Origin of the sequence: [Phormidium] sp. LEGE 05292, from assembly GCF_015207735.1 — a bacterium.
Classification (GTDB): Bacteria; Cyanobacteriota; Cyanobacteriia; order Cyanobacteriales; family Aerosakkonemataceae; genus Floridanema.
In genome coordinates, this window is sequence record NZ_JADEWG010000004.1 from 1 (window position 1) to 103,097 (window position 103,097).

The following is a 103,097-nucleotide window of genomic DNA, read 5'->3' on the forward strand; positions in this document are numbered from 1 at the left end:
GAGATGGGGAGATGGGGAGATGGGGAGATTGCCTTCTGCCTTCTGTTGATGCAAGTATGAGATGAGTTCGGTTTTGCGATCGACTAATTCTTGACGCAATTCAGCTGTTAATATTCCTTCTGGGGAATTACAGCGCAAACGCATCTTTTCTAGAGAATTTTTATCATCATCAACAAATAGCTGAACATCCAAACTGTTCAGATGGGAAATAAATTCTGCGATCGTTCTGTTACTCATAATGGTAAATCTAATTAATTCCTGAATGCTTGATTTAAAGAAAATCCCACTCCCGTAGGACAGGCATCTTGCCTGTCATCCCCAGTCCCCCAAACCATCATATTTCCACTTCCTCACGTCGTTGCAAACTCGATTTAAAAGTTTCAATTTTTTGGGCTAATTCTGCGATCGTTGGGGTTTCAAACACACTTCTTAGGGGCAATTCTACAGATATGCGATCGCGAATCCGTGAAACAAGCTGAGTCGCCAGCAAAGAATGTCCTCCCAATTCAAAGAAATTATCATGAATTCCTATCTGTTTTCGTCCCAAAAGTTGCGTCCAAATTTCTGCTAAAGATGCTTCTATAGAAGTTTTAGGTGCAATCGGAATAATTGTTTTTCTGGCAACAGTTAAGTTAGGAGATGGTAGTGCTTTTTGATCTACCTTGCCATTAACGGTTAGGGGTAACTTGTTTAACATAACAAAGATCGCAGGAAGCATATAAGCAGGTAATTTTGTTTTGAGAAACGATCTCAATTCTCGCTCTGTCGGTATCATCAATTTTTTAGGAACAAAATAGGCAATTAACTGGCGTTCATTCTCCACTTCACGCACAATTACAACTGCTGTTTCTACCATTGGATGTTGAGCAATAATTGTCTCAATTTCGCCCAACTCTACCCGAAAACCGCGAATTTTAATTTGATAATCTGTTCGTCCCAAAAACTCAAGATTACCATCAGAATGGTAAAGTGCGCGATCGCCAGTCTTGTAAAATTTTGAGGGTAGAGACGTTGTATACAACGTCTCTACAGCTTCGTTTTTTGATTTATAATTTATAAATCTTTTTGCTGTCAACTCTGGGCGATTCAAATAACCTAATGCCAATCCATCTCCGCTTAAATAAATTTCACCGTTAACACCTGCTGGGACTGGATTTAAATTTGCATCTAACAGATAAACCTGAGTATTAGCAATTGCTTTACCAATGGGAATTGTTGTAGAATTTTCTGGGATTTCTTGCACTTCGTACCAAGTAGAGAATGTAGTATTTTCTGTAGGCCCATAAACATGAATCAGATGTTGGGGTTTACCTTGTTGCAGGACTGTTCGCACGCGATCGACATTCGCAATCTCACCACCAAATAGCAGATATTTGAGCGATCGAAAAGCAGCCGGAATTTGACTAACTGTTTGATTGAATAACGCCGTTGTCAGAAACAAAATGCTAATTTGCTGTTGTTGTAATTCGGTAACAAACTCTGTGGGTGAAAGCGTTGTTTCTCGGTCAATTCCAATTAATTGGGCACCATTGAGTAATGCCCCCCAAATTTCAAAGGTTGCTGCATCAAAGGCGAGGTTTGCTACTTGTGCAATGCAGTCTGTTGGTTCTATTTGTAAATAGTTTGTTTGACACACCAATCGATTTATTGCTCGATGGGGTATCATCACTCCTTTAGGTGTTCCAGTCGATCCAGAAGTGTAAATTATGTATGCAAGCTGATCGCTTTTACAAGCATTAAATAAGTTTTCATCTAACTCTTTAGCGATAAAATCCCATTCCCGTTCCAAACAAATTACTTTAGTCTTATCAGTTTGCAGTGAATCTGCCCAATTTTCGTGAGTTAATACCACTTTAATTCCAGCATCTTCCAACATAAAATGTAGTCGTTCTGGGGGATAACTGGGATCGAGAGGAACGTAAGCACCACCCGCTTTTAGAATTGCTAACATTGCGGCGATCGCTTCTGCACCACGTTCTAAACAAATTCCTACAGGCATTTCCGAACTAATGCCTAACTTTTGCAAATATCGTGCTAGTTGATTACTGCCTTGATTTAACTCTTGATAGGTGAATTGTTGCTTGCCGAATTTAAGAGCGATCGCATTAGGTCTTTCTCTAACTTGCGCTTCAAATAATTGATGAACGCATAGATTTGCTGGATAGTTGGATTGATTTTGCTGGCAATTCTGTAATAACTTTTCTTGTTCTTCCTTAGTTAATAATGACAGTTTAGAAATCTGAGTATCTGGATTCGCAACAATGCTTTCTAACAAAGTCTGAAAATGTTGTCTTAGAGATGCGATCGCTCTTGCATCAAATAAATCACTGTTATAAACTATCACACCACGCAAACCATCAGACTGTTGCCAACCTTTACCCCACAAATTCCTGAAATTATCCGCGCATTTCCAAACATATAATTCCAGATCAAAACGCGCAGTTTTGGTTTCCAAATCCACCGGACTGAGAATTAATCCCGGTAATTCTAGTTGTTCCATTGGCGTATTTTGCAGCGCAAAGACAACTTGAAATAAGGGATTTTGACCCAAACTACGAACAGGTTGCAATTCCTCTACCAACTTCTCAAATGGCAAATCTTGATGAGCATAAGCCGCTAAAGTGACATCCCGCACCCGATCCAACAACTCGCGGAATGTGGGATCGCCCTCCAAGTTGGTGCGTAACACCAAACTATTGACCAAAAACCCAATTAATCCCTCCAATTCGCTGCGATGACGATTCGCAATCGGAGATCCGATCGCAATATCAACCTGCCCTGTATAGCGATGCAGCAACGTCTGAAATGCCGCTAGCAGAGTCATGAACAGTGTTACACCCGATTTTTGGCTTAATTCCTCCAAATCATCCAGTAACGATTGCGGCAACTCCAGTAATTGACTCGCACCCCGATGACTTTGCACCAAAGAACGAGAAGCAGCACCAGGCAAATTGAGAACTGGAACATCCTTTAACTGCTGTTTCCAGTAGCGCAACTGAGCATTTAGCACTTCTCCCTGCAACCATTCCCGCTGCCAATGGGCAAAATCAGCATATTGTATTGGTAGTTCCGGTAAAGTGGCTGGCTTATTTTCCACCAACGCCCGATATATTTCGCCCAACTCCCGAATCAAAACACCGCTTGACCATTCATCAAAAATAATGTGGTGCAGTGCGATCAGCAATAAATGTTCAGTATCTTGTAATTGCCAGAGTCGGACTCGAAAAAGTGGTTCTTTATCTAAGTAAAAAGGTTGCTGAATCTCCTGCAAAATTCGATCGATCGCCCTATCTTCACGGGTATTGGCTGGCAATGTTTGTAAATCAGTGAATTTTAGTTTTACTTGCCAATTAGGTGCGACTACCTGCATCAATTGCCCATCTACAACCTCAAACGTGGTGCGGAGGATTTCGTGACGGTGGATCAGGACTTGAATACTTTGATTCAGTTGCGATCGTTCTAGCGCACCCGTCAGCCGAAATACAAGCGGAATAACGTACAGAGCGTTTCCCGGAAGCAGTTGTTCAATAAACCATAACCGCTGTTGAGCAAACGAAGCTGGAAAGATAAACACTTCTTCCTCAAAACGCTCTTGATCCAACTTGTTTAAAACCATTCACACCTGCACCTGTTCACTCTCACTCTTTTATAAAGGTAAAAGTCGCGCAAGAATTATGCTTCAAGATAGATTTTATGGCGAAATGATTGATACAAATGAGGTAGGGGCGGGTTTAGCCAAAAGGTTGTCATACCCAGCAATAGATATGGAAGTCAAAACCCGCCCCTACAATTCATAACTTTCTCATGTCTTGTATTAATTCAAGTTGCTAGTTATGAGCTTAAGTGTTTTGATCCCCCCTAACCCCCCTTAATAAGGGGGGAACTGGATTCAAAGTCCCCCTTATTAAGGGGGATTTAGGGGGATCGAACCGAGAATGTTTGTAACCAGCAACTTGCGTTATTAAACGAATACCCCAGTTGGATCGGCTGTTGTCGTCAGAATATTTTCTAGCAAAGTAGGTAATAGATTGGGATTGGCACTTAAAATCAAAGCCGCAGTTCCCGCTACATAAGGAGCAGAAAATGATGTACCATCCTGGGAGTCATATTGGCTAGGAGAAATAGATGTAGAGTAAATATTTACTCCGGGCGCAACTACATAATCGATCGGTGTACTACCAGCATAGTTAGAAAAAGCAGGAATAACTTTACTCTGATCGACTGCACCAACAGTAATACCATAATGAGTAGCATAACGACCTGGATATTCAGGCTCATAACCATAATCATTTCCGGCAGCTGAAACCACAACAACACCTTTTTCAAAGGCATATTTAATAGCTGCTGCTTCTTCAGCTGAAGTAGACGAACCTGCCAAGCTTAAGTTAATTATTTTTGCCCCGTTATCGACAGCATAACGAATTCCGGTAGCAATATCATAATCATCTGCGAAACCGAAAGAATCGATTACCTTTACAGGCATAATTTTGGCATTAAAAGCTACTCCTGTTACACCAAAATTGTTATTTTCTGCGGCAATTATTCCTGCTACATGAGTACCGTGACCATCTATATCTAATGGAGTATTATTGTTATCGATAAAATTCCAGCCGCGAGTATCATCAATATAACCATTGCGATCGTCATCAATTCCATTTCCAGGAATTTCATCAGCATTAACCCAAATATTGTTATCTAGGTCAGGGTGTAAATAGTCCACTCCACTATCCACAACCGCCACGACAATTCCCTGTCCAGTGTAACCTTTTTGCCAAACTTCTGGAGCGTCGATCGCATCCAATCCCCAACTATTACCACCTAAATCGGGAACATTGGGAAAATTGCTTTGTCCAGTTGCTTTTGCGACTGCTGCTGCTGCATTTAATAGACCATATCCGAATGTAGTATTAAAAGAAAATGGGGAAATTTTCCGTCCTTCTGCCAAACCATTAACTAATAAATGTTCCCATAATTGGCGGTTATTAAAAGCGGCTAAATCAGGGTAAATAGACCGATAATAATTGAGGTTAGCAAAGGGTGAAAATATTCGTCCTTCATTTATCCCAGCATAATATAGATGGTCAAATAATTGATGGCTATTTAAAGTAGCTAAATCAGGATTACTCGCTTGATAAAAATTGAGATCGATTAATTTAGAAAAAACTCGCCGTTCATTCAAACCAAATTTTGAGAGGTGTTCTAGAAGTTGCGGTTTACTTAAGTTGGCTAAATCAGGGTTACTATCTTGGTAGAACTGTAGGTCTACAAAAGGTGAAAAATTACGGGTTTCTGACAAACCAAAATTAGCCAAATGGTCGAATAGTTGGGTGTTTCCTAAATTTCTTAAGTCAGGGTTATTATCTCGATAAAATTTTAAGTCGATCAAGGGTGAGAACGATCGCCCCTCAGCTATACCAAAATTTTTCCAGTGTGCAAAAGCTTGTTGGTTGTTCAAGCCAGCCAAATCAGGATTCTGAGAACGATAAAAATCAGGGTTAAACAGACTATCCAGCGCAGTAGAAGTAGACATGGATGATCTCCTCAAGGATTGACTAGAAAGCAAGTTTTAAATCGTAACTTAATATCTGGTATGTCTGAAGGAATGTTACTTATGCAGCTATTTTAGATTAGCTTCTCTAAATTAGGTTGTCACTCTTGAATCCAAAAAACCTTGTAGAGACTTTATATATAAAGTCTCTACAAGGTTTTTTGAAGATGTCTAATGTATAAGCAAGATCCCTGACTTCTCTAAGAAGTTGGGGATCTAAAGTTTTCTAACGCACAGTTCCTTTCAAGGCTTCTGCATCAACACCTTTGAGCAGATAAATCCGCAGCAAATGACCGAAAATTGATAATTGAAGTGGTAATTTACGTAATGCTTTCAACCATTTTGGTTGAGAACTAGCATCGATTTGGGACATCTGTAAATTTAGATCGGAACTGCGATGCAAGCGATCGAAAAACTCTGGATGTTCTGTATCTAGAACTGAAGGGAAAGCGCGTGCGGCTGTTTCATTAGTCTTGCGAATTACTTCTGCATCAAATTCCGTTGCATCTAACCCCAATACGTTATAAAATCCAGTTCTCTCGTGAACAGTTAAAGTATGAGTTGCAAAAACTGTCAGCAAGAAAAAGCGACTCCATAAGCGAGATTGCCAAGTTTGCCACAGTTTGGGTTGAGATCTTAACAAGGCTTTAAAGATATCCCCGTGACGGTTTTCATCCTGACACCAGCTTTCAAAGTAGCGGAATAAGGGATAAAACTGATTTTCAGGATGTTTTTCTAAATGGCGATAAATAATGATGTAACGCCAGTAACCAATTTTTTCGGATAAATAAACTGTGTAAATCACCCATTCGATCGGGAAAAATGTATAAACCCGATTTTTTGTTAAATAACCCAAATCCATCGTACAGCCAAAATCCCCCATTGCCTTATTGAGGAATCCAGCATGACGCGCTTCATCTCTCGCCATCAAGTTAAACATTTCCGATAGCAGCGGACTGCGATCTTTCAACTTGCGCGAGAGTTCCTTAAACAGCAAAAAGCCGGAAAACTCAGAAACGCACGATCTCTCCAAATAATTAATAAAAGCTTGTCTGTCTTCTCCCGTCAGATGATCCCAAGAGTCATTAAACGCTTCATCCCTAACAAAGTGATGGCGGTTGTAATCTGCCCGCATTTCTGCCAACATTGCTTGTAACTCGGTGTCTTGGGCAGATAAATCCATTTTAGCCGCAGTTTCAAAGTCTGTCGTATAAAACCGAGGTGTGAGGATGTTTTCCTTTAGCGCCGTTGTTTTGCCTGCTGATAACTCCTGAGAGGGCTTTGGCGGAGAAGTAACCATAGTGTTTGTCTCGTTATAACTCAATAGCTTTTAAGTTATACTACTTACCGTCTCTTGAAAAGATCTTTGTGTGAAAAAGGTAACAAACGTTAATCTTACTGTAACTTTGTTAAGTTATGATAACTATTTTCCAATTAATCGCTACACAGTTATAAAGTATTTAAAAGCATTACCAGAACAGGAAACGGGGAACAGAATTGCCTGTTCCCTCTCAAATGAGTTTTGGGAGCGGTTTAAATTGCTTGTCTATTCCACTTTTTTCCCTGTTCCCTGTTCCGTTTTAAACAAACAACCATTTCTTTAGGAAAGAGGTAAATTGACATGAGTCACGATTTAGCCAACAGTCTGCGAGAAGGCACGAAACATTCTCACACTGCCGCTGAAAATACTGCTTATATGAAGTGTTTTCTCAAAGGAATTGTTGAACGAGAACCATTCCGCAAGTTGCTGGCAAATCTGTATTTAGTCTACAGTACTTTAGAAGATTCTCTGCGGCGTTACCAGGATGATCCAGTATTAGGAGCAATGTATTTTCCTGAGTTAAATCGCACAGAAAATCTAGAGAAAGATTTAGCATATTATTATGGTGAAAGTTGGCGGGAACAGATTGTTCCTTTACCAGCAGGTCAAGTTTATGTCGATCGCCTCATAGAAATCGCCAACAACGACCCAGTGCTGTTGATTGCCCACAGTTATACTCGTTATATGGGTGATTTGTCTGGTGGACAAGCTTTAAAAAATATTATTCGATCGGCTTTGAATTTACCCCCAGATCGAGGCACCGGATTGCACGACTTTGAACAAATTCCCACTGTAGAAGCTAGACGAGAATTTAAGGAAAAGTATCGCCAAGCTTTGAATTCTTTACCGATCGATGAAGCAACAATTCAACGCATAGTAGAAGAAGCCAACTATGCGTTTAAATTAAATCGAGATGTAATGCACGACTTAGAAGAAGATGTCAAACTGGCGATCGGCGATCACGTATTTGATTTACTCACTCGTCAAGATAAACCAGGTAGCACAGAAAGACCCTCTCATAGTAGACCAGAGGAATCTGTAGTAGTTTGATATAGTACTTAAATGTAAGAATTTTCAGACTGATATCTCATCCTTTGGTTTCGGAATTATATCTTGTAGGGACACACTATGCCTGACGGCAGGCTATAGCCAAGGCGAACACCCCTATCCTATCAAGATTTAAATAATTCCAATGCAATCGAAAATGATATCACACAAAAGCTGGGTTTCTTGAGAAACATAAGTCGTTTCTAAGTCGAGAAATCCAGTTTTTTGAATTTAGTTTCGTCTTCTATTGTTACAGGGGAGAGGAGTGTTGTGTACACTTTTAAAGTGTCATCACTAATTTTCTTCCAGTTATAGTGAGATTGGACGTATTGCTGGGAATTTTTAGCCATCACTGCCATTTCTTTTGGATGATTAATTGCCCAATTTAGGGTACGAATACAGGAGTGTAAATTTTCCACTTGGAACGCTAAACCCCTTTGCTCAGATATAAGTTGCTGATGGACAGGAATATTACTGGCAACTACCGGGATTCCTTCTTGCATTGCTTCCAACATAGCTAGCGGTAGTCCTTCTAATTTGGAAGGAAGCACAAATAAACCAGCACCTCGAATAATTTCTGCTAAAAGAGAGCCTTTTAGTTGACCAGCAAATATGATGTCTTTGTTATTTGCTGCCATGTTGACTATTTTCCTAGAGTACTCAGCAGTATCACTTGTGCCACCAACAAGAGCTAATTTCCATCCTTTTGGCTGGAGTTTTTGGAAAGCTTGAATTAGCAAATCGGGGCATTTTTCTGGTACAAGTCTGCCTAAGAACAAAATGTACTTTTGTTGTGTTAAACTAAGGGAGGTGCCAAAAGCAAATTCGGGGTCTGACTGAGCCAAAGAAGAAGCAGCGTTAGGAATATAAATGGTATCTCTGTTATAGACTTTTTTGAAATAGGAACGCAGGTCTTCGGAAACAACTATTATTTGATCGGCAAAGCGTACTGCTGCTCGCTCACCGTATTGAATTAATCTTCCAGAATGTTTGCTCCATTTGGCACGCTGCCAGTCTAAGCCATGACAAGTGACCACAATTTTCGCTGAAGTAGTTAGTTTTGGTAGCCAGCAAAAAAGGGATGGCCCTAAAGCATGGAAATGAACTATATCATATTGCTTTATACTGGAGGCGATCGCACCAAGTGCAGAACTGAGCAACGCATCCATCCCTCCTGTATACAAGCAAGGTAAAGAGACAACCTTTACTCCCTTATGCTCATAACTTTCCAGTGAAGTAGATTCAGTATAGGAAGAACGGGCAAACAAATCTACTGAATGACCTTCTTTCACCAAAAGCGGATAAATTTCTTCACAATGATGCTCAATACCGCCTTGTTTAGCGGGTAAGCCTTTGGCACCAACTACAGCTATTTTCATGGCGAAACCCCTGTTAGACTTTTGTGATGTTGATTTGTTGACAAAGAAGTTCGCTGTTGCCAACGGCGTAGCATATTTTGGTAGATGTCACCCACTACAGTCTGAGCACTATAAGGTGCGGCAGCTTGAACACAAGCTTCGATCGGATAATCGCTTGGATTGTACAGTATCCTACGCAGAGCATCTGCAATTGCCACAGGTGTGCGTTCTTCGCAAATTACTCCACTGTTAGGAGAAAGTAAGTTAGGAGTTTCACCGCATCGGGTTGTGACGATCGGTGTCCCGCAGGCAAGTGCTTCCAGAACTACTAAGGGTAAACCTTCGTAAGCACTGGTTAAGATAAAAGCACTGGAAAGCCTTTGCAATTTTGCCAGTTCAGTTTGGTTAATTGCTCCTAACATTGTAACCTGCTGTTGCAGTTTTAGGCGATCGATCTCTGAGGATACTTGAGCTCGTAAATCTCCATCACCTGCTATGAGCAAATGAATATTTGGATCGTTTATTTCAGCAATAGATTGCACCAATAAAATAGGCTGCTTCTGAGAATGTAGACGGCCAGCAAAAAGCACAAATTTTGTCTCTTCTGCTTTACCCATTTGCTGTGCTAAAATTCGTCTTTCCCGATCTTTTTCATCCCAGTTTAATGGATAACAGATTTCGTTGTCTACTGTATTTTTTATGTATTTCACTCTATCTGCTATTTTGGGATAAAGTTCTTGATATAATTTGGTAGATTCTGTGTTGCAAGAGAGAATTTCAGAGAATTGATTAACTAACAGGCGTTCGATCGCAAAATAGGCTTTTGGTAGATATCGCCACGCGATCGCATCTTTCCCACCCTGAGAACTCATTTGTTTGTGAATATCATTGTGAACAAATAGAGTTTTTTCTCCCGACCAATTCACAGCTGCTACTGTCGGCTCCAATCTATGAAAGTGCATAAAGTCAGAAGCCAACTGACGACCAAAAAGAGCAGCCGTATATTTAATTGTAGTTGGTACCAGCTTTCTCACATCATCATTTTCTAAATAAAGTACAGGCATAAACTTAATTAATTTACCTGCGAACTCAGCCTCTTGCCATGCACCTAAAGGCTGATGCTGCTCGCTTGTTGTCCCGACCAGCCTGACTTCAAATTCATCAGGAGCATACTTAACAAAATTTTTAATAACAGTCTGTATTCCCCCGATGCTACTGTGCCAAGGGTTGAACTGATAAAAAATAGTTAAAATTGGTTTACTCATGATTAATAAAATCTCTAAAATAACTTCTCATTTATATTTTCTCAAATAACTCTATCTGCTTGTCATCGCCATTTCTACTGATCTTCGTAAGTACCTACCCAACTTTGTTTCTGCAAATCTTTAGCTGGTGATTTTAATTTGTCCGCCAGGTTAAATTGTTTTTTTATTTATCATCGTAGTATAAAGTTTTTAAGAAATATTCTTTGAAGTTATAAATTTAAGTTACTACCCGAAAAAATAAATGTAATGCCACATTACTCAGTAGTCTTACTTAAAGAAAACAGTTTGACATCAGTAAAATCTTAGGCTTAAGCGGAATAGTATGCTTAAGTACAACGCGATCGCTGTTGACAAGGTTAAATCGAATCTATTAGCATAGTTATCAAAGAAATTTACCAAAATACCCAGAGTAGCCGTGAAATCATCTATACAAAGACTGACTTCTTTGCCAGTAATGCTAATTTTTACCTCTGCTGGCTTGATAGTTCTGGCAGCTTCCGTAATTCTCATGACAGTAGAATCACTGATCTCACCCTTATTGTCACCAATACCATCTTCAAAAACTGAAACTAGGAAAAAAAGATTGGCTCAAGCTCAACTAGCCTCCAAAGAGACACAATTCTGTTCGAGAATTTTTTAGAACGGAATTCCGTAAAAAATTCCTCGACCGTTTGTCCCTATAAAGACTAATCCAAATTGCTGCCAACTCGCTTCCATTGTATTTGGTTCATTACCGATCGGATTTTCTGGCGAACCAATGCTGACCCAAGTTTGTCCTCGATCCAAAGAACGGAAAATGCCATCTCCGATGCCCGTAACCTTTCCGTATAAATAAAGGGCAGGAGTAGTGCTGCCTTGGGGTGCTTTACCAAAAGCAAATAAAGAAGCTCTTTCTACAGAAGGTAATTTTGTAAAGGTAGTACCGCCATCTGTAGAACGGAACAAACCGTTTTTATCTAAACTAACCCACACTTCGTTTTTAAAACCGGGAACTGTTTTAATTGCATAACTATTCCACTGACTGTGGGGAAGAGATGAGTTAACCAAAGTGAACGATGAACCCCCATCAGTAGTGCGGTAAGTTTTGCCTTCCCTGTAATAGTAAAAGGTATTGCCATCTACTTTGTCTGCGGCTAAAGGGTGATTCCAAAACCAAGGCCCTCCGGGACCATCGGGTAGTCCCGAAACTTTACTCCAAGATGCGCCGCCATCTGTTGTGCGTAGAGGTTGGGCTTTGCTGGTGATAATTATAAAGAGATTGGGATTTGTTGCAGAAACAGCTACCCGCAAAGGCATTGTGTTTGCTGGGAATGAGGGAAAAGTTTTCCAGGTTCTACCGCCATCGGTGGAAGTTGCGCCTGTGTAAGTGGAGTTCCATCTGGCACCACCGACGCGGACTACCCGTTGGGGATTGTTTTGTGAGTAAGCTAAACCCAAGGTATCGCGCCATTCGGGTGTGCCATGAAATCTTTCTGAGGGATAGTTGTTTAGTCCTTTGTCGTGATAAAAACCGACGACATCAGCTAGCGCACTTAATAAAACGGGGCCTTTTGCAGGTGCAGCTAAAGCAAAAGAAACTACTTCTTCGTGTCCTTGTTCGTAGTTTGTCCAGACAACTGGATTGGTGTTGATGTTGTTGGTTTGCCAAATGCCAAATCCATCTGTTAGCCAAACTTTTCCGGGAAGATGGGGGTCAAATTCGATCGCAGATGTCCAAATAGAAAACATCGGATGGGTCGGATCGTACCACCAAGGAACTGTCTGTTGTAGCGATGCTTTTTTTTCTGTCCAACTTTTCCCTCCATCAGAACTTTGATAAATTTTGGTTTTGACTGATTGACCGCTAGCTACGATGATTTCATTGGGATTTTTCGGGTTAATAGCTAAAGCATTAAAGAATGTTTCTTTGCCAGAAGGAGTAATATTAGTCCAAACTCCGTTACCATACTTGCTAACTCCAGACTTGGCAGTAACGTAGAGAATGCCGTTATTATTAATTGCCATTCGTTGCGGCTGATTTGGACTGCCTTCAATTTTGCTCCAAGTTACACCTGTATCAGTAGATTGATAAATCCCATCTCCAAAGACATTAGCGTAGATTAAACCTGGCTTTTGCTTGTCAAACAGAATACCTAAAACGCCTATTTTGGGGGTAAGTTTTGCGGACAAGGAAGTAACTCTAGCCCATGTTTTACCTGCGTCTTGAGATTTCCATAAACCATCATGTCGGGAACCAAAAAAGATGATGTTAGAGTTATGGGGATTGACTGCTAATCTCATTCCTGCCCAACGATAATCGTCGTTACTATCCATTCCTAAATCTAAGTTTAACTTTTGCCAAGTTTGACCGCGATCGCTAGATTTAAAAACAGATCCTTTAGGTTGCCAAGCTGAGTATTTTCCGGCTGCTATATAAACAATATTTGGGTTATTTGGATCGAAAGCTAGTGCTTCTCCACCATAGTAAGTTTGTTGCGCTTGGGTAAAGCTATCAGTTAAAGGAATCCAACTTTTATTAGCTGCATTCCAGCGATAAAATCCACCTATGTCAGTTCTAATATAAACCAGATCTTTTTGTTTTGGATGGATATAAATACCTGTAACAAAGCTACCTCCTCCTATGGATACGTTAGCCCAGCGATATCCATTTTCGCCAACGCTAGAGGGCATTGCACTAACAGGTGTAATAGGTATAATGGTTTCACTTGGTTGGCTATCATTGCCGCAGCCAGCTAAAATCCCTATGAAACCAAGGGTTACAGTCCAAGAGATTATACTGTTTTGCTTTAAATTTATGATGGCTGATGGGCTGGGGGATGTAGCGACAGGAGGAAGTAGAGTTTGATTTATAGTGACATTTTTCAAAATTTGAATTAGTTTAGGTATGCTCATAATTTCCCAAAAATTATTGTGATTGAAAGCTTAGACGCTTTAAGGGAAGGATGATGGGGGATAAAACTATCCTAATTATCTCTATTGTTCAAGCAATGGTCTTCAGTATTTCCGGTGAATAAAAGATTAAATTTTAGGCAAGTTTCCGTAATTTCACTCATAATACTTTATCTACAACCCTCTTAAAATTGATATGGTAATCCAGCGTCAAAATTGACGAATTAGATTGGAGTAAAACAAAAGTAAGTAATGGTGCATCTGGCTAGGTGAGGAAATCAAAATTTCTTTGCTTAGTGGTTCAAATTTTAATGGAACTTAAGTAAAAGCCAAAAAAACTTTTTAAAATTGGAGCTTATGCTAAATAAATTGACTTCTGTAACGCAAAACATTAGCCCAGAATTACGCAAGATTATTGGTAATATAGGGTGGCTATTTGGCGATCGCATTCTCCGCATGGGTGCAGGACTAATTGTAGGTGCTTGGGTAGCCCGTTATTTACAACCGCAACAATTTGGTCTGTTTAACTATGCGGGTGCTTATGTAGCGCTGTTTACCATTATTTCTAGTTTGGGATTGGATCAAATAGTTGTGCGAGATATTGTTCGCGACCCCGATTGTAAAGACGAAACAATGGGTACAGCTTTAGCATTAAGAATTTTTGGTGGAATAGCTACAGTTGCGATTACAACTGTAACTGTTTTTGCTTTTAACCGCGATAGTTATTTAACTACTGTTTTGGCAGCTGTTATGGCAGTTGCGACCATTTTTAATGCCTTTAATACTATTGAATTGTGGTTTCAGGCACAAGTTAAATCAAAATATACAGTTATTGCTAAAAATACAGCTTTTTTTCTAGCAACTTTGTTGAGAGTTGTTTTAATTCAAATCCAAGCACCCTTGATGGCTTTTGCTTGGGCGGTTGTGGCGGAAAGTCTCTTGGGTGCTATAGGTTTGACGATCGCTTATAAAGCAAAAGGACAAACCTTTTTAGAATGGCGTGTAAGTTGGCAACGTGCTAAAGTTTTACTGAAGGAAAGTTGGTCATTAATACTTTCTGGTTTCGCGATTATGGTTTATGTTCGGATTGACCAAATTATGCTAGGTCAATTACTTAACGAAAAGGCTGTTGGTTTGTACTCAGTAGCAGCGAAAATTTCCGAACTTTGGTATTTTATTGCTAGTGCAATTGTCAGTTCTGTAACTCCTTCAATTGTCAAAGCTAGGGAAGAAAGTCAGACACTTTATTATAAGAAACTACAAAAGCTTTTTAATATGATGGCAGTGATTACTTTCGGACTAGCAATTGTCATGGTAGGTTTGTCGAAACCGCTGATTGTTTTGTTATACGGTCAGGAATATGAACCAGCTAGTACAATGTTATCTATCTACATTTGGTCAGCAGTATTTGGATTTTTTGGCTGGGCTAAAAGTATTTGGATTATTGCAGAAGGTTATACTACATTTGCTTTAATTACTACTTGTTGCGGTGCCGCAATGAATATTGGATTAAATTTTTGGCTGATTCCAGCTTATGGCGGAAATGGTGCAGCGATCGCTACGGTTATTTCCTACGCCTTTACCGATTATGTTCTCTGTTTTGTTTATCCCCCAGCACGTCAGCTTGGTTGGATTATGACTAGGGCATTAACTTTCAACTATTTCAATTTCAAAAATTTGTGGTAGTCCGATGAATTAATATTATAAACAGAGTATCACTCAACATTTTGAAAACAGCTTTGAATTCAGAGAAGTGTTTTTATGGAAGATTTCGGAATTATCATAGCCTGCTGCGACCAAGATTATCACTATGCTAAAGGTTGTTGCGGTAGTATCAGACATTTTTTAGGCGATGTGCCAATTTGCCTGATTATTGACGGTGAATTTTCAGCTAAAGAATTGGAAAAAGCTTATGGTGTAAAAGTTATTAATCATTTAAATGTTAAAAACAAAGTTCTCCGCGAGAGAAGTTTTGGTTGGGGATTAACTAAAATGGTTGCCTTTTGGGAAAGTCCCTGGAGTAATTTCCTGTTCCTTGATGCGGACACTATTGTTTGGGGAAATATGCTCAAATATGCGAATTTTAAAGACTTTGATGTGATTGTCGATCGCCCCCTTTACAAAGATTCCTTTGAAGAGTTTTCCAAGTTTTTCTTTAAACCTCAACAAGTAGAGAAATATTTTCCCGAATTTCACTGGCAAAAGCATCTTGGTGAATACTTTTGCACAGGAACGTTCTTTGCCAAACGAGATATTATTAATTTGGATGAATACATTAATATGTTGGATTTAGTTGAGGAAAATCCTAATATATTTTGGCCTGGTGAGCAAGGTTTTTTGAATTTAATGATCTTCCGTGACTTCGACGCAGGAAAACTAAAATTGGGACAATCAAGTTACCAAGTGATTGTGCCGAAATTTCAAATGGATGAATTAAGAAATCGCTTTCCCGTTGATAAAACAAGCCCAGTAGTTCAAGGAGATGATGCTTGTGTAATTCATTGGGCTGGGCCAAAACCAACCTTGTACAATTCGCAAGTTTACTCAGAACCAATGAATTTTTGCCGTCGCAAGTGTATGCAGGAAGTACAAGGTTTAACTGGATTGCCCGCAGAAGCTTTGTTAAAATTAGAAGATATAGAAAGAGACCTAAATATTTACCAGAAAAAGTTGGTTCGCAAAGTTAGGAAAGCGATGAAACTTTCGATAAAAACCGGAGTAAATTATTAAATTCAAGGAAATACTATGTCTTCCCAAAATCCTCGTGCTAGTGCCATCATGCCTGTTTATAACAGAGAAGAATACTTAAAAGAAACGATCGACAGCGTATTAAACCAAACCTTTTCAGATTTTGAGTTTATTATTATCGATGATGGTTCAAGCGATCGCAGTGTGGAAATTATTAAATCCTACAAAGATCCCAGAATTAAATTATTCTTAAATGACAAGAATAGTGGTACTAGTTACAGTCGGAATCGGGGAATCGATCTGGCTTGCGGCGACTATATGATTACCATAGACTCCGACGACATTAATTTACCGGAAAGATTTGCCAAACAAATTGCTTACATGGATTCTCATCCTGAAGTTGGTATTTGTGGTAGTTGGGTAAAAACAATTGGCGAAGTTGCAGGAGAATTGTGGCGATGCGCTGTACAACCGGATATTGTTCACTGTCGGACTTTATTTGAAGCAGTTTTATGTCACCCCTCAACGATTATTCGCCGGAAATATTTAAACGAGTATTCCTTGAGATATTCAGTTGAACTGAAACGTGCCCAAGATTGGGATTTATACTGTAGAGGTGCTAGACATTTTCAAGTTGCAAATATCCCGGAAGTTCTCGTTTACTACAGATGGCGCAAGTATGGCAAAAACTTGTCCGATGAAGAACTAATGTCACAAAAATATTACTATTTCTACGAGATAGATAAAAGAAACTTCCAAGCTTTGAATTTACAGCCAACTGAACAAGAAATGCTAGTTCATCGCCGCTTAGGAAATTTGGAACTAAAAAAAGATCGAGATTTCGTTCTAGAAGCTAACAAATGGTTAGATAAACTTTTGTCCGCAAATAAAATTGCTAAAGTATATCCTCAACCAACTTTTCTTCGGGTTTTAGCAGGTTACTGGTGGGAAGTATGCAGTTATGCGTCTGATTCTCCTCTACAAGCTGTCAGTCAATTCTTTAATAGTCCCTATTTGAATATTAAAAGTCTATCTGCCACTAGTAAAGCTAAACTCTTGGGTAAATCGTTGGTTAAAAAAAGCTATTTTAGCTTAAAAAACGCTTTAAAACGTTCCTAAGCTAAAGCAAAAAGCGAGACCCCCGACTTCTTCAAGAAATCGGGGATATTTATGTTAGTTATTTAAGAAATGGGAAGTATTTGCTTACATTGTACTTAATCCGCTTCTTAATTCCCCGCCAACTTTTATTGCTGACACTTTGATACACCCAAGCATCTAAATCTAATCCAAAGGGAGTTTCTACCTTACTAACCAGAAAAGAGGCAGGATCGTCAGAAACTAATACTTCCCAAGTGTTTGGTTGTTGTGCGCCCCAATTAATAATATCTTCTAAGCTCACTCTTTCTAAAAGCTTTCTTTTGATCAAGCAAGCAGCTGTGCCAAAGTATTTCTTGGGATGAGCAAAAATATCGCTTCCGGGGTAATCATTTCCGGGAAACCAGTTGCGATCGAATTCCTGTGGCATAGTGAGAAGATTTATGCCAAGAAGACTTTCATCTTTTTCCAGTGCCTCCAGACTCCGTTCTATAAATTTAAAGCAATTTTCATAAGAAGTAGTTACTTTGATATCATCGTCAAGATGGAGAATATAGTCACCCTGACAAATAACCATACTATTAATAATCCCGAAATTACTGTGGGGTGCATGAACTAAAGTATTATATTTAATTTCGTCAAATTTATTAATAATACTAGTTTGTTTGAGCAATCTGATTCCATTAACATCAGGACTGCCATCATCTAAAAATATTTTGTCCTGAAACGGAAGTTCGAGAAATTGATCCCAAGTTTTTATAGCATTACGCACTAAGGAAGCGCGGTAGTTACTTACAGAACTAAGATAGGAACAGGTACAAAAAGAGGTTTTACTGAACAATTCGCTGGTGCTAGTTGCCATAATATCTAAACTCCTATTAATTAATTGGATAATTTATGCCATGATTTAATTATCTGATAAAACTTGGATAATATTAGCGGCTATCTTATCCCAGTTCAATTTATTTTTCATCTTGTCTCTTGCTTGTCCAGACATTTGATTTAATAAAGCAGGATTGCTAAGTAAACTGATGATGCGATCGGCTAAAATTTGCGGTGTTGGATCGTGAATAACCACACCATTTACATCATTATCTACTATTTCCGGCATTCCATCTTTATCGCTAACAATACAAGGAACTCCGTAATTCATCGCCTCCATCAAAAATACCGGAAAAGGATCGCAATAAGCAGGCGCAACTACTAAATCTGATTTGAGAAATAACTCTTGCATTTGGGCAGTCGATCGAATAATTCCTGGATTTTCAACTCCATTCTGGTTGATAGATAAATTTTTGCCAATTATCACTAATCTAGCATCGGGAATTACTTGCTTTACCTGCTTAAAAGCAGCTACAAGTAAATCTCCACCCTTTCTTTCAAAATCAGAACCATTAAACAAAATTTGTTTACTACCAAAGCTTTTTTCTCCTTGATATAGTTCAGGAAAATTGCCAGAAGCACCTACTACTGTGATTTTTTGGGCTGGTATTCCATAATCTTCAATCAAGGATTTTTTTACTATATTGCTCTTGGGGAAAAGATGATGCGCTTTTCCATAAGCCTGACGTTCGCAATCCAGCCAAAAATCAAGTTCTTTTTGGTTACTAAAAGGAGACCAATCAGACCAATTTTTTGCCGCTAATGCCATATTATAATCCAAGAACATAACGTAAGGAATATCGAATTTTTCCCAAAATGGACAATAAAGGGCAAATATATGAAAAACTAAGTCGGGAGTGTATGTTAATCCTCTAATTTTTTCTTCTGTTTCTAAGGATTTTTTAATAAATGTTTGCTGATTTTTACGGAATAATTTTTCCGCAGGTTTCAGGAGAAACTTAGGTAAAAGCTGTTTAATTTTTTGTCTTTGTCTATTTTGTTCTAAACTCCCTAAAGCTAAGTAATCTACCTGCTCCAAATAAGGAGACATACTTTTAAATAAGTTTTGATAGCGATTGATAAAAATTGCATCACCTGTTACCAAAAGTTTTTTGATTTCCATATTTTTCAACTCCTAGTCAACTTGCAATAGTGTGAGATACTGCGATACAGCTTTTTCTAATAAAAATTCTTCGGCTTTTTGTTTTAACAATGGTGCATCCAAGGGGTTGTCTAAAGTGTGAATAATTGCTTCTGCCATAGCTGGAATATCTCCCACAGGCGCTAGCTTTCCGTAGAGTCCATTTTCTAAAATTTCTGCTGGGCCACTTTTGCAATCGGTGGATACTACTGGAGTTCCTACTGCGATCGCTTCAATTAACACCGTAGGCAATCCTTCGTATAATGAGGAAAGGACAAACAATGCCGATCGCTTCATATATGCAAAAGGATTATCGACAAACCCAGGTAAAGCCACATCTTTTTCTAAACCTAATTCCTGCACCAAAGCTGACAAAAGCTCTCTATCTTGACCTTCACCTAATATCATTAATCTTGCTGGACGTTGTTGTTTAACTTTAGCAAAAGCACGAATTAAAGTCGGAAAATCCTTTTGCTTATCCAAACGTCCTACAGCTAAAATTACTGGGGGTTCTCCTGGTAAAAACCAAGGATGTGTCAAAGGTTCGGCAGCTTTTTTGAGTAATTCTGGCGTTACCACTGGATTATAAATTACTTTGACGCTTTCTTTCGCCAAACCTAGATTTATTAAATCAACAGCTGACCCTTGAGACACCGCAACCACATTATCAGCTAAAGGATAAAATAACCTTGCCAAATAAGGTGCAAGTCGCTTTTTAATCTGAGTTGATGTTTTTGATTCTACTGAAAGTGTGTTGTGTACGCTTACCACAACTCGCGTTGATACTCCCGCTAAACGCCGACATAAAAGTGCCACCACATTGATATCTTCCATTGCTGAAAGTAAAGCTTTGGGCTGATTTTTTCGCAAGTAACTTATCAAAGCGGGGAAACTTCGCAGCAATCGCCTGGTGTTAAAGTTTATTACTCGGACTTGAGGTGGAATTAAAGATATGGAAGGGCCATCTGTTTTAACTAAAACCAAATCTACGCTTAGACCTTTCTCTACAAAACCACGAGCTAAGTAGAGCATTACCCTTTCTGCTCCACCACCACCAAGACCTGCCATAAAAAGAGTTATATCCGGCATTTTTTTAGTCCAAATAACAATTAATTAAGCATATTATGAGAGCTTATTGGAAAATTTAAACTAACTTTTTATTCTCTGTTTCTACTTGCCAAGCACCAGGTATTACTGCCCGAATTCGCTTCATAGAAAAGCTTGCTGCTACATATAATATCCAAAACAAAGAATTAGTTTCTACAATAGTAGACTCAGTGTTATTGTACACTATTAGAAATATTACATACAATAAGGGCCATAAGTCTTCTATTTCTCCGCCAACTCTTGCCCAAATTAGTGCTCTGAAAAAGCAAAGTATCAAACTGCCAAACCAAAATGCAAACCCAATTAATCCTAAATGAACTGCTACATCTAAATAGCCATTGTGAGCTTGAGATAACACTAATAAAATATAAAATTTCACATTTTCTCCTTCTCCTCCTGGTTGCCAAAATGCTTCATAACCAAAGCCTAGCCAAGGACGCTCTTTAATTTTATCGATGACAAATTCCCAAATATATGTCCGTCCTGTGAGAGTAGGATCTTTACCAAGACCGTATAGGAAAGGCTCCCAATTACTTACTAACCATGTAGCTGAGCTGGCACCTATTAAAACGATGATAATCAAAAAGGGAACAACTATTGATTTGGTTGATTGCAAAGCTTTACACAGAGGTACAAGCAGCATTAAGGTTAAAAAAACTAGGAGACCAGTTTTGGAAGTACTCAGCTGAACCAGAAGAACCGAAAGGATAAAAATACCCCACATAATTCTCCGATGTTTCTTGGCTTTCAAGGCTGCAAATAACAGAGGTACTGTAGATATAGCCATAAAGCGAGCGAAGTGATTTTTGTGGAGTAACGGACCACGCCAAGCGCCTTTATGGGTTCCTTGTTCAATTCCATAATTAGGAAGCGCCCCACTATACAACAAGCTGAACACTACGGATATACCGAATGTCCACTGCAATATGTTCATTTGCTCTTTCATGCTGTAGCGGGAAGCGATGTATAACCCGAATAGGGTTGTGAGTACAGTTAGCTGACCATTTTTTTCTGATATGTTTGGGAAATCAGACCAAAGATGGGACATAAAAATTACTCCCATCAAGCCCCAGATTAGTACATCCCTTAAAGCTGGACGAACCACTGTTTTCAGCCGTACCGTCAGCATAAAAAGGGTATAGGCATAATAGGCATATCGGAACAACACCATGATTTTGTCAAATGGGTTGCTGCCACCTGCACCCCCCGCTCCGTCGGAGCCCCGACCGTAGCTGACCATGCCAATTACGCCGGAGAAAACGAGCATACCAAAAATTGCTAATGCTTTTTCGAGTTTTGGGTTCACGGTTTTAGACGATTGTAAATAGCCCTGGCGTTAATTTCTATTTTTTCTCTTGGTGTTAGGAAACTGAAGTATTTTTTCACAAATTCTTGATATTCAGGTTCCACACCTCCACTATGCCAAAATGCACCCAAAGCAGCGGCAAATATATTGTTGGTAAATTTAGATAAAAATGGATATTTTACTCGCATCCAATAGGCAGTAAGGGTAAGTATTCTAGCGGCGACTAGGCGATTATCTTTCCTCATGCTATAGGCATTGGAACCGTGGACGCGGTAAAGTGTCAATTCTCGATCTAGGAGTAATCCTTTGCTTAGTGCGATCGCAGTAAATTCCAAATAACCATCGTTCAAACCAATTCTTTTGGCTTCTGGCATGGGGAGAATTTTTTGTAATAGCGATCGTCTAAAGCATAAACCAGAAGTAGAAGGAAGAACTGGTAATTTATCCCTCAGTTTACCTGCTTTAATATGTTCTCTTAAATCATATTCCCCCGCAGGTGGGTAAGAAAAACCTCTTTCTATTGACGGTTTTGCTTCGCCATCCACCCATTTTAAGGGATGAAAACACCATTCTAAGTCTGTGCGATCGCCAAATGCTTTAACTACCTCAACCGCTTTTTGGGGTAAACAGACATCATCTGCATCCAAAAAACAAATAATTTCCCCTCGACTCGCGGCGAAACCAGCATTAAAAGCCGAAGCCTGTCCACCATTTTCCTTGAACACTGGAACAATTTTATCGCCGTAACTAGCAATAATTTCCCGTGAATTATCAGTGGAACCATCATCTACAACAATTACTTCAACATTGGGGTAGCTTTGGTTTAAAGAACTATCGATCGCTTGGTTTATAAACCGCCCATAGTTATAGTTATTAATCGCAATACTAACTAAACAGTTATCTTTCATGCTCTACCAACTTCAAGCTTTTTACTTTTGTGGCATCGGTTCTCAAGTCACCGTTACTCAAAGAAAGAACCAGCCACTATTTTAACCGACTAAATCAGGCAGCGAACACTGATACAATTACTATAAATATCCTCAATTTAGATACTTTGTCTATCATAATTGAATACTCTACCCCACTTAAGATACACTATTTGATTATTCCTTTACCTGTTTGGGTACTATATAGGTATGAGCCAAATGAATACCCCCGTATATTTACGGAGTTACACTTTCAGTATTTATAACTAGTTCCTTGCCATTTCATTTAGTTAAAGTTATGAAAGACACGATCGAACATTTTCAGGTGAGTCAAAATTGTAATCTGATTAAATGTGAAAAAATACCTAAATTTTCCTAAGTAATAACTTAAATTTATGTAAAAAAAACTACCATATCTTTTCTTAAGTTCACATTAAAAACAACCCGTATTGTAGAAAATTTTTCAACCCTTTCTGAGAGTAAAATCCTATGAATCCTAAAGACTACAGCGAAGACATAGATTTCCAAAAGTTTGGCCTGATCCTCAAACGGCGTTGGCTTCCTGGTGCAGTAGCATTCTTAGCTATTTTTACACTAGCTACCTTATCTGCAATGAGAAAAACGCCTACTTATGAAGCCCAAGGAAAATTACTTTTTCAAAAGAAAAACACTTCTTCTTCTCTGATCACCGAAGCGGGAGAAAAATTAGGGCAGTTGGAAACCCTAAATATGATGAACACTCCCGTAGATACACAAGCGCAGGTAGTCACTTCGCTGCCAATTGTCACAAAAACTATAGAAGCATTAAACCTTAGAGATAAGAAAGGCAATTTAATAGAACCGGAAGCTTTCTTTTCAGGACTTACTGTAAAAGGAATCAAAGGGACAGATGTTTTGCAGATTAGCTATAAAGCTAAAAGTGCCCAGGAAGCCGCTGATGTTGTGAACAAACTGATGCGTCTTTACATAGAAGACAATATATTAAAAAACCGGGCTGAAGCAGCAGCGGCTAGAGAATTTATTAGTAAAGAGTTACCAACAGTTCAAGCTAATGTTCGGCAAGCTGAAGCAGCCTTACGTACTTTCAAAGAAAAAAACAACATTGTAGCTCTAGAACAAGAAGCTGTCATGGCTGTTGATGTAATCACTGGCATAGATAGACAACTTGCTACTACTGAAGCTCAACTGGCAGATACAACAGCTAGAGTTGCCGAAATCCAGCAAAAGCTCAATATGAGTCCAGAAAAAGTGATTGATTTGAGCAGTGTGAATCAGTCCAAAGTAATTGAGAGTTCGCTTCAAGAATTACAAAGAGTGGAAGCTCAACTGATATTAGAACGTACTCGTTTTACAGCAACACACCCCGTAATTAGAAACTTAGAAGATAAGCGGGATGGACTCAAAGCATTTTTGCAAGGTCAGATAGGACAGTCTCTTGGTACCAGAACACAACTGCCAAATGGCAATTTACAAACAAGTGAATTGAAAGAAAAAATAGCAACAGACTTGGTGAGTTATCAAGGGCAACGTTTAGGTTTAATTAAGCAAATAGGGGCTCTAAATCGTACCAAGCAAATTTACAGAAACAGAGCTAATCTTTTACCGAAATTACAAGAAAAATCCCGGGATTTAGAACGGCAAGTGGAAGCGGCACAAACTAGTTACCAGCTACTTTTAAAAAATTACCAAGAAGCACAGATTGCTGAAAATCAAAATGTTGGGAATGCCATGATAATTGAGGATGCAATTATTCCCGGAAAGCCCGCTGATAGCAAGAAAAAATTGTTTTTAATCGGGGGATTTGCAGCGGGAGTTATGGTGTATGTAGTGATAGCGTTCTTAGTAGATTTAGCAGATCCAACTTTAAAAACAGCTAAAGAGTTACGGCATATATTCAACTACACTGTGTTGGGAATGATTCCTTCTTGGAAGAAGAGACTGGTATTTCCAATTCCCATGAGGAAGCAAGATGAGACGGTTAAACTTCCGGTTAAAGATGCTCCTCATTCGATTATTAGTGAAACTTACAGAATGCTTCAGGCTAACTTAAAGTTTCTTAGTCCCGATCGCGAATTAAAAGTTATCGTAGTCACAAGTTCTGTTTCTAAGGAAGGTAAGTCAACTGTTTCGGCTAATTTAGCTGTAGCTATGTCTCAGTTGGGACGGAAAGTGCTGTTAATCGATGCGGATATGCACCACCCGATACAACATCATATTTGGAACTTAACTAATGCAGCTGGACTCAGTGATGTAATTGTGGGTCAAGCTGATGTAAATTCAGCGGTGAAAGAGGTGATGACTAACTTAGATGTGCTTCCCTCTGGAGTCATACCTCCTAATCCTTTAGCTTTGCTTGATTCTAAGCGGATGGCTTCATTAATTGAAGATTTCTCTGCGACTTATAATTTCGTCATCATCGATACACCACCTCTGGTACTTGTGGCTGATGCGTTGACTTTAGGCAAAATGGCTGATGGTATGCTGTTGGTAGCGCGTCCTAGTGTGGTGGATACTGTTAGTGCATCTGCTTCTAAAGGATTTTTAGTTCAGTCGGCTCAGAATGTTTTGGGGATGGTAGTTAACGGAATAATTATTGAAAATGAACCGGATAGTTACTTCCATCACGCCAAATCATACAATGAGGATTTGACGACTACAAAAGCTACTTTGGCTAAAAAGGAAAAAGTTAGTTCTTGAATCTAGATCCCTGACTTCGCAGAAGTTGTCGGGGATCTGGGTAACAAGTATGTCAAAATTATACACATTTTATAATATTTCTTTATTTTAATACAAATAAAAAAGTTATTTTCCTTGTATTTCAGTATTCAAAAGTACGGAATAGTTGCGTTGATTCCTTTCTAATGATGAAAGGTAATTTGTTTTAAGGTTGCAGAAGGCGAGCTAATGCTACGCTTTGCGATCGCATAAATAATTACAAAAATTACTAAAACAGGGCTGTCTAATGATAAAAATTTTAGGGGCTACTCAGTTCGATCAGCAGGTTCTCAACATCTCGTTGATCAATATTTGTAATCAGGAAAGTTATGTTGGTCAGGAGATGCGAAAGCATTACAATGCTTGGAAAGATGAGAGTGATGAACCTTCGCAAAATCCCTGGTTAGATTTGCATCAATTTACAATTTATGTACCGCATCCCGATCAACTTTATGATGGCATGACTTTGGCAGATGGTTTAACTAAGGGATATAACATTGAGGTAAAACCTGTAGAAAATAGGAGTCAATTACCTTATAAGATTCCCCCTTTTGGACATTTTGTGGTGGTGCTAAAACAAAAGGAAATTGATGCTGATTTTGGGATTGCTGCTACGGGAATTTTTGTGCGTCCTTTGGCTGTTCTTTATCTGGATATTATTGTTGATATTGATAAACCGGAATATCAACCAATTTTTGTTAAGCATCCCATCATTAGAGAATACCCAAATGGTTGGGAAGAAAAATTAAAAATGTTTATTAATGGAGAGATTAGGGGTGAGGAGTTACCCGATTTAGTTGGATATGTCGATCGGGCGGTTAATGGAGATTATCGATCGCCTTCGTGGGATGAAGCTTCTCAGTTAAATAATCGGTTTGCAGGAGTTCAAAGATAAATGAATGTGGAGTCTATAGAGCAAGAATTGATCGAAGATACGGATACAGTAATGACAATAGTAGCGATCGATTCAGTCAAAAGTCAATGTGTTTTGGCAAGATTAATGATTGATATTTTGGGTCGTCCTGGGGTAGATAATGATATGCAGTTTATGGGATCTGGCGATCGCTGGACTGTTACTTGGACTCAACCTAATTTACCATTAGATGTGACTAAAACCTTAGTTAATCTAGCTATTAATCCTCAGTTAAATGCTTGTGTAAATTAGTAAGCAATTTATAGGAGGAAAGTATGGCAACTTACAAGGTAACTTTAATTAATCAAAGCCGAGGGTTTTCGCAAACAATTGATGTATCTGAAAATGAATACATTCTCGATCAAGCTGCTGAATTTGGCATCAAAATTCCTTTTGAATGTGTAGTCGGTGCTTGTGCAATGTGTCAAGGCAAAATTATTTCAGGAACAGTTGAACAAGATGAACAAATTTTCTTAAGTGAGCAACAAATTGCTGATGGATATGTATTGACTTGTGTTGCTAAACCAACTTCTGATTGTATTTTGGAAGTAGAGTTAGACGAGTATCTTTAAATTTTAACAGGGAGGAAAAAATTGTGGTAGCACTTTCATTAGTAGACATGAATCAATGGTTGTTAGCGAACGATTTTGAGTCAACAAATTTAGATAAACGGGGAAATAATGGCGATACGGCTTTGATGAAAGCGACTCAATTAGGTGAACTAAATGTTGTGCGATCGCTAATTAATGCCGGAGCAGATGTTAACATTAGAAATCATGACGGAAATAATGCTTTATGGTTTGCTTGTTTTCGCGATCGTTTGGATTTAATGAGTTTACTTATCGAAGCCAAAATTGATATTAACAACCAAAATGATAACGGTGCAACAGTATTAATGTATGCAGCTTCCGCAGGTAAGGCAGAAGTTGTTAATGCTCTTTTAGCAGCAGGTGCAAATGCTCAGTTGAAAAATTTGGATGATTTTTTGGCGATCGACTTTGCAGCGAATATGCAAATTTTAAGGATTTTGAAAAATGCTGCCTAAGATAATCAAAAATGAATATCACGAAGCGACAAAACTTTCGTTTCTTTCGGTGCAAATCGATCCCAATTATGTCGATTCTTCAACTCAACCCGCTGCATTCAAAAGTTATCCTAAATTCTTTCGCAGGTTTCCCTTAGATCTGGAAAATCCTAGCCATTCGTTTTTACATTTTACCAGTGCGATTACTTGGCAAAAAATGTATCGCGAGGGTATCTATTCCTTACGGGTAAATCCCTCGGCTGGTGCGCTTTATCCAACCGAAATTTATGTACAAATTCGCGGAATTAAGGGGATTATTGAGGGAATTTATCATCTGGAAGTGAAAACTCAATCTCTGACTTTAATTTATGAATTGATAGATGATGGATTGGAAGGTTATTTATTTGATAATCGCCTGGTTAAAGGATATATTTTACTGATTAGTTGTGTGTATTTCCGTTCGAGTTGGAAGTACAAAAATCGCAGTTTACGTTATTGTTTTTTGGATAGTGGTCATCATCTAGGTGCGATCGAAGCTTCTGCTTATACACACAATCTCGAAACCCAGATTTTATTTGATTTCGATCGGTTAGCTCTCAATGATGATTTAGGATTAGAAAATAAGGAATTTATCACATCTGCCATCATTGTAGGAGATGTGAAAGAAAAAGCGGTTCGGAGATTGCGATCGCCAATTCCCTTTGTTTCCGGTACAGATTATTTTGAACCAAATCACTTTGTTGAAGCAGGTTACAAAGCTACCCTTTCGCCAACAAAAAACACGCAAGAAATTATCCAACCTCAGTTTTCTGTTGATCGAGCAAGCTATCTGCAAGCAATTAAAAAACGCCGTTCTGCAAGACGTTTTCACCAATCACAAATTACCCAAGAAGCATTTCTGGAAGTTTGGGAATCGTTACTTCAACCAATTGCTACTCAAAGTTACGAAGCGATCGAAATTTACGCCATTGTTCAAAATGTAGCAGGAATAGAACCTGGGGTTTATTACCAAGAAAAATGCTTGAAAGTCGGGAATTTTCGCGATAAAATGGGCTACCTTTGCGTTAATCAGGCAATTGGGCGAGATTGTGCTGTTTTATTCTTTTTTGTCAGTGACTGCCAGAATTATCGCACAGCCTTGCAACTGGCTGGCTTACTGGGACAACGAGTTTATCTGAAAGCAACTTATGTCGGATTGGCTTGTAGCGGTATTGGTGCGTTCTTTGACGATGAAGTGCAAGCGTTTCTAGGGACTGAGGGTAGTGTGTTGTATGCGGTTGCGATCGGTTAAGAAGGAAAAACCGTCGCTTTTTTCTTGACTACTTAACTATTTAGTCATATACTTGTTAACAAGTGTAAATTCTCTGTGCAACCTGGAAACACGCTAGGCGGTAAAAAAGCCATAGCAGTAGAAACTTTCAGAATGCCAATAATTAGGGAATTTAACTGTTAATTGAAATTAGGAATCATCATGTTTAGGAATGTTGGAAGCATAGATCGAATCATTCGCTTCCTTTTAGCAGCAATTCTGCTTTACAGGGGTTTGAGTGTTTATCAAGGAACGACTTTAGGAATTGGATTTGATATTGCCGCAACTTTGTTAATTTTAAGTGCTGCGATCGGTTTTTGTGGAATTTACCGCCTGTTAGGAATTAACACTTGCAAATCTCAATAATCTTCACTGAGAAGCGAGTAATTACTATCAATTAAGGAACAGAATTATGGACAATAGTTTTCCCATAGATAATCCCTCCATGTCGCGTCGGCAACTGCTCAACTTTTTGACTGGTAGCGTCATTGCCACCACTGCTGGAGCCGCACTTTATCCAGTAGCAAAATATTTTATCCCTCCAGCAGAAAGTAACGCAGGAGGAGCAATTATTGCCAAAGACGTAATAGGAAATCCCATTCCTGCCAGCCAAATTTTAAGCGAACCAGCCGAAACTCGTGCCTTAGTAGCAGGGTTAGCTGGAGAACCAACTTACTTAACAGTAAAACAAGACGGCACACTGGACAACATAGGAATTGTCGATAATTGTACACATTTAGGTTGTACATTTCCTTGGAATGAAATGGATCAACAATTTCAATGTCCTTGTCATGGTTCTCGTTACAGTGCTGACGGTTCTGTATTGCGTGGACCTGCACCTTTACCACTCAAATTAGTTCATGTTGCCGTGCAAGAAAACACTATTTGGATCTCGCCTTGGACAGAAATTGATCCTCGAACTGGAGAAACTCCTTGGTGGGTTTAATTAACTCAAAAATTGCAATTGAATCAAAAATTAATTAGCCAAAAATAGAGAACAAATGTTTCAAAGGGTCACAGAATCTTTAGCCATTGGTAATAATATTGCTCCTGAAGAACTGAGCGAAATTGCTCAAAAAGGTTATCGAACCATAATTGATTTATGTATGGCTTCAGAGGAAAAACAACTAAATGTTGAAAAAGTAGAAAAATTAGGGTTTAACTTGATTAAGTTACCAGTCGATCGCCAAAATTTAAACCCAGACATTTTACCCGCTTTTATGCAAGCTGTTAGTTCAGCACCTCAGCCTATTTACACACGCTGCGCGTCAGGTTTACGAGCGGGAGTAATGACTTTACTGACACTAGCAATTCAAGAAAGTTGGACAGAACAACAGTATTTAGAAAAGAGAGAAGCTTTAGGACTTAAACATCAACCTAATTGTCCTTTGGCGGAATTTGCTCAAGGATACTTCCAAATTAAAAGTGCCTAAAAATCCCCTTTTCTTAATTTAGTTAAGTGTGTAATTTTACATCTTAATTAACCCAATACCAAATCAAAAATGCTTATCAAGCAAGGAGAAATTGTGAAAATCGCTCTATCTAGTCAAAACCAAAAATCTATTACCGGACACGCCGGACATTGCCAAAAATTTTGGGTTTACGAAATTAACGGTACGGAAATTATCGACAAGGAACTGGTAGAATTATCACCAAAACAATGCTTTCATAATAGTTCTCCTGATGAATCTCATGCTTTAGATGAAGTGCAAGTTTTAATATGTGGAGGAATGGGTAAGAAATTATTGCGTCGTTTAGAGAGTAAAGGAATTGAAGCAATTGTTACCAAAGAGACTGATTTGGATAATGCGATCGCAGCTTATCTAAATGGTTCTTTAGTAAGAGAAGATGCTGAATGTGGCGAACATGAACATGAACATGAACATAGTCATCAACATCAACATCGACATCAACACGGTCAAGAATGTCAAATTAATAGTTAGTGACAATTAGATTAGTCCAGATACCCGATTTCTTTAAAAAGTCGGGTATCTAGAGAAAACATTGTTGAACGGAGTAATAATTTACCTTAAAATTATGTTGACAAGTTCGATTATTGCTTATCTTCATTACTTGGGATTCATGTTAGCTTTTGCTGCGCTTACAGTGGAAATCTTTAACTTAAAAAAAGAAATGACACTTCATGAAGCTAAAAAAGTTGCCTTTGCTGATGCCGCTTACGGCGCAGCCGCCACAATAATTCTTGTCACCGGAATATTGCGAGTTATGTATTTTGGTAAAGGAACAGATTACTATTTAAGCAATCCATTTTTCTATGCTAAAATCGGCATTTTCATTATAGTTAGTTTACTTTCCCTTTATCCAACTTTCACCTTTTTAACATGGATTAAAAATTTTCAAATGAACCAGCCACCAAGCATAGAAATTGCTCAGGTTAATAGATTATCCTGGCTAATTAAAGGTGAAATGTGTGGATTTATTTTGTTACCATTATTCGCAGCAGTAATGGCTAGAATTCATTAAAAACTTAGCTAGCATCTGAGTTTTCTTTACTGCAATCAACTTACTTAAACCAAAAACTATGCAAATTAGCAAAAACAATCTCCCTGAAAAACAGAACCAAATTTACGATGCAATAATTGTTGGTGGTGGTGCTGGCGGTCTTTCTGCTGGTATTTACCTACAACGTTATCGCCTTTCCTCTCTGATCGTAGACAAAGGAAAAGCACGCTCTTTTTGGATGCAGGAATTACACAACTATTTAGGCTTACCTCCAGATACTCCAGGTCGCGTTTTACTCCAAAAAGGTAAACAGCATTTTCTTTCTTTAGAAGGTGACTTGCTCAATGGTTATGTAGAAGAAGTAATTGACGAGGGAGAAACTTTTGCAGTCAAGATAAAATTTGGTCGGCAAAATAGTAGTTATCCGGTATTTCGAGCCAAATACTTAATAGCTGCTAGTGGCATTATTGATAAGTTACCCATGTTAGATGATATGCAGAATGTTTATGAATATGCTGGGTATAATCTGCACGTCTGCATGATTTGTGATGGTTATGAAATGATTGACAAAAAATGCGGTTTGTTTGTGGGAAGTGAAGCTAACATTCAAATAATAACTGGTCTAAGTTGGTTTACTCCCAAAATCACAGTTTTTACTCATGGAGCATTTACTGTGAGTGAAGAAGTACGCTCGCAATTAAAAAGTTTAGGTTATCCATTAATAGAAACTCCTGTGAAGCGTTTTCTAGGAGAAAATCATCAAATGACTGGAGTAGAATTAGTGGATGGTAAAGTTATTGAACTAGAAACTGGTTTAATTGCAATGGGGTCACATTATCATAATACTTATCTTCAAGGAATTCCTTTAGAAATGCAAGGTAACAACATAGTTACCGATAAAACAGGTAGAACTTCTCATCCCCGAATTTTCGCAATTGGTGATTTAAAAGTTGGGTTAAATCAAGTAATAATTGCTGCGGGAGATGGCGCATTAGCAGCAACGGAAATTTGGCGAGGAATTCGACGTGATATAGGTGCTAAACCTTGGGTAGAAAATTTGACTAAGGAACGAGTTTAGGATTGTTGATTATCTACAATTTTTGATTAACAAAATATGCGAAAACTTTTACTGGCATTATGCTTGGGATTATCACTTTTGGTTTTACCGACTTTGCTCATCAATTCTATGCCAGTAATGGCGGCTTCTTTAAGTTCGGAAACCGTGAGAGCGGAGGTTGATTTAGAGGATGCGATCGCAAATTTCCTCACTTCCATCCCTAATAACTATTACACAATTCAGCAACTAGACAAACTCAAAAGTATTGTCAACAACAAAAATGCTTTATTAGTTGATGTTCGAGAACCATCAGAATTCAATTCTGGTCATATCCCAGGTGCGATTAATATTCCCTTGCGAACTTTAACTCAAAATCTGGATAAAATTCCCCAGAATCGTCCTGTAATTCTCTATTGTACAACTGGGTATCGTACTGCTATGGGAGTTATGTCTTTAAAAATGTTGGGATATCACAATGTTTCCGGTTTTCCTCCTAGTATTCAAGGTTGGAAAGCAGCAGGAGAACCTCTAGAAAAATAGGATTTGCTCATCGAAGGGGTATTCCTGAAGAACTTTCGGGAACACTTTGGATGGTTGCTGAAAATTTAATGGGAAGTTCGCTATCTTCGGGGCCAAAATTTTCAAAACCTGGGACTAATGGCGGCGCAGAAAAAACTTCTAAATAACCCGGAGTGGGCAAAAAACTAGCAAAATATGGACTCACAAAATTTCCCCCAACGGTGGAGTAACCGAAACCATCACCAGTTAATTGTTGCGGATTAAGGCTAATCAAATTGTCTACATTAAAAGGTTCGTTTCCTGGTATTGGTAATCCGGCAGGAAAAAGACCCGTAATTTTTTCACCATTTCGTTGACCCGTAATTCCAGTAATCAGGTAATAACCTAAATTGTCTGGAGTATCCTCAGTAATGAAAGTACCACTTGCCGTTATATTGCTACCATAATAATTCCAGTCCCAAATCAAAGCATAAGCGGATTGTACTGAACAAAAAAACAGTCCAACAGTTGTAATCAGACTAGTTGCAGTTAGAAAGTATAACTTTTTCATGGGTGCGCTTATGATGAAAGGATAAAGTTAAGTATTTGACATTTGTATTTTATTTTTAAAAAATTTACTGCTTCCTGATGACGCTTGTCAAGGTGATTCACATTAAACAACACTTGATACCCAGATCCCCCATAATTTATTACCTTTGTTGTTTAAGTTACCTTGTTCAGTCACTAGCCGCAAATAAAGCTGTACCACTTCCTGCGAAGGGATCTAAAATTTTCCCCTCAGTAATTCCATATTTTTGTAATAAATACTCTACCAGCGATGCTGAGAATGCTTCTTTGTATTTGTACCATCGATAAATAGGTCTAATTTTGTTAGCTTGAAAGCTAACTAGAGGACGGGTAAGTGAGGGCTGAATTACAAATTTACTTTTAAAATGCTCAAGTAATTGCCTATCAAGCTTGTCAATTTCTCCTAGACTCTGGTTTTCTAATTGGGAAAGAGAATCGGAAACACTTGCTAGGTTTGACACTGCTATATATCCCTGAAAATTAAACGGGTTTGATTAGTTAAATCCCCTACATGATAAATTAGATTTACGTTCGTCGCAAGCAGCTTACACAAGAAATGATATTATGCCTTTGCATCTAAAATTAACCTTAACCATTCTGCAATCTAAAATCCCAAATTGAATGACTGTATTTCCTTACGACCAATTTGCTAAAGACTATCTCAAAGAATTGTTATCACCATTAGGAGAAGTAGAAACAAGTCGTAATATTGCTGGTGAAGTTCGAGAAATTGATGTTTGGTTTGCACCAAGGGCGGAAGTTGTCAATGCAACAGAATTGGGATTGCTAGGACGCTTGGCGACAACCGCAGCGATTTTTGAACCTTACCGCAATGCTATCAACTTGGGTGATGTTCGTAGCTGTATGGGCAAATTGTTTGATGTTTTTGCTTTTTTAGAACGTCAAGCAAGACGAAATAATACCCGTGTAGAAGAAACAGATTTACCATCACTTTGGATAATTTCTCCCACAGCATCAGAGTCGCTTTTGGCAGGTTTTGCCGCTACACTTGATGTAGATAACTGGGGCAGCGGAGTTTATTTTCTTCCGGCACATTTGAAAACGGGAATTGTGGTGATTCACCAATTACCGCCAACCCCGGAAACACTTTGGTTACGACTTTTAGGCAAAGGGAGAGTGCAGCAACAAGCAATTGATGAATTAGCAATCCTTCCAGAAAATGACCCTTTGCGAATTGTGGTGTTGGAGTTATTAAGTAACCTCAAGACTATATTAGAAGTAAGCCAAAATTTAGCACCAGAGGAGGAAGATTTAATTATGCGGTTGTCACCACTTTACGAACAACGTTTAGCTGAAGCTACTCAGCAAGGTATTGAGCAAGGTATTGAGCAAGGTATTGAGCGGGGTATTGAGCGGGGTATTGAGCAAGGTATTGGGCAAGGTGTTCACCAGGGACAGCGAATTTTTGTGGAAAATTTGTTGAGGGCGAAATTTGGAGAATTGGATGAGGAACTAACGGCGATTATTGAACCTTTGTTGGCTTTACCTCTGACAGATTCAACTGCTTTGTTGTTGCAATTATCCAATTTGTCTCGCGAGGAATTGTTAGCTAGATTTAATTAGGTTTTGTAGGGTGGTCAGATATTAAAGTTCTTAAAATTACGTCTGACTAACCCCTTTTTTCCTTTTCTTCAAAGAACGATCGCTAAAACTAAAACACCTGCAACTTAACTATGCCATCTTTTCCAGAGAAGAAGTTCAGCAATAAAATTTTTTCTGATTCCAGCGATTTAGCCAAATCTACGCTCACAATTTCTCTAATTGTTCCTGTGCTTAATGGCGGGGAAAACTTTCGTCAATGTTTGCAGAGTGTGAGTAAAGTAGCGGAGAAATTATCCGAGATTATCGTAATTGATGATGGCTCAACAGATGATTCGGGAAAGTTAGCCGCAGAGTTGGGTGCTAAGGTGATTACTTTTCCTGCTCCTGGTGGCCCTGCCCGTGCTAGAAACAAAGGGGCGGAAGTTGCTCGAGGGGATATTTTATTTTTTATTGATGCCGATGTCACGCTGACGGTAGAGACGATCGATCGCTTAATCACAGCATTTTCCCATTCTCCCAATCTCGATGCCTTAATTGGCTCTTATGATGATAGCCCTGGCGCATCTAACTTTCTCTCCCAATACAAAAACCTATTTCATCACTACACCCATCAAACTTCGTCTGAGGAAGCATCGACCTTTTGGGGTGCTTGTGGCGCGGTGCGACGGGACGCATTTTGGGCGGTGGGGGGATTTGATGAACGCTATCGCTACCCCTCGGTGGAAGACATTGAGTTAGGGTATCGGTTGAAACAGGCTGGCTGTAGAATTAAGCTCGATAAAACTGTTCAGGTAAAACATTTGAAGGATTGGCGAGTTGTCTCTTTACTCCGGGCAGAGATTTTTTACCGGGCGATTCCTTGGACAGAGTTGCTTTGGCGCGATCGACAATTCTCCAATGACCTGAATTTAAAGAACTCCAGCCGTCTGAGTTTAATTTTGACTTACTTGCTGGTAATTTGCCTGATGGGGGGCTGGTGGTGGTCAATCTTGTGCTTAGTTGGTCTAGGAGTTAGTCTTGCCTTGTTGCTACTCAATTTACCTGTGTATCGTTTTTTTCTGCAAAAACGAGGCATACTATTCACATTTGGGGTAATTCCCTGGCATTGGTTGTATTTCTTTTATGGAGGATTAGCATTTGTGATTGGCACAATTCGCTATCACCTGTACCATAGGCTGAAAATACATTAAATTCAGGAGGAAAGGAACTGAAAAGCAAAAGCAGGGAACGGCCAAAAGAATCAATACAATAGCTGGAAGCATTGCCTGTTATTGCGTTACGAAGTTCCTTTTTTGTGGTTTAATCGCTGTCTTAAGCAGTTTAATTGTGGAGTGAGCAGTGGAACATAGTCCCGTTATAGTTATTGGTGCTGGGCCTGCTGGCTTGACGGCAGCTTACGAGTTGATGAAGCGAGGTACTCGCTCGATCGTTCTCGAACAAGCAGATAAAGTTGGTGGCATCTCCCGTACAGAAACTTACAAAGGTTATCGTTTTGATATTGGTGGACATCGATTTTTCACCAAAGTCGATGAAGTCCAACATTTCTGGCAGGAAATTTTGGGCAAAGAATTTATTAAAGTTCCTCGAATGTCACGCATTTATTATCAGGGAAAGTTCTACAATTATCCCTTGTCTTTAATAAATACTTTATCTAATTTGGGAGTTGCGCCCAGTGCCTTGATTTTAATGAGTTATCTCCAAGCAAGACTCAAAGTTAAACTAAATCCTGGGCAGGAAGCAGAAACTTTTGAAGAATGGGTAACAGAACGTTTTGGAGAACGTTTATATCGAATGTTCTTTAAAACTTATACGGAAAAAGTTTGGGGAATTCCTTGTAGTAAAATTCGGGCAGATTGGGCAGCACAACGCATTCAAGGAATGTCGCTGAAAGGTGCAGTAATTAATGCTTTATTTGGCTCTCAAAATGCTAAAAGTTTAATCAAAGAATTTGATTATCCGATTTTAGGCCCAGGAATGATGTGGGAACGCTGCCAAGAAAAGTTGGAAACTCACGGAATTCCAGTTCATTTAAATACAAGCGTAACTCGGATTGAACGAGTGGGAATGCGAATTAAGCGAGTGATTGCGCGTCAGGGCGATCGCACTTTGGAATTAAACGCCAATAACTTTATTTCGACTATGCCTGTGTCTGCATTGCTGCGCTGTCTCGATCCCTTACCACCAAAAGAAGTTTTGCAAGCAGCACAAAGCCTCAAATATCGGGATTTTCTCATTGTGTCGCTGATTATTAATCGAGAAAAATTGTTTCCCGATAATTGGATTTATGTTCACAGTCCAGAATTCAAAGTTGGTCGGATTCAAAACTTCAAAAATTGGAGTCCAGCTATGGTTCCAGATCCTAGCAAAACTTGTTTAGGAATGGAATATTTTTGCAGTGTTGGCGAAGAATTGTGGCAAATGTCAGATGCAGATTTGATTAAACTGGCAAGCCAAGAAGCGATCGCACTCAAAATCGGTGTAAAACCTGGAGATGTAGAAGATGGAGTGGTGATTCGTCAGCGCAAAGCTTATCCAGTTTATGATGCTGAATATCGCCAACATTTACAGGTGATTCAAGATTATTTAGAAGCTTTTGACAACCTGCAAACAGTTGGACGCAACGGAATGCACCGCTACAACAATCAAGATCATTCGATGTTAACGGCGATGTTAGCTGTACGCAATTTGTTTGGCGAAAATCACGACCTTTGGACAGTTAATACAGAGCGTTCTTATCATGAAGAATTCACTGTTGAAGATCAAAAAAGTGCTACAAAACTGTCATCAGTGTTTCGTTCTTCAAATAGCGATCGTCCAAAAGCTGCGATTCAGTAGACTGGGGATTGGGTACGTTCGGCTGATCGCTCACGTCGAAGCCTGGGGACTGGCGATCGGGAAAGAAACTTTTTCATCCCGGTCGTCATTATGTCTCTGGCAAAACTCAATAATTCATCTGTGTGCATCTTTGTTTATCTGTGGACATCTGTGGTAAAAAATCCGAGGTTATGTCACAAATAGAAGTTTCTGAAAAAGCCAAATTACCAAGTTTCTCAATTATTGTAGAAACGGAAAACTTAGCGAGTGCAGAACTCGAAGGATTATATCTTTCTTTGGATTCGATCGCCTCTCAAGATATATCTCCTGAATTAGCCAAAGAAGTTTTGATTTTGGAAAGTGGAGATGTTCCTCAAGAAATGATGGAACAACTTACTAACAAATATCCTTGGTTAAGTATGCGTCGGATTACAGCAGATGTTGATTACTATGCTGCCAAAATGACAGGTGTTTCGTTAACCACTGGAGATGTAATTGTTTTAGCTGATTCTGATTGTATTTATCAGCAAAATTGGTTACGTAATTTGCTCGCACCTTTTGCTGAGGATAATAATGTTAATGTGGTGGCAGGTGAAACTACAACTTCAGCTAGAGGTGCTTACGGATTGGCGATCGCACTAACCTACATTTTCCCCCGCTTTTCTCACAGCAACAACTTGGAAAAAACCCAATATTATTTCTGTAATAATGTGGCTTTCCGTCGTTCATTTCTTTTAAAATATCCGATTCCCTTAAATCTACCTGTTTGTCGAGGCAATTGTGTAATTCACGCTAATTATTTGATTAAGCAAGGGGAAACAATTTGGAAACAACCAAAATCCCGCGCTTCTCATGCTGCACCTAATGGTAAAGCACACTTTGTTTGGCGATTCTTGTTATATGGATATGATGCTTTGCAAATTTATCGCTTAAAACGAACAGAAAAGAAAACAATTTTTCAGCCAATCTTAGATTTATTTATCAGCTTGGCATTGGGATTATATAAGGTTATGATAGCGGGAAAAAGGTTGATTGATGTGGCGATCGAAAACCCACGCTATTTGTTGAATTTACCGATCGCTATTTTCATCGCTTTAAGTTCTCTGTTACTGTATTTTGTTGGGTTAGCAATTAGTTATTTCAAACCTAACTATTTCCTTTCCAAAGAAGGCAAAGTCGAAGTTAATTGGGAACATTCTTGAGAGATTGGGAATTTATGAAACCGCTCCAGACGCAGAGGACACAGAGGAAGAGAAGAGAGAGTTTATGGATAGGAATTTGTCTAGTGTCCCTGAGTCTGCTAAAAATTCTGGGTCGTCTGGTCGTTTGGCAACGGGAACAATTCAGGTTTTTCTGGCAGAGGCGTTATTGTTGCCTACTGGACTTTTAACAGCGGCTTTTTTAACCCGCCAGTTAGGGCCAGACAGTTACGGTTTGTTTTTGTTAGCAACTACTTTAGTTTCTTGGATTGGTTGGAGTATTACTTCGGCTTTTACACGCACTACAATTAAGTTTATTGGAGAAGTTGAAGATTGGCAACCTGTGGCAACTACGGTGTTGCAATTACATCTTTTTTTGGGTCTTTCTGTTTCTGTTATTCTGTGGTTTATTGCCGATACGGTGGCAAATGCTTTAGGTGAACCCCACATGAATAATTACTTGCGATTGTTCATGTTTGAAGTGCCGATTTTTTGTGTTACTTATGTGCATCGTAGTGTTTTAGTTGGTTTGGGTAAGTATTCAGAAAGGGCGATCGCAACTGCTACTCGTTGGCTGACCAAAATGATATTAACCATTGCTTTAGTTGCAGCAGGTTTATCAATTTGGGGGGCAATTATTGGGAGTTTGATTTCGGCGTTAATTGAGCTTTTTGTCTGTCGGTTGTATGTGCGTCCACCGATGTTAAAGCGATCGACTTTCCCAATGCAGAAACTCTGGGGTTATGCAATACCTCTATTTTTATTAGCTATCTGTTTGCGCCTTTATGACAAACTCGATTTATTTATGTTGAAGTTGTTAGGAGGAACCGCAGCTGACGCAGGTTATTACGGAACAGCAGAAAATCTTTCTCTAATTCCTGCTGTATTTACCCTGGCATTTGTACCTTTACTTCTATCAACTCTTACCCGTCTTTTGCGGGAAAAAGAGTTAAAAAAAGCAAAAGAAATTAGCAAAAATGCTATGCGCTTAGTGTTGTTATTATTACCATTCGCAGGCTTAGCTGCTGGTGCATCTTCCGAAATTATTAAACTACTTTTCAGTGCTACGTTTTTACCTGCTGCACCGATATTTTCTATATTAATTTTTGCCGCAATAGCAATGGCAATGATTTCGATTACAACTGCTATTCTCACTGCTGCAAGTAAACCGAATTGGACGATCGCACTCACTGGCCCAATGGTACCATTAGCGATCGCTTTTAACTTATGGATGATTCCCAAATTTGGCTCATTAGGAGCAGCAATAGTTACAATTACTGTGTCTAGTTTAGGTGCATTAGCAACAATCTTAGCTGTCTACTATCTCTGGAAAATTTTCCCTTCCTTCCTCTCTTTTGGACGTAGTTTACTCATCTGTGGGTTAGTTTATGGATTAGCAAGTATTTGGGAAACTCCGGGTTGGTTGCTGATTTTCAAGCTTTTGATTTTGGGGTTGTTAATTATACTAAGTATGCTAGTGTTAAGGGAATTTAGCGCCCGCGAAATTGCCTCTGTGAGATTATACCTATTACGAATTGCCCAGAGAATCGGCTCTCAAAAGATTAGCTAAGAAAATTGTTGAAAATCACTAATTATCGATCGTGATGAGACTAACTTGTTTGGTTATATGATAAAGTAGTAATACTATAAATTGTAGTTCTAGACTCAATTACAGATTTTATGCCGAAACAATCCTTGGATAAGTCACCAACATTGACACAACCAACCGAAGATTGCCAAATCTCTAAGCTTTCTCCTGTTACCTTGGCTTATGTAGCTGACTTTTTCAAGGTGCTGTCGGAAGTCAGTCGATTACAGATAGTCTGCTGTCTCAAATCAGGGGAAAAAAATGTTACCCAAATTATGGAAGCAACTGGTTTAGGACAAGCAAATGTTTCCAAACATTTGAAGTTGTTAGCACAAGCGGGAATTGTCACTCGTACCCAGGTAGGAGTAAGTGTTTATTACCAAATTGCTAATCCTTTCCTGTTTGAACTATGCGACTTAGTTTGTGATTCTTTATTATCTAAATTTGAGAAGCAAAACGAGCAATTACAACAGCTAAAAATTCTCCAAGGAATTGCTTAGATTAATCTAGGTTTAGAGTGGATTCTTGCGTCTGCGATCGATAAAAAATGAAACTAATTAATCAGCAGAAAACATAGAAAGGGTAAAGGTTTCTGAAAAATCTTTACCCTTATTAATTGGGGAAACGGTGCGTTACGCTGCGCTAACGCACCCTACAGCTAGTTAGTTGTGAGGACTTTAGTCCTTCTTCCAGTGCATAAATTTAATATAATCGCCTTCAAATCTTTCTCCTTTCAGCATTCGATGCCAATAAATCCAAGGTAAAGCAGTTGTCTTCATCTTCCACATAATCCAACGTTCCTTAGCAGGATTTAAAGGGAAACTAGAAACAATTTTGGCATTATAACCATCAAATTCTGCCATAATTGTGCGGTTATAACCAGTAATTACAGGACAGCAAGTGTAGCCATCATAGTTGTGCGTTAATGGTTTCTCCCCGATAAAAGCTAATAGATTTTCTGCTACAACTACTGCTTGATTACGCGCAGATGCTGCGGTTTTAGAAGTTGGTAAAGAAGAAGCATCTCCTAAACTAAACACATTGGAATATTGATTGTGCTGTAGTGTATATTTATCTACGTCTACCCAGCCATAAACATTATCTGGTGCGGCTAAAAAACTTTGTTTAATAAAGTCAGGTGCGCTTTGGGGGGGAGTGACATGAATCATATCGTAATTGTAGATAACTTCGTCGATAATATTGCCGTTATCATCATAAATGTCGAAAACTGCTGCTTTGATTTCTGCTTTAATTTCTTTGAGATTATGACGAAACTTTACTTCTATTTCTCTTTTTTTGATGACCTTATCTAACAGTGCCGCATATTCTGGTACAGCAAACATTCTATTTCCAGGTGTTAGAAACTTGACGTTTGTGCGCTGACGTACTCCTGATTTGCTGCGAAAAGCGTCATCCGCCATGTACATAACTTTTTGCGGTGCGCCTCCACATTTAATCGGAGTATTGGGAACGGTAAATAAAGCATTTCCACCGGAAAAATTACGGATTAATTCCCAAGTATATGGTGCATAACGAGAAGAATAGTTACTAGTAACCCCGTTTTTACCGATCGCTTCTTTCAGTCCTTTAATTAAATGCCAATCAATCTGAATTCCCGGACAAACTATCAGATAATCATACTCAATTTGAATTCCTCCTTGAGTAATAATCACATTGCGATCGGGATCTAATTTAACAACTCGATCTTTAATCCAAGTGCTTCCTTTGGGAATAACATCTTGTTGATTTCTCACTGTATCCTCAATTTTAAATACTCCTCCTCCTGTAAGTGTCCAACCAGGTTGGTAATAATGCTTATCTGATGGATCGACGATCGCAATATCTAAGGATCTGTTCCTTTTCAAAAGTAAAGAAGTTACCGTAATTCCAGCAGCACCACCGCCAATAACTACAATTTGGTGGTGAACTGTGTTGATGATACTGGGGTTGGTGGACGAGGCTGGCGCGTGAATTACCATGTTTAAATTTTTCGTGTGAGAAGTTTTACTAATTGCTGAACAAAGAAAGGGCTGGGACAGGTTGAGTAAATATACTTAACCGAGAAGCAATTATTTTTTATTGCTCTTGCCAAGGCACAAAAACTATATTACTATATGACAATATAAGTTACAAGCCACAATACAAGTTGCTATACAACTTTTTTCTCTAGGTTCAAAAGCTGAAATTTTCCCACAGGAGCTAGAAATATGCTATTTCGCCAATTGTATGACAATGAAACTAGTACTTATACTTATTTAATTGCTGACGAAAAGACTAAAGAAGCAGTTTTAGTCGATCCAGTAATTGAACAAGTAGAACGCGACTTAAAGTTAATTCAAGAATTAGGACTCACCTTGCGTCATTGTTTGGAAACGCACATTCACGCTGACCATATTACCGGAACAGGTAAACTGCGGGAACTGACAAATTGTGAAGGAATTGTACCAGAAAATGCACAAGCTGCTTGTGCAAATCGCTTTATTAAAGATGGAGAAGTATTAAAAGTAGGTGATATTGAAATTAAGGCGATCGCGACTTTAGGACACACCGATAGTCATAACTCATACTTAGTAAATCAAAATATCTTGCTCACCGGAGATTCGCTATTTATTCGTGGTTGTGGACGCACAGATTTTCAAAGTGGCGACCCAGGTTTAATGTACGATCATGTAACTCAAAAATTATTTACTCTCCCCGACGAAACATTAGTTTATCCTGGTCACGACTACAGAGGACATAGTATTTCTACCATTGGCGAAGAAAAGAAATACAATCCCAGATTTGTTGGTAAAGATCGGGCAAGTTTTATTGAACAAATGAACAACCTTAACCTTCCCGATCCCAAGAAAATTGCGGAAGCTGTACCAGCAAATCAAAAATGCGGAAGTGTTCCCGCAATGGTGTAAAATTAAGCAATCAAAAAATTTTAGATTTAACAAAAATCATGGCAGACTTTAATTGGTTAACTGCCCTATTTGGTGGCGTACTTATTGGGAGTAGCGCCACTCTCTTGCTGGCATTTAACGGACGAATTGCCGGAATTAGTGGCATGATTAATGGTGCAATTACTTTTAGCAAACAAGAGAATTGGCGTTGGATATTTATCTTGGGAATGTTGTTAGGTGGTATCTTTTACGAATATGTATTAGCGCCTCAACCCACTCCCAAATCTACATTTGCGCCTTTAGCAATGATAATTGGTGGTTTACTCGTTGGCTTTGGTACCAGAATGGGTAGCGGTTGCACTAGTGGTCATGGAGTCTGTGGATTAGGTAGATTATCAATTCGTTCTTTAGTGGCGGTTTTGACATTTCTAACTACCGCTATTGTCACAGTTTTTATTGTGCGTCATGTGCTGCGATTAAGTTTTTGATATAAAGTAAAAAGATGAAAGAACAATTGACAATTTTACTTTCAGGATTGCTGTTTGGTTTAGGTCTAGGATTATCACAAATGATCGATCGCGATCGCGTACTAGGCTTTCTCGATGTAACAGGTGTTTGGGACCCAACATTGTTATTTGTATTAGGTGGAGCCGTAACTGTAACAGTAATTGCCTTTCGATTTATTCTGTCTCGTTCCCAACCAATATTAGCTAACGATTTTCATTTACCAACTAAGAAAGATATTGATAAACCTTTAATTATTGGTGCTATTATTTTCGGGATTGGTTGGGGAATCGCCGGATATTGTCCTGGCCCTGGAATTACAGCTTTAGTATTAGGAATTTGGAATCCAATTCTGTTTATGATTGCCTTTATTGTCGGTTCATTGGCTTATAAATGGTACCCAAAATAAGGTATTTCTGAATTTGGTAATAAGAATGAAAAACAATCTTTCCCAGTACCCAATCCCCTTAATTTAATTGCAGGTTTGATAAAAAAATGATGATGCAAATAGAACGATCGCAAACCCAACCCTGGCTAGAAAAATGGAGCCGATTTTTTCCAATTTTAGATTGGGGTTTACACTATCAAAAACAACATTTAGCTGGTGATATAACCGCCGGAATTATTGTTGGTAGCGTGCTAGTTCCGCAAGCAATGGCTTATGCTTTATTAGCAGGTTTACCACCGGAAATAGGTTTATATGCAAGTATTGCACCGCCAATTGTTTATGCGTTTCTTGGCACTAGTCGTTTAATTTCCGTTGCTCCTGTAGCATTAGATTCGCTGATGACTGGTGCAGCAATTGCTCCCTTAGCTGCTACCCTAGCTACTGAAAATACTCCTGAATATTTAAAAGTATATTTAGGGTTAGCATTGTTGTTAGCACTAATGATTGGTGTAATTGACATCATTTTAGGAGTATTTCGTTTAGGATTCCTGGTAAATTTCCTCAGTCAAGCAGTCATTTCCGGTTTTATTAGTGCAGCAGCAATTATCATTGCTTTTAGTCAAGTTAAACACTTACTCGGACTAAAAATTCCCCAGACAGAATCCTTTATTCAGTTGCTAGGTTATTTAATCCAAGGAATTAGTGCAATCAACTGGGTGACATTCACTTTAGGTGTAACTAGCATTTTAGTCTTAGTTTATTTACCGAAAATTTTGGGTAAACAACTCAAAAAAAGAGGATGGCATGAATCAACAATTATACCAATTACTAAAAGTGCGCCTCTCCTGATAGTAATTATCGGTTCACTGTTAGTTTGGTTGTTGCACTTGGAGCAAACTGCTGGAGTGAAAGTTGTCGGTAATATTCCCCAAGGTTTACCTTCTTTGAGTTTCCCTAATTTGGATATAAATTCTATTTCTACATTAGTACCAGCCGCTTTTGCTATTAGCTTTGTAGGTTTCATGGAAGCTTATTCAGTTGGTAAGTTTTTGGCAAGTAAACGACGACAAAAAGTTGATGCTAACCAAGAATTCATTGCTTTGGGTGCTGCGAATATTAGTGCATCTCTAACAGGAGGATATCCCGTTACTGGAGGTGTAAGTCGATCGAGTGTAAACTTCTCTGCTAATGCTAATACTCCCTTGGCTTCTATTATTACAGCGGTCATCATTGCATTAACTGTAATGTTTCTTACGCCGTTGTTTTATTACTTACCCCAAGCTTGTTTAGCAGCAATTATTGTGATGGCGGTTTCGAGTCTTTTAGATTTTGGAACGCTGAAACGCTTGTGGGTTTATAATCGCGGAGATGCGATCGCATGGTTAACCGCATTTTTTGCCGTCTTAATCACTAGTGTAGAAAAAGGCATTTTGGTAGGTGCTGCTGTATCAATTGTCTTGCATTTATGGCGCACCAGTAAACCTCATATTGCTGTCGTCGGTAGAGTAGGAGACACTGAGCATTTTCGCAATGTTCTACGGTATAATGTGAAAACTTGCCCTCATGTATTAGCCGTTCGGGTTGACGCTAGTCTTTACTTCGTTAACACTAAATATCTCGAAGATTACGTGCTTAAAACAGTAACCGATCGCCCCGAAGTCAAAAATTTATTACTAGTTTGTAGTGCTGTTAATTCAATTGATGGCAGTGCCTTGGAAACATTAAAAGGGTTAATTGCTGACTTAAAAACCAGAGGAATCGAGTTTTATATGTCTGAAGTCAAAGGCCCAGTAATGGATAAGTTGCTAACAGTTGGATTTGTAGAGCAGTTAGGCAAAGACCATATTTTTCTCACTACCGATCGAGCAATGAAAACATTAGACACCAGAACTGGAGACTGGGAAATATAGCATTCTTCTGCCATATTATTCTTAACTAATAATGTAGAGACGTTATATATAACGTCTCTACATTATGCGTAATCAAGCAGACATGATATTAACTCAAGTTGCTAGTTACAAGTCTGCTCTTTCTTAGCCCCCCTTGTTAAGGGGGGTTGGGGGGATCAAAACCTAGTAATCACAGCGTAAGATCCCCCCTCCGCCCCCCTTAACAAGGGGGGAACCAGCGGAAGCTTCGCTATTAACATCACGGGGGAACCGGAAAGAATTAATCACTAGCAACTGGCATTATTAACTAATTCGAGAACGCGATATTCCACACCTGTATCAAAAATTCTGGTACCTCCACCTTCGGCGATCGTTTGTCGTAATGCTTCTGCATTTGTTACCGCTACACCTGCTAAATAATCAATTCCCATATCTGCTAATTCTGGCAACCAAGGAACAGTCGGGCCCATTAATACTAATTTGGCATTTTGTGATAACTCTACTAAACGGGGAAAAGTCTTATTAACGATCGATGTTGCTGTCAAAAACACCCAATCTGCTTCCGGTAAAAGATACTCGCAAGCGGGGTCGGGAAAATCTTGACCGCTTGGTTGACGTTCGATAACCGAGATTTCTGTATCCTGTTCATACTGCGATAGTCCGGGGTAGCGTCCAATCACAACTACTTGTTTTCCCCGAATTAAGGGCAAAAAATGTTCAAAAACAGCGAGATTTGCCGAATTTTTAGGTGAAAGTGGCTCTGCTTTCTCCAAAAGCGGCGAATTTGTATTAATTACCGCATTAATCGCTGCCATAGCAATGGTAGCTTGATAACTGTCCCAAGAGTACAGCCAAGGAGCTAAATTTGCGATCGCTTGATTTACCAATGTCCCCGACCAAGGCAATGTGCGAGTCGCTTGACCCGGACTCATACATAATCCTATGCCATTGGCGCGGCAAAAAGTCCAAGTTAACCCGATAATAATCTCCTCTACAAGCGCGGTTGTCTGACTTGATTCCAACAACAAGTTATAAATTTCTCGTGGATGTATCTTCATAGAAAATAACCAAAAATCATCAAACTTTTTTCCATCTCTTTCCGCTTCAGGTAAAGATTCTTTACACTTTACACCCTATTGCACAAAGGGAAAAGTGTTTAGATTTAATTCATTTTTGTTACATTTCTCTAATAATTTAAAAGCAAAGCAAAAACTGAGTATAAGTTTTATAAATTGAAATTAATCTCAGTCGTGAAAAATTATGATTTTAATATTAATCCAAGCTGTTAAATTATGGAACCTTACTCTACTGAATCATCTTATCCTACAAATCGTTTATTCTTAATTACTATTATTTTCCTGATTTGGCGAACTAATCAAGAACCAAAAATCTTAAAAATCGATCGCCAAAAGATTTTATTGGCTTGTTGCTTTTTCTTATTGAGTTTTTCCTATAATCTAAATCAAGTACAAGCACAGATTGTCCCGGATGCTACTGTAAATACTATTGTCACACCTAACGGAAAAGCTAACATCATTGAAGGGGGAACTAGAGCGGGTAACAACTTGTTTCACAGTTTCCGGGAATTTTCCGTTCCTACTGGAGGAGAGGCATTTTTTAACAATGCACTAAATATCAGAAATATTTTTAGTCGAGTCACTGGTAGCTCAATATCTAATATTGATGGGTTAATTAGAGCGAACGGCACAGCTAATTTATTTTTACTTAATCCTAATGGAATTCTGTTTGGGCCAAATGCTAAATTAAACATCGGCGGCTCATTTTTTGCTTCTACAGCTAATAGTATTAAATTCAACGATGGCTTAGAATTTGCGGCTAATAATTTGCAATCTTCACCTTTGCTAAGTGTTAATGTACCGATCGGCTTACAATATGGCAAGTCTCCGGAAGAAATTCGCATTCAAGGTAATACCTCATCTTCTTTAGAAGTTCTCCCTGGAAAAAGCCTCACAATTCTTGGCGGAAATGTAACTATAGATGGTGGGATTTTACAAGCTCCTGGTGGCTCAATTGAGTTAGGGGGAATTTCCACAGAGGGAACAATAGGATTAAATAATGATGGTAGTTTGAGCTTTCCTGATAATTTGGCGCGTGCAGATGTGTCAATTATTAATCAAGCACAAATTGGAGTCCAAAGTTTTGGCGGTGGTAGCATTACTGTTAAGGCAAGAAACTTAGATATTTCTGGAGAAAGCGTACTTTTAGCAGGGATAGCAACAGGAAAAGGATCGCCGGAAAGTGTAGCCGGAGATATTTTGCTTGATGCTACTGATGCAATTACAATTACATCGAGTAACGTTGAGAACACTGTCGAAGAAAATGCGATCGGCAATAGCAAAACAATTGCTGTTAATGCGAAATCTTTAACTCTTACTAATGGTGCTGTAATTAGTACGAGTACATCAGGAAAAGGTAATGCTGGAGATATTAAAATTGTGATTAGCGATCGCCTTTCCCTCGATGGTGAAAACAGCAAAACTATGAGTGGAATTTTTGCTACCGTGTTCAAAACTGCTCAAGGTGAAGCCGGGGATATTAGTATTACCACCAACTCTCTAAGTATCACCAATGGTGGGATAATTGGTGCTGGAACTCTTGGTTTTGGCAAAGCCGGAGCAATTGCCATTCAAGCTAATGATATCTCTCTGGATGGTGAAGGGAGCAACTATTATAGTGCGATCGTCAACGGTATAGAAGAAGGTGGCACAGGTGATGGTAGAGGGATTACTATTAATACCAAAACTTTAACTTTAACTAATGGCGCTCAAATAAATGCCAGCACTTTAGGTAAGGGAAAAGCCGGGAGAATTACGATAAATGCTAGTGAAAGTGTTTCTTTTGATGGGCAAGCTAAAGATGGAACTTCTACAGGTGCTTTTGGATATGTGGGTGAAAATGCTGACGGCGAAGCAAATGGAATTACTATTAATACGAAATCTTTAACTATTAGCAATGGCGCTCAAGTAAATGCCAGTACACTAGGCAAAGGTAACGCTGGAGATATTCAAATTGTAGCTAGCGATCGGCTTTCCCTCAACGCAGGAAACAGCAACAATTACACGGGAATTTTTGCCACTGTCAAAGAAATTGCTCAAGGTGAAGCCGGGGATATTAGTATTAGCACCAACTCCCTGAGTATCACCAATGGTGCGCTCATCGGTGCAGGGACTTTTGGCTTAGGCAAAGCCGGAGAAATTGCCATTCAAGCTAATGACATCTCTCTCGATGGTGAGGGTAGCAAATACCATAGTGCGATCATCAGCGGTGTACAAGAAGGTGGTGCAGGTAATGGCAGAGACATTACTATTAATACCAAAACTTTAACTTTAACAAATGGCGCTCAATTAAATGCCAGTACTTTAGGTAAAGGTGAAGCAGGGAGAATTACGATTAATGCTAGTGAGAGTATTTCTTTTGATGGGCAAGCTAAAGATGGAACGCCTACAGGTGCTTTTGGATATGTGGGTGAAAATGCTGAAGGTAAAGCAAATAATATTGAGATTACCACTAGAGCTTTAACTTTAACTAATGGTGCTCGCATTGATGCTAGTACTTTCGGCAATGGTAAAGCCGGAAGTATAACTATTGTGGCTAATACTATCAATTTGGATGGAGAGACTAAGGCTGGTTTTTCAACTGAAATTAGGAGTGGAGTAGGAGAAAATGCTACTGGTGAAGCCGGAGGTATTAATATTACTACGAATTCACTTTCTGTTACTAATGGCGCTCAATTGAATGCGAATACTTTAGGAAAAGGTGATGCCGGAAGCATAAAAATTACGGCTAGCGATCGCGTATTTTTTGATGGTACAGGAAATCAAGAAAATCCTAGTGGAGCCTTTAGCATTCTGGAAAAAAGTGCTAGTGGTAAAGCAGGCGGTGTTAGCGTCACCAGCAATTCACTAACTATTAGTAATGGAGCTCAATTGAATGCAGGTACTTTAGGCGATGGTGATGCCGGAAGCGTGACAATAAATACCAACAATTTGTTGTTAAATAATGGTGGATCGGTGGCGACAAAGGTTGGCAACCAAGCAAAGGGAGATCCAGGCGATTTAAATATAGTTGCAGGTCGTTTACTATTAGATAACCAAAGTTTTTTGACTGCTGCATCGGAAAAAGGTGACGGTGGAAATATTAATATTCAAAGTAGAGATATTCAATTGCGTCATCAAAGTGAAATTTCTGCTGTTTCAGCCTTAGATGCTAAACAAGGTAATATCGATATTGCTACTCGCACTTTAGTTCTTTTAGAAGCTAGCCAAATTAGAACTGATGCAGATGCTCCTAATGGTGGTAGTAATATTACTATTAAACCTATAGATAATTTCGGAGTTGCAGTATTTGTATCTCCTAATAGTGTGATTAGTGCTAGTGGTAATTTGTCTATACAAGGGTATATTCAACCGCAATCTTCTGACGTTCCGCAAGTAGAAGTAATTGATGCTACTAATTTAGTTGCTTCTACTTGTCGTCCTCGTGAAGGGGAACAAAGTGAATTTATTGTTACTGGTAAAGGTGGATTGCCACCTAACCCTAATGAACCGATTATAAATGATGTGACTTGGGTAGATTTAAGACCAATAAATTTAGATGAAGGTAAAGCAGTAGGGGAACAAAGAAGTAGGCGAATAGAGGAGAAAGGTAAAGCGGAAATTGTGGAAGCTCAAGGATGGTTGAGAAATGCTAATGGTGAAGTTGTTCTTGTTGCTCAAACAGCAAAAGCTGTACCTCACAAATTGATTTTTAATCCTCAATATTGCCATGATTAATAGATTAATAGATTAATAGATTGATTATTACGTTAATACAAAAACTCCAAACAAATTGAGGATAAAATGGCTGTAAAAAGTTTTTGGAAAAAGGCGATCGCACTAAGCAAAAAATGGCTGGTTTTTGTGCTAGTTACTCTTTTAACTGCCTTTTTGAGTGCAGGAATTTCTCTAGCTTTTCCGAATTTGACTCAATACTGCTCGGTTAAGCGTTTTTTGCCTTTGGAAGGGCGAAGCATTCGGACAAAAAATTTAGGGTTTGAGTACATAAATTGTCGCCCGAATGCTGATGCCTCCGGCACGCACTCGCGAACGCCCCTACCCTTAACCAAACAGTATTGGAATTTGACTAGCGTAAAACTTTCCCAATCCCCAATTCCCAATCCCCAATCCCCAGTTACTAATCCCCAACAATTGTTAGAACAGGGTAAGGAGTTTTTGCAAGCAGGACAGTTTTTGCAAGCAGCGGATGTTTGGCAAAAAGCTGTTACTGCTTTTCAGGATTCTGGGAATAAACAAGGTGAAGCTTTAGCTTTAAGTTATTTATCTTTTGCTTATCAGCAATTAGGAAAGTGGAAAGAAGCAGAAAGTGCGATCGCTTCTAGTCTATCTTTAATTCGCAACTTAAACCAGAATAAAAACTCTCAACTCATTTTAGCTCAAGCTTTAAATAATCAAGGTCATCTGCAATTCGCTTTAGGAAAATTGACAGAAGCGATAAAAACTTGGGAAGAAACTGCTGCTATTTATTCCCGAATTGGTGATACTGAAGGAACAATCGGCAGTCAAATAAACATTGCTCAAGGACTACAATCTTTAGGACTTTATCGCCGCGCCCAAACAACTTTAGAACAGATAGAAATTTCTTTGAATACTCAACCAAATTCTCTAATTAAAGCTACAGCTTTATTGAGTTTAGGTAATGCGTTACAAGCAATTGGGGAATTAGATAAATCTCGACAAGTCATGCAAAAAAGTTTGAGTATAGCACAGGAATTGCAAATAAAACCTACGATCGGTGCCGCATTTTTCAGTTTAGGAAATACCGCCAGAGCGTTCGCCAAAAAAGCTGAAGAACTTAAGGATTCATCAATGGCGACAACTGAATTTAGAACCGCAATTGAGGCTTATCAAAAATCTATTGAATTATCTACTTCACCATTTAGTCGAGTGCAAGCGCAAATTAATCAATTAAGTTTGTTAGTAGATATGGGGAAAGTCAGTGAAGCGCAAGATTTATTAACTCAAATTAATATTAATCAATTACCAGCTAGTCGTAAATCAGTTTATGCGCGAATTTACTTAGCTGAAACTTTAGTAAAACTGAATCAAGAGCAGAATATTCAAGAGTCGGTATTATTATTAACTAAAGCAATTCAAGAAGCAATAGATTTACAAGATTCTCACGCTGAATCTTTTGCTTTAGGAAATTTAGGTAGATTATATGAATTAACTGGACAGTTTAAAGATAGTACTAATTTAACTCAACAAGCTCTTAGTTTAGCTCAAGCTGTTAATGCTTCAGATATTACTTATCGTTGGCAATGGCAATTAGGAAGATTGCTGAAAAAACAAGGCGATCGACAAAATGCGATCGCATCTTATAACGTAGCAGTTGAAACTCTTAAATCCCTGCGAAATGACTTAGTTGCGATTAATCCTGGCAATCCCGATTTGCAATTTTCGTTTCGGCAAAGTGTCGAACCTGTTTATCGAGAATTAGTTGATTTATTACTACCAACACAAACCGAACCAAGTCAAGAAAATTTACGCCAAGCGCGATCGGTAATTGAATCTTTGCAATTAGCAGAATTAGATAACTTTTTTCAGGAAGCTTGCTTAGACACTAAACCCGTACAGATCGATCGATTAGACAAAAATGCTGCCATAATCTACACAATTGTTTTGCCAGATAGACTAGCAATTATTCTCGCCTTACCTCAATCTCCCCTACGTCTTTATACTACCTTGCAAAACCAAACAGAAGTAGAATCTACGCTGAAAAGGTTACGCATCAGCATGGAAACTCCGATCAACAATAGATTAGTTTTACAACTTTACCAACAAGTTTATAATTGGATGATTCAGCCAATAGAAGCAGAAATAAAGCAGAAAAACATTCAAACATTAGTATTTATTTCTGATGGGTTATTACGAAATATTTCCCTAGCTGCTTTATACGATGGTGAAAAGTATTTAATAGAAAAGTATAGTATTGCTTTGACTCCAGGATTACAATTACTACCACCACAACCTTTAAAAAAGGAACAATTCCGAGTATTATTAGCTGGCATATCGGAAGCAAACCAAAATTTCCCCGCACTACCTAGTGTAGAACAGGAATTAAAAGAAATTAGGTCGCTCTTGCCAGCACAGGAACTTTTAAATCAAGAATTTACTGATAATAATTTACAAAAAATATTAACTTCAGCTACTTTTCCTATTATACATTTTGCCACTCATGGACAATTTAGTTCTCAGGCAGACGAAACTTTTATTTTAGCTTGGAATAGCCAAATTAATGTGAAAAATTTAGACCAATTATTGCGGGTGAGAGAGCAACAAACAACTCCTCCGATTGAATTACTAGTTTTTAGTGCTTGTGAAACCGCAGCCGGAGATAATCGAGCAGCTTTAGGATTAGCAGGAGTAGCAGTCAGAGCAGGCGCACGTAGTACCCTGGCAACTTTATGGAGAGTTAGTGATGAATCAACAGCCGCTTTAATGGTAAAATTTTATCAAGAATTAGCCAAAGAAGGTGCTACTAAAGCCGAGGCTTTAAGGCTTGCTCAATTAAGTATTTTAAAAGATGAAAAGTATCAACTTCCCTTTTTCTGGGCACCTTATGTTTTAGTAGGAAATTGGCAGTAATTAAGTTCATTGTATAAGTTCGTTGTAAGGACTTTAGTCCTTCGCTGCATAAGTTCGTTGTAAGGACTTTAGTCCTTCGCTGCATAAGTTCGTTGTAAGGACTTTAGTCCTTCGCTAATCCCTGCTGTATAATAAACCTCATTCCCTGTTTACTTATGTGATTTACCAAAAAACGAGTGAATAACTTATCTAACAAACAAAATATTTCTGATTTCCTGAAATATTTAACTCTGCTGATTATCCTATTTGGCATCTTTATTCGAGTATCTCAATATTTGAGTAATCGAGCATTATGGGGAGATGAAGCGAGTTTAGTTTTGAATATTGTGAATCGTTCTTATTTAGAATTACTCCAACCTTTGGATCGTAATCAAGCGGCTCCTCTAGGCTTTTTGTGGATAGAAAAATTATTTACTCAGATATTGGGAAATAATGAATATTCGCTGCGCTTATTTCCTTTAATCTCTGGAATTGTTTCTCTGATTGCTTTTTATAAACTGGGAAAATGGGCAGTATCTACCCTTGCTCTACCAATTGCACTAATTCTATTTGCTTGCCTAAGATACACCCTTTATTATGCTACTGAAGTTAAGCAATATTCTAGCGATGTCATGATTACTTTGTTGCTTTGTTTATTGCTGATTCCGCTACAAGAACAAATCCTAAATATCAGGCGAATTTTGTTAATTGGAATTTTAGGAGCAGTAGCAATTTGGTTTTCTCATCCAACTATTTTTGTTTTAGCAGGAATTGAATCAGCAAACCTGATTCTGACTTCTGCTCAACAAAGAAAAGCAATTTTACTTAACCGTCTACCTGCCTATTTCATCTGGCTAATTAGTTTTGGTTCTATGTACTTTTTAACAATAGCCAGAGTTATGCAAAATAACAGTTTACAAAATGCTTGGGAAAATGAATATCCTAACACTGTTTTTGACCTGATTTGGTTGCTAGATTCTTTTGGCAGGTTCTTTTCTCGCCCTTTAGGATTTTCGACGATATTTGATGGAATTGCCATCATAACATTTGTAATTGGTTGTGTCTTTTTTATTAAGAGAAAACCCAGCAAGTTTCTCATTTTAATGTCTCCGGTTTTTGCCACCTTAGCAGCTACTTACCTTCATAAATATCCTTTTCGCGGACGATTGATTTTGTTTTTAGCTCCGTTTTTTATTTTAGTAATTGCTGAAGGAATAGCTTTTTTGTTGACTAGTTTCAATCACAGCAAGCACCATAAATACTTTGTGATTGCGGGAATTGCTCTGGCTTGTTTATTAATAGCACCATCTTTAGTTAGAGCCGGAAGTTTTGTGTTTTATCCAGAAACTAAACATGAAATTCGTCCAGTAATTGAGTATATTAAAACTCATCAGAAACCGGGAGATGGAATTTATATAGGTGATGGAGGCCCTGCCGATCAATTTGAGTATTATGCTGGAAAATATGGCTATTCTCAATCTGATTATGCGCGTGGTTATTTGAGTGAATTGGTAAATGCAGACAAGTTTTCTGAGCAAGGTTGGCAAGCGTTTAAGAGTCAATCTAGCCAATTAAAAAATAAGCAGCGGGTATGGTTTGTGTTTCCTGGATTAAATCCAAAAAAGGAAGCTTTGGTTAAGCCTCATCTCGATCGCATTGGACAACAACTAGATTATTTTAGTCAACCGGGCGCATTCACCTATCTTTATCAGTTGAAATGACTGTTCGTTGTAAGGACTTCAGTCGTTTCTTTGCTTTCAAAGTAGGACTAAAGTCCTCACAACAAACTGTAATTATAATTAATTTATTTTACCCTCTATGAGATGTCTTACCACTTTTCAGGCGAATCATTTCCCAAACATAAATGTATGAAACAAAAAACATTACTAGGGAAACTTGGACTTTTTGAGTTTGGGTTTTTAGTCGGTTGTCTAAAAGTAGATTGAATCCTAGCATGGGTATTGGCGCGATCGCATATTTTGCCACATTAAACAGGAAAATAATATTGCGTTTCAGAAAAGACCTTTCCTGTTTTTGTTGTAAATCGTAGCGTCCACCAATAATTCTTCGTGCTCTAGAAGAAAGCTGTTGCAGAGTATGACGCGCTGGATGAGAAACACAGATTTCGTCAGCATATAAAGGTTGATATCCTGCATGATAAACTCGCTGTCCCCATTCGCGATCGCCATTTGATTTCAAACTACTATCAAACACTCCTACTTCCTGAATTATGCTAGCAAATGTAAATACATTAGCTGTTGCGCCAAAATGATTTTTTTCCACAAACTCTTTTTGGAGAAGCGGATACCAAAGACTTTCATAAAGTTCTATAGAATTGGGTTGCTTTGGTTCTTTAAAACAAGTTTGAATCTTCCCAGCAACCAAGCCGCACTTGGGATTTTGTAGTAATATTTTCACCCCTAGTTCAATCCAATCAGCAGCAGGAATACAATCAGCATCAGTAAAAGCAATTACAGTTCCCTTAGCAAGTGAAATTCCTTTATTGCGTGCAGAATATGAACCAGGTTGACTTTCATTAGTTAAAATTGCTTGGTGATAATTTGCCACAATATCAGCAATATTTTGCTCGACATTAGAGCCATTATCTACCACAATTACTTCATATAAATTCTCAGGATAAGTTTGATTTTTTAGGCTTTCTAAACATCGCTTTAACCCTACCACATCGTTAAAGACGGGAATAATAACCGAAACAAAAGGTTGTTCTTGAATCATGCACATTAGGTAACTGGGAATATCAAGTGCTATTGAGCAGCTTTTCGTTGAGCATTTCCTCTTTGACGTGCTGCTTCCAAATTGCGATTATTTTCTGTTTCTAGACGGGCAATAAATTCATCCAATTCAGCAATATTTCTATCCATGCGCTGTACCACTTCACGCAAACGACTAACAGAACGTGCCCTAATTTCAGCGTCGGGAATTCTGGGTTGATTGCTCATAATAAATTCCAATTCCTCTTAATATCTTGAATACTTGCCTGGATTGCTTCTATAGTACCATCAGCTTCGCTAATATATCTAGAAAGTAGTTCTAGGATATCACGGGGCGCTACAGGTTGAGCATCGTAAATTCGCCGCAGGATAACGTAAAATCTGGAATAATAAGAATCTGCCCTTTCCCGTATACTTGACAATTCATCTAACTCAGGAATTGTTTCTTCTGTCTCGCCAAACTGTTCAAGTAACACAAATTCAACTGCCCTAGCTTCATCGATTTGTTCTAAAAATTGTTGCTGCAAACTGAAGATAGCACTTAAGGTTTCTGCTGGTAATTTTGCCATGTAGATAATCTGATTTTTTAACCAAAATAATATATCATTTTCCGAACAATTATTTTGCATCAAACGTCCCCGACTTTTTGGAGAAGTCGGGGACGTTTGATTTGTGTCAGCTTACCCCAAATAAGAGATTTAAATATATCAAAGGAAATTAGCTGCTAGTTTTGACTCCCAGGAGCAGAGAAATTAGTAAATAAGGTAAAGATTTGATTGCTGCTTGATACATTGTGCAAATATCTTTAATTACAGGTAAAAAAGGACTCATTTTAATAGGTTTAGGGAAAAATGGAACCTTTAACTAATACTTACACAGCTAAAGCATCTGGTAATTCTTCCTATCGAATTGTTGCCATTGGTGGTGAAGGAATTGGCCCAGAAGTTGTAGAAGCTTCTTTAACAATTCTGCAACGAGTAGCTAAACTTGAAGGATTTACCTTGGAAGTAGAATATGGCTTGCTAGGTAAAATTGCTCTAGAACAAATGGGGAGTTATTTACCTCAAGCTACGATCGAATTGTGCGATCGAGCCGATGGAATTCTCTTTGGATCAGTGACCCAAGGTGGACTGCTAGAATTACGAAAACACTTCGATTTTTTTTGTAATCTTAGACCGATTCGGAGTTTTAACAGTTTACTACATAAATCTAGCCTTAGACCAGAAAAAATTAAACAATTAGATATTTTAATCATTCGAGAATTGGTCAGTGGTATTTATTTTGGCCCGTCAGGAAGAGCTTCAGATGAAAAAGGAATTTACGGATTCCATACAATGCGCTATTATGATGAAGAAATTCGTCGGATTGCACGCTCATCCTTACAACAAGCTGAAAAACGTCGAGGATTACTGACAATAGCCCACAAAGAAAATGCCTTGCCTCACATACCTTGGACTCGTCTAGTACAAGAAGAGGCTACTAAATTTCCCGACGTAATTATTGAACCAATGTTAGTGGATAATTTAGCAATGCAAATGGTTTTAAATCCGCAAAGATTTGATGTAATTTTAGCAGGAAATCTGTTTGGAGATATTCTCAGCGATCTTGGTGGTGCTTTAGTTGGCTCGATCGGGTTATTAGGCTCAGCAAGTATTAATAGTAATGGATTTGGTCTTTATGAAGCAATTCATGGCACAGCCCCCGATATTGCCGGAAAGGGAATTGCGAATCCTTTAGGAACTCTGGCATCTGGTATTTTAATGTTAGAACAATGGGGAAAAACATCGGCTGCTCAACGAATTAAGGAAGCACAAGAGCGAGTTTTAAATCAAGGATACCGAACAGCAGATTTGTTTCCTCAAGGAGAAGAAATTTTTGTCAATACGGAAACTCTAGTTAACCTATTGTTGGAAGAACTCTGAAGAAAATGAACAATCCAAACAACGTTTTACGGCTGGGAGATGATATTAATACTGATGATATTATGCCTGCCGCCAGAGCCACAAATAATGACCTAGAGCATTTAAAGTTATATGCTTTAGAACATATTATCGGGGTGGGGGAATTACTAAAATATAATGTGATTGAAGCGGGGGAAAATTTTGGCTGTGGATCGAGTCGAGAAATTGCTCCCATTGCTTTGAAAGCTGCGGGAATAGAAAAAATTCGGGCGCGATCGTTCGCGGAAATTTTTTATCGTAATAGTATCAATATTGGGCTAACTTTGGAGATTTTAGGGGAAAAAAGAGAAAATCCAGTGGTGAATGCGATCGCAGCTGCTGGAGGATTAATTGCTTTTAATCAAAAGCGTCGTCAGGGAGAAATTACCATTCCTTCCAGTTTAACTCCTCCCAGACCCATGACTTTAGTAGAAAAACTTTTGGCTAAAGCTTCTGGTAATTCCTACGTTGCACCAGGAGAAGTAGTTTTCGCCAAAGTTGACTTAGCTTTATCCCATGATGCCGTAGCAGGGCCAGTTGCTAAAGTATTCTATAAAAATTATGGAGAAGATGCTAAATTATGGGATTCTCAAAAAGTGGTTTTAGTCGCAGATCACTTTATTCAAGTTACTGACATTCGCCCCGAAGATAACAAAGCTCATCTGATGTATCAAGAGATGATTGACTTTGCTAAAACTCAAGGATGTCACTTATTTGATGTGGTTTCTCCGGGAGAAGCATCGGGAATTTGTCATGTTTTATTACCAGAAAAAGGGTTTATTCAACCAGGAATGATAATTGCTGGGACAGATTCGCATACTTGCACTTATGGCGCATTGGGAGCGTTTTCTACTGGGGTAGGAACAACAGACATGGCGAATATTTTTGCGATGGGAGATATGTGGATTCGGGTTCCTGAAACTTTGGTATTTGAATTGTCAGGAACTCTGCCTCCTCATATTAGCGCCAAAGATATTATTTTGTTTATTTTGGGGCAAATTGGTTGTGCTGGTGCCACTGGTAAAGTGATGGAATTTCGTGGTTCTATTATTGAACAATTGCCTTTTGATGAACGAATGACATTGGCAAATATGGCGATCGAATGTGGTGCAATGTGTGGTTTAATTGCCGCAGATGAAGTAACTCGTCAATATGTGAGCGAGCGCACTTCCCCTACATTTCCAGAAACTATTGCCGATCCCGATGCTGAGTACGAAAAGATATATCAATTTGATCTCAGTAATCTCGAACCTCAAGTTGCACGCCCTCCCAAACCCGATCGAGTAGTAAAAATTACCGAGTTAGAAGATATTCCAATTACTAAAGCCTTCATTGGTTCTTGTACAGGAGGAAAACTTCACGATCTAGCCGAAGCAGCAGCAGTTTTGCGCGATCGGCAAGTGGCAGAAGGTGTAAAATTGTTTATTGTTCCTGCCAGTATGGAAATTCGACAAAAAGCCCAAGAATTAGGTTATCTCGACATCTTTGAACAAGCAGGAGCACAAATTCTTAAATCAGGTTGTGGGGCTTGTATTAATTCTGGATTGGGAGTTTTAACCAAAGAAGAAACCGGAATTTATGCAACCAATCGGAATTTTAAAGGACGTAGCGGCGATCCATCAGGCAAAAATTACTTGGCCTCCCCAAGAACAGTTGCTATTTCAGCCATACAAGGAAAAATTAGCCACGATCTTGCTTAAATTAAAAAAAATGTAAACTTTTTTAATTTTTCAGATTAAGACGTTATAAAATACTCTTAATCTCATGTTTTGAAGATGAGTCAGGCTTTAATTCACGTTGAAAAAATAGCAGGTAATTACAATGGAATTTGATCTGGACGAAATTGGCAAAAAACTTGCTGGATTGGGTCTTCCTGGCATAATTCTAATAATTATGACAGCATCAGCAGCAGGTAGTAACGCCGCTGTTGCAGGCATCCTGACCGGATTAGGAGGGCCATTTGGTATTCTGGGCGGAATTGGATTACTGGGTCTATTAGGTGTTTTAGGGGACGTTGTAGGAGGATATGGAATTGAAGCCGTTCTCAAATTCGTTTACAAGGAACGTAGCAAAACTGAATCTTTAATTTCTTTGTTGGAAGAAATTAAAGATTTGCCCATTAAAGATGAGCTAAAAACCTCACTTAAAAATCATCTCAGCCCTGAAATCTACAGCGATCCTGCTGAACCACGAGTAGTAGAAATTGTTGAGTAATTCATTTACTAAATTGTAGCTGTAAGGTTTACTGAAGAAAGGATTGGGAGACAATAAACGAAATATATGACTTTTTGTTGGTGTCGGTTAAAGTCATAATTGTTTCTACTTAATTTAGTCAAATTACCGATGTATAATTAGTTAATTTAGTTTTGGAAAAAATTCAAATCTAAAAGATAATTTGACAGAATTAAGTATAGTAATATTGCATCCCAATCCAAAATCAAATTAGCTTACACACCAAATTTACGATATTCATCGCTTTAATGGATATTAAAGCAAATATATTCATCACAAAATTACAGCTAGCGAGTAGTAATTGTTAGCGGTAATTTCCTCTGCAATTAAAAGTTGTAAAAAACTTTGATTGTAAGCAATTAAATTTGGTTAAAGAGCAGGTGCGTTGTCTTACCAAACATGGTATTTATTGGTAATCGTAAATTAGGATAGTTAAGATTATGCAAAAAACAGTAAATTATTCTAATGATTATAATGATGATTATTTTTCAAATTTAAATGAACAAGAACAACATAAAATATTAGTAGAATGGAATGATACAAAGGTAGATTACCCCAAAGATTTGTGCATAGATCAGTTATTTGCAGCACAAGTGGAAAAAACTCCAGACAATATTGCTGTTGTTTTCAAGGAAAAACAAATTACTTACCAAGAATTGAATCAGCGATCGAATAAAGTAGCCCATTATTTGCAATCTTTGAATGTAGAGCCAGAAGTTTTGGTAGGAATTTGTGTAGAGCGATCGCTAGAAACGATCGTAGGATTATTAGGAATTCTCAAAGCAGGTGGCGCATATTTGCCCTTAGATCCCACCTATCCCAAAGAACGCTTGAGTTTCATGTTGTCAGACTCACAAGCACAAGTAATATTAACTGAGCAAAAATACGTTGAACAATTTACTGGAAGCGGGGTAAAAGTAGTTTGTTTGGATAGTGATTGGGAATTGATCGATCGACAAAACCAAGAAAATCCTCACAGTAAAGTAACATCAGAAAATCTAGCTTATGTAATTTACACATCAGGATCGACCGGAAAACCAAAGGGAGTAGCAATACCACATCGAGCTGTAAATCGGTTAGTATGTAACACTAATTATGTGCAATTAGAAAGTAGTGATACCATTGCCCAAGCTTCAAACTTCTCCTTCGACGCAGCTACATTTGAAATTTGGGGTGCTCTCCTGCACGGCGCTAGACTGGTAATTATTCCTCAAAATATTCTGCTTTCGCCCCAGCATTTCGCAACCTGCCTTCGCAAACAAAAGATTAGTGTATTATTTTTAACTACTGCCTTATTTAATCAGCTAACAAGCATTGTCCCTGAAGCATTTAAAGACTTGAAACACTTGCTATTTGGTGGCGAAGCTGTAGATACCAAGTCAGTTAAAGCAGTTTTGCACAATGGATCGCCACAGAGATTATTGCACGTTTATGGGCCAACCGAGAGCACAACATTTTCTTGTTGGTATTTAGTGCAAGACGTTGCAGAAGATGCTACAAATTTGCCGATCGGTCGCCCAATTTCCAACACCCAAATTTATATACTAGACTCTAAACTACAACCAGTTCCCATTGATGTTCCCGGCGAACTATATATTGGCGGCGACGGTTTAGCAAGAGGCTACTTAAACGCAAGAGAATTAACAGCAGAAAGATTTATTACCAATCCCTTTGTAAGGGCGGGTTTAGGAAATAATCTTTGTACCGAACAGACAATCTCTGGGCAAAACCCGCCCCTACTATATAAAACAGGCGACTTAGCCCGCTTTTTACCAGACGGTAACATTGAATTTTTGGGGCGAGTTGATAATCAGGTAAAAATTCGGGGTTTTCGGATTGAATTAGGAGAAATAGAAGCGCTTTTGAGTCAACACCCAGATGTGCAGCAAGCAGTAGTTATTGCCCGTGAAGACATCCCTGGCGATAAACAGCTAGTTGCCTATATTGTGCCAAATCAAAAACTTGAGGCGATCGATCCTAGCATCAAAAGTTTCCTGGAAGAAAAGCTGCCCAATTACATGGTACCAGCAGCCTTTGTCATGCTGGACTCCTTGCCCCTTACTCCTAATGGTAAAGTCGATCGCCAAAATCTTCCAGCACCCGATCGCAAAAACTCCGACCCAGAAACCTTTGTTGCACCACGCAGCCCAATAGAACAAAGACTAGCACTCATCTGGGCTCAATTACTCAGACTGGAACAAATAGGAGTGAATGACAACTTTTTCCATCTCGGTGGTCATTCCCTAATTGTCACCCAAATGCTTTCTCGTCTGCGCGAAGTTTTCCACGTTGAACTGCACTTTCAACAAATATTTCACAACCCAACAATCAGCAGTCTAGCTCAACTTATTGCACAGTATCAGAATAGCCAACAGTGGGAACGTCCCACCATAAAACCCATTCCCCGTGAAGGACTCTTGCCAGTCTCCTTTGCCCAAGAGCGAGTATACTTCATCCAGCAACTAGCCCCGGAAAATAGTGCCTATCAATTCCAAGCAACCATGAGATTTAAAGGTCAGCTTGATGTAGACATATTGCAAAGATGCCTTGATGAGATTGTACAGCGCCATGAAATCTTTCGCACCACATATCCAGCAGAGAACGGACGGCTATTTCAAATAATTCACCCACACCAACCAATCAGCTTTACAGTAGTTGATCTGCAAAAATTTCCCGAATTTGAGCGAGAAGCAGAAGCTCAACGCCTAGTTGAAGCAGAAGTGCAAAACCCCCTTGATATGAATCAACTACCATTAGTCAAGTGGGTTCTGTTGAAATTGAGCGAGCAAGAACATCTTTTAATACATATTGAACATCATGCAGTTCATGATGGTTGGTCGTTCAATGTGTTTCTGAGTGAGTTAATAGAACTTTATCAAGCTTTTTCTTTGGGTAATCCTTCCCCGCTAACCCAACCAGCTTTGCAGTTTGTAGACTTTGCCCATTGGCAACGAGAGTGGGTGAAAAGCCCAGAAGCTCAAGCCCAATCAACCTATTGGCAACAGAAGTTATCCGGCAGTCCACCCCTGTTAGAATTACCATTAGACCGCCCTCGACCAACAGAGCAAACTTACCGGGGCGATCAAATTAGAGTAGAACTTCCTATTGACTTGTGCGAACTTTTGAGAGATTTCAGCCGTCGAGAAGGTGTCACATTATTTATGACAATGTTGGCAGCTTTTAAGGTAATGTTGCACCGCTACAGTGGACAAGACGATATTTGCGTAGGTAGTGCCGTTGCTAATCGGCGGATGCAAGAGGTAGAAAAGTTAATTGGCATGATTGTCAATAACTTGGTTTTACGCACCGATTTGTCAGGAAATCCAACTTTTCGAGAGTTACTTGCTAGGGTGCGGGAGGTAACGCTGGAAGCTTATGCTAACGAAGATTTACCTTTCGATCAGGTGGTTGATGTTGTTAAACCAATACGGAACCTGAGTTACAATCCTTTGTTTCAAGTGATGTTCAGTTTCCATAATTCGGCAATGCCGGATTTGACTCTTCCAGGGTTAGACATCAGTTTGCACGAACCGATTAGCAACAAATCCGCTAAGTTTGATTTGGATTTTCTGGTAATCCCACGTTTTGAACAAAGTGTGCAGAACGGGGCGAAAACAAAAGCAAGGGGAATTACGTTAGTTTTAGAGTACAACAGCGGTCTCTTTGATGCGGCGACAATTCAACGAATGTTGGAACAGTATGAAGTTTTACTTGAAGGGATTGTTGCTAACCCAGAGCAAAGAATTTCTCAATTACCATTAATAACAGCGATCGAACAACAGTTATTACAATTGTGGAATCAGACGGAGAGAGAGTTTGATTGTAATCAGTGTATTCATCAGTTGTTTGAGGCACAGGTAGAAAAAACGCCCGATGCTGTAGCTGTTTGGCACTTGGGTCAACAATTAACTTACCGCGAATTGTGCGATCGCGCCAACCAACTAGCACATTATCTGCAAAGTTTGGGCGTTAAACCAGAAACCCTCGTTGGCATCTGCGTTGAGCGTTCCTTAGAGATGATAGTCGGCTTACTCGGCATTCTCAAAGCCGGAGGTGCATACATTCCCCTCGATCCAGCCTATCCCAAAGAAAGAATAACTGACATTATTGCAGATACGCAACTGAGCATTTTGTTAACGCAAGAAAGATGCCAAACCAAATTACCAAATTTCACCGGAACAACGATTTGTTTAGATAAAGATTGGTCGATCGTTGCTCAACAAAGTACAGATAATCCTGTTAATAATGTTCAATTAAACAACCTTGCCTACATCATTTATACTTCTGGTTCCACAGGTAAACCCAAAGGAGTAACGATCGAACATCAGTCATTAATCAATTTTGTCATGGCAGCGATTCAAGAATATGGAATTAACGAATCTGACAGGATTTTACAATTTGCCTCCTTCTGCTTTGACGCATCCATTGAAGAAATTTTTCCCTGTCTTGCATTCGGTGCAACCTTAGTACTCCGCACCGAAGAAATGTTGCATTCAACCGATGAATTTTGGCGCTGTTGCCAAGAATGGCAATTAACCGTTTTGGATCTTCCCACAGCTTTTTGGCATCAGTTAGTAGATTCCCAGATTCCCAACTTCTTGAAGAAGTCGGGAATCTTGAGAATTGTAATTATTGGCGGAGAAGAAGCACATTTAGAAAAAGTAAAGCGTTGGCACAATAGTATTACAAATTCTACCCAGCCACCACAATTATTTAACACTTACGGGCCAACAGAAGCAACAGTTGTCACCACTCTGCAACGTTTAAATTCACCAACAGACAGCTTTGTTTCTATTGGAAAACCCATAAGTAACGTTCAAGTTTATATTTTCGATCGATACCTGCAACCAACACCAATAGGAGTTCCCGGAGAATTGCACATTGGCGGTGCAGGATTAGCCAGAGGGTATTGGCAACGCCCCGAATTGACTGAGGAGAAATTCATTAGACCTCTGCACAAAAGAATTTCAGAGACAGGCAGGATGCCTGTCCTACAAGAATTTTATTCGGCTCCCCTTTACAAAACAGGAGATTTAGCCAGATTTCGCACAGATGGCTGCTTGGAATACCTGGGAAGAGTTGATGCTCAAGTGAAGATTCGCGGTTTCCGCATTGAGTTGGGAGAAATTGAAACGGTGCTGAGTCAACATCCACAAGTGTTTCAAGCTGTTGTTGTGGCGCGTGAAGACAACTTACCTGGACAAAAGCGACTGGTCGCCTATATTGTACCCCATCAACCGCAACCAAAAATTGATGAATTGCGCCTTTTCTTGAAAGAAAAACTGCCTAATTATATGGTTCCTGCGGCTTTCGTGCTGTTAGATAAGTTGCCAATGACGGGGAATCAAAAAGTTGATTACCGTGCCCTACCAGCGCCCGATTTCTCCCCCACAGAAGATGATTTTGTTGCCCCTCGTAGCACAATAGAAGAAAAATTAGCAATCATTTGGTCGGAAATTTTAAGAATAGAAAAAGTTGGCATCCATGATAACTTTTTTGAATTGGGTGGAGATTCTATTCTCAGCATTCAGGTAATTTCTCGTGCTAAACAAGCGGGGATTCAAATTGCTCCGAAACAATTATTTCAGTACCAAAGGATCGCAGAATTAGCTACTGTGGCTGGTATTACTCGTCAATTGAAAACCCAACAAGGCTTAGTGACAGGAACGGTTGCATTAACACCGATTCAACAGTGGTTTTTTGAGCAAAAATTGGCTGAATCAAATTACTTTAACCAGTCAGTATTACTAGAAGTTACATTAGATTTGAAACCAGAATTGTTGCAGCAAATTGTACAACAATTGTTTGTGCATCATGATGCTTTGCGGTTGCGGTTTGTGCAAGAGGAAGAAAATTGGCGGCAGATTAATTGGGATGTTGAAGACTCTGTGCCGTTTAGTGTTATCGACTTATCCCATTTATCGCCAGAGGAACAAGAAAGAGCCATAAAAGCTACAAATGCAGAACTCCAAGCTAGTCTGAATTTGCCAACAGGACCGATCGCAAAAGTAGCACTATTTCAGTTAAGCAAAAATCAACCAAATCTTTTACTTTTCATCATCCATCATTTAGCAGTAGATGGGGTTTCGTGGCGGATTTTGTTAGAAGATTTAGCTACTGCATACCAACAAATTAGTTGTGGTCAAGTTATTACATTACCAGCGAAAACAACTTCTTGGCAATATTGGAGCGATCGTCTAACAGAATACGCCCAATCAGAAGCAATAACACAAGAAATAGATTACTGGCTGAATGAGTCTAATTTCTCATTTACAAAATTACCATTAGACTATCCTTCAAACACAGAAAACAACACTGTAGCTTCAACCTCTGCTGTATCACTTTCTTTAACTGAAGCAGAAACTCGTGTACTATTACAAGAAGTACCCGCTAAATATAATACTCAAATTAATGATGTCTTGTTGACCGCTCTAATGCAAAGTTTTGCCCAATGGACAGGAGAACATTCCCTACTAATTGATCTAGAAGGTCATGGACGGGAGGATTTATTTAAAGATGTGGATTTATCACGTACTTTAGGCTGGTTTACTACCTTATTTCCCGTCCGGTTACAGTTAGAAAACATTGACCATCCAAGAGAGGCTTTAAAGTTAATTAAAGAACAATTACGGCGCATTCCAAACCGAGGTATTGGTTATGGCATATTGCGATATTTGCACAAAAATGCCGATGTACGCAAAAAACTACAGGCGCTACCTCAAGCAGAAGTAAGTTTTAATTATCTTGGTCAGTTCGATCGAGTGTTATTAGCATCTGCTGAATTAGGTACAGTTAAAGAATTCAAAGCTGAACAAAGCTTACTGAATAAACGTAGTCATCTGTTAGGAATCAGTGGTTTTATTCGGGGCGGAATGCTGGAAATGACTTGGGCTTATAGTGAGAATGTTCATAAACTAAGCACTATTGAAGATTTAGCTTACGGCTTTATGGAAGCATTAAAAACCTTGATTACTCACTGTCAATCAACCGAGTTCAAAGATTATACACCTTCTGACTTTGCTGCTGCTAGACTCAATCAACAACAACTTGACAAATTCATGGCTAAACTTAACAAAAATAAGAATAGTAAGAGGTAATTTTATGAATAATATTGAAGATTTATACGAACTTTCACCAATGCAGCAGGGAATGCTGTTTCATACCCTCTATTCTCCAGAATCAGAGATCTATTTTGAGCAATTATTCTGTACCTTGAAAGGTGACTTAAATTTACAGATTTTTCAGCAAGCTTGGCAACAAGTTATCTCTCGTCATCCAGTTTTAAGAACTTCTTTTCATTGGGAAGAAATCGAAAAACCATTACAAATGGTAAATAAAGGGGTGGATTTGCCTTGGATTTGTCACGATTGGCGAAATTTAACCAAAGCTGAACAGCAAGAAAGGTTAGAGAGTTTGCTGAAAAGCGATCGTCAAAAAACCTTTGATTTAAGTGAAGTTCCTCTAATGCGCTTCATTCTAATTCAGCTAGAGGAACAAACTTACCAATTTATTTGGAGCCATCATCATATTCTATTTGATGGCTGGTCAATGCAGATTATTCTTAAAGAAGTTTTTGCCTTATATGAAGCTAGTTATCGCAGTGAATCTTTATCCCTCACCCCCTCTCGTCCCTATCGAGATTATATTGTTTGGTTACAAGAACGAGATATTGAGCAAGCAAAAAAATTCTGGCAACAAACTTTACAGGGTTTTGAATTTCCTACACCTTTCCGAGTAGATAGAAAATCGATCGGGCATAAATCAGGAGAGCAACAAAACTACGAAGAACAGCCTTTTAAATTATCTCAAGAAATCACCAAAAAATTGCAATCTTTAGCTCGACAACATCATTTAACTTTAAATAATTTGGTGCAAGGAGCTTATGCCTTACTACTTTCTCGCTACAGTGGAGAAAACGATCTAGTTTTTGGTGCAACTGTATCTGGTCGCCCCACTACTCTTGATCGAGTAGAATCAATGGTGGGGCTATTTATTAACACTCTTCCCGTCAGAGTCCAACTTCCTGGAAATGCCGAATTATTACCCTGGCTCAAAGATTTACAAACCAAACAAATTGAGCAAGAACAGTATGCTTATTACTCTTTAGCCGACATTCAAAGCATTAGTGATATTCCCGCCAAAATGCCATTATTTGAGAGTATTTTGGTGTTTGAAAATTATCCGATCGATACTTCTATATCCGAAACTAAAAAAACTTTAGCAGTTAGCGATCTGCGTTGTTTTGAAAGGACAAATTATCCTTTGAATATAGTAATTAATCCTGAATCAGAATTGTCTGGAAGGATGATCTACGATACTAGCCGTTTTGCCGCAGATACGATCGCACGCATGATTGGACATTTCCAAACATTGCTCACAGAAATTGCCACCAATCCCCAACAAAATATTTCCCAATTCTCATTGTTAACAAAAGCTGAACAAGAAGAATTAGTAAAGTTAGAAAATTATGCTACGACTGAATATCAGTATAAATGTGTCCATAAATTATTTGAAGAACAAGTAGAAAAAAGCCCAGATGCTATAGCTTTAGTTTATGAAGAACAACAGTTAACTTACAGAGAATTAAACAACCGCGCCAATCAATTAGCCCATTATTTACAAACATTGGGAGTTCAACCAGAAGTAAAAGTAGGGATTTGTGTAGAGCGATCGCTTTTAATGGTAATAGGAATATTAGGTATACTCAAAGCAGGAGGAGCCTATATTCCCCTAGATCCAGCTTTTCCTTCAGAAAGACTAGAATTCATGATGGAAGATGCACAAATCACCATCCTGTTAACCCAAAACCACTTGCAAGATAGACTCCCAATCAATAATAAAACTGTAGTTAAACTTGACTGTGATTGGAATAGAATTGCCCAACAAACACAAGATAATTTACTCACAAAAGTTACTCCAGAAAACTTAGCTTATATTATTTATACTTCTGGCACAACCGGAAATCCAAAAGGATCGGAAGTTCCCCATCGTAGCTTCATTGGTTTTATGTTTGGGGTTGATTACATTCAACTCGATACAGAACAAATTTGGTTGCAACATTCATCAATTTCTTGGGATGCACTTACCTTAGAACTTTGGCCTCCCTTACTTTACGGTGGACGTTGTGTACTTTACCCAGGACAAATTCCCACACCCGAAGATTTAAGCAAAATTATCCAAGAACAAAATGTTAATACTCTATTTCTAACTACAGCCCTATTCAATTACATAATTGATACAATACCGGAAGCATTGTTAGGAATTAAACAACTCTTGTTTGGGGGAGAACTTGTTTCTATACTTCATGTTCGTCGCGCATTAGAAATATTACCAGAAACCCAACTTATTCATGCTTACGGCCCTTCAGAATGTACAGTTTTTACCTGTTGCTATCCGATTCCTCAACAACTTCCCGAAAATGTCAATTCAATTCCCATTGGCAAACCTATTGGCGACAGGAAAGTTTATCTTTTAGATCGATATTTACATAGAGTTCCCATTGGTGTTCCCGGAGAACTTTATGTGGGTGGTGCGAGTGTTGCCAGAGGTTACTTGAATCAACCAGAATTAACCAGTGAAAAATTTATTGTTAATCCTTTTGTGGAAGGCGATCGACTTTACAAAACCGGAGATTTAGTTCGTCGTTTTCCTGATGGTAACATCGAATTTTTAGGACGAATTGATACTCAGGTAAAAATTCGTGGTTTCCGCATTGAATTAGAAGAAATAGAGACGGTTTTAAACCAGCACACTAACATCAAACAAGTTGTTGTTATGGCGCGAGAAGATGAACTGGAAAACAAGTATTTGGTTGCCTATCTAGTTGCCCAAAATAAACAGCCAACTGTTAGCAGTCTGCGAAACTTCCTCAAGACAAAGTTGCCTGATTACATGATTCCCGCAATTTTCGTATTTTTGGAAGCATTGCCTTTAACTTCTAATAATAAAATCAATCGTCGTGCTTTACCTACTCCCGATGTTTCCCAAAGAAATATAGAAGTTGATTTTGTTGAGCCTCGTAACTCTACCGAACGAGAATTAGCTAACATTTGGACTGAAGTTTTGCCATTGGAACAGGTAGGAATTCACGATAACTTTTTCGAGTTAGGTGGACATTCTTTACTAGCTACCCAAGTAATTTCCCGATTAAGAGAAGCCTTTTCTCTAGATTTTCCCCTGCGTTACCTGTTTGAAAATCCAACTATTGCAGAACTATCACAAAAAGTAATCGATCGACAAGTTGAACAGTTAGGAGATGATGAATTAAATCGGATTTTAGGAGAGGTTAATGATTTATCAGATGAGGAGTTGAAGCAACAACTAAGTTCTGGAAATACCAAAAAAACAGAAGTACAACTAAAAGGAAAAACCAAATGACTAACAAACAATTAGTCCTTAGTTTTAAATGGCGATGTTAACGATAAAAGTAGTTGTAATAACGCCATAAGTTACAGATAAAATAGGAGTGAAAAATCAATGCCTATCAGAAAGAAAAAAATAAAAAACCAACAAGACAATCAACAAGTAACAGAAGTTGAAAATTCAACTGAGGTTAATCAAGAAGATTCAACAGAACCATTGTCTACGGAAGAAACGGAACCAATAATTACGACAATAGAACCATTGTCTACGGAAGAAACGGAACCAATAATTACGACAATAGAAACACCCTCTACTGCTGAAGGAATTGAACCAATAATTACGATAATAAAATCATCCGCTACGGAAGGAATTGGAAAAATAAATACAGCGATCGAATCCGCTACAGAAGAAGTGGAACAATTAATAAATACGGGAATAGAATCCGCTACGGAAGGAATTGAAAAAATAAATACAGCGATCGAATCCGCTACTGAAGAAGTGGAGCAATTAATAAATACGGGGATCGAATCCGCTACTGAAGGAATGGAACAAATAATGACAGCGATCGAATCCTCTACTATTGCTGAAGAAGTTGAACAAATAATAACGGCAATTGAATCATCTGCTATTAGTGGAGAAGCTGAGCCGATAAATATTGCTCCAGAATCATCCTCTACTGGAGAAACTGAACAACCAAATATTGCTCCAGAATCATCCTCTACTGGAGAAACTGAACAACCAAATATTGCAGTTAACGATCGAGAACAACCTCCCCAGTCGCCAGCTATTTTGGGCAATAAAAAACGTTTAGTAGTTTGTTGTGATGGAACTTGGCATGAACTAACTAGTTTGTATCCTACAAACGTACTAAAATTAGTCAGGTTAGTTAAATATACAGCCGACGATAAAACTCCTCAATTAGTATTTTATTCATCAGGATTTAGTAGAGAAGGTGCTAATATACCTGAGTTGATCGATCGCTTTGGCGATAGCGCATTTAGATGGGGAATCGATCGGCTTATTCAAGATGCCTACCGATTTTTATGTATGAACTATGATGCAGAGGCTCAGGATGAAATTTACCTATTTGGTTTTAGTCGCGGAGCCTATATTGTTCGTTGTTTAGCAGGGATGATTTACAAATGTGGTTTATTAAGACGTTCCAATATCCAAGAAATTAGAAAAGCTTATCAGCTTTATCGAGATAATAAAATTAATTATGATTCTCCAGAAGCTCAAGAATTTCGTCAACAAAACTCTAAAAAAGTTTCTCATCAAGCAACTTTTTTAGAGGATAGCATACCCATTAAAATGTTAGGATGCTGGGAAACAGTGGGAACATTAGGTATTCCTGATGTACTACCTTTTCCAGCTATTGAGAAAATCTGGAATATCAATTATCAATTTTATGATGCTACCCTAAGCCCAATTGTTGAAAATGCTTTTCATGCGGTAGCTATTGATGAAAAACGCATAATTTTTCCTTCCACTCCCATCAAGAAAAATCCAAAAAATCCTAATCAAGTAGTAGAAGAAGTTTGGTTTGCTGGTGAACATAGTTGTGTTGGTGGAGGAAATAAAGACTATCGAGGATTATCAGATTATCCACTGCAATGGATGATTCAGAAGGCTCAAAAGTTGGGGTTAGAATTTTTCTCAACAAAAAATGAGAGCGAAGATTTCCAAATTAAACCAGATCCGACAACTTATTTTGATAATACTGTTGCCGGACTTTATCTGTTGAGAGGAGAGTCATGGCGATCGATAAATTCACCACGTATTGCTGTTCATACTAGTGTTGTAAAACGACTGAAAGCTTGCCCAGATTATCGCCCGCAAAATCTCAAATCAGTGCTACCAGATTTACTTGCTTCTGATTGACTAGTAAGCCAACCTTTACAAATATATTTTTTGTCTTAATTCAAAGATATTTGTAAAGGTTGCCAGATTATTTAATTAGAAAAATTGGCATTTACCTGAAGAGTATTATGAGTGACCTACTAAAACGTCTGGAAAATCTTTCTCCTGAAAAACGCGAATTAGTCCTGCAAAAGCTCAAAGAGCAACAAGAATTATCCCGGCAAAATCATCATAAACAACAAACTCCATCCCTAGCACCGATTTCTCGCCAACAATCTCTTCCCCTTTCTTTTGCTCAACAAAGATTATGGTTTATAGATAAATTAGAAGCAGAAAATTGTCCCTATAATGTTCCTATTTTCTGGCAACTGAGCGGCGATCTTCAGATACCAGTTTTAGAACAAGCTATTAGAGAAATTGTTCAAAGGCATGAAGTTTTACGCACTACATTTTCAGTTATTGATGGAGCTCCAATACAGGTAATTCACCCTACAGTAAAACTACCAATACAGGTGCTAGACTGGCGAGAATTAACAGCAACAGACCAATTAAAGAAAGCACAACAGTTAGCAATAGTAGAATTTCAACAACCTTTTGATTTATCAAATCCACCTTTGTTGCGCGTAAAATTGTTGCAACTAAATGATAAGTCCCATCTGCTATTAATAGTCATCCATCATATAGTTTGTGATGGCTGGTCAATGGAAATATTCCGCCGGGAATTGTTCAGTCTTTATAACGCTTTTGGCGCTGGAAAACCCTCTCCATTACCACCATTATCGCTGCAATATGCAGATTTTGCTTATTGGCAAAGAGAATGGTTAAAGGGAGAAATACTGCAAACTCAACTCAATTATTGGCGACAACAATTAGCTGATGTTCCGCCTTTGTTAGAATTGCCTACAGATCGATCGCGCCCCTCAGTGCAATCTTTTCGCGGACGTAGCGAATTTTTAACTATTAATCCTAATTTAACTCAAAAATTAAAGCGTTTGAGTCAAGAATCTGGCACAACGCTGTTCATGACTTTGCTGGCAGTATTTACAATTTTACTTTCGCGTTATAGCAGACAGTCAGATATTGTTGTCGGATCTGCGATCGCTAATCGCAACCGTAAAGAAATTGAACCCCTAATTGGCTTTTTTGTCAATACTTTAGCCTTGCGGATTAACTTACAAGGAAATCCCACTTTCTTAGAATTACTTGCCAAGGTAAAACAAGTAACTGTGGATGCTTACGAGCATCAAGATTTGCCCTTTGAAAAATTAGTGGATGAACTGGGATTAGAGCGATCGCTTGCTCATCATCCCCTATTTCAAGTAGCTTTTGGTTTGCAAAATGGAACACAAGAAAAGATAGAACTTCCTGGTTTAACTCTCACCCGTTTTGAATGGGAAAACACCACAACACTATTTGATTTATCCTTGATTTTCCGCGAAACTCCCCAAGGTTTAACCGGAGAATGGGAATATGCAACCGATTTGTTTGCAAGCGAAACTATCCAAAGGATGACAGGACATTTTGAAGTTCTGCTCAAGCAAATTATTGATAATCCCCATAAATCAATCAATACTCTATCCTTGCTGACAGAAAACGAACGCCAGCAACTACAAAACTGGAATCAAACTCAAACCGACTATCCCCAAGATAAAACTTTAGTTGATTTATTTGAACAACAAGTTAAGAAAAATCCTGATAATCTTGCTTTAGTTTTTGAATCCCAAAGCCTGACTTATCAACAACTCAATCAAAAAGCCAACCAACTAGCTAATTATTTAATTCATAATTACCAAATACAACCAGATACCTTAATTGGTATTTCTGCCGAACGCTCCTTAGAAATGATCGTTGGTCTTCTCGGTATTCTCAAAGCTGGTGCGGCTTATGTACCGATTGACCCCAATTATCCCCCAGAAAGAATTCAGTTCATGTTAGAAGATTCTGGGATATCAGTTTTACTAACCCAAAGTTTTTTAGTAGATAAATTACCTTTAGATAGTTTAGAAAATCCTGTTGCAGTTGTTTATTTAGACGATAGCTCACGCCAAGACGCAAAGACGCAACGAAAGATACAAAGGGAAATAAGTAAGAATCAAGTTAAACCTGACAATTTGGCTTATGTTATTTACACTTCTGGGTCAACAGGCAGACCTAAAGGTGTGATGATTGAACACCAAGCAATTGTTAATTTAGCTTTAGCCTGGGCTGAAAAATTCCAAGTTCAAAATTACAACCGCTTACTGCAATTTGGGTCTTTTAGTTTTGATTTATCTATTGGTGAAATTGCAACTGCTTTATCAGCAGGTGCTTGTTTATATTTAGGCAATAAAGATACTTTATTACCTGGTCAAAGCTTAGTTAACTTTTTAACAGAACACAAAATTACTCACGGCTTTTTATCACCTTCAGCTTTATCTGTCTTACCAAAGGCGAGTTTCCCTGATTTGCAATGTATTACTGTTGGAGGAGAGGCTTGTCCGGCTGAATTAGTAAGTCAGTGGGGAAGAGAACAACATTTATATAATTGCTACGGCCCAACAGAATCTACTGTGACGGCGGCTATTTATCTTTGTCAATCCAATGGTGAAAAACCACCAATTGGTAAAGCGTTATCTAATCTCCGCATTTATATTTTAGATGCAAATAATCAACCATTACCGCCAGGAATACCAGGGGAATTGTGTATTGCAGGAGTTGGTTTAGCTAGAGGTTATCTCAACCGTCCTGAAACTACTAGCCAAAAATTTATTGAAGTTGAATTATTTGGAAAAACTGAGCGCATTTATAAAACAGGTGACTTAGCAAGATGGAATGCTGAAGGCAATTTAGAATATATAGGTCGGATAGACGAGCAAGTAAAATTACGCGGCTTTAGAGTTGAACTTGGTGAAATTGAATCACTTTTATTACAACATTCATCAATTAAAGAAGCTTTTGTAATTTTATATGAAGCTGATGGCAATCCCAGATTAATAGCCTATATTACGGCGGCAGAAAAATCCTCCGTCACTTTAGGAGATGAAGTCAAGCAATACTTGAAAAATCGTCTGCCGAATTATATGCTGCCTAGCCAGATTATGGTTTTGGATCGATTTCCTCTGACTGTTAACGGTAAACTAGACCGCCGCGCATTACCAGCACCAAATACAACCGCTTCTACTGCTTGGGAAATGCCAATAACTTCCACAGAAGAAATACTCGTGAGTTTATGGCAAGATTTATTAAAATTTCAGTCTGTTGGTCGTTCTGATAACTTCTTTGAACTGGGTGGACATTCCCTGTTAGCAACTCAATTAGTTGCCCGAATTCGTGACAGTTTTGGTGTAGAATTACCCGTCCGCAAGGTATTTGAGCAAAACATTTTATCTGAATTGGCGAGGGAAATTGATCTAGCGGCGACGAGTGTTGTTTTACCTCCCATTACACCCCAACTCGAAAATGAACCTAAAACTCTGTCTTTTGCTCAGTCAAGACTCTGGTTTATCGCTCAACTGGAAGGTCAAGGAACTTCGGCTTACAATATGCCGATCGCACTCCAACTAGATGGTAAATTAAATTTAGAAGCTCTCCAGCAAAGTTTAACTTATTTACTCCAACGGCATACCAGTTTAAGCACTTATTTCCCCACCTTGGGTGGAGAACCGCAAGTAGTAGTTCAAAATATCGAAGATATAGAAGTATTAGAAATTGCGGACTTACAAGCACTCGCTCCCCACACACAAGTTCAAACTGTACAACGGTTAACTGATAGCCATGCTCAAGAACCCTTTGACTTAAATACTGGCCCCCTGTTCAAAGCAAAACTACTGCAACTGAGCCAACAGAAAAATATCCTACTGATTAATATGCACCACATCATTAGTGATGGTTGGTCAATGGGAGTATTTAAACGGGAATGGGAACAAGCTTATTCTGCTTTTGCAGCGGGGAAAGTTCCGAATTTTTCACCATTACCAATTCAATATACTGATTATGCAGCTTGGCAGCGCAGTTGGCTACAAGGAGAGATTTTAGAAACTCAAGAAAACTATTGGAAACAACAGCTAAAAGATGCGCCTCAATTACTCGATTTACCTACAGATTATCCTCGTCCAGCACAACAAAGTTACCGAGGTGGACGCGAGGAATATAGTTTGAGTAGCGAGTTGACTGAAAAACTTAAAGTTTTGAGTCAAAAACAGGGTGTTAGTTTGTTTATGACTTTGTTGGCGGCTTTTAACATTTTACTATCGCGTTATAGCCGTCAAGAAGATTTATGTGTTGGTTCTGGCATTGCTAACCGCACCCATAGTTACACAGAACGGTTAATTGGCTTTTTTGTCAATACCTTAGTATTGCGGAGCAAAATCAAGCCAGAACAAAGCTTTAGTGAATTACTGCAACAAACTCGCCAGACTTGTTTAGATGCTTACGCTCATCAAGATATCCCCTTTGAGTATTTAGTAGAAAGACTGCAACCGGAACGCAGCTTAAGCTATAGTCCCCTGTGCCAAGTGATGATAGTCATGCAAAATGTGGAAGGTGCAGGGAAAAGTGTTAGTTTAACAGAGTTGGAGATTCAACCAGTAGAACAAAATTATCCGTTTGCAAAGTTTGATTTAACACTGTATCTGTCGGAAAGGGAAGACCAGCTACATTGTATCTGGGAATATGCCACAGATTTATTTGCAGCGGACACAATTAAACGCATGGCGGGACATTTGGAAGTTTTGCTGACAGCAATTACCCAAAATCCTCAACAGCCAATTTATCAGCTATCCATCATCACCCCAGCAGAAATTAAACAACTGCAAATTTGGAATCAAACAGAGGTAGATTATCCTCAAAAGGATACTCTGATGACTCTGTTTGCACAACAGGTAGAAAAAACCCCCGATCAAGTTGCAGTGGTGTTTGCAAATCAAAGCTTGACTTATGAACAACTGAATCAAAAATCTAATCAACTAGCTCAGTATTTAATTCAAAATTACCAAATTCAACCCAATACTTTAATTGGTATTTGTGTTGAACGGTCTTTAGAAATGCTGATTGGGATATTTGCTATCCTCAAAGCAGGTGGAGCTTATGTCCCAATTGATCCGAGTTATCCCCAAGAACGTATTAATTTAATCCTTGAAGATAGTAATGCGGCGGTTTTACTAACAACTAAATCCCTGCAAAAACAGCTGCCGTTAGAACAACTGAAAAATACTACTCAATTAGTATTTTTAGATGGACTGGAGCATGGAAGTCGGGAGTCGGGAGTTGGGAGTGGGGAGGTTTTTAATTACCAATTACCAATTACCAATTACCATGATTTGGCTTATGTAATTTATACCTCTGGTTCCACAGGTAGACCAAAAGGAGTGGCCATTTGTCACGCCTCATTGACTAATTTCTTATATTCCATGAAAGAACAGCCTGGAATAAATGCGTCCGATACTCTCCTGGCTGTGACAACGATATCTTTTGATATTGCTGCGCTGGAAATTTATTTACCTCTAATAGTAGGAGCAAAAATAATTCTTGCCAGTAGAGAAATCGCCTCTGATGGGTTCCAGTTAGCAGAACAATTAGTGAACAATGCCGTTACTTTTATGCAGGCTACTCCTGCTACCTGGCGGATGTTGTTAGCCGCAGGATGGCAAGGTTCAACTCAACTCAAAATCTGCTGTGGTGGTGAGGCATTAACTTGGGAACTGGCCGAGCAACTACTAGAAAGAAGTGCTGAACTTTGGAATCTTTATGGTCCGACGGAGACTACTATTTGGTCAGAGATTTGTCAAGTAAACAATTTTGACCAAAAAGACTATGCTCAAGGATCTGTATTATCTATTGGCAAGGCGATCGCCAACACACGCATTTATATTTTAGATCAACACAATCAACCACTACCTCCCGGTATTCCCGGAGAACTCTGCATTGCAGGTGCAGGTTTAGCACAAGGTTATTTGCATCGTCCAGATTTAACCGCCGAAAAATTCATCACATTAGAATTATTTGGTAAAACTGAGCGTATTTATAAAACCGGCGATTTAGCCCGTTGGTTACCTGATGGAAATTTACAATACTTAGGTCGAATTGACCATCAAATTAAACTGCGTGGTTTCCGAATTGAATTAAGTGAAATTGAAGCGACATTAGTTAAACATCCCAAAATTCAGGCAGCAGTAGCCATTGTTCGGGCAGAAACTGACCTGGATAAACGGCTGGTAGCTTATATTGTGTCAACAGCAACAAAAGAAGGCACCAATCCAGATCATCCAGCTTTATTCGCAGAATGGCGGCGCTTTCTAGCCAGAACTCTCCCTGATTATATGATTCCTAGCCATTTTGTTGTGTTGGAAAAACTACCACTCACACCAAATGGCAAAATAGACCGTAAAGCCTTACCTGCACCAGAGACAGCAGTTGCAGCCACAGATATTGAATTACCTGTCACAGAAACAGAAAAATCCCTGGCGCAAATATGGGCCAAGTTACTGAAATATGAAGTCATAGCCCGACAAGATAATTTCTTTAACTTGGGAGGACATTCATTACTTGCTACTCAACTTTGTTATCGCATCCGCGACACTTTTAAAGTAGAAATACCACTGCGTCAAGTATTTGAGTCTCCCAACTTGATTGACTTGGCAAATTATATAGATAGCTGCCTTTGGATTAATTCTGCTACCGCAGATATAGAACCTTTAAACTCAGACGAAGAGGAAATTGAACTATGACCATGACACACAATCAGCAAATAGTTTCTTTAATGCTTCGTTTGCAAAATTTGGGCTGCAAAATTTGGGCTGAAGATGATAAGTTACGGATTCGTACTAGCAAAAATGCCCTGACTGCGGAACTCAAGCAGGAAATTCAAACCCACAAAGCAGAGATTCTCGCCTTCTTGAAAGCTGCTAAAACGCAAGTTGTTTCAACAGTAGAAATTCCGGTTTTAAGTCCTGACTCTCCCAAACTGCTGTCCTTTGCTCAACAACGCCTCTGGCTATTGGCACAACTCCAAGGGTCATCAACAGCTTACAATATGCCGATCGCTCTCCAATTAAACGGCAACCTGAATATTGACGCTCTGCGCTCTAGTTTGGCTTATTTGGTCGATCGCCACGAGAGTCTAAGAATGTATTTTCCCACAGTTGCAGGAGAACCCCAAGTAGCAATCCTTAATTTAGACGAAATTGAAGTTTTAACTGTACAAGATTGCCGCAACTTGGATGAAAATTCCCAATTATTAAATATCCAAGATTTAATTGATGCTCATGCACAAGAACCATTTAATTTAAATACTAGCCCTTTATTTAAAGCCAAATTGCTACAATTGCATGAGCAAAAATCTGTGTTGGCAATTAATATGCACCACATTATCAGTGATGGTTGGTCAATGGGTGTATTTGTGCGGGAGTTACGGCAAGCTTATACTGCTTATTCTGAAGGTAAGACCCCAAATCTTGCTCCTTTACCGATTCAATACAGCGACTATGCAACTTGGCAAAGAAATTGGTTACAAGGCGAAGTATTAGAACAGCAGATTAATTACTGGAAACATCAACTAGGCGATGCTTCCCCATTACTGGAATTACCTACAGATTATCCCCGTCCAGCACAGCAAAGTTACAAAGGCGATCGCTATCTCTACTCTATCTCTCCAGAATTAACTGTTGCTGTCAATGCTTTTAGTCAACAACAAGGCGTAAGTTTATATATGACTTTGTTGGCTACTTTGAGTATTTTACTATCTCGTTATAGTCGGCAAGAAGATTTGTGTATTGGTACTCCCATTGCCAACCGCACCCATAGTCAAACTGAAGGGTTAATTGGCTTTTTTGTTAATACCTTGGTCATGCGTCAGCAAATCAAACCAGAGCAAAGTTTTATTGAGTTTTTACAACAAACTCGGCAAACTTGTTTAGATGCTTATGCACATCAAGACGTTCCCTTTGAAGTGTTGGTAGAAAAGTTACGACCAGAACGCAGTATGAGTTATAACCCATTATTCCAGGTGATGTTTGCTCTGGAAAATAATGAAAGTCCAGATTTGGATTTCTCAGGGTTAGAGATTGAATTACTGGGAGTTAAGAGTGCGATCGCTAAGTTTGACTTAACGCTGCTAGTAATGGAATATGACAACCAGTTAAATTGCTCTTGGGAATACGCCACCGATCTGTTTGAAAAGGATACTATCCAAAGAATGGCGGAACACTTTGAAGTTCTGCTCAAGGGAATTGTCGATCGTCCTCACCAATCAATAAATACTTTACCTTTGATGACAGCAACCGAACTACTACAACTACAACGCTGGAATCAAACTCAAACCGACTACCCCCTAAATCAAACATTCGTTAACCTATTTGAACAACAAGTTACTAAAAACCCCGCTCAAATCGCTTTAGTATTTGAATCCCAAAGCCTAACCTATCAACAACTCAATCAAAAAGCCAACCAACTTGCTCATTACCTAATTCAAAATCACCAAATTCAGCCAGACACTTTAATTGGTATCTGTGTTGAACGTTCTTTCGAGATGATTATTGGCATATTGGCTATTCTTAAAGCTGGTGGTGCTTATTTACCAATTGACCCCTATTACCCGCCAGAACGCATTCAATTTATGCTCGAAGATTCGAGTGCATCAATATTGCTAACTCAAAGCTTTATCGAAAATAAATTACCCTTAAAAATCTCTTGTAAACTTATTTGCTTAGACTCAGAAATTTTTAGTGGCGAATCAACAAAAAATCCCCCATCTCAAACTAAACCAGAAAATTTAGCATATCTAATTTATACTTCTGGTTCCACCGGAAAACCCAAAGGAGTGATGATTGAGCATCGGGGATTGACTAATTTTGTTTTAGCATGGCTACAAATTTTTCAAATTCAACCTCACAACCATTTCCTGCAACTAGCTTCTTTTAGTTTTGATATGTCTATGGCTGAAATTGCCCCTACTCTGGTAGCGGGAGCTTGTTTGTATCTTGCCAAAAAAGACACTTTGTTAAACACTCAAAGCTTAGTTAACTTATTAGCAACAAGCAAGATTTCACATTTTATTGTCCCCCCTTCAGTTTTATCTCTATTACCGCCAGATGCTTTACCCGATTTGCAAACTGTCATAGTCGGCGGAGAAGCTTGTTCAGCTGAATTAATCAAAGAATGGACACCAGGGCGACAATTTTGGAATGGCTATGGGCCTACAGAAACGACAATTTGTAATGTGATTTATCTTTGTCAACCTAATGACAAAAAACCACCTATTGGTAAACCTTTTTCCAATGTCCGCCTTTATATTTTAGATGCACAAAATCAACCATTACCGCCAGGAATACCGGGCGAATTGTGTATTGCAGGAGTTGGTTTAGCTAGAGGTTACTTGCATCGTCCCGACTTAACCAAAGAAAAATTTCTTGAAGTAGATGTGTTTGGTAAAACTGAGCAAATTTACAAAACAGGCGACTTAGCCAAATGGAATTCAGAGGGAAATATTGAATGTTTAGGAAGGATTGATGCCCAAATTAAACTCAGAGGTTTTAGAATTGAAATCGGTGAAATTGAATCATCTTTATTACAACATCCCTCAGTTAAAGAAGCTGTTGTCACTTTATATAAAACTGAGAACAACCAGAGTTTAATTGCATATATCACAGGAATTAGCAATGATTTGGCTGCGGAATTAAAAAATTATCTTAAATCCCGTCTACCTGATTACATGATACCTGCTCAAATCATTGTGCTTGATGAGTTGCCTTTAACTCCTAATGGGAAAATCGATCGCCAAGCTTTACCTATTCCCAATATTTCTGTTGCAGGCGGATATATAGCCCCACGCAATAATATTGAAAAACAATTAGCACAGATCTGGTCTGCTGTACTCGATCGTCAAGAAATTGGCATTCACGATAACTTTTTCGACTTAGGTGGTCATTCTTTATTGGCAATCAAATTACTCAATCATATTCAACAAGTATTCGATCGACAACTTGCTTTAAGCAGTTTATTTCAAAATCCAACAATTGCTCAATTGGCAGAACAACTCTCTCATAATCAACAACAATTCCATCCCAATTTGCTTTCACTCCAACCTCAAGGAAATGCAACTCCTCTATTTTGTTTACCAGGTGCAAACGGACATGGTTTCTATTTTCAAAATTTGGCTAACAACTTAGAAAATTATGCAGTTTATAGCCTAGAAACTCCAGGAAGAAATGGAATGAGCAAAGTTCCAGACTCAGTAGAACTTCATGCCAGCCAACTAATTGATGTATTACGTCAGCAACAAGCCAAAAGTCCATACATACTGGCAGGATACTCATCAGGTTGTGCTGTTGCTTTTGAAATGGTTTCCCAACTAGAACAGCAAGGCGAAAAAGTAGAATTACTAGCTATCTTTGACGCTGGATTGGTTTGCGATCCTAAATATTTCACTCATAGAGCCGAGATTGATTGGATATGGCAATTACTCCAACGCATTGAAGCTTTAAAGGGAATTTCTCTCGGTTTAGAATACGCTGATTTAATTACTCAACCCGACGACCAAGCCCGCTGGGATGTGGCGGCAGAGTATTTATATCGACATAATATTCTCCCAGAACATTCCAGCCTTGATTTAATCAAAACCAATATGAAAGTGATGAAATTAGTAACATTCAATTATGCAAATTATCGTCCTAATTATACAATTTCTGCTCCCATTGTTTTATTCCGCGCTCAAGAAATTCATGAAATTGTTTTACAAGAATTGCAAGCTTTTTCCCATTACAATTTACAGGATTGGGGATGGCAAGCATATACTCAACAGCCTGTTAAAGTGATATCTATACCTGGAAATCATGGTCGAATGCTTTATGAACCAAACGTAAAAACATTAGCTACTCACTTACAAATACTAATGTCTTAACCTCTAAATAGGTTGGTAGCGAGGAGTTTATTCCTGAAATTTCTTCTTAATCACAAATTACGAACACCAATTAGTTTAATCAGAGGAATCATGGAAACTATTTCACTCAAAATTTATGATGAAACCCTACGGGATGGAGAACAACAAGCCGGAATTTTCTTCTCTTATCCAACCAAACATAAACTTGCCCATTTGATTGGTCAAGCAGGAGTTCATGGACTTTCCATGATGCCTTGTGTCTGTGAACAGGAACAAGAGCTAGTCAAATCATTAGTTATCGAGGGATATGATGATTTAATCTTTGCTGCCACGATGATGGGAAAGCAGTATATCGATCGAGCAAAGAGCTACGGTGTTAAACGCATTATTTTGTTTCTTGGTCTTTCCGATCGACTGTTGTTTTTGCGAGACCGTGAAGTTCGTCTCATGAGCGAATTCCAAGGCAAAACCATTGATGATAATATCCCAGCAAAAATAATTAATAAAATCCGCCAAAATGCTATTGATTTAGCTGTGGAAAATTTGCACTATGCTTCCAAGGTTGCTGGGTTTAGAGTAGACTTTGCTGCTGAAGATGCTTCGAGAGCCGATTTTGACTATTTAGTGCAATGTATTCGCTCCTTTAGCCCTTATATTGAAAACTTTTTACTTTGTGATACAGTTGGTATTTTGAATCCAGAAAAAAGTTATGTCTGGGTTAACGATCTGCTCCAATCTACCACAGGGGTAGCATTGGGGGTACATTATCACAATGATATGGGCATGGCTTTGGAAAATACTCTCCAGTCTCTCATTGCAGGAGCTACTTTAGTGTCAGGGACATTTTGCGGTTTAGGAGAACGAGCCGGAAATGTTGCCTTAGAGCAGGTGTTAAATGGGTTGCGAATCCGCTTTGGTATGGAAGTTGCGGGAATTAACTATGATGCTATTGCCCATGTGACTGATTATATTGAAAAATTAGGGGTTCGTCCGGCTTCTCCTTATTCTCAGAGTAGTCAACGCCATGAATCAGGTATTCATGTAAATTCTTTATTTTCCGATCCTAAGAGTTATGCGGTATTCCCGTATAATACGATCGAAGTTGTGTTTGGCAAAGGGAGTGGAGTTAGTAATTTCCAATATCTATTTGAAAAGCAACTGCAAAATCCTCAACCAAGAGAGAAATACGAAAAAATGCGCTCAAAAATTAAATCTCTGGCTACGGAACAAGAACGGTATTTTACAGCTAATGAGGTTGTAGAGTTATGGAAAAATGGTATATTTGATTAATCAATTTTAAGGATTCAGAGAAGAAATTTTCCCAGTCTAACTGCTGAATTCTTAATTTCAATTTCCTTAGTATAAATTTGAACTTAAGATATGCAATCTACAATCTCTATTGATAAAAATTCAACCAATAATTCCACAGGATTTTGGCAGAATGTTAGAGCAATATTAGCACCTTACTGGTATCCAACACAGCCAGGAGGAAGAGCATTTTCAGCCGTAATGCGTTCCTGGGCAATGCTTGTTTTACTAATATTATTAATCACCATGCTTGTGGGGACAACTGCTTTTAATTCCTTCGTTTCTCGCTATTTGATAGATGCCATTACTAATGATAAAGATGCTAATAAATTTATTGATACGTTATCGCTTTACGCTGTTGTCCTAGTCGGGACAACTTTATTAGTTGGATTTTCTAAATTTGTTAGAAAACAAATCGCTCTTGATTGGTATCAATGGCTAAATAATCATATTTTAGAAAAATATTTGAGCAATCGTGCTTATTATAAAATCAACTTTAAATCCGATATTGATAATCCAGATCAAAGGATATCCCAAGAACTCTCACCCCTGACTAAGAATGCTATGAGCTTTTCGGCTGTTTTCCTAGAAAAAGTGTTGGAAATGTCCGTTTTTCTAGTAATTCTTTGGTCTCTTTCCCAATGGGTAGCATTGATAGTGATTATTTATACTGTAATCGGCAATTTAATTGCTCTTTATTTAACTCAAGAATTGAATCAGATTAATAAAGACCAAATTGGATTTGAAGCAGACTATACTTACAGCCTAACTCATATTCGTAATCATGCAGAGTCAATAGCTTTTTTTCAGGGAGAAGACCAAGAATCAAATATAGTAATGCGAAGATTTAAGAATATTGTTCAAACTACTAAACGCAAGATTGATTGGGAGAGAAGTCAGGATCTTTTCAACAGAGGATATCAAGCAGGTCTCCAAATCTTTCCTTTTATCGTATTCGGGCCGTTTCATATAAGAGGTGAAATTGATTTTGGAGAAATTAGTCAGGCTAGTATAGCTTGCAATTATTTTTCAGGTGCTATGGCAGAATTAATTGCCGAATTTGGTACTTCAGGAAGACTTAGCAGTTATATCGATCGTTTATCTGAGTTTTCGGGTGCGTTGGAATCTGTGATTAAACAGCCTGAGAATGTAAGTACGATTAAAACAATCGAAGATAACCGTTTGGCTTTTGAGAATGTCACCTTAGAAACGCCTGACTACGAACAGACGATCGTGGAAAAGCTATCACTCACGGTGCATCCTGGAGAAGGTTTATTAATTGTTGGGCCAAGTGGACGAGGAAAAAGTTCTCTATTGCGTGCGATCGCAGGTCTGTGGAATGCTGGAACTGGTCGTTTAGTCCGACCTCCTCTAGAAGATATGTTATTTTTACCGCAACGTCCCTATATTATTTTAGGTACTTTGCGCGAACAGTTACTTTATCCTCACACTACTCGTGAAATGAGCGATCGAGAACTCGAAGCAGTTTTAGAACAAGTTAATTTGCAAAATTTACTGCCACGAATCGAAGGTTTTGATAAAGAAGTTCCTTGGGAAAATATATTATCTTTGGGCGAACAACAACGCCTTGCTTTTGCACGACTGGTGGTGACTCATCCCAGGTTCACAATATTAGATGAAGCAACTAGTGCTTTAGATTTGAAAAATGAAGGAAAGTTATATCAAGAATTACAAAAAACCAAGACAACTTTTATCAGTGTAGGACATCGAGAAAGCCTGTTTAATTATCATCAATGGGTATTGGAATTAACAGACAATTCTAAATGGCGACTCATCTCCGTGTCAGATTATCAGAGGCAAAAAGCGATCGACATTCCTCCCCCAGAACATCCTCAAAACCAAAGCGATAATTCTTCTGTAATTCCTTCCCCAAATATTCCAGAAGTCTCCGCAGAAATTAGCCCAGATAATCCGCCTGAAATTCCTTCTCCAAACATTGTAGAAATCTCTGTAATTAGTCCAGATAATTCTCCTCAGACTCCCTCCCAAAATCCCTCAGAAATATCAGGAGAAATTAGCCCAACTGTAGAGTTGTCTCATAAGGAAATGCAGCAGTTAACAGATTATCAAATCAGTAGTATTAGAAGTATGGCAAGTCAAGGTAAAACTGTTACAACTAAAGATGGCATAGTCTACTACTACAACAAAGATCCCAAAGTGTTGAAATGGGTGAGACTTTAGAACTCAGAGCAAATATTCTCTGTTAAATATGATACAAGTCCTCTGTCTTCAAAGTATCTAGTAAAAAAATATGTACTAATGCAAGTTGCTAGTTATCATCCGTAGGGTACGTCAGACTCTAAAATTCACGAGAGTCACAGTAATTTTTAGTTCTGACGCACAAGACAAACCACAAATTTACCCACAATTAATAACTAGCAACTTACGCTACTAAGTATAGGTTGCGCGAGCAAAAAGCAGGTAAAAAAACATACGATTAAATTTTGTCTAATTAAGTAGGTGATGGTAATTAAAGTAAAGATGACCAACCAGCTATATAAACCTAAAACCATTGCAACAAAGGCTTTTAAGCTGGTTGGTCATCTTTTGAGGTTTTTACTTTATTTACCTATACCTACTTAGTCTGCAAAATTTAATATTATTTTAATCAAATAATCTATATATACAATATAAAATTTAATTCTTCTACCTAGCGACATAAATGCAACTTCAGGAAATATACAATTAAATTTAATCGAATTTGTAGATAAAATTTAATATATATTTATGAAAGTTATAATTAAGGAAAAATCAGGTAATTTTTCTAAAGTGTATTGACTAATCCACTAAAGCGATCGACAATACAGATTGTTATAAATGCTCAAATAATGCTGTCTCAGCATAAAAAACTTTAAAAGACCAGTCTCTCTCAAGAGTTGATGAAAAAGCCAAAATCAGCTTGAGGCATAGTTTATATAACAGGGCTTAACTTCTCGAACATTTTGGGTGCTAAACATGAATTCACGTAGCTTGACCAACCTGGTTGATATTAAGATTATTGAAAATAATTGCCGGAAATTATTGACAACATTGCATAATTTTATATGATTGTTCCTAGTGATTAATTGACGAATTTAGCAAACAACAAAGGAAAATTAAAAAGCTAATGCAGTTAGATAATTATAGTCAGTCTTTGGCCAATTTAAGTCAAAGAAAAATGAACAATCAAGAAATAGCCCTAACCATCCAATCAACTGAAATAGTAGAAGATTGTGTGGTGCTAGAGCGACAGACAGAACAATTACTACAAGAATTAGTTGCTTATGTAGTTCCAACAGGTTTATTTACAAAAGAACTCTTGTTATCGCAACTGGAAGCAATCCTGCCAAAAGAAAGGATACCGCAAGCGATCGTCCCCATCTCAACCCTACCATTAACCCCATCAGGAGAGATAGACCAAAAAGCACTCAAACAGCTAGAAATCACAGACAATGACCTAGCAGAAAAATGGGCAGAGCAAATCCAGAAAATACCAGAAATAGAGCAAGTAGCAGTAGTAATCACTGAACAAATCAAAACACAAGAATCGCTGCGACTAACAGACATACTACCTGACTGGAAAAATCTCACAAATCAAGAAAAACAAAACCCAACAACCCAATTTGACCGCACAATCAGCAGCCAAAAATCCAGCGACAGCCAACTAGCAATCAGTCATGGAGGAGAACTAAAGCGAGAAAAAAATGCCCCTAAAATACTTTCCCAAGTCCTAGAAAAAACCGCCCAGCAATGGCCGCAAAAACAACTAATTTATATTAATTCCGATAGTTCAGAGACTATTCAAACATATAAAGAATTACTCTTAGATGCACAAAAGATATTAGCAGGCTTAAGAAAACTAGGAGTAAAACCCCAAGACAAAATAATATTTCAAATTGATAGAAGTCAAGACTTTATTCCCGCCTTTTGGGGCTGTATATTAGGGGGATTTATTCCGGTACCGATTTCTATAGCCCCCACCTACGAACAAGTGAACAACGCCGTCAGTAAATTACACAATGGGTGGCAAATGTTACAGCACCCCCTAATTCTGACCAGCACCAAATTAGCTCCCAGTATTCAAGGATTGCCAAAATTATTAAATGAAAACAACTTTTCCATTGAGACAGTAGATAATTTACGCCAGAACGAACCAGATAGTCAAATTCATCAAAGTCAGGCAGAAGACTTAGCACTGCTATTACTAACATCAGGTAGCACAGGCACTCCAAAAGCGGTCATGCTAAATCATCGCAATCTGTTAAGCATGACTGGTGGCACCGCCCAAAACAACCTTTTGAGTCAAGATATCTTCTTCAACTGGATGCCACTAGAGCACGTAGGCGCAATAGTGCTTTTGGGATTGATGGCAGTCGATCTCGGTTGTCAGCAAATCCATGTATCCACAGAATATATTCTGCAAAATCCCCTGCGATGGCTGGAGTTGATTCAACACCATAAAGCCTCGATTTCCTGGTCTCCAAACTTTGCTTTTTCGTTGATTAATGAGCGAGCAAGTGAGATTAACCAACGGTCTTATGATTTATCCTCTTTAAAATTTTTAGTAAATGGTGGTGAGCAAATAGTCCCCAAAGTAGCACGCAACTTTCTCAAACTGCTCCAGCCTCATGGTCTGCCAGCTAATGTTATTCGTCCAGCTTTTGGGATGTCAGAAACTAGCTCAGTAATAACATGGTCTGATAGTTTTTCCTTAGAAAATACATCAGATGAAATGTCATTTGTAGAACTAGGACAACCAATTCCGGGAGCCTCAATCAGGATTGTCGATGAAACTAATCAAATAGTTAGCGAAGGAGTAATTGGGAAATTTCAAGTCAAAGGGCCTTCCGTAACTTCAGGGTACTATCAAAACCCGCAAAAAAATCAAGAAGCATTTACCTCAGACGGATGGTTTAATACTGGAGATCTCGGCTATATAAGATCGGGAAGAATTATTTTAACAGGCAGAGATAAAGACGACATTATTATTAATGGAATTAACTATTATAGCCATGAAATTGAATCAGTGGTTGAAGAAGTCGAAGGTGTAGAAGTTTCCTATACAGCCGCTTGTGCCGTGCGAATTTCTGGGAATAATGCCGATCGATTAGCCATCTTTTTTAATTCTCCAGTCTCTGACCAAACCAAACTAAAAGACCTGCTAAAGAAGATTCGGGGTGCAGTAGTCAAAAATGTTGGAGTCAACCCAAATTATATTATTCCCGTCAAAAAAGAAGCAATTCCTAAAACCGATATAGGCAAGATTCAGCGATCGCAATTAGCCAAACGCTTTGCCGCAGGTGAATTTGATACTATAATTCAACAAGTAGGGATTAACTTAGAAAATCCTAACCTACTACCAAATTGGTTTTATCGCCGGACTTGGCGATCGAAACAACCAACAAACCTCATACCCGCAATCAAACCAGGCAACATTCTCATCTTTTTAGATGACTTGGGATTAGGAGAATGTTTGGCTAGAGAATTAGAAAAACTAGGTCATGCGTATGTAGGAATAGAAGCCGGATTAGACTGGGAACAAATCGATTCTAACCACTATAGAATCGACCCAAACAATCCCGAACACTATCAGAAATTACTATCTGAATTAACTGCCAAAAACTGGGAAATCAATCAAATTTTCCATCTCTGGACTTATGACGATTGTCCAGAAGAAATTACCAGCTTAGAATCATTAGAACAAGCTCAAATTCCTGGGGTCTACAGTCTACTTTACTTGATAAAAGCCTTAGCTAAAACCCAAAAAAATCAGCAAAATATCCAGTTATTAGTAGCTTCCAGTCATAGTCAATTCATCTCACCGGATGACCAAATTGCCTATCAAAAAACGCCTGTAATTGGCTTAATCAAAGCAATTGAACCAGAAATTCCCAATTTAAAAACTTGCCACATTGATTTAACAATAGATGAACCGATCGTAAACGCCGATCGCCTAATCCAAGAAATCCATATATTATCTAAAGAAACGGAAGTAGCATATCGCCAAGGAAAAAGATGGATTCCCCGCTTAGAAACAGTGGAATTCTCAAAAGAAAATCACCAAGAAATTACCTTTAAACCAGGAGGAATGTATTTAATTAGCGGCGGTTTAGGTGGCGTTGGACTAGAAATTGCTAAGTATTTACTCAAAACTTATAAAGCCAAGCTTTTATTAATTGGTAGAACCCCCATTACAGAGGCAACATCACCAAAAATTGCCGCCTATCAAGAACTAACGCAACTGGGAGGAGAAATCAGTTATGAAGCAGTTGATGTCTGTGATTTACCTCGGTTGCAACAAATAATTGCTCAAGCCAAAAGTCGCTGGAATTGTCAACTAGATGGTATATTGCATTTAGCCGGGAGTTATCAAGAGCGATCGCTGCTGGAAGAAAGCCCAGAAACTTGGTCAACAGCCTTAAAAGCCAAAGTTAGCGGAACTTGGGTACTTAATCAACTAATCAAAGACAACCCAGAAGCAATATTTATCAACTTCGCTTCTGTAATTAGCTTCTTAGGCGGTGCAACGGTCGGCGCGTATGTGGCAGCTAATCAATTTTTAGAGAGTTTTACACATTATCAGCGAACTAAGTGTGGAGTAAAAAGCTATTGTTTTAGTTGGAGCCTTTGGGACGGCATTGGCATTAGCCAAGACTATCAACGAGGAAAGTTAGCGCAAACTAAAGGCTACTGCGCCATAAATGTACAACAAGCATGGTACTCCTTGCTAATAGGTTTACACCATAATCAAACGCATTTGTTCGTAGGATTAGATGGGAGTAACCGAAATATTCGTAAATATGTAGAATCCACTTATTCATTAGAGAAACTAACAGGCTATTTTACAGCAAAAAGCAACATTTCCCTAGAGATTACCTCTGATTGGGTAATCAACGATCGCTTGGGTAAACCCACAACTTGTAGCTTGGTACAATTACCGCAAATGCCGTTAACTAAAACTGGCATAATTGACCGAGAAAGACTGAGCAAAGGCGATTTAAATCAACAGACAAACCAAGCTGCACTACCCGTAACCGAAATTGAAATTCAAATCGCCAAAATTTGGCAAGAAACTTTAAAATTACCAGAAATCAGCATTCATGACAACTTCTTTGAGCTAGGCGGATACTCATTACTTTTGGTGCAAGTTCAAAGTAAGATACAGGAATTATTCCCGATTCCACTGTCGATCGTGGATATGTTTAACTACCCCACTATCAGCACTTTAGCCAAATACTGTAGAGACGTTATATATAACGTCTCTACATCAAATCAACAAACCGAATCACCGTCGGTAAAACAAGGTCAAAAACGCGCTCAATTTCGCAATTCTCGCCACAGTGTAGGTAATTCAGATATTGCCGTGATTGGAATCTCCTGTCGTTTTCCTGGTGCTAACAATATTGATGAATTTTGGCAAAATTTAGTTAATGGCGTAGAATCGATTTCCTTTTTCAGCGATGAAGAAGTGATTGCCGCTGGGATAGATCCAAAACTAGTAAAAAACCCCAATTACGTCAAAGCCAAACCAATATTATCAGACATAGAAACCTTTGATGCTGACTTCTTTGGCTATAGTAGCAGAGAAGCCGAATTGATGGACCCGCAACAACGTCTGTTATTAGAATGTGCCTGGGAAAGTTTAGAAGATGCGGGTTATAATCCTTTTAATTATGATGGCGCGATCGGCATTTATGCAGGTGCCCTCATGAACACCTACTTACTAAATAATATTTATCCCAACCGCCACAATCTCGATATCAATGATAATTTGCAAGTCACTACAGTAGACTCAATGGGTGGTTTGCAAATGATGATAGGCAACGATAAAGACTATCTCACCACCAGAATTTCTTACAAACTGAATCTTACAGGCCCTAGCGTCAATGTGCAAACCGCCTGCTCAACATCTTTAGTAACAGTACATCTGGCTTGCGCCAGCTTACTGAGTGGCGAAAGTGACATGGCTTTAGCAGGTGGAGTGTCAGTTGATGTACCACAAAAAGTTGGTCATTTGTATCAAGAGGGAATGATAGTTACACCAGACGGGCATTGTCGGGCGTTTGATGCCCGTGCTCAGGGGACTATCTTTGGTAGTGGTGCCGGAATGGTGCTCTTGAAACGATTAGAAGATGCTTTAGCAGATGGCGATCGCATCTATGCAGTTATCAAAGGTTCCGCTATTAATAACGATGGGGCATCAAAAGTTGGCTACACGGCTCCCAATAGCGATGGGCAAACATCTGTGGTGGCACAAGCAATTTCAATGGCTCAAATTGACCCCGAAACTATAGGATACATCGAAGCACACGGAACCGGAACCCCACTGGGAGATCCCATTGAAATTGCAGGATTAACTCAAGCATTTCGCGCCAGTACCCAAGCAAAAAACTTTTGTGGTATAGGTTCAGTTAAAACCAACATCGGTCATTTGAAAAACGCCGCTGGCATCGCCGGATTTATCAAAACCGTCCTCTCACTCTACCACAAAAAAATTCCCAAAAGCCTCCACTTTGAACAACCAAATCCGCAATTAGATTTACCCAACACACCTTTTTACGTCAACACTACTTTAAAAGATTGGCAAACTTCTGGTCATCCGCGACGTGCGGGGGTAAACTCTTTAGGAATCGGGGGAACAAATGCTCATGTAATTTTAGAAGAAGCACCAGTACAGGAGCTCTTGAGCAGGGGAGCAGGGGAGCGTCCTTATCACTTACTAACCCTCTCAGCAAAGAATGAACAAGCTTTGAGAGAATTACAACAGCGTTATCGAGAATATCTAATATCAAATCCTGAAGTATCTTTAGCAGATATTTGCTATACAGCGAACACAGGACGGGAACATTTTAGTCATCGTCTAGCATTTATTGGAGAGTCTAAAGAACAGTTAATCGAGCAACTAACTGATGTAAAAACTCCAAATAAACCCCAGAAAAAAGCCGCGAAAATAGCATTTTTATTCACCGGACAAGGCTCGCAATACATCAACATGGGTCGTCAACTATACGACACCCAACCCCTGTTCCGTCAAACTTTAGAACAGTGCAATGAAATTCTGCTTCCTTATCTAGAAAGGTCATTATTAGACATAATTTATGCCCCCGAAACCGAAGAATTAGGGGATAGGGGTCAGGTGTTAGGGGATAGGGAGAAAGACAATTCCCCAACCCCCAACCCCTAACCCCTGTTTTAGCAGAAACATTAAATCAAACTGCTTATACTCAACCTGCATTATTTGCGATCGAATACGCCCTATATCAACTATGGAAATCATGGGGAATAACACCAAACATAGTCATGGGGCACAGCGTTGGCGAATATGTCGCCGCTTGTGTAGCCGGAGTATTTAGCTTAGAAGAAGCACTAAAACTGATTGCCCATCGCGGAAAGTTAATGCAACAGTTGCCCTCTGGTGGCGAAATGGTTTCCGTAATGGCAACGGTCGAAAAAGTTAAATCAATCATCGCAGATTATGGTGATACAGTAGCGATCGCTGCTATTAACAGTCCACAAAGCATCGTCATTTCAGGAGCAAGCATTGAGATCCAAGCCATAGTTGAGCAACTTTCAAAACAAGGAATCAAAACCAAACAATTACAAGTTTCTCACGCCTTCCACTCCCCATTAATGAAACCAATGTTGGCAGAATTTGAGCTTTTAGCCAACAGCATTACCTACAATCAACCTCAGATTCCGATAATTTCCAACGTCACTGGACAATTAGCAGAAGAAAACATCGCCACAGCACAATATTGGGTAAATCATATTATTCAACCAGTGCAGTTTGCCAAGAGTATCACCACATTACAGCAATTGGAATGTGAAATATTTGTCGAAATCGGGCCAAAACCAATATTATTAGGAATGGGGCGGGAATGTTTGCCAGAAAACACAGGTTTGTGGTTGGCTTCAGTGCGATCGCAAACACCCGAATGGCAACAGCTACTCACCAGTTTAGCCTCATTATATGAAGCAGGAGTCACAATAGATTGGTCAGGATTTCACCGGGACTACCCCGGAAACAAAGTTACCTTACCCAACTATCCCTTCCAAAGAGAACGTTATTGGATTGAAAGTACAACAACTCCCTATCAAGCATCCGAATTTGTATCGTCAGAAAATCAAGAATGGTGCTACGAATTAGAATGGCAACAGCAAGAAAGAAGAGAAGAACTCGCGCCCAAAAAAAGTTCAACATCCCCGGAAAATTGGTTAATATTTGCCGATCGACAAGGGATTAGTCAGGAATTAAGTAACTTATGGAATTCACTTTCTAAAACTTGTATTCTAGTTTTTCCTGGAACAGAATATCAACAGATATCAGCACAAGAATTCACCATCAACCCAAGTAATTCCCAAGACTTCGATCGACTACTACAGTCAAACAAAATCCCCATTAAAGGAATAGTTTATCTCTGGAGCTTAAATGCAGTAGAAGCTAAAGACCTAACTGGAGGAGAATTAGAAATAGCCTCACAAATTGGATGCGGAGGAGTCTTATCCTTAATTCAATCAATAGCGAAACAAGGATATTCGCAACCGCCTTCTTTATGGTTAGTAACCAAAGGAGCGCAACCAGTAAATGTAGGAACTCAACTAACAGGAGTCGCCCAATCAACCTTATGGGGATTAGGAAGCGTAATTAGCAACGAGCATCCAGAACTTAACTGTAGACTCGTGGATTTAGACCCAGCAGAACATCAAAACGTAGAAAACCTTTCCCAAGAAATTGGTTTCCAGCCGTCAACAAGTAGTGAAAATCAGATAGCTTTTCGCAATGGAAAACGGTATGTAAACCGAATCATAAAACAGCAGAAAATTGGCAAACAATCTCTAAATTTCAAAGCCGATCGCACATACCTGATCGCAGGAGGAATGGGAGGAATTGGCTTACTCGTCGCACAATGGCTAGTAGAGCAGGGAGCAAAACACTTAGTCTTAGTAGGACGTAGCCAACAAAACGAAACAACTTCTTCAACCATCAACCGACTCGAAGAGATGGGAGCACAGGTGGTAGCGATCGCAGCAGATATATCAAAAGAAGCGGAAGTCGCCTCATTACTGAATCAAATTAACACCACCATGCCACCGCTAAAAGGTATTATTCATGCGGCTGGTGTAATTGACGATCGACTGCTATTAGAACACCAATGGCAATTATTTGCTAAAGTCTTTGCACCCAAAGTCAGCGGCGCTTGGAATTTGCATCGCTTCACCCAAGACTTAGATTTGGACTTCTTTGTATTGTTTTCTTCGGTTGCTCAGATACTTGGTTATGTGGGTACAGCAAATTATGCAGCGGCTAATGCCTTTCTCGATACTCTGGCTCATTATCGCAGATCATTAAATTTACCAGCGTTGAGTATTAACTGGGGCCCTTGGTCACAAGTAGGGATGGTAGCAAAATTGGATAATCGAGAAGTAGAGCGAATGCAAACAAGGGGTATTAATCCCTTAGCTCCCAAACAAGCATTGGCAGTACTCCAACAATTATTAAACCAATCCTCTGCTCAAGTGACAGTTTTAGCTATGGATTGGTCAAAATATATCAGCCAATCAACTAATGTATCAGCATTTTTCGCTAACTTTACAAGCGCGAAACCGATGCAAAAATCCGAGTTTCTGGCTCAATTAGAAGCAACTAAAAATGGCGGCTACCAATTAGTAATCGATCGCGTAACCGAGCAAGTAAGTCAAGTATTGGGTCGAAAACTATCAACACCAGAACTCGAACAAGGATTTTTTGACTTAGGCATGGATTCATTGACGGCTGTAGAATTACGCAACCGTCTGCAAAAGTCCTTTGCTTGCTCTTTACCTGCCACCTTGAGCTTTGATTATCCCAATGTCAAAGTGTTAGCTGATTATATCGCCAAAGACATCCTTTCCCTTGAAACCGCCCGAAATGAAAACAGGGAACTCAACGGGAGTAAAAAAGGATTTGAGGCGATCGAAAAGAGCCAAAAAGAACCCCTGGCTATTGTCGGTATGGCTTGCCGATTTCCCGGAGGTGCTAACTCTCCAGAAGCTTTCTGGGAACTATTGTGCAATGGCGTAGATGCGATTTCCGAAGTTCCTCCAAATCGCTGGGATATCAACGCATTCTATGACCCAGATCCAGAAGTTCCGGGAAAAATGTACGCTCGCTATGGCGGGTTTGTCAATCAAATAGAAGAATTTGACGCTCAGTTTTTTGGCATTTCACCCAGAGAAGCTCTCTCGCTCGATCCGCAACAACGTCTACTATTGGAAGTAAGTTGGGAGGCTTTGGAAAATGCGGCGATCGAACCCAACACCCTAGTTGGTAGTCAAACTGGCGTGTTCGTTGGTATGACTACTAATGATTATTTGCAACGGTTGTTGAAGAGAGGAACAACAGAGATAGATGCTTACCAAGGTACAGGTAATATTCCTAGTGTCGCCGCTGGGCGGTTGTCTTATATTCTCGGTTTAACCGGGCCTAGCATGGCAGTGGATACAGCTTGTTCTTCTTCGTTGGTGGCAACTCATTTAGCTCTAGCCAGTCTCCGCAACCATGAATGTAACTTAGCACTAGTTGGCGGTGTGAATCTGCTAGTTGCACCAGAAATTAGCATTATCTTATCAAAAGCCCGAATGCTTGCACCTGATGGTCATTGCAAAGCATTTGATGCTTCCGCCGATGGCTATGTCCGTGCAGAAGGGTGCGGAATGATTGTAATCAAGCGGCTATCCGATGCGATAAAAGACAAAGACCGGATTTTAGCCACCATTCGAGGTAGTGCGGTTAACCAAGATGGTCGCAGCAGTGGTCTGACCGCCCCAAATGGGCCATCACAACAAAAAGTGATTCGCCAAGCCCTAGAAAATAGCGGCGTACAACCAAATCAAATCAGCTATATAGAAACTCATGGTACAGGCACCTCTTTAGGAGACCCAATAGAAGTAGGATCTCTGGGCGCAGTATTTGGTAACGATCGCTCTAAAGATCAACCCTTGACTATTGCTTCTGTGAAGACCAACATCGGACACTTAGAATCGGCAGCGGGAATAGCTGGGTTGATGAAGGTAGTGTTGCAAATGCAGCACCAAGAAATCGCCCCACACTTGCACTATAAACAACCCAGTCCACATATTGACTGGAAAAATTTGCCCGTGATGGTGCCTCAAAATAAAATGTCTTGGGCTACTACAGAAAATTCCCGATTAGCAGGAGTTAGTTCTTTTGGTATTAGCGGTACTAATGTTCATGTAGTCTTAGAAGAAGCCCCAAAACTTGAGCCTGTCACTCCATCAGTCGAACGTTCCTTACATCTGTTTACCCTATCGGCAAAGACAGCATCAGCTTTAGAACAGTTAGCTTTTCGCTATCAAAACTACATTCAAACTAATTCAGATTTGCCACTAGCAGATATATGCTACACAGCCAACACAGGTAGGGAACATTTTCAACATCGCCTAGCGTTGATTGCCCAATCCAAAGAACAATTAATCGCGCAATTAAGTGCTTTTAAACTTGGAGATCGACAGCCGAAAAAACCCTCCAAAATAGCATTTTTATTCACCGGACAAGGCTCGCAATACATCAACATGGGTCGTCAACTATACGACACCCAACCCCTGTTCCGTCAAACTTTAGAACAGTGCAATGAAATTCTGCTTCCTTATCTAGAAAGGTCATTATTAGACATAATTTATGCCCCCGAAACCGAAGAATTAGGGGATAGGGGTCAGGTGTTAGGGGATAGGGAGAAAGACAATTCCCCAACCCCCAACCCCTAACCCCTGTTTTAGCAGAAACATTAAATCAAACTGCTTATACTCAACCTGCATTATTTGCGATCGAATACGCCCTATATCAACTATGGAAATCATGGGGAATAACACCAAACATAGTCATGGGGCACAGCGTTGGCGAATATGTCGCCGCTTGTGTAGCCGGAGTATTTAGCTTAGAAGAAGGGTTAAAACTGATTGCCCATCGTGGCAAATTAATGCAACAGTTACCATCAGGTGGCGAAATGGTTTCCGCGATGGCATCAGTTGAAAAGGTCAAATCAATAATTGCAGATTATGGCGATAAAGTAGCGATCGCCGCCATCAACAGTCCTCAAAGTACAGTCATATCAGGAGCCAGCAAAGACATCAAAACTATCGTCGAAGCACTGACAAAACAAGGAATCAAAACCAAACAACTACAAGTTTCTCACGCCTTCCACTCCCCATTAATGACACCAATGCTCAAAGAATTTGAGCAACTTGCTAATAGCATCACCTACAATCAACCGCAAATTCCGATAATTTCCAATGTCACCGGAAACCTAGCAGCAGAAAACATCAATACAGCACAATATTGGGTAAATCATATTATTCAACCAGTGCAGTTTGCTAAGAGTATGGAAACGTTGCATGAATTGGAATATGAAATATTTGTAGAGATCGGGCCTAAACCAATATTATTAGGAATGGGACGAGAGTGTTTACCAGAAAGTACAGGCTTCCGTGAGCGTCAGCCGAACGGTTTGTGGTTGGCTTCAGTGCGTCCAGCGATGAATGAATGGCAACAGCTACTCACCAGTTTAGGCGAATTATATGAAGCAGGAATCACAATAGATTGGGCAGGAGTTCACCGAGACTACCCCGGAAACAAAGTTATCTTACCCAACTATCCCTTTCAAAGAGAACGTTATTGGATTGAAAGTACAGCAACTCCCGATCGACCAAATGAAAATAGCTCACCAGAAAATAGCCAAACTCCCATTACCAACCTTTTAAATCGAGGAAATACAGAAGAGTTAATGGAGCTATTGCAAAAAGCCGGGAACTTCTCAGAGGAACAAAAGAAATTATTACCGGAAATATTGGCAGCTTTAGTCAAAGAACACCAGCAACATCTAGTACCAAAAGAAAATCAAGAATGGTGCTACGAATTAGTATGGCAACAGCAAGAAAGGATACAAGAAATCGCGCCGAAAGACAGCCAAAACTCACCGGAAACCTGGCTATTATTTGCAGATAAACAAGGCATTGCTCAGGAATTAAAAGAAGTTTTCAAAAATTGTATCCTAGTTTTCCCAGGGGAAGGATATCAACAGAGATCGGCGCAAGAATTCACCATCAACCCAAGTAATTCCCAAGACTTCGATCGACTACTACAGTCAAACCAAATCCCCATCAAAGGAATAGTTTATCTCTGGAGTTTAGATGCAGTAGAAGCTAAAGACCTAACAGGAGCAGAATTAGAAATAGCCTCACAAATCGGATGTGGCGGAGTCTTATTCCTGATTCAATCAATAGCTAAACAAGGATATTCCCAGTCGCCTTCTTTATGGCTAGTAACCAAAGGAGCGCAACCAGTAGGTGAAACATCTAAGCTAACTGGAGTCGCCCAATCAACCTTGTGGGGATTAGGAAGAGTAATTAACAACGAACATCCAGAACTTAACTGTAGACTCGTAGATTTAGACCCAGAAAACGATCGCAATAATGCACAAAGTCTAGGGGCAGAAATTAGTTCAGATCGAGCAAAGAATAGTGAAAATCAAATAGCTTTTCGCAATGGCAAACGGTATGTAAACCGAATCATAAAACAGCAGAAAATTGTCAAACAATCTCTAAATATCAAAGCCGATGCTACCTACTTAATCACAGGAGGAATGGGAGGAATTGGGTTATCAGTCGCACAATCGCTGGTAGAGCAGGGAGCAAAACACTTGGTATTAGTAGGACGTAGCCTACCCAAGGAAAGAGCAAAAGCCACCATCAATCAACTTGAAGAGATGGGAACTCAGGTGATAGCGATCCAAGCGGATATATCAATAGAAGCAGAAGTCGCCTCTTTACTCAATCAAATTAACACCATCATGCCACCGCTAAAGGGTATTATTCATGCGGCTGGTGTGGTAGATAACCGACGGATATTGGAGCATCAATGGGAATTATTTGCTAAAGTGTTTGCACCCAAGGTCAGCGGAACCTGGAATTTGCATCGCCTTACCCAAGACTTAGCTTTGGATTTCTTCGTACTTTTCTCTTCAATATCATGTATTTTGGGTTCTGCGGGGACGGCAAATTATGCAGCGGCTAATGCTTTTCTGGATGGAATGGCTCATTATCGCTCCTCGTTAAATTTACCAGGGTTAAGTATTAACTGGGGAGCTTGGTCAGATGTCGGGATGATAGAAAAAGTCGATCGTCGGGAAGTAGAGCGACTGCAAACAATGGGTATTAGTTTGATTGCTCCCCAACAAGGAAAAGCTATGTTGAAGCAATTATTAACCCAAACTTCTAGACAAGTGACAGTCTTACCGATAAATTGGTCAGTTTTTGTTAAGCAGTCAACTAACTTATCGCCATTCTTTGCTAATTTCACAAGCGCGAAACCGATTCAAAAATCAGAGTTTCTTGCTCAATTAGAAGCAACTAAAGTCGATCGACGTTACCAATTAGTAATCGATCATGTAACCGAGCAAGTAGGTCAAGTGTTGGGTCGGAAACTATCAACAGCAGAACTCGAACAAGGGTTTTTTGAGTTAGGGATGGATTCGTTGATGGCTGTAGAATTACGCAACCGTCTGCAAAAGTCTTTGGCTTGTTCTTTACCCGCTACTTTGAGTTTTGATTATCCCAATGTCAAAGTATTGGCTGATTATTTAGCCAAAGATTACCTGTCCATTGATAAGCCAAGCGATACTGCTTACGCAACGCTGCGCGAACGGACTAACCAAGATATTAGCCAATCAAATTCTGATTTATTAACCGATCTTGATGAACTATCAGAAAGTGAAATCGAACAGCTGCTTGCAGAAGAATTAGCCCTTATTGATGAAGGTAAGAAGCAATGAACACCAACACAGACCGTCAAACTTTAATGAAGAAGGCACTCCTAGAACTCAAGGAGATGAAATCTCAGCTTGAGGCGATGGAAAAGGCCAAAAAAGAACCGTTGGCGATCGTTGGTATGGGTTGCAGATTTCCCGGAGGTGCTAATTCTCCAGAAGCTTTCTGGGAACTATTGTGCAATGGCGTAGATGCGATTTCCGAAGTTCCCTCGAATCGCTGGGATATTGATGCTTTCTACGATTCAGATCCCAGTGCTCCGGGAAAAATGTACTCTCGCTATGGCGGATTTATCGATCGATTAGAAGAATTTGATGCACAGTTTTTTGGCATTTCACCCAGAGAAGCTCTGACCCTCGATCCGCAACAACGTTTGCTATTAGAGGTAAGTTGGGAAGCTCTGGAAAATGCTGCGATTAAACCCGATACCCTGGTTGGTAGTCAAACGGGTGTGTTCGTTGGTATCACTGTTAATGATTATTTACATCGGTTGTTGAAGAGAGAAACAACAGAGATAGATGCTTACCAAGGTACAGGTAATACAAGTAATGCCGCTGCTGGAAGGTTATCTTATATTCTTGGTCTAACGGGGCCTAGCTTGGCAGTGGATACGGCTTGTTCTTCCTCGTTGGTGGCAATTCATTTAGCTCTAGCCAGTTTACGCAACCATGAATGTAATTTAGCACTGGTTGGCGGAGTTAATTTGCAAGCTTTGCCAGAAGTTAATGTTATTTTATCGAAGGCCCGAATGCTTGCACCTGATGGTCGTTGCAAAACGTTTGATGCTTCGGCTGATGGCTATGTCCGTGCTGAAGGGTGCGGGGTGATTGTAGTCAAGCGGCTCTCAGATGCGATAAAAGACAAAGACCGGATTTTAGCTACCCTTCGAGGTAGTGCGGTTAACCAAGATGGTCGCAGCAGCGGTTTGACTGCTCCTAATGGACTAGCACAACAAACGGTGATTCGCCAAGCTTTGTCCAATGGAGGCGTAGAACCGAATCAAATCAGCTATATTGAGGTTCATGGTACGGGTACGGCTTTGGGCGATCCTATAGAGGTGGGAGCGATAGCGGCAGTATTCGGTCATCATCGCTCTAAAGACCAACCCCTAACTATTGCTTCGGTGAAGACCAACATCGGACACTCAGAAGCAGCTGCGGGAATGGCTGGGTTGATGAAGGTAGTGTTGCAAATGCAGCACCAAGAAATTGTGCCACATTTGCACTATAAACAACCCAGTCCGCATATTGACTGGGAAAATTTGCCCTTGATGGTGCCAACATCTAAAACCCACTGGCAAACAATAGAAAATTCCCGCCTCGCAGGGGTTAGTTCTTTCGGCGTTAGCGGTACTAATGCTGTGACTTATACACATCT

Annotated in this window: 65 protein-coding genes and 1 pseudogene; 46 read left to right on the top strand and 20 right to left on the bottom strand. The window is 39.1% G+C overall.

From position 1 onward, the window contains the following. Window positions 1-237: hypothetical protein (locus IQ264_RS02420; RefSeq protein ID WP_193978237.1), on the bottom strand; the 237-nt coding region annotated here is incomplete at its 3' end. A gap of 97 nt (window positions 238-334) precedes the next feature. Then, window positions 335-3,616 (bottom strand): non-ribosomal peptide synthetase, encoded by a 3,282-nt coding sequence (locus IQ264_RS02425; RefSeq protein WP_193978239.1) that lies wholly within the window; start codon window positions 3,614-3,616, stop codon window positions 335-337. A 58-nt stretch (window positions 3,617-3,674) separates the two neighbouring features. Here IQ264_RS02425 and IQ264_RS33340 point away from each other — a divergent pair, with 58 nt between their 5' ends. After that, entirely contained in the window at window positions 3,675-3,797 is a 123-nt protein-coding gene (locus tag IQ264_RS33340; protein WP_265583014.1) for a hypothetical protein, read from the top strand. A 164-nt stretch (window positions 3,798-3,961) separates the two neighbouring features. Here the strand turns inward: IQ264_RS33340 and IQ264_RS02430 are convergent, their stop codons facing one another. Together IQ264_RS02430 and acsF are read right to left on the bottom strand one after the other, a co-directional pair. After that, window positions 3,962-5,530: a S8 family peptidase gene (locus IQ264_RS02430; protein WP_193978240.1), complete on the bottom strand. Its 1,569-nt coding sequence runs from the start codon at window positions 5,528-5,530 to the stop codon at window positions 3,962-3,964. Between the two features lie 244 nt (window positions 5,531-5,774). Further along, window positions 5,775-6,848: a magnesium-protoporphyrin IX monomethyl ester (oxidative) cyclase gene (gene acsF, locus IQ264_RS02435; RefSeq protein ID WP_193978241.1), complete on the bottom strand. Its 1,074-nt coding sequence runs from the start codon at window positions 6,846-6,848 to the stop codon at window positions 5,775-5,777. Window positions 6,849-7,169: 321 nt separating this feature from the next. Here acsF and IQ264_RS02440 point away from each other — a divergent pair, with 321 nt between their 5' ends. Continuing rightward, window positions 7,170-7,919, top strand: coding sequence for a heme oxygenase (biliverdin-producing) (locus IQ264_RS02440; RefSeq protein WP_193978243.1), 750 nt, complete (start codon window positions 7,170-7,172; stop codon window positions 7,917-7,919). 200 nt (window positions 7,920-8,119) lie between these two features. On the opposite strand, the gene IQ264_RS02445 is transcribed toward IQ264_RS02440, so the two are convergent. From IQ264_RS02445 to IQ264_RS02460, 4 genes are all read right to left on the bottom strand, one after another. Beyond that, window positions 8,120-9,295 carry a glycosyltransferase family 4 protein gene (locus tag IQ264_RS02445; RefSeq protein WP_193978245.1) on the bottom strand — a complete coding sequence of 392 codons (1,176 nt, stop codon included), beginning with the start codon at window positions 9,293-9,295 and terminating at the stop codon, window positions 8,120-8,122. Beyond that, window positions 9,292-10,539, bottom strand: coding sequence for a glycosyltransferase (locus IQ264_RS02450; RefSeq protein ID WP_193978247.1), 1,248 nt, complete (start codon window positions 10,537-10,539; stop codon window positions 9,292-9,294). Before IQ264_RS02450 ends, IQ264_RS02445 begins: the two co-directional genes overlap by 4 nt. Before the next feature lie 291 nt (window positions 10,540-10,830). Beyond that, on the bottom strand, window positions 10,831-11,049 hold the full coding sequence (locus IQ264_RS02455) for a hypothetical protein (protein ID WP_193978249.1): 219 nt from the start codon (window positions 11,047-11,049) through the stop codon (window positions 10,831-10,833). A gap of 126 nt (window positions 11,050-11,175) precedes the next feature. Next, window positions 11,176-13,431: a VPS10 domain-containing protein gene (locus tag IQ264_RS02460; RefSeq protein ID WP_193978251.1), complete on the bottom strand. Its 2,256-nt coding sequence runs from the start codon at window positions 13,429-13,431 to the stop codon at window positions 11,176-11,178. Window positions 13,432-13,785: 354 nt separating this feature from the next. On the opposite strand from IQ264_RS02460, the gene IQ264_RS02465 reads away from it, so the two are divergent. From IQ264_RS02465 to IQ264_RS02475, 3 genes are all read left to right on the top strand, one after another. Next, on the top strand, window positions 13,786-15,114 hold the full coding sequence (locus IQ264_RS02465; RefSeq protein ID WP_193978253.1) for a flippase: 1,329 nt from the start codon (window positions 13,786-13,788) through the stop codon (window positions 15,112-15,114). Window positions 15,115-15,189: 75 nt separating this feature from the next. Beyond that, complete coding sequence (locus tag IQ264_RS02470) at window positions 15,190-16,158, top strand: hypothetical protein (protein ID WP_193978255.1); 969 nt, start codon at window positions 15,190-15,192, stop codon at window positions 16,156-16,158. Between the two features lie 15 nt (window positions 16,159-16,173). Then, window positions 16,174-17,235, top strand: coding sequence for a glycosyltransferase family 2 protein (locus IQ264_RS02475; RefSeq protein WP_193978257.1), 1,062 nt, complete (start codon window positions 16,174-16,176; stop codon window positions 17,233-17,235). Between the two features lie 58 nt (window positions 17,236-17,293). On the opposite strand, the gene IQ264_RS02480 is transcribed toward IQ264_RS02475, so the two are convergent. From IQ264_RS02480 to IQ264_RS02500, 5 genes are read right to left on the bottom strand one after another with little or no spacing between them, the layout of a single operon-like run. Continuing rightward, on the bottom strand, window positions 17,294-18,073 hold the full coding sequence (locus tag IQ264_RS02480; RefSeq protein ID WP_193978259.1) for a hypothetical protein: 780 nt from the start codon (window positions 18,071-18,073) through the stop codon (window positions 17,294-17,296). Between the two features lie 45 nt (window positions 18,074-18,118). After that, complete coding sequence (locus IQ264_RS02485; protein WP_193978261.1) at window positions 18,119-19,216, bottom strand: glycosyltransferase family 4 protein; 1,098 nt, start codon at window positions 19,214-19,216, stop codon at window positions 18,119-18,121. A 12-nt stretch (window positions 19,217-19,228) separates the two neighbouring features. Further along, a complete protein-coding gene (locus tag IQ264_RS02490) occupies window positions 19,229-20,323 on the bottom strand; it encodes a glycosyltransferase (RefSeq protein ID WP_193978264.1) in 1,095 nt (364 codons plus the stop codon). Window positions 20,324-20,378: 55 nt separating this feature from the next. Further along, entirely contained in the window at window positions 20,379-21,647 is a 1,269-nt protein-coding gene (locus IQ264_RS33610; protein WP_193978266.1) for an O-antigen ligase family protein, read from the bottom strand. Beyond that, window positions 21,644-22,555, bottom strand: a complete 912-nt coding sequence (locus IQ264_RS02500; RefSeq protein ID WP_193978268.1) for a glycosyltransferase family 2 protein — start codon at window positions 22,553-22,555, stop codon at window positions 21,644-21,646. Before IQ264_RS02500 ends, IQ264_RS33610 begins: the two co-directional genes overlap by 4 nt. A 507-nt stretch (window positions 22,556-23,062) precedes the next feature. Between IQ264_RS02500 and IQ264_RS02505 the strand changes: the two genes are divergently transcribed. From IQ264_RS02505 to IQ264_RS02565, 13 genes are all read left to right on the top strand, one after another. Next, window positions 23,063-25,270, top strand: a complete 2,208-nt coding sequence (locus tag IQ264_RS02505) for a GumC family protein (protein ID WP_193978270.1) — start codon at window positions 23,063-23,065, stop codon at window positions 25,268-25,270. 265 nt (window positions 25,271-25,535) lie between these two features. After that, window positions 25,536-26,183 carry a hypothetical protein gene (locus tag IQ264_RS02510; protein WP_193978272.1) on the top strand — a complete coding sequence of 216 codons (648 nt, stop codon included), beginning with the start codon at window positions 25,536-25,538 and terminating at the stop codon, window positions 26,181-26,183. Continuing rightward, on the top strand, window positions 26,184-26,453 hold the full coding sequence (locus IQ264_RS02515) for a hypothetical protein (RefSeq protein ID WP_193978274.1): 270 nt from the start codon (window positions 26,184-26,186) through the stop codon (window positions 26,451-26,453). It begins immediately after the preceding gene. A gap of 23 nt (window positions 26,454-26,476) precedes the next feature. Beyond that, complete coding sequence (locus IQ264_RS02520; RefSeq protein ID WP_193978276.1) at window positions 26,477-26,773, top strand: 2Fe-2S iron-sulfur cluster-binding protein; 297 nt, start codon at window positions 26,477-26,479, stop codon at window positions 26,771-26,773. A gap of 23 nt (window positions 26,774-26,796) precedes the next feature. Continuing rightward, the gene (locus tag IQ264_RS02525; protein ID WP_322744585.1) at window positions 26,797-27,246 is read left to right on the top strand and encodes an ankyrin repeat domain-containing protein; all 450 of its coding nucleotides are present in this window, start codon (window positions 26,797-26,799) and stop codon (window positions 27,244-27,246) included. After that, window positions 27,236-28,516: a SagB/ThcOx family dehydrogenase gene (locus IQ264_RS02530; protein ID WP_193978278.1), complete on the top strand. Its 1,281-nt coding sequence runs from the start codon at window positions 27,236-27,238 to the stop codon at window positions 28,514-28,516. Before IQ264_RS02525 ends, IQ264_RS02530 begins: the two co-directional genes overlap by 11 nt. A 180-nt stretch (window positions 28,517-28,696) precedes the next feature. After that, a complete protein-coding gene (locus IQ264_RS02535; RefSeq protein WP_193978279.1) occupies window positions 28,697-28,900 on the top strand; it encodes a YgaP family membrane protein in 204 nt (67 codons plus the stop codon). A gap of 46 nt (window positions 28,901-28,946) precedes the next feature. Next, window positions 28,947-29,480, top strand: coding sequence for a cytochrome b6-f complex iron-sulfur subunit (gene petC / locus IQ264_RS02540; protein ID WP_193978281.1), 534 nt, complete (start codon window positions 28,947-28,949; stop codon window positions 29,478-29,480). Between the two features lie 55 nt (window positions 29,481-29,535). Beyond that, window positions 29,536-29,967, top strand: a complete 432-nt coding sequence (locus IQ264_RS02545) for a beta-lactamase hydrolase domain-containing protein (protein ID WP_193978283.1) — start codon at window positions 29,536-29,538, stop codon at window positions 29,965-29,967. 69 nt (window positions 29,968-30,036) lie between these two features. Further along, a complete protein-coding gene (locus IQ264_RS02550; RefSeq protein ID WP_228061229.1) occupies window positions 30,037-30,477 on the top strand; it encodes a NifB/NifX family molybdenum-iron cluster-binding protein in 441 nt (146 codons plus the stop codon). Window positions 30,478-30,571: 94 nt separating this feature from the next. Then, window positions 30,572-31,018 (top strand): DUF2214 family protein, encoded by a 447-nt coding sequence (locus tag IQ264_RS02555; RefSeq protein WP_193978285.1) that lies wholly within the window; start codon window positions 30,572-30,574, stop codon window positions 31,016-31,018. Window positions 31,019-31,076: 58 nt separating this feature from the next. Then, window positions 31,077-32,075 carry an NAD(P)/FAD-dependent oxidoreductase gene (locus IQ264_RS02560; RefSeq protein ID WP_193978287.1) on the top strand — a complete coding sequence of 333 codons (999 nt, stop codon included), beginning with the start codon at window positions 31,077-31,079 and terminating at the stop codon, window positions 32,073-32,075. Between the two features lie 36 nt (window positions 32,076-32,111). Next, window positions 32,112-32,594: a rhodanese-like domain-containing protein gene (locus tag IQ264_RS02565; protein WP_193978289.1), complete on the top strand. Its 483-nt coding sequence runs from the start codon at window positions 32,112-32,114 to the stop codon at window positions 32,592-32,594. Window positions 32,595-32,601: 7 nt separating this feature from the next. Here the strand turns inward: IQ264_RS02565 and IQ264_RS02570 are convergent, their stop codons facing one another. Further along, window positions 32,602-33,123, bottom strand: coding sequence for a PEP-CTERM sorting domain-containing protein (locus tag IQ264_RS02570; protein ID WP_193978291.1), 522 nt, complete (start codon window positions 33,121-33,123; stop codon window positions 32,602-32,604). 166 nt (window positions 33,124-33,289) lie between these two features. Beyond that, window positions 33,290-33,601: a site-specific DNA-methyltransferase gene (locus IQ264_RS02575; protein ID WP_193978293.1), complete on the bottom strand. Its 312-nt coding sequence runs from the start codon at window positions 33,599-33,601 to the stop codon at window positions 33,290-33,292. A 160-nt stretch (window positions 33,602-33,761) separates the two neighbouring features. Here IQ264_RS02575 and IQ264_RS02580 point away from each other — a divergent pair, with 160 nt between their 5' ends. The 6 genes from IQ264_RS02580 (at window position 33,762) to IQ264_RS02605 (ending at window position 40,804) form a co-directional block, all read left to right on the top strand. Beyond that, window positions 33,762-34,724 (top strand): hypothetical protein, encoded by a 963-nt coding sequence (locus IQ264_RS02580; RefSeq protein ID WP_193978295.1) that lies wholly within the window; start codon window positions 33,762-33,764, stop codon window positions 34,722-34,724. Between the two features lie 110 nt (window positions 34,725-34,834). Further along, window positions 34,835-35,893 (top strand): glycosyltransferase family 2 protein, encoded by a 1,059-nt coding sequence (locus tag IQ264_RS02585; RefSeq protein WP_193978297.1) that lies wholly within the window; start codon window positions 34,835-34,837, stop codon window positions 35,891-35,893. 148 nt (window positions 35,894-36,041) lie between these two features. Next, on the top strand, window positions 36,042-37,538 hold the full coding sequence (locus tag IQ264_RS02590; protein WP_193978299.1) for an NAD(P)/FAD-dependent oxidoreductase: 1,497 nt from the start codon (window positions 36,042-36,044) through the stop codon (window positions 37,536-37,538). 170 nt (window positions 37,539-37,708) lie between these two features. After that, the gene (locus IQ264_RS02595) at window positions 37,709-38,719 is read left to right on the top strand and encodes a glycosyltransferase (protein WP_193978301.1); all 1,011 of its coding nucleotides are present in this window, start codon (window positions 37,709-37,711) and stop codon (window positions 38,717-38,719) included. A 64-nt stretch (window positions 38,720-38,783) separates the two neighbouring features. Further along, a complete protein-coding gene (locus tag IQ264_RS02600) occupies window positions 38,784-40,286 on the top strand; it encodes an oligosaccharide flippase family protein (protein WP_193978303.1) in 1,503 nt (500 codons plus the stop codon). Between the two features lie 110 nt (window positions 40,287-40,396). Beyond that, the gene (locus IQ264_RS02605; RefSeq protein WP_193978305.1) at window positions 40,397-40,804 is read left to right on the top strand and encodes an ArsR/SmtB family transcription factor; all 408 of its coding nucleotides are present in this window, start codon (window positions 40,397-40,399) and stop codon (window positions 40,802-40,804) included. Between the two features lie 177 nt (window positions 40,805-40,981). Here IQ264_RS02605 and IQ264_RS02610 read toward each other — a convergent pair whose 3' ends face one another. Then, window positions 40,982-42,283 carry an NAD(P)/FAD-dependent oxidoreductase gene (locus IQ264_RS02610; RefSeq protein ID WP_193978307.1) on the bottom strand — a complete coding sequence of 434 codons (1,302 nt, stop codon included), beginning with the start codon at window positions 42,281-42,283 and terminating at the stop codon, window positions 40,982-40,984. Window positions 42,284-42,511: 228 nt separating this feature from the next. On the opposite strand from IQ264_RS02610, the gene IQ264_RS02615 reads away from it, so the two are divergent. From IQ264_RS02615 to IQ264_RS02630, 4 genes are all read left to right on the top strand, one after another. Then, window positions 42,512-43,210: an MBL fold metallo-hydrolase gene (locus tag IQ264_RS02615; RefSeq protein ID WP_193978309.1), complete on the top strand. Its 699-nt coding sequence runs from the start codon at window positions 42,512-42,514 to the stop codon at window positions 43,208-43,210. Window positions 43,211-43,248: 38 nt separating this feature from the next. Beyond that, window positions 43,249-43,677 carry a YeeE/YedE family protein gene (locus tag IQ264_RS02620; RefSeq protein WP_193978351.1) on the top strand — a complete coding sequence of 143 codons (429 nt, stop codon included), beginning with the start codon at window positions 43,249-43,251 and terminating at the stop codon, window positions 43,675-43,677. Between the two features lie 14 nt (window positions 43,678-43,691). Continuing rightward, on the top strand, window positions 43,692-44,102 hold the full coding sequence (locus tag IQ264_RS02625) for a DUF6691 family protein (protein ID WP_193978310.1): 411 nt from the start codon (window positions 43,692-43,694) through the stop codon (window positions 44,100-44,102). 86 nt (window positions 44,103-44,188) lie between these two features. Then, on the top strand, window positions 44,189-45,991 hold the full coding sequence (locus IQ264_RS02630) for a SulP family inorganic anion transporter (RefSeq protein WP_193978312.1): 1,803 nt from the start codon (window positions 44,189-44,191) through the stop codon (window positions 45,989-45,991). Window positions 45,992-46,257: 266 nt separating this feature from the next. On the opposite strand, the gene IQ264_RS02635 is transcribed toward IQ264_RS02630, so the two are convergent. After that, a complete protein-coding gene (locus IQ264_RS02635; protein ID WP_193978314.1) occupies window positions 46,258-47,028 on the bottom strand; it encodes a DUF364 domain-containing protein in 771 nt (256 codons plus the stop codon). 234 nt (window positions 47,029-47,262) lie between these two features. On the opposite strand from IQ264_RS02635, the gene IQ264_RS02640 reads away from it, so the two are divergent. The 3 genes from IQ264_RS02640 (at window position 47,263) to IQ264_RS02650 (ending at window position 55,334) form a co-directional block, all read left to right on the top strand. Beyond that, window positions 47,263-50,763, top strand: a complete 3,501-nt coding sequence (locus tag IQ264_RS02640; protein ID WP_193978316.1) for a filamentous hemagglutinin N-terminal domain-containing protein — start codon at window positions 47,263-47,265, stop codon at window positions 50,761-50,763. Between the two features lie 66 nt (window positions 50,764-50,829). After that, window positions 50,830-53,634 carry a CHAT domain-containing protein gene (locus IQ264_RS02645; RefSeq protein ID WP_193978318.1) on the top strand — a complete coding sequence of 935 codons (2,805 nt, stop codon included), beginning with the start codon at window positions 50,830-50,832 and terminating at the stop codon, window positions 53,632-53,634. A gap of 176 nt (window positions 53,635-53,810) precedes the next feature. Further along, the gene (locus IQ264_RS02650) at window positions 53,811-55,334 is read left to right on the top strand and encodes a glycosyltransferase family 39 protein (RefSeq protein WP_193978320.1); all 1,524 of its coding nucleotides are present in this window, start codon (window positions 53,811-53,813) and stop codon (window positions 55,332-55,334) included. A gap of 88 nt (window positions 55,335-55,422) precedes the next feature. Here IQ264_RS02650 and IQ264_RS02655 read toward each other — a convergent pair whose 3' ends face one another. From IQ264_RS02655 to IQ264_RS02665, 3 genes are read right to left on the bottom strand one after another with little or no spacing between them, the layout of a single operon-like run. After that, complete coding sequence (locus tag IQ264_RS02655; RefSeq protein ID WP_228061231.1) at window positions 55,423-56,355, bottom strand: glycosyltransferase; 933 nt, start codon at window positions 56,353-56,355, stop codon at window positions 55,423-55,425. A gap of 23 nt (window positions 56,356-56,378) precedes the next feature. Further along, on the bottom strand, window positions 56,379-56,573 hold the full coding sequence (locus IQ264_RS02660; RefSeq protein ID WP_193978322.1) for a hypothetical protein: 195 nt from the start codon (window positions 56,571-56,573) through the stop codon (window positions 56,379-56,381). Beyond that, window positions 56,570-56,974 (bottom strand): hypothetical protein, encoded by a 405-nt coding sequence (locus IQ264_RS02665; RefSeq protein ID WP_228061232.1) that lies wholly within the window; start codon window positions 56,972-56,974, stop codon window positions 56,570-56,572. Before IQ264_RS02665 ends, IQ264_RS02660 begins: the two co-directional genes overlap by 4 nt. Window positions 56,975-57,196: 222 nt before the next feature. On the opposite strand from IQ264_RS02665, the gene IQ264_RS02670 reads away from it, so the two are divergent. The 15 genes and pseudogenes from IQ264_RS02670 to IQ264_RS02735 form a co-directional block, all read left to right on the top strand. Next, window positions 57,197-58,267, top strand: coding sequence for an isocitrate/isopropylmalate dehydrogenase family protein (locus IQ264_RS02670; protein ID WP_193978324.1), 1,071 nt, complete (start codon window positions 57,197-57,199; stop codon window positions 58,265-58,267). A 161-nt stretch (window positions 58,268-58,428) separates the two neighbouring features. Next, window positions 58,429-58,572: pseudogene (locus IQ264_RS33805) on the top strand (3-isopropylmalate dehydratase); the annotation flags it as partial. Between the two features lie 132 nt (window positions 58,573-58,704). Further along, window positions 58,705-59,985, top strand: coding sequence for a 3-isopropylmalate dehydratase large subunit (locus IQ264_RS02675; RefSeq protein ID WP_413470326.1), 1,281 nt, complete (start codon window positions 58,705-58,707; stop codon window positions 59,983-59,985). A 121-nt stretch (window positions 59,986-60,106) separates the two neighbouring features. Further along, window positions 60,107-60,499, top strand: a complete 393-nt coding sequence (locus IQ264_RS02680; RefSeq protein ID WP_228061233.1) for a hypothetical protein — start codon at window positions 60,107-60,109, stop codon at window positions 60,497-60,499. A 458-nt stretch (window positions 60,500-60,957) separates the two neighbouring features. Then, window positions 60,958-67,614, top strand: a complete 6,657-nt coding sequence (locus tag IQ264_RS02685; protein WP_193978328.1) for a non-ribosomal peptide synthetase — start codon at window positions 60,958-60,960, stop codon at window positions 67,612-67,614. A 4-nt stretch (window positions 67,615-67,618) separates the two neighbouring features. Further along, window positions 67,619-70,894, top strand: coding sequence for a non-ribosomal peptide synthetase (locus IQ264_RS02690; RefSeq protein ID WP_193978330.1), 3,276 nt, complete (start codon window positions 67,619-67,621; stop codon window positions 70,892-70,894). Between the two features lie 99 nt (window positions 70,895-70,993). Continuing rightward, entirely contained in the window at window positions 70,994-72,760 is a 1,767-nt protein-coding gene (locus IQ264_RS02695; protein ID WP_228061234.1) for a DUF2235 domain-containing protein, read from the top strand. 107 nt (window positions 72,761-72,867) lie between these two features. Further along, window positions 72,868-79,443: a non-ribosomal peptide synthetase gene (locus IQ264_RS02700; RefSeq protein WP_193978332.1), complete on the top strand. Its 6,576-nt coding sequence runs from the start codon at window positions 72,868-72,870 to the stop codon at window positions 79,441-79,443. Further along, complete coding sequence (locus IQ264_RS02705; RefSeq protein WP_193978334.1) at window positions 79,440-83,612, top strand: non-ribosomal peptide synthetase; 4,173 nt, start codon at window positions 79,440-79,442, stop codon at window positions 83,610-83,612. The genes IQ264_RS02700 and IQ264_RS02705 overlap by 4 nt, the downstream gene beginning before the upstream one ends. 90 nt (window positions 83,613-83,702) lie before the next feature. Continuing rightward, window positions 83,703-84,881: a 2-isopropylmalate synthase gene (locus tag IQ264_RS02710; protein WP_193978336.1), complete on the top strand. Its 1,179-nt coding sequence runs from the start codon at window positions 83,703-83,705 to the stop codon at window positions 84,879-84,881. A 90-nt stretch (window positions 84,882-84,971) separates the two neighbouring features. Then, window positions 84,972-87,101, top strand: a complete 2,130-nt coding sequence (locus IQ264_RS02715; RefSeq protein WP_193978338.1) for an ABC transporter ATP-binding protein/permease — start codon at window positions 84,972-84,974, stop codon at window positions 87,099-87,101. 976 nt (window positions 87,102-88,077) lie between these two features. Beyond that, on the top strand, window positions 88,078-94,083 hold the full coding sequence (locus tag IQ264_RS33345; protein ID WP_265583015.1) for a type I polyketide synthase: 6,006 nt from the start codon (window positions 88,078-88,080) through the stop codon (window positions 94,081-94,083). Window positions 94,084-94,142: 59 nt separating this feature from the next. Further along, window positions 94,143-98,663 (top strand): SDR family NAD(P)-dependent oxidoreductase, encoded by a 4,521-nt coding sequence (locus tag IQ264_RS33350; protein WP_413470327.1) that lies wholly within the window; start codon window positions 94,143-94,145, stop codon window positions 98,661-98,663. A gap of 59 nt (window positions 98,664-98,722) precedes the next feature. Then, window positions 98,723-101,725 carry a beta-ketoacyl reductase gene (locus IQ264_RS33360; RefSeq protein ID WP_322744586.1) on the top strand — a complete coding sequence of 1,001 codons (3,003 nt, stop codon included), beginning with the start codon at window positions 98,723-98,725 and terminating at the stop codon, window positions 101,723-101,725. After that, window positions 101,722-103,097, top strand: a 1,376-nt coding sequence (locus IQ264_RS02735; protein WP_193978345.1) for a type I polyketide synthase, incomplete at its 3' end; no start/stop codon positions are given. The genes IQ264_RS33360 and IQ264_RS02735, both read left to right, overlap by 4 nt.

Coding starts and splice junctions, on each gene's coding strand:
- IQ264_RS02680 (WP_228061233.1), top strand. CDS start 60,107: ATGGAATTTGATCTGGACGAAATTGGCAAAAAACTTGCTGGATTGGGT.
- IQ264_RS02625 (WP_193978310.1), top strand. CDS start 43,692: ATGAAAGAACAATTGACAATTTTACTTTCAGGATTGCTGTTTGGTTTA.
- acsF (WP_193978241.1), bottom strand. CDS start 6,848: ATGGTTACTTCTCCGCCAAAGCCCTCTCAGGAGTTATCAGCAGGCAAA.
- IQ264_RS02570 (WP_193978291.1), bottom strand. CDS start 33,123: ATGAAAAAGTTATACTTTCTAACTGCAACTAGTCTGATTACAACTGTT.
- IQ264_RS02605 (WP_193978305.1), top strand. CDS start 40,397: ATGCCGAAACAATCCTTGGATAAGTCACCAACATTGACACAACCAACC.
- IQ264_RS02505 (WP_193978270.1), top strand. CDS start 23,063: ATGAATCCTAAAGACTACAGCGAAGACATAGATTTCCAAAAGTTTGGC.
- IQ264_RS02535 (WP_193978279.1), top strand. CDS start 28,697: ATGTTTAGGAATGTTGGAAGCATAGATCGAATCATTCGCTTCCTTTTA.
- IQ264_RS02470 (WP_193978255.1), top strand. CDS start 15,190: ATGGAAGATTTCGGAATTATCATAGCCTGCTGCGACCAAGATTATCAC.
- IQ264_RS02615 (WP_193978309.1), top strand. CDS start 42,512: ATGCTATTTCGCCAATTGTATGACAATGAAACTAGTACTTATACTTAT.
- IQ264_RS02445 (WP_193978245.1), bottom strand. CDS start 9,295: ATGAAAATAGCTGTAGTTGGTGCCAAAGGCTTACCCGCTAAACAAGGC.
- IQ264_RS02620 (WP_193978351.1), top strand. CDS start 43,249: ATGGCAGACTTTAATTGGTTAACTGCCCTATTTGGTGGCGTACTTATT.
- IQ264_RS02715 (WP_193978338.1), top strand. CDS start 84,972: ATGCAATCTACAATCTCTATTGATAAAAATTCAACCAATAATTCCACA.
- IQ264_RS02465 (WP_193978253.1), top strand. CDS start 13,786: ATGCTAAATAAATTGACTTCTGTAACGCAAAACATTAGCCCAGAATTA.
- IQ264_RS02705 (WP_193978334.1), top strand. CDS start 79,440: ATGACCATGACACACAATCAGCAAATAGTTTCTTTAATGCTTCGTTTG.
- IQ264_RS02560 (WP_193978287.1), top strand. CDS start 31,077: ATGCAAATTAGCAAAAACAATCTCCCTGAAAAACAGAACCAAATTTAC.
- IQ264_RS02450 (WP_193978247.1), bottom strand. CDS start 10,539: ATGAGTAAACCAATTTTAACTATTTTTTATCAGTTCAACCCTTGGCAC.
- IQ264_RS02690 (WP_193978330.1), top strand. CDS start 67,619: ATGAATAATATTGAAGATTTATACGAACTTTCACCAATGCAGCAGGGA.
- IQ264_RS02630 (WP_193978312.1), top strand. CDS start 44,189: ATGATGATGCAAATAGAACGATCGCAAACCCAACCCTGGCTAGAAAAA.
- IQ264_RS02460 (WP_193978251.1), bottom strand. CDS start 13,431: ATGAGCATACCTAAACTAATTCAAATTTTGAAAAATGTCACTATAAAT.
- IQ264_RS02425 (WP_193978239.1), bottom strand. CDS start 3,616: ATGGTTTTAAACAAGTTGGATCAAGAGCGTTTTGAGGAAGAAGTGTTT.
- IQ264_RS02665 (WP_228061232.1), bottom strand. CDS start 56,974: ATGCAAAATAATTGTTCGGAAAATGATATATTATTTTGGTTAAAAAAT.
- IQ264_RS02510 (WP_193978272.1), top strand. CDS start 25,536: ATGATAAAAATTTTAGGGGCTACTCAGTTCGATCAGCAGGTTCTCAAC.
- IQ264_RS02480 (WP_193978259.1), bottom strand. CDS start 18,073: ATGGCAACTAGCACCAGCGAATTGTTCAGTAAAACCTCTTTTTGTACC.
- IQ264_RS02550 (WP_228061229.1), top strand. CDS start 30,037: ATGCTTATCAAGCAAGGAGAAATTGTGAAAATCGCTCTATCTAGTCAA.
- IQ264_RS02515 (WP_193978274.1), top strand. CDS start 26,184: ATGAATGTGGAGTCTATAGAGCAAGAATTGATCGAAGATACGGATACA.
- IQ264_RS02700 (WP_193978332.1), top strand. CDS start 72,868: ATGAGTGACCTACTAAAACGTCTGGAAAATCTTTCTCCTGAAAAACGC.
- IQ264_RS02675 (WP_413470326.1), top strand. CDS start 58,705: ATGACTTTAGTAGAAAAACTTTTGGCTAAAGCTTCTGGTAATTCCTAC.
- IQ264_RS02565 (WP_193978289.1), top strand. CDS start 32,112: ATGCGAAAACTTTTACTGGCATTATGCTTGGGATTATCACTTTTGGTT.
- IQ264_RS02455 (WP_193978249.1), bottom strand. CDS start 11,049: ATGAGAATTACGGAAGCTGCCAGAACTATCAAGCCAGCAGAGGTAAAA.
- IQ264_RS02545 (WP_193978283.1), top strand. CDS start 29,536: ATGTTTCAAAGGGTCACAGAATCTTTAGCCATTGGTAATAATATTGCT.
- IQ264_RS02440 (WP_193978243.1), top strand. CDS start 7,170: ATGAGTCACGATTTAGCCAACAGTCTGCGAGAAGGCACGAAACATTCT.
- IQ264_RS02670 (WP_193978324.1), top strand. CDS start 57,197: ATGGAACCTTTAACTAATACTTACACAGCTAAAGCATCTGGTAATTCT.
- IQ264_RS02430 (WP_193978240.1), bottom strand. CDS start 5,530: ATGTCTACTTCTACTGCGCTGGATAGTCTGTTTAACCCTGATTTTTAT.
- IQ264_RS02710 (WP_193978336.1), top strand. CDS start 83,703: ATGGAAACTATTTCACTCAAAATTTATGATGAAACCCTACGGGATGGA.
- petC (WP_193978281.1), top strand. CDS start 28,947: ATGGACAATAGTTTTCCCATAGATAATCCCTCCATGTCGCGTCGGCAA.
- IQ264_RS02600 (WP_193978303.1), top strand. CDS start 38,784: ATGGATAGGAATTTGTCTAGTGTCCCTGAGTCTGCTAAAAATTCTGGG.
- IQ264_RS02635 (WP_193978314.1), bottom strand. CDS start 47,028: ATGAAGATACATCCACGAGAAATTTATAACTTGTTGTTGGAATCAAGT.
- IQ264_RS02475 (WP_193978257.1), top strand. CDS start 16,174: ATGTCTTCCCAAAATCCTCGTGCTAGTGCCATCATGCCTGTTTATAAC.
- IQ264_RS02655 (WP_228061231.1), bottom strand. CDS start 56,355: ATGTGCATGATTCAAGAACAACCTTTTGTTTCGGTTATTATTCCCGTC.
- IQ264_RS33340 (WP_265583014.1), top strand. CDS start 3,675: ATGCTTCAAGATAGATTTTATGGCGAAATGATTGATACAAATGAGGTA.
- IQ264_RS02645 (WP_193978318.1), top strand. CDS start 50,830: ATGGCTGTAAAAAGTTTTTGGAAAAAGGCGATCGCACTAAGCAAAAAA.
- IQ264_RS02485 (WP_193978261.1), bottom strand. CDS start 19,216: ATGGAAATCAAAAAACTTTTGGTAACAGGTGATGCAATTTTTATCAAT.
- IQ264_RS02660 (WP_193978322.1), bottom strand. CDS start 56,573: ATGAGCAATCAACCCAGAATTCCCGACGCTGAAATTAGGGCACGTTCT.
- IQ264_RS02610 (WP_193978307.1), bottom strand. CDS start 42,283: ATGGTAATTCACGCGCCAGCCTCGTCCACCAACCCCAGTATCATCAAC.
- IQ264_RS02685 (WP_193978328.1), top strand. CDS start 60,958: ATGCAAAAAACAGTAAATTATTCTAATGATTATAATGATGATTATTTT.
- IQ264_RS02640 (WP_193978316.1), top strand. CDS start 47,263: ATGGAACCTTACTCTACTGAATCATCTTATCCTACAAATCGTTTATTC.
- IQ264_RS02585 (WP_193978297.1), top strand. CDS start 34,835: ATGCCATCTTTTCCAGAGAAGAAGTTCAGCAATAAAATTTTTTCTGAT.
- IQ264_RS02520 (WP_193978276.1), top strand. CDS start 26,477: ATGGCAACTTACAAGGTAACTTTAATTAATCAAAGCCGAGGGTTTTCG.
- IQ264_RS02695 (WP_228061234.1), top strand. CDS start 70,994: ATGCCTATCAGAAAGAAAAAAATAAAAAACCAACAAGACAATCAACAA.
- IQ264_RS02500 (WP_193978268.1), bottom strand. CDS start 22,555: ATGAAAGATAACTGTTTAGTTAGTATTGCGATTAATAACTATAACTAT.
- IQ264_RS33345 (WP_265583015.1), top strand. CDS start 88,078: ATGAACAATCAAGAAATAGCCCTAACCATCCAATCAACTGAAATAGTA.
- IQ264_RS02555 (WP_193978285.1), top strand. CDS start 30,572: ATGTTGACAAGTTCGATTATTGCTTATCTTCATTACTTGGGATTCATG.
- IQ264_RS02595 (WP_193978301.1), top strand. CDS start 37,709: ATGTCACAAATAGAAGTTTCTGAAAAAGCCAAATTACCAAGTTTCTCA.
- IQ264_RS02490 (WP_193978264.1), bottom strand. CDS start 20,323: ATGCCGGATATAACTCTTTTTATGGCAGGTCTTGGTGGTGGTGGAGCA.
- IQ264_RS02580 (WP_193978295.1), top strand. CDS start 33,762: ATGACTGTATTTCCTTACGACCAATTTGCTAAAGACTATCTCAAAGAA.
- IQ264_RS02530 (WP_193978278.1), top strand. CDS start 27,236: ATGCTGCCTAAGATAATCAAAAATGAATATCACGAAGCGACAAAACTT.